The organism is Celerinatantimonas marina (assembly GCF_046054165.1).
GTDB lineage: Bacteria > Pseudomonadota > Gammaproteobacteria > Enterobacterales > Celerinatantimonadaceae > Celerinatantimonas.
The window spans coordinates 57,672-153,120 of sequence record NZ_JBFNXK010000010.1; the positions used below are offsets into that span (position 1 = coordinate 57,672).

At 46.5% G+C, this 95,449-nt stretch carries 78 protein-coding genes and 2 pseudogenes (1 of these 80 running past the window's edge); 34 read left to right on the plus strand and 46 right to left on the minus strand.

The features are described from left to right. From ABUE20_RS12060 to ABUE20_RS12070, 3 genes are all read right to left on the minus strand, one after another. Positions 1-257: the start of a LytR/AlgR family response regulator transcription factor gene (locus ABUE20_RS12060; protein WP_408620185.1), read on the minus strand. The gene continues 526 nt to the left of window position 1, outside the view; 257 of the gene's 783 nt are visible here — the first part of the coding sequence; it begins with the start codon at positions 255-257; its stop codon lies off the left edge, out of view. A gap of 9 nt (positions 258-266) precedes the next feature. Beyond that, a complete protein-coding gene (locus ABUE20_RS12065; protein ID WP_408620266.1) occupies positions 267-1,940 on the minus strand; it encodes a LytS/YhcK type 5TM receptor domain-containing protein in 1,674 nt (557 codons plus the stop codon). An 84-nt stretch (positions 1,941-2,024) separates the two neighbouring features. Beyond that, positions 2,025-2,861 (minus strand): hypothetical protein, encoded by an 837-nt coding sequence (locus ABUE20_RS12070; RefSeq protein ID WP_408620186.1) that lies wholly within the window; start codon positions 2,859-2,861, stop codon positions 2,025-2,027. 270 nt (positions 2,862-3,131) lie between these two features. Here ABUE20_RS12070 and gpmA point away from each other — a divergent pair, with 270 nt between their 5' ends. After that, positions 3,132-3,893: a 2,3-diphosphoglycerate-dependent phosphoglycerate mutase gene (gpmA, locus tag ABUE20_RS12075; protein ID WP_408620188.1), complete on the plus strand. Its 762-nt coding sequence runs from the start codon at positions 3,132-3,134 to the stop codon at positions 3,891-3,893. A 421-nt stretch (positions 3,894-4,314) separates the two neighbouring features. Beyond that, entirely contained in the window at positions 4,315-5,529 is a 1,215-nt protein-coding gene (manD, locus tag ABUE20_RS12080) for a D-mannonate dehydratase ManD (protein WP_408620190.1), read from the plus strand. A gap of 189 nt (positions 5,530-5,718) precedes the next feature. Here the strand turns inward: manD and ABUE20_RS12085 are convergent, their stop codons facing one another. Continuing rightward, positions 5,719-6,414: a GntR family transcriptional regulator gene (locus ABUE20_RS12085; protein WP_408620191.1), complete on the minus strand. Its 696-nt coding sequence runs from the start codon at positions 6,412-6,414 to the stop codon at positions 5,719-5,721. Between the two features lie 603 nt (positions 6,415-7,017). On the opposite strand from ABUE20_RS12085, the gene ABUE20_RS12090 reads away from it, so the two are divergent. The 3 genes from ABUE20_RS12090 (at position 7,018) to ABUE20_RS12100 (ending at position 10,121) form a co-directional block, all read left to right on the plus strand. Then, positions 7,018-8,094 carry an FUSC family protein gene (locus ABUE20_RS12090; RefSeq protein ID WP_408620192.1) on the plus strand — a complete coding sequence of 359 codons (1,077 nt, stop codon included), beginning with the start codon at positions 7,018-7,020 and terminating at the stop codon, positions 8,092-8,094. Positions 8,095-8,347: 253 nt separating this feature from the next. Continuing rightward, positions 8,348-9,805 carry a glycogen synthase GlgA gene (gene glgA, locus ABUE20_RS12095; RefSeq protein WP_408620193.1) on the plus strand — a complete coding sequence of 486 codons (1,458 nt, stop codon included), beginning with the start codon at positions 8,348-8,350 and terminating at the stop codon, positions 9,803-9,805. A gap of 31 nt (positions 9,806-9,836) precedes the next feature. After that, positions 9,837-10,121: a late competence development ComFB family protein gene (locus tag ABUE20_RS12100; RefSeq protein ID WP_408620194.1), complete on the plus strand. Its 285-nt coding sequence runs from the start codon at positions 9,837-9,839 to the stop codon at positions 10,119-10,121. A 34-nt stretch (positions 10,122-10,155) separates the two neighbouring features. On the opposite strand, the gene ABUE20_RS12105 is transcribed toward ABUE20_RS12100, so the two are convergent. Both ABUE20_RS12105 and ABUE20_RS12110 read right to left on the minus strand, forming a co-directional pair. Further along, entirely contained in the window at positions 10,156-10,941 is a 786-nt protein-coding gene (locus tag ABUE20_RS12105) for a tRNA-uridine aminocarboxypropyltransferase (RefSeq protein WP_408620195.1), read from the minus strand. A 137-nt stretch (positions 10,942-11,078) separates the two neighbouring features. Further along, positions 11,079-13,229: an EAL domain-containing protein gene (locus tag ABUE20_RS12110; RefSeq protein WP_408620196.1), complete on the minus strand. Its 2,151-nt coding sequence runs from the start codon at positions 13,227-13,229 to the stop codon at positions 11,079-11,081. Between the two features lie 433 nt (positions 13,230-13,662). Between ABUE20_RS12110 and ABUE20_RS12115 the strand changes: the two genes are divergently transcribed. Together ABUE20_RS12115 and ABUE20_RS12120 are read left to right on the plus strand one after the other, a co-directional pair. Beyond that, the gene (locus ABUE20_RS12115) at positions 13,663-14,736 is read left to right on the plus strand and encodes an isopenicillin N synthase family dioxygenase (RefSeq protein WP_408620197.1); all 1,074 of its coding nucleotides are present in this window, start codon (positions 13,663-13,665) and stop codon (positions 14,734-14,736) included. Continuing rightward, positions 14,733-15,665, plus strand: coding sequence for a hypothetical protein (locus ABUE20_RS12120; protein WP_408620198.1), 933 nt, complete (start codon positions 14,733-14,735; stop codon positions 15,663-15,665). Before ABUE20_RS12115 ends, ABUE20_RS12120 begins: the two co-directional genes overlap by 4 nt. 41 nt (positions 15,666-15,706) lie before the next feature. Here the strand turns inward: ABUE20_RS12120 and nikR are convergent, their stop codons facing one another. The 7 genes from nikR to ABUE20_RS12155 all read right to left on the minus strand — a co-directional run bounded on the left by nikR (position 15,707) and on the right by ABUE20_RS12155 (position 23,333). Next, complete coding sequence (nikR, locus tag ABUE20_RS12125; RefSeq protein WP_408620199.1) at positions 15,707-16,165, minus strand: nickel-responsive transcriptional regulator NikR; 459 nt, start codon at positions 16,163-16,165, stop codon at positions 15,707-15,709. Between the two features lie 82 nt (positions 16,166-16,247). Next, entirely contained in the window at positions 16,248-17,618 is a 1,371-nt protein-coding gene (gene glnT, locus ABUE20_RS12130; RefSeq protein WP_408620200.1) for a type III glutamate--ammonia ligase, read from the minus strand. Between the two features lie 142 nt (positions 17,619-17,760). Then, positions 17,761-18,543 carry a creatininase family protein gene (locus tag ABUE20_RS12135; protein ID WP_408620201.1) on the minus strand — a complete coding sequence of 261 codons (783 nt, stop codon included), beginning with the start codon at positions 18,541-18,543 and terminating at the stop codon, positions 17,761-17,763. Beyond that, a complete protein-coding gene (locus ABUE20_RS12140) occupies positions 18,543-19,445 on the minus strand; it encodes an ABC transporter ATP-binding protein (protein WP_408620202.1) in 903 nt (300 codons plus the stop codon). The genes ABUE20_RS12135 and ABUE20_RS12140 overlap by 1 nt, the downstream gene beginning before the upstream one ends. A gap of 9 nt (positions 19,446-19,454) precedes the next feature. Continuing rightward, positions 19,455-20,375 carry an ABC transporter permease gene (locus ABUE20_RS12145; RefSeq protein WP_408620267.1) on the minus strand — a complete coding sequence of 307 codons (921 nt, stop codon included), beginning with the start codon at positions 20,373-20,375 and terminating at the stop codon, positions 19,455-19,457. Positions 20,376-20,511: 136 nt separating this feature from the next. Beyond that, a complete protein-coding gene (locus tag ABUE20_RS12150) occupies positions 20,512-21,489 on the minus strand; it encodes an ABC transporter substrate-binding protein (RefSeq protein ID WP_408620203.1) in 978 nt (325 codons plus the stop codon). A 392-nt stretch (positions 21,490-21,881) separates the two neighbouring features. Continuing rightward, a complete protein-coding gene (locus ABUE20_RS12155; protein ID WP_408620204.1) occupies positions 21,882-23,333 on the minus strand; it encodes an FAD-dependent oxidoreductase in 1,452 nt (483 codons plus the stop codon). A 234-nt stretch (positions 23,334-23,567) separates the two neighbouring features. On the opposite strand from ABUE20_RS12155, the gene ABUE20_RS12160 reads away from it, so the two are divergent. From ABUE20_RS12160 to ABUE20_RS12170, 3 genes are all read left to right on the plus strand, one after another. After that, the gene (locus tag ABUE20_RS12160; protein WP_408620206.1) at positions 23,568-24,092 is read left to right on the plus strand and encodes a DUF2937 family protein; all 525 of its coding nucleotides are present in this window, start codon (positions 23,568-23,570) and stop codon (positions 24,090-24,092) included. Between the two features lie 177 nt (positions 24,093-24,269). Continuing rightward, positions 24,270-24,965 carry a hypothetical protein gene (locus tag ABUE20_RS12165; protein ID WP_408620207.1) on the plus strand — a complete coding sequence of 232 codons (696 nt, stop codon included), beginning with the start codon at positions 24,270-24,272 and terminating at the stop codon, positions 24,963-24,965. 155 nt (positions 24,966-25,120) lie between these two features. Next, positions 25,121-26,032, plus strand: a complete 912-nt coding sequence (locus ABUE20_RS12170; protein ID WP_408620208.1) for a LysO family transporter — start codon at positions 25,121-25,123, stop codon at positions 26,030-26,032. 9 nt (positions 26,033-26,041) lie between these two features. Here the strand turns inward: ABUE20_RS12170 and arcB are convergent, their stop codons facing one another. From arcB to mnmL, 3 genes are all read right to left on the minus strand, one after another. After that, positions 26,042-28,393, minus strand: a complete 2,352-nt coding sequence (gene arcB, locus ABUE20_RS12175; protein ID WP_408620209.1) for an aerobic respiration two-component sensor histidine kinase ArcB — start codon at positions 28,391-28,393, stop codon at positions 26,042-26,044. A 108-nt stretch (positions 28,394-28,501) separates the two neighbouring features. Further along, the gene (locus ABUE20_RS12180; protein WP_408620210.1) at positions 28,502-30,337 is read right to left on the minus strand and encodes a sensor domain-containing diguanylate cyclase; all 1,836 of its coding nucleotides are present in this window, start codon (positions 30,335-30,337) and stop codon (positions 28,502-28,504) included. Between the two features lie 205 nt (positions 30,338-30,542). After that, positions 30,543-31,454, minus strand: coding sequence for a tRNA modification radical SAM protein MnmL/YtqA (gene mnmL / locus ABUE20_RS12185; protein ID WP_408620211.1), 912 nt, complete (start codon positions 31,452-31,454; stop codon positions 30,543-30,545). A gap of 399 nt (positions 31,455-31,853) precedes the next feature. Between mnmL and gltB the strand changes: the two genes are divergently transcribed. Together gltB and ABUE20_RS12195 are read left to right on the plus strand one after the other, a co-directional pair. After that, positions 31,854-36,314, plus strand: coding sequence for a glutamate synthase large subunit (gene gltB, locus ABUE20_RS12190; protein ID WP_408620212.1), 4,461 nt, complete (start codon positions 31,854-31,856; stop codon positions 36,312-36,314). A 21-nt stretch (positions 36,315-36,335) separates the two neighbouring features. Continuing rightward, positions 36,336-37,748 carry an FAD-dependent oxidoreductase gene (locus tag ABUE20_RS12195; protein WP_408620213.1) on the plus strand — a complete coding sequence of 471 codons (1,413 nt, stop codon included), beginning with the start codon at positions 36,336-36,338 and terminating at the stop codon, positions 37,746-37,748. Between the two features lie 76 nt (positions 37,749-37,824). Here ABUE20_RS12195 and ABUE20_RS12200 read toward each other — a convergent pair whose 3' ends face one another. Genes ABUE20_RS12200 through ABUE20_RS12230 form a run of 7 tightly spaced genes read right to left on the minus strand, consistent with a single transcriptional unit; the run spans position 37,825 to position 44,750 of the window. Next, positions 37,825-38,775, minus strand: a complete 951-nt coding sequence (locus ABUE20_RS12200) for an oligopeptide/dipeptide ABC transporter ATP-binding protein (protein ID WP_408620214.1) — start codon at positions 38,773-38,775, stop codon at positions 37,825-37,827. A gap of 1 nt (position 38,776) precedes the next feature. Next, complete coding sequence (locus ABUE20_RS12205) at positions 38,777-39,766, minus strand: ABC transporter ATP-binding protein (RefSeq protein WP_408620215.1); 990 nt, start codon at positions 39,764-39,766, stop codon at positions 38,777-38,779. Continuing rightward, positions 39,766-40,653 (minus strand): D,D-dipeptide ABC transporter permease, encoded by an 888-nt coding sequence (gene ddpC / locus ABUE20_RS12210; protein WP_408620216.1) that lies wholly within the window; start codon positions 40,651-40,653, stop codon positions 39,766-39,768. Before ddpC ends, ABUE20_RS12205 begins: the two co-directional genes overlap by 1 nt. Before the next feature lies 1 nt (position 40,654). Beyond that, the gene (locus ABUE20_RS12215; RefSeq protein WP_408620217.1) at positions 40,655-41,671 is read right to left on the minus strand and encodes an ABC transporter permease; all 1,017 of its coding nucleotides are present in this window, start codon (positions 41,669-41,671) and stop codon (positions 40,655-40,657) included. Positions 41,672-41,687: 16 nt separating this feature from the next. Further along, on the minus strand, positions 41,688-43,244 hold the full coding sequence (locus ABUE20_RS12220) for an ABC transporter substrate-binding protein (protein ID WP_408620218.1): 1,557 nt from the start codon (positions 43,242-43,244) through the stop codon (positions 41,688-41,690). A gap of 58 nt (positions 43,245-43,302) precedes the next feature. Further along, positions 43,303-43,854: a D-alanyl-D-alanine dipeptidase gene (gene ddpX / locus ABUE20_RS12225; RefSeq protein WP_408620219.1), complete on the minus strand. Its 552-nt coding sequence runs from the start codon at positions 43,852-43,854 to the stop codon at positions 43,303-43,305. A 14-nt stretch (positions 43,855-43,868) separates the two neighbouring features. Beyond that, positions 43,869-44,750, minus strand: coding sequence for a MurR/RpiR family transcriptional regulator (locus tag ABUE20_RS12230; RefSeq protein ID WP_408620220.1), 882 nt, complete (start codon positions 44,748-44,750; stop codon positions 43,869-43,871). Between the two features lie 333 nt (positions 44,751-45,083). On the opposite strand from ABUE20_RS12230, the gene mtnN reads away from it, so the two are divergent. From mtnN to ABUE20_RS12245, 3 genes are read left to right on the plus strand one after another with little or no spacing between them, the layout of a single operon-like run. Beyond that, positions 45,084-45,779, plus strand: a complete 696-nt coding sequence (mtnN, locus tag ABUE20_RS12235) for a 5'-methylthioadenosine/S-adenosylhomocysteine nucleosidase (protein ID WP_408620221.1) — start codon at positions 45,084-45,086, stop codon at positions 45,777-45,779. After that, positions 45,780-46,736, plus strand: coding sequence for a cobalamin biosynthesis protein CobD/CbiB (locus ABUE20_RS12240; protein WP_408620222.1), 957 nt, complete (start codon positions 45,780-45,782; stop codon positions 46,734-46,736). It abuts the gene before it with no gap. 2 nt (positions 46,737-46,738) lie between these two features. Continuing rightward, positions 46,739-47,563: a cobalamin-binding protein gene (locus ABUE20_RS12245; RefSeq protein ID WP_408620223.1), complete on the plus strand. Its 825-nt coding sequence runs from the start codon at positions 46,739-46,741 to the stop codon at positions 47,561-47,563. 607 nt (positions 47,564-48,170) lie between these two features. On the opposite strand, the gene erpA is transcribed toward ABUE20_RS12245, so the two are convergent. The 3 genes from erpA to ABUE20_RS12260 form a co-directional block, all read right to left on the minus strand. Continuing rightward, positions 48,171-48,515, minus strand: a complete 345-nt coding sequence (gene erpA / locus ABUE20_RS12250; RefSeq protein ID WP_408620224.1) for an iron-sulfur cluster insertion protein ErpA — start codon at positions 48,513-48,515, stop codon at positions 48,171-48,173. 63 nt (positions 48,516-48,578) lie between these two features. Next, entirely contained in the window at positions 48,579-49,256 is a 678-nt protein-coding gene (locus ABUE20_RS12255; RefSeq protein ID WP_408620225.1) for a DUF6776 family protein, read from the minus strand. A gap of 55 nt (positions 49,257-49,311) precedes the next feature. Further along, the gene (locus ABUE20_RS12260; RefSeq protein WP_408620226.1) at positions 49,312-51,243 is read right to left on the minus strand and encodes a methyl-accepting chemotaxis protein; all 1,932 of its coding nucleotides are present in this window, start codon (positions 51,241-51,243) and stop codon (positions 49,312-49,314) included. Positions 51,244-51,677: 434 nt separating this feature from the next. Between ABUE20_RS12260 and hemL the strand changes: the two genes are divergently transcribed. Then, entirely contained in the window at positions 51,678-52,958 is a 1,281-nt protein-coding gene (gene hemL / locus ABUE20_RS12265; RefSeq protein ID WP_408620227.1) for a glutamate-1-semialdehyde 2,1-aminomutase, read from the plus strand. 85 nt (positions 52,959-53,043) lie between these two features. On the opposite strand, the gene ABUE20_RS12270 is transcribed toward hemL, so the two are convergent. The 3 genes from ABUE20_RS12270 to ABUE20_RS12280 all read right to left on the minus strand — a co-directional run bounded on the left by ABUE20_RS12270 (position 53,044) and on the right by ABUE20_RS12280 (position 59,447). Beyond that, a complete protein-coding gene (locus tag ABUE20_RS12270) occupies positions 53,044-54,918 on the minus strand; it encodes a methyl-accepting chemotaxis protein (protein ID WP_408620228.1) in 1,875 nt (624 codons plus the stop codon). A gap of 865 nt (positions 54,919-55,783) precedes the next feature. Further along, the gene (gene mrcB / locus ABUE20_RS12275; protein WP_408620229.1) at positions 55,784-58,123 is read right to left on the minus strand and encodes a penicillin-binding protein 1B; all 2,340 of its coding nucleotides are present in this window, start codon (positions 58,121-58,123) and stop codon (positions 55,784-55,786) included. 157 nt (positions 58,124-58,280) lie between these two features. After that, positions 58,281-59,447 carry a hypothetical protein gene (locus tag ABUE20_RS12280; RefSeq protein WP_408620230.1) on the minus strand — a complete coding sequence of 389 codons (1,167 nt, stop codon included), beginning with the start codon at positions 59,445-59,447 and terminating at the stop codon, positions 58,281-58,283. Positions 59,448-59,654: 207 nt separating this feature from the next. Between ABUE20_RS12280 and ABUE20_RS12285 the strand changes: the two genes are divergently transcribed. The 3 genes from ABUE20_RS12285 (at position 59,655) to ABUE20_RS12295 (ending at position 62,654) form a co-directional block, all read left to right on the plus strand. Continuing rightward, entirely contained in the window at positions 59,655-60,932 is a 1,278-nt protein-coding gene (locus tag ABUE20_RS12285; RefSeq protein ID WP_408620232.1) for an O-acetylhomoserine aminocarboxypropyltransferase/cysteine synthase family protein, read from the plus strand. 133 nt (positions 60,933-61,065) lie between these two features. Then, positions 61,066-61,860: a helix-turn-helix transcriptional regulator gene (locus ABUE20_RS12290; RefSeq protein ID WP_408620233.1), complete on the plus strand. Its 795-nt coding sequence runs from the start codon at positions 61,066-61,068 to the stop codon at positions 61,858-61,860. A 137-nt stretch (positions 61,861-61,997) separates the two neighbouring features. Then, positions 61,998-62,654, plus strand: a complete 657-nt coding sequence (locus tag ABUE20_RS12295) for a LysE family translocator (protein ID WP_408620234.1) — start codon at positions 61,998-62,000, stop codon at positions 62,652-62,654. On the opposite strand, the gene hrpB is transcribed toward ABUE20_RS12295, so the two are convergent. Further along, the gene (gene hrpB / locus ABUE20_RS12300) at positions 62,640-65,099 is read right to left on the minus strand and encodes an ATP-dependent helicase HrpB (RefSeq protein ID WP_408620235.1); all 2,460 of its coding nucleotides are present in this window, start codon (positions 65,097-65,099) and stop codon (positions 62,640-62,642) included. The genes ABUE20_RS12295 and hrpB overlap by 15 nt on opposite strands. A 191-nt stretch (positions 65,100-65,290) precedes the next feature. Between hrpB and ABUE20_RS12305 the strand changes: the two genes are divergently transcribed. From ABUE20_RS12305 to panD, 10 genes are all read left to right on the plus strand, one after another. Further along, the gene (locus tag ABUE20_RS12305; RefSeq protein WP_408620236.1) at positions 65,291-65,887 is read left to right on the plus strand and encodes a DUF502 domain-containing protein; all 597 of its coding nucleotides are present in this window, start codon (positions 65,291-65,293) and stop codon (positions 65,885-65,887) included. A 319-nt stretch (positions 65,888-66,206) separates the two neighbouring features. Then, on the plus strand, positions 66,207-68,177 hold the full coding sequence (locus tag ABUE20_RS12310) for a BCCT family transporter (protein WP_408620237.1): 1,971 nt from the start codon (positions 66,207-66,209) through the stop codon (positions 68,175-68,177). A gap of 149 nt (positions 68,178-68,326) precedes the next feature. Next, positions 68,327-69,034: a DNA/RNA nuclease SfsA gene (gene sfsA / locus ABUE20_RS12315; protein WP_408620238.1), complete on the plus strand. Its 708-nt coding sequence runs from the start codon at positions 68,327-68,329 to the stop codon at positions 69,032-69,034. 127 nt (positions 69,035-69,161) lie between these two features. Beyond that, positions 69,162-69,608 (plus strand): RNA polymerase-binding protein DksA, encoded by a 447-nt coding sequence (gene dksA / locus ABUE20_RS12320; protein WP_408620239.1) that lies wholly within the window; start codon positions 69,162-69,164, stop codon positions 69,606-69,608. A 47-nt stretch (positions 69,609-69,655) separates the two neighbouring features. Beyond that, positions 69,656-70,528 (plus strand): tRNA glutamyl-Q(34) synthetase GluQRS, encoded by an 873-nt coding sequence (gluQRS, locus tag ABUE20_RS12325; RefSeq protein ID WP_408620240.1) that lies wholly within the window; start codon positions 69,656-69,658, stop codon positions 70,526-70,528. Positions 70,529-70,628: 100 nt separating this feature from the next. Next, entirely contained in the window at positions 70,629-72,014 is a 1,386-nt protein-coding gene (pcnB, locus tag ABUE20_RS12330; RefSeq protein ID WP_408620241.1) for a polynucleotide adenylyltransferase PcnB, read from the plus strand. Continuing rightward, positions 72,011-72,535, plus strand: a complete 525-nt coding sequence (folK, locus tag ABUE20_RS12335) for a 2-amino-4-hydroxy-6-hydroxymethyldihydropteridine diphosphokinase (RefSeq protein ID WP_408620242.1) — start codon at positions 72,011-72,013, stop codon at positions 72,533-72,535. Before pcnB ends, folK begins: the two co-directional genes overlap by 4 nt. An 18-nt stretch (positions 72,536-72,553) precedes the next feature. Then, entirely contained in the window at positions 72,554-73,354 is an 801-nt protein-coding gene (gene panB / locus ABUE20_RS12340; protein ID WP_408620243.1) for a 3-methyl-2-oxobutanoate hydroxymethyltransferase, read from the plus strand. 2 nt (positions 73,355-73,356) lie between these two features. Next, a complete protein-coding gene (gene panC / locus ABUE20_RS12345; protein ID WP_408620244.1) occupies positions 73,357-74,214 on the plus strand; it encodes a pantoate--beta-alanine ligase in 858 nt (285 codons plus the stop codon). A 22-nt stretch (positions 74,215-74,236) separates the two neighbouring features. Beyond that, positions 74,237-74,620 (plus strand): aspartate 1-decarboxylase, encoded by a 384-nt coding sequence (gene panD, locus ABUE20_RS12350; protein WP_408620245.1) that lies wholly within the window; start codon positions 74,237-74,239, stop codon positions 74,618-74,620. Between the two features lie 35 nt (positions 74,621-74,655). Here the strand turns inward: panD and msrQ are convergent, their stop codons facing one another. From msrQ to hpt, 7 genes and pseudogenes are all read right to left on the minus strand, one after another. Next, a complete protein-coding gene (msrQ, locus tag ABUE20_RS12355) occupies positions 74,656-75,270 on the minus strand; it encodes a protein-methionine-sulfoxide reductase heme-binding subunit MsrQ (RefSeq protein WP_408620246.1) in 615 nt (204 codons plus the stop codon). A gap of 1 nt (position 75,271) precedes the next feature. Next, a complete protein-coding gene (msrP, locus tag ABUE20_RS12360) occupies positions 75,272-76,276 on the minus strand; it encodes a protein-methionine-sulfoxide reductase catalytic subunit MsrP (RefSeq protein WP_408620247.1) in 1,005 nt (334 codons plus the stop codon). 288 nt (positions 76,277-76,564) lie between these two features. Continuing rightward, on the minus strand, positions 76,565-77,233 hold the full coding sequence (gene trmB, locus ABUE20_RS12365; RefSeq protein WP_408620248.1) for a tRNA (guanine(46)-N(7))-methyltransferase TrmB: 669 nt from the start codon (positions 77,231-77,233) through the stop codon (positions 76,565-76,567). Positions 77,234-77,252: 19 nt separating this feature from the next. Continuing rightward, complete coding sequence (locus tag ABUE20_RS12370; protein WP_408620249.1) at positions 77,253-78,026, minus strand: ABC transporter permease; 774 nt, start codon at positions 78,024-78,026, stop codon at positions 77,253-77,255. Between the two features lie 3 nt (positions 78,027-78,029). After that, a pseudogene (locus tag ABUE20_RS12375) lies at positions 78,030-78,155 on the minus strand (ABC transporter ATP-binding protein); the annotation flags it as partial. Positions 78,156-78,244: 89 nt separating this feature from the next. Then, positions 78,245-78,968, minus strand: a pseudogene (locus tag ABUE20_RS12380) (ABC transporter ATP-binding protein); the annotation flags it as partial. Between the two features lie 30 nt (positions 78,969-78,998). Next, positions 78,999-79,529 (minus strand): hypoxanthine phosphoribosyltransferase, encoded by a 531-nt coding sequence (hpt, locus tag ABUE20_RS12385; protein ID WP_408620268.1) that lies wholly within the window; start codon positions 79,527-79,529, stop codon positions 78,999-79,001. 274 nt (positions 79,530-79,803) lie between these two features. Between hpt and ABUE20_RS12390 the strand changes: the two genes are divergently transcribed. After that, a complete protein-coding gene (locus ABUE20_RS12390) occupies positions 79,804-80,421 on the plus strand; it encodes a TetR/AcrR family transcriptional regulator (RefSeq protein ID WP_408620250.1) in 618 nt (205 codons plus the stop codon). A 420-nt stretch (positions 80,422-80,841) separates the two neighbouring features. On the opposite strand, the gene ABUE20_RS12395 is transcribed toward ABUE20_RS12390, so the two are convergent. Both ABUE20_RS12395 and mpl read right to left on the minus strand, forming a co-directional pair. Then, the gene (locus ABUE20_RS12395) at positions 80,842-82,386 is read right to left on the minus strand and encodes a carboxylesterase/lipase family protein (RefSeq protein ID WP_408620251.1); all 1,545 of its coding nucleotides are present in this window, start codon (positions 82,384-82,386) and stop codon (positions 80,842-80,844) included. A 355-nt stretch (positions 82,387-82,741) separates the two neighbouring features. Further along, positions 82,742-84,097, minus strand: coding sequence for a UDP-N-acetylmuramate:L-alanyl-gamma-D-glutamyl-meso-diaminopimelate ligase (gene mpl, locus ABUE20_RS12400; protein ID WP_408620252.1), 1,356 nt, complete (start codon positions 84,095-84,097; stop codon positions 82,742-82,744). A 109-nt stretch (positions 84,098-84,206) separates the two neighbouring features. On the opposite strand from mpl, the gene ppa reads away from it, so the two are divergent. Both ppa and ABUE20_RS12410 read left to right on the plus strand, forming a co-directional pair. Beyond that, positions 84,207-84,737, plus strand: coding sequence for an inorganic diphosphatase (gene ppa, locus ABUE20_RS12405; protein WP_408620253.1), 531 nt, complete (start codon positions 84,207-84,209; stop codon positions 84,735-84,737). Between the two features lie 326 nt (positions 84,738-85,063). Next, positions 85,064-85,879, plus strand: a complete 816-nt coding sequence (locus ABUE20_RS12410) for a TIGR03899 family protein (protein WP_408620254.1) — start codon at positions 85,064-85,066, stop codon at positions 85,877-85,879. A gap of 47 nt (positions 85,880-85,926) precedes the next feature. Here the strand turns inward: ABUE20_RS12410 and cobA are convergent, their stop codons facing one another. The 6 genes from cobA to ABUE20_RS12440 form a co-directional block, all read right to left on the minus strand. Then, positions 85,927-86,859, minus strand: a complete 933-nt coding sequence (cobA, locus tag ABUE20_RS12415; protein WP_408620255.1) for a uroporphyrinogen-III C-methyltransferase — start codon at positions 86,857-86,859, stop codon at positions 85,927-85,929. Between the two features lie 116 nt (positions 86,860-86,975). After that, on the minus strand, positions 86,976-87,989 hold the full coding sequence (locus ABUE20_RS12420) for a 2-hydroxyacid dehydrogenase (RefSeq protein ID WP_408620256.1): 1,014 nt from the start codon (positions 87,987-87,989) through the stop codon (positions 86,976-86,978). A gap of 172 nt (positions 87,990-88,161) precedes the next feature. After that, complete coding sequence (locus tag ABUE20_RS12425; RefSeq protein WP_408620257.1) at positions 88,162-88,923, minus strand: phosphoadenylyl-sulfate reductase; 762 nt, start codon at positions 88,921-88,923, stop codon at positions 88,162-88,164. Next, positions 88,916-90,598 (minus strand): assimilatory sulfite reductase (NADPH) hemoprotein subunit, encoded by a 1,683-nt coding sequence (gene cysI / locus ABUE20_RS12430; protein WP_408620258.1) that lies wholly within the window; start codon positions 90,596-90,598, stop codon positions 88,916-88,918. The genes ABUE20_RS12425 and cysI overlap by 8 nt, the downstream gene beginning before the upstream one ends. Beyond that, on the minus strand, positions 90,598-92,388 hold the full coding sequence (locus ABUE20_RS12435; RefSeq protein WP_408620259.1) for an assimilatory sulfite reductase (NADPH) flavoprotein subunit: 1,791 nt from the start codon (positions 92,386-92,388) through the stop codon (positions 90,598-90,600). The genes cysI and ABUE20_RS12435 overlap by 1 nt, the downstream gene beginning before the upstream one ends. Before the next feature lie 197 nt (positions 92,389-92,585). Further along, positions 92,586-93,278, minus strand: a complete 693-nt coding sequence (locus ABUE20_RS12440; RefSeq protein ID WP_408620260.1) for a TIGR04219 family outer membrane beta-barrel protein — start codon at positions 93,276-93,278, stop codon at positions 92,586-92,588. Positions 93,279-93,557: 279 nt separating this feature from the next. Here ABUE20_RS12440 and ABUE20_RS12445 point away from each other — a divergent pair, with 279 nt between their 5' ends. After that, positions 93,558-94,265 (plus strand): enoyl-CoA hydratase/isomerase family protein, encoded by a 708-nt coding sequence (locus tag ABUE20_RS12445; protein ID WP_408620261.1) that lies wholly within the window; start codon positions 93,558-93,560, stop codon positions 94,263-94,265. Between the two features lie 171 nt (positions 94,266-94,436). Further along, complete coding sequence (gene efpL / locus ABUE20_RS12450) at positions 94,437-95,006, plus strand: elongation factor P-like protein EfpL (RefSeq protein WP_408620262.1); 570 nt, start codon at positions 94,437-94,439, stop codon at positions 95,004-95,006. A gap of 58 nt (positions 95,007-95,064) precedes the next feature. Here the strand turns inward: efpL and ABUE20_RS12455 are convergent, their stop codons facing one another. Then, positions 95,065-95,295 (minus strand): hypothetical protein, encoded by a 231-nt coding sequence (locus tag ABUE20_RS12455; protein ID WP_408620263.1) that lies wholly within the window; start codon positions 95,293-95,295, stop codon positions 95,065-95,067. Positions 95,296-95,449: the final 154 nt, after the last annotated feature.

Consider the following 95,449-nt stretch of genomic DNA (forward strand, 5'->3'; position numbering starts at 1 on the left):
AATTCTTTATAAGCCGTCGTAAAAACAATAAAAGGCCGTCTGGCAAACTGATGAATATTTTTAGCAAGCAACATCCCATCTATCGAAGGGACATTGATATCTAAAAAAGCAACGTCCACTTCATTGGACTGTAAAAATTTAAAGGCATCCAGCCCATCTTCAAAACAAGCCAGCACTTCAATCTGACTATATTTTTCAATCAGAAAAACTAACTCTTGTTGCGCCAACGGTTCATCTTCAACAATAATTGCTCGCATACACTTACCCTATGACTCGCTGACTTTAGAATCGAACGCAGCCGGAATATAAAATTTAACTTCCGTGCCCGGCTCCAAACGACGTAATTTAAGGCTTCGTCCATAAAGCAAGTGGATCCGCTGATTGACGTTGGTCAATCCAATATGATTACTGGAGATTTCACCCTGTTCTAATTGCCGGATCACCTCTTCACGGATCCCAATCCCCGAGTCCATCACTGCAATTTCAATATCCGCTTCAGGTGTCGGTTGTTTGACTCGAATCGTCACTTCTCCAGGTCCTTTCACCGGTTGGATCCCATGTTGGATAGCGTTTTCCACTAAAGGTTGGATCATCAAACTGGGGATCTTGATCGCCAATGAGTCCACATCAAAATGAACCGTTAATTTTTTCCCAAAACGGGCCTGTTCAATGGCGATATAATCACGCACCTGACTCAGCTCTTCATCAATCGCGATCAAATCTTCATTATGTTTGAGGTTATAACGTAAAAAGTCAGCCAACCGAGCAATGAGTTCCCTAGCTTCATCCGGGCGCATCCGAATTAAAGACGATATGGCATTTAAACTGTTGAATAGAAAATGGGGATTAATTTTATTCTGTAAAGCGGAAAATTCGGCTTTAGTCGCCATCTGTTTTAGTTTTTCAACCTTAGAAACTTCAAGCTGCGTCGAAATCACGTGCGATAATCCAACCGCCATTTCCCGCAGCGCATTGGTAATTTTATAACCTCGCCGATAATAAATTTTTAGAGTCCCGGTCAGCTTTCCGCCTTCATGCAGGGGAATAATCAGTAACGAATGGAAGCCATCAAACTCAACCTCATTCTGAATAACCATTCGATCATCAGCCAAAGCCTGACGCGTGAAGCTACTCAACCCATGGTAATTTTCCCAATAGCGCTGCTCATCTTCCCCCACATAAGCCAACACTTCAGACACATCGGTAATCGCCACCGCATCAGCCCCAATATCGTGTAAAATAATATTACAAATCTCCCGCATCGATTGCCGGGTATTTTCCCGAAAATACGGCAGCGTCTTATTGGCGATATCCAGCGCTAACTTGGCCTGCTTCGCCGCAACCCGGTCGTTTTCACTATCTAAACTTTGAACCAGTTGCACCATGACCCCAATCGATACCGTGCCAATAATCATCGGAAAAGCAATCGCTTTGACAATCGTCAGCCCCTGAGACCAAGGAACAAAGAATAAGATCAGTGTCATTGTTGCCGCTTCACAAATAATTCCGGCGATAATCCCCCAAAACCAATAATTTTCTTTACGACAGCGAAAATGGATCCAAGTTGCCAGAACACCGGCGGCCACACTGGTTATCAGACAAGGGAGCGAGGTTGGCCCATGAATATCAATCAAATAACGATGCAGTCCAGAAATGACTCCGGCGGGAATACCGACCAGCGGGCCAAATAAGATCCCACCAGAAAGAATGGCAATAATCCGCACATTAATCAGCGAACCATCGACATGGATCCCGGTATAGGTACTGAACACCGCGAAAAAAACAAACAATACGGAAATAACACCTAACTCCAGAGGGTGATGATTCTGCTTACGAAACAAAGTCTGAAAACGACTGGTATGCGTCAGAATAAACAGCACCATTAAGATCAGTGCCGCCCGCTCAAAAACCCCGACCAGCATCATTAACTGCGGTAAAATGGATACACTCATGAATTTTTTTATAAACATTGATTTTAAATATAGCTTAAAGGAATAATCAGCCTACGATCTTGATCTACTTTATTATTCCTGAGAAAGCGCATGACCCGGACACACTACGTGCTGAGCTTTTAAATGATACATTTCAATCGATGGATCGCTAAAAAAACCGACTTCCCACGGATTTTTCGCAATAAAAGCTTCTTTAATCGGCTCAAATAATGGATGCGTCGCCGGGATCTGATAAGCATCTGCTGCGATTAAACTATAATTCCACTCGATCGCCTCGGAATAAGTAAACACCGCTCGGGAATCAATCGCAAAATAGCAACGCGACTGACGTCGCAACAATTTCGCTTTAAAGGTCTGTGGCAACGTGATGAAGAAAATATCATCTTCATCGGATGAAAGAAAAGCGAGCACGGTGGTATGGGGCCGCTCTAACGCATAACTCACCAACACTCCGATTTTATTTTCCTGCTCCCGCAAATCAAATTCAGGAAGCTCAGTCAGTGACGTATCCGGCAACGCTTGCTCTACACGATCATCCTGAGGGAACTGATATCCCGGTTGTTGGTAATGAAGCACGATCTCCATTCCCCAAAACAACTGATATTCAACGGGAGCCACTCGGACACGGTTCGGCTGAATTTGTACAATTTCACCTTTATATGAACAGCGATAAACATTCAAAGAAGCATCATATTCACTCACGCCAGTCCGATTATCCAGATGGATAGTCATCAAATCGCCGATTTGAAACTGGTGTCCTTTACGAAACTCCAGAATAAGCTGACCGTCCGCTAAAATTTCTACACCACAGATATACACTTCACAATCATACACCGCGGTGTTCAGATAATGTGCGGCCACGCCTAATTGATGCTGACCTAACCAGCCCTGAAGAGTCTTTGCATCCATACCCGATCTCCTAAATAAGAATGTTTACACTATCCCATAAATTATCGTTTTCCGTACAAAAAACCCAAAAAACCACGATCCGAATCAATTCCTGAAGAGCCAACAAAAAGTTTACATATAAAACATCATTGCAACTTGACGATTATCACTCAGATACCGATGATGGGAACATAATAATTTCAGAATTGCCTTTCCGGGATACTGAACTCGATAACACCGTATGGAGCAACATTATTCATCGACAGTTAAAGCAATCGGTTAGGAGGATTCATGGCCCCGATAAAACTCGTATTAATTCGTCACGGACAAAGTCTGTGGAATCAGGAAAATCGCTTCACCGGATGGGCTGATGTCCCACTTTCGGCTCAGGGCGTAGAAGAAGCCAAACAGGGCGGACAACTCATCAAAGAAGCCGGGCTGACCTTTGATGTCGCCTATACATCGCGTCTGAAACGCGCCATTAAAACGCTCTGGTTGGTACTGGAAGAGATGGACCTGATGTGGATCCCAGTGCACCGCAGTTGGCAACTCAACGAGCGTCACTATGGCGCGCTACAAGGGCTAAATAAAAGTGAAACCGCAGCTAAATATGGAGATGAGCAGGTTCTGATCTGGCGACGCAGCTTTGCTACACTGCCCCCATTACTGGATGAAGACAATGAATATTTCCCGGGGAATGACCCGCGTTATCAAGATCTATCACCTCAGCAATGGCCTAAAGCCGAAAGCTTAAAAACCACTATCGATCGCGTGCTCCCTTACTGGAATGAAGTCATTGCTCCCGATTTGAAAAAAGGGAAAAAGGTATTAATCGCCGCTCACGGCAACAGCTTAAGAGCCCTGATCAAATATCTGGATCAAATCTCTGAAGAAGAAATTGTCGGGCTCAATATTCCAACCGGTATTCCATTAGTCTATGAGTTTGATGAAAATCTCAAACCGCTCCGGCATTATTATCTGGGCGATCAGGATGAAATCAACCAGAAAATGGCTGCTGTTGCCCAGCAAGGTAGTGCTAACAAAACCGAATAGATACGGGAAATAAATGCTAATGGCGTACAAAGGGTCATATTCAAAACCACCGGTTACGCCATTGAGCTTGCAACCGTCTAACTGATCATTGAGATTGATAGATCAGCTTTAGAGGCAAGTTGTGGGAGAATAGCCCGCGCTAAAACACCTTTCGCATCACAATTCAAATCGTTTGGTTTTACTCTTCCCTTCACAAGTAACGCCAAAATCAGACGGGTTCATACCAATTTTGAGAGAGTCACTAGAGTCTGTTGCTCTCTCATCCCACACCGTTATCAAGAAATAGTTTCGATCACAAAGTTTCCGTTTTTTCTATCAATCGACAGATGAACCATCCCGAAGTGCGGTTCATATCACATTTTGGCCTTAGACATACTTGTATGGTAGTCATCATGTTAAATCAAATGAAAAGAAAACAACCATGAAAATTGTGAATGCGGAGGTATTTGTTACCTGTCCGGGACGTAATTTTGTCACTCTAAAAATTACCACTGAAACCGGGGTCACCGGTCTAGGTGATGCCACCTTGAATGGACGAGAGCTTGCTGTTACGTCCTATCTAAAAGATCATCTTTGTCCCCAACTGATTGGGCGCAACGCCAATCAAATTGAAGATATCTGGCAATTTTTCTACAAAGGGGCTTATTGGCGCCGTGGCCCGGTCACTATGTCAGCTATATCGGCAATTGATATGGCTTTATGGGATATCAAAGCCAAAGTAGCCCATATGCCTCTTTATGAACTATTAGGCGGTGCTTCCCGCACCGGTGTCATGGTGTATTGCCATACCACCGGCCATACCATTGAAGAAGCCCTTGAGGATTACGCGAAACACAAAGAGATGGGCTTTAAAGCCATTCGGGTTCAATGTGGCATTCCAGGGATGAAAACGACTTATGGAATGTCTAAAGGAAAAGGTCTTGCTTACGAACCCGCAACCAAAGGAAACTGGCCTGAAGAACAAATCTGGTCCACAGAAAAATACCTCGACTTTACCCCGAAACTATTTGAAGCCATTCGTAACGAATTCGGTTTTGAAGACCATTTGCTGCATGACTTACATCATCGTCTCACCCCCATCGAAGCGGCTCGTTTTGGTAAAGCGGTTGAACCCTATCGACTCTTCTGGATGGAGGACCCAACACCGGCTGAAAATCAGGAATGCTTTCGTTTAATTCGCCAGCATACCGTCACTCCCATTGCGACTGGGGAAGTGTTCAATAGCATCTGGGATTGTAAACAGCTGATTGAAGAACAACTCATCGATTATATCCGTACGACCTTAACTCATGCCGGGGGTATCTCTGGTATGCGCCGCATCGCAGATTTTGCCTCCCTTTATCAAGTGCGAACCGGTTCTCATGGCCCATCTGATTTGTCACCCATTTGTATGGCCGCGGCGCTGCACTTTGATTTATGGGTTCCCAACTTCGGAGTTCAGGAATACATGGGATATAGCGACCAAATGCTGGAGGTCTTCCCACACCATTGGACATTCGAACAAGGTTACATGCACCCAGGAAATGAACCAGGTATTGGAATCGAGTTCAATGAAAAATTAGCTAAAAAATATCCATATGATCCGGCCTATTTACCCGTGGGTCGCTTAGAAGATGGCACCGTATGGAGTTGGTAGGAGAAAAAAATGAAAAGTATTGTGATTGAACAACCCAATCAATTAACTGTTGCCGAACGCCTTGATCTGGAGCTAGCTCAACTGGATCCCAAATAACCCGCGCACTCTCCATAAAAAGCGCCTTTCTTCCCATCGGCGCTTTTTATGGACATGAGATCAAGCGGCATTCGTCTCAATCAACAGCTCTCGTTAGTTTTGAGTTTCAAACCAGTCCGCTTTGGTCATCAGAATATCATCAATCACCTCAGGGACATCGTCCAGATGTGCAGCCAATAATGCAGCCGCCCGCTCATCATTATGCTGACGTAAAGCTTCGATTAAAGCCTGATGTTCATTTACGACCTCATCCATACTCTTGTCACGCTTAATATCCAGATACCGAACCCGATCCATTGAAGTCTTCAGATTATCAATGGTATCCCAAGCTAATTTACAATCGGCAAACAGAGCCATCTGCTGGTGAAAAGCATCATCTTGTCTGAGAAATTCTCGATAATTCTGCTCGTGAATGGCGGCTTGCTGCAATCCGATAATTTCGTTCAATACTTTTAACTGAGCCTCAGTAACGGTCTGAGCTAGATTTTTGACTACCGCACATTCAATGGCTGAACGAATAAACTTACCATCCATCACCGCTTTAATACTGATTCGGGTAACTACGCTACCTCGTTGCGGATAAATTTTCAGTAAACCGCATTCGGCCAATTTAATGAACGCTTCCCGAACAGGCTGTCTGGAAACCTCCAACGATGCCGAAATGGCTTTTTCTGACACACTACTACCTGGCTCGATTTCACAGGTAACAATGGATTCTTTTAAGTACTGATAGATCTGACCACTGACGGAAACCGGCTCTTTAATTGTAAACTGAGGATTATTTATCATAGAAATATACTGATTCATTATTACGGTGAAACACTGACCACCCAACCACTAACCGCATCTACAATAGCAGGTTCTACCATGAAGGTACGAATATTACCGCTTGGGATATGGATTTCTTGCTATTCTAGCGTGCGCCTTTCCAAACAAAACATGAGTACCTCCAACGGTGGCAAAACGCATCACCAAAGCTCCACAAACTCTAACAATATTAAACGGCCATCGAGCCTACCGAATTCGTTGCCCCCCTATCATGTGATGACAGCAGATCCATAGATCTCATGTACCGTAACATTTGATGATTCAAGAAGATGTGCTCAGCACAATGTTTAACAACATGTTGTCATGTCTTTTTAGCATCAAAAAATCTAATCTGAAGGATAGCGCATTTAAAAGGATACCGATTTTAAATCGGTATCCTTTTTATCTCTGTAACAAACGGTTTTTTTCAAATAGTTATTGTGCTAAATCAATATATTATTTTTAGTTCGGTTTATATCAAAACAAAGATTCAAAAATACTTATTTTCCCTACTTTTATGTCGAACTTGACTTCGTTAAACTCTTCGTTCCCATAACTGTTAGCCTAACGATTGACGGAAGCATCGTGCGCCTTAACCAGCAAATCAGTCCGATTGAAAATTGGATCTATCGCCATTACCGGGCCGTTCATGGCATTCGTGTCGGACTTGCCTTTGTATGTACGTTTATGTTCATCAGGCTCTCAAATATTCCCGAGGGCAGCTGGCCATTAATTACGCTGGTCGTTCTATTAGGGCCCATGTCATTTTGGGGTAATGTCATGTATCGGACGTTGCACCGAATTTCAGGCACCATTTTTGGGGCCTCATCAGGGATGGTCGCTTTATATCTGGAACTTTATTCCCGTCCACTTATGCTGATCTGGTGTGCTATCACCATGTTTTTCTGCGGTTATCTGGCCTTAGGAAAACGACCTTATATGGCGCTATTGATCGGAATTACACTCGCAGTAGTCGCCGGTGCAGCTCCCGGAGATATCCACACGGCATTATGGCGCAGTGGTGATGTGATTTTAGGGGCTTTATTTGCATTGCTGTTTGCCAGTATCTATCCACAACGGGGGTTTATTCACTGGCGCTTGCAGATGAGTGATGCCCTTTCAGCATTAGGTAAAATTTATAGTGCCTACACATCAATCAATGTGATTGAACGCCCCAATCTGTCAGAAAAATTACAACTCGAGTTAAATCGAGTGGTAAAAATGCGGGCCTTTATCAATTCGGCCAGTCGTGAAACCCAAGTCAATCTGGAACATTTTAATCAGTTACAAACAACCTGCCGCGATCTAATCTCCACCCTCAAACTTTTGATCGAAAGTTACTGGTCATCACGAGATGGGCGATTCTGGATGATCAATGCGCAGGTTCTGCGTAAAACCAGACGCCTGACAGCAGAAAACCTTGAACATTTGGCAGAATTACTCACACTTGGGGTTAAACCCGACAGTGATGAAAAAATCACTGCCATTACCCATGAAATCACCGAAGTTTTGGAACAATTTGAACCCGATATTCATTATAAACCCGCAACTGATTCATCGATTTATGGCTATATTTGGCTGACTCGCCAAATGGCGGTTCAATTAAAAGAGCTGGAACGACTCATCATGGCGGTCATGGTTAAAGATAAATCGTCAAAATAGCGCTTTAATACGTAGGTTGACCTGTGGTTGGTGAATTTTTCAAAGTTCATTTAAATGTGCCATTTTTAATACTTCCAATCGTTCTATTTTGAATAAATTTCGCTACTTAAGAATGGTCCGTTCTCTGCTGTTATCTGAATATCTATCTTTTCAGTGCGATTCGCTCTATTCTTTTTGTTAATGAAATCAGTTACTCCATCTCATAAGATCCCGATTCGATGGAGAGAGTCATCTGATCGTAAGGAGCATCTGCGTGGACAACCCACTAAAAATTTTGTTTGTCTCATCAGAAATAGAAAGTCTGGTCAAAACCGGTGGATTAGCCGATGTAGCTAAGTCTCTACCGTTAGCCCTTCAGCAACAAGGCCATCAGGTGACACTGATGATGCCATACTACCGCACCATGGCCCGACACGATGAGGTCCAGTACATCACTGATATTTATGTTGAAAATGCACATGGAGCAGCCTTGCGGGTCCCCGTATTATTATTAAAAATCGGGGAAATCAATGTGTATTGTTTGGAACAGAACAACTACTTTGATCGACCTCAGCTTTACAGCGAGGGCGAATACGGCTATCCCGATAATGGCGAACGATTTGCTTTTTTTAGTGCCGCAGCGTTAGCGTGTAGCGCAGCTTTAGATCTCGATCTGGATATTATTCATTGTAATGATTGGCATACCGGGCTGGTCCCTTACTTACTTAAAACTCGTTACGCCGAGCACCCTCGGTTACATCGCGTAAAAACCGTATTAACGATTCACAATGCCGTATTCCAAGGCATATTCGAACATCAACAATTCAGTTTTTTGGGACAAGACATTATTGCGCCATTAACGGATCGCTTATTAGATGGTTACCAATGTATCAATATGCTAAAAAGTGGTATTCGTTATGCGGATAAAATTACTGCGGTCAGCCCGAACTACGCTCAGGAACTATTAACCCGACTGGGGGCTCACGGGCTTCATGAGTTTTTTCAGCAACGCCAGAATGATTTAGTTGGGATCATCAATGGTTGTGATTATAACGACTGGAATCCGGCGACCGATCCTCTTCTTCCCAGCCATTATCAGGTTGATGATTTAACTGGGAAAAGCCAATGTAAGCAGGCCCTGCAGCAAGCAGTCAATCTACCGGTAATACAACAGCGCCCCATTTTCGGCATGGTCTGCCGCCTCACCGAACAAAAAGGATTTTATCTATTACTGCCGGCACTGGAACAGTTTTTACATCATCATGTTCAGGTCATCATTGTCGGAACCGGTGACAGTCGAATTGCCGAACAACTCATGGCCTTACAAGCGCGCTTTAGCGATAAACTAGTGTTTATCAATGCCTACGATAATAAACTAGCCCACCTTGTCGAAGCCGGAGCCGACTTTTTCTTGATGCCATCGCTATTTGAACCTTGCGGATTAAACCAGATGTATAGCCTCGCTTATGCAACATTGCCGATTGTCCGGGGCGTGGGGGGATTAAAAGATACGGTTCGAGATTACGATGCCGACCCATCACAAGCCAATGGATTTATTTTTTATCAGCCAGAATCGGGAGACCTTCTCAACATTCTACGCCGTGCTCTGCTACTCTATCTAGAAGACCCCGAACAGATGCAACAGATGCAGTATCGGGCCATGCAGCAACATTTTAGCTGGCAGCACGCCGCGAGACTGTATAGCGATTTATACCGAGAAGCTTTACTGTAAGCGACGTAACCTCAATGTCAGGGAGGCCATCATGCAAGTTTCAGAATACGTTCATAATGCGATGGAAAACCTCGTGGATGATGTAATCATTTCTCGTCATTTGCATGAACATTATTCAACTGATTTTATTGATGATCTGGTTTGCATTAGTCTGAACCGACTCCCTTCCCGATATATCTGTTTTGACGTCGATCTGCTCTCTCACTTTGGAGAAGATGAGTATCAGGAGCTCAATGAGCAGGTCCGTCAAACAGTGAGTGAAGTGGAACAATATTTACTGAACGATCCCCGGCAACATCGCTCCCGAAATCGTTAACGACCATCATCGTTCCAATAATCAGGCGATATACCTATAAATCGGCCACAGGTTCACTCAGTGTCACGCCTGCAGCTTGCTCAAGAGCATCCATATATGCTTTTTGTAATTGCACAAGTGGTCTTCGAACAAAATCAGAATCCTTACTGGTTGCCATTAAACTGGCTTCACAGAACACTTCGAACCAGCTTAATAATACATCAGCATTAGCCTGCTCCCCTGCGGCTGCCAGTGCCAACGCAGCCACTTCAGCCGTTGCCAACTGGAATCCCAAACTTCCTTTGCGCAAACTATAATCGCTGGGAGCTTTATCCAAATTAAATGACAACAATGGGAAATGATGCAACCACGGACTTTTCCGATACATTTTATGAGCTTCTCGCCAGGTGCCATCCAGCAAAATAAATAGCGGCTTTTTCCCCGTTGGTTGTAAATCATGGGCCGTAGCCAGAGGCTGTGATTCTAATGCATTCTGGGTCGGGAAGATCACGATCGGCTGGTATTCAGGATTAGCCAACAAGGTCAGTAATTCTGTCGAGGTCTGCATTCGAGACCAGATAAAGCCATAGGTATCCGGGATGATATCAGCAATTAATCCAGCACTATTGCTCGGTTTTAAAACCTCAAAATCGTACATAATCAAGCAAAAAGCACAATTTGAAACCACGGATTGTTTCAAATGACACTGACAAAATTTCTGAGCCAAATGGCAATGCGGGCAACGAATAATCTGATACCCTCGAGCCTGATAAGGTCGGGTACTCTGTTTCAAACGCTGTTGATACAGTCGCTCAATCGCATGAGGAGGAACGGTAGACATGAATAACCTATAAAAAATAATTAAGGCCTGTTGAGCTGGGGTGGTCTAATTCAGATAGTACACTCACTAAAAGAGCTCAAGTTGAATAAGACTTCTATCAAACAGATGAGCCGATACATCACAGCTCGGCAACAGCGTTACAACTGATTAAACGGGGTGGGTTTGCTAAATAAAAATCCCTGAAACGTCTGACATCCCAAAGAGCGCAACACATTAAGCTGCTCCACGGTTTCCACACCTTCGGCAACAACTTTTAACCCCAAACTACGAGCAAGCTCCACAGATGCACGGATAATACTGGCATGTTTTTGAGAGTCAATAACCCGCTCAACAAAAAAGCGATCAATTTTTAAAGCTTCAACCGAGATACTCACAAGCTGAGCCAAAGACGCATGACCGGTCCCAAAATCGTCAATAAAAATAGAAACCCCTAACTGACTTAACTGATTTAAGCGCTGCTGTGTCTGTGTATGATGTGAACATACCGAGGTTTCAGTCAGTTCAATAGCCAACCGTCGGCATAGTAAAGGCGATCGTTGATAGCTTTGGATCAAACTCTGATAAAACGAATCATCTAGTAATTCTGGCCCCGCCAGATTAATCGATAATGGAATATCTTGATCAAGCGTTTTCGGCCACTGGTCAATCAATTGCGAAGCCTCGGCTAAAACCAACCTTGCCAGAATGCTATACCACTGACATTCTTCAACACTCGGCATAAATTCAGCAGGCGACATCATTCGACCATTCACATCAAATAACCGGGCTAAACATTCATAACCTACAATCCGACCATCTGCTAAGGTTTGTGCCTGTAAAAATAACTTCAACCGGCCTTGATTCAACGCATCATAGATCAGCTCCTGCTGCTGACTATGCTGTAATGCAACCCGTCGATACTGAGGGCGATACCACACCCAAGGCAAATACTGAAAACTCTGATTCAGAGCAATATCACACTCTTCCAGCAATTCAAGACCTGTCGCATCTTCCCGCATATGCGTTAAACCAGCTTGCCAGTGTATCGAAATATGATCACCATCCGGTAAAGGCTGACCAGGTTCTTGCTCCAAAATAGCAGCCAACTGATCAACCCATTGCTGCTCTGTATTTTCCGCCAGCGGCCCCATCAGTAAAATTTTAGCGCCGGTGAAACGATAACAACAAAAATCGTCCCCAAGACGAAGCTGTAATTGTCTCGCTATTCGTCTTAATAACCAGTCTCCAACTTCATTCCCCTTCTGGATATTCAAATTACGCAAATTATTAATCTTAACTACCGCCAGAATATTCTGAGGAGACTGAAACTGTACATACTGACTGAACCACTGGTGATAATCACTCAATCCGGTGACCGGGTCTACAGCATAGCTCCGCCCCTGAGATACGGATAAAACTTCACTATCCGCCATAAAGCATTGCACCAATAACGCATTGTGATGCTCCAGCGCTTCTACTTTTAAGCGATAATCAGTATTCACAGATTGCAATGAAAGACCATGCGGGGCAAACAATCTAGCCCGGGGAACTCGCTGGAAAAGTTCTGAAATATGGTGTTCGATAGCAGGATCCTGTTTAAGCAAGAGTTTTGCCTGAGAATTAAAATGAAGGATCGCACCTTCAGGGTCACATAAAAAAGCAACACCACGACTATGATAAAACAGCTCCTGACAACGCTTGATACTCTGCCGCCAGTGCCAAGCATGATATTTATTTTGACGGGTTTGTCTTCTTAAGATCTGTTGCTGCTGAACAAAAAACACCGGGAAAATCAACATCAGACAAAAGATAGTTCCAAACCAATATTGAAGCAGATATTGCTGAGAATATTGCCCCATTAACAGCGGTGAAGTAAAAAAGATAACGGGATAGGCAATGAGATTCACGCCCATGATCCAGTAAACCAACCGATGATATCCGACACAAATGCAGAGTAATGGTAAACATAGAATCACCGAAATCATAAGCTGAAAATAAGAGACCAGCGTATGAGTCCACAGAGTCGTGCCCAAAAGGACTAATAAGCTAAGGCTAATCAGAACAATAGACCAACGACGACGATTCCGACTCAAACAAACTACACCCCCACTCAGCGCCAATACAGAAATGAATGGATACGTCAGATCATTAAATTTGAGCAATTTAAAGACGTAACCAAGCGTAACGGAAGCAATTGCCCCCACTAAAAAGATCCGGAGCCATCCGTCACAGAGTCGGTCTGAATGTAAGGTGAAGATACGTTGCTTACAAAGCTGCAACATTCGTTGTACTGAATGGATCACGGCCATCCGCCAATCACACCTATGCAAAATCGAATCAGACTATCCTAATCATAGTGTTAATACTTATCAATTAAATTTATTGAAAACTTCCTCAATAGTACCTTTTATCTAGTTGATAATTCGAAATTAATTAGTACTTTTATGGTAAGGACTAGTCATGAAATATATAAAATATATTTTAATTGGGTGTTAGAAACACTCAATCCATCTATTTAGCTGTATCATGAATTTACATCTCAATCACAATTAATATCGGGTAAGGCATTTCAAACGAATATGATTACATTCTGTTCAAATCAAGATTGAATTTCAAAATAGAACTCGGTAGGATTTTTTTATCGGGACGACCCGAGCGATTGATCCAATCAGATCAATCAATATCATTCTGGACGGCCAGGTAACTCTCTCATAGCAACATCGCCAGATTACAGGAGCTACCATGAATACGTCCTCTTATCGCAACTTTCAGAATATTCCCGTGGTGGATATTTCTTTACTTTATTCCGATGATTTATCACACCGGCTTAAAGTTGCAGAGCAGATCAAAACGGCCGCAAGTCAGGTCGGTTTTCTTTACATTACCGGTCATCAAGTTCCGGCCTCAACAATAGACAACTTAAAACAGGCTGCTGAAACATTTTTCATGCAACCTCATGAATTAAAAATGCGTAGTTATATTGGCTACTCTTCAAACCATAGTGGCTACGTCCCTGAAGGAGAAGAGCGATTCTATTCCACAACGCCACAAACAACGCCTCCCGACCACAAAGAATCCTACGATATTAGTTTTGAACTTAACGATATGCGTTTTGCTCGGCCAATGCTGGGCAAAAACCAATGGCCCGAATTAGTAGGGTTTCGAGAAGCGGTGAGCGATTATTATCAGCAAGCGTTTCAGCTGGGCCAGTTATTGTTTCGTGGTTTTGCTCTCGCGCTGGGTCTACCGGAATCTACGTTTGTCGAGCAAGCCCAAATGCCCCCCAGCCAGTTACGAATGGTGCACTACCCTTATTCCCAAGCTCGACAGGCTCAAGAAGGTATCGGTGCGCATACGGATTATGAGTGTTTCACACTTTTATTACCGACTGCCGATGGCCTGGAGGTCTTAAATGGACAGGGACAATGGATCGATGCACCATTTCGTCCGGACTGCTTTGTTGTCAATATCGGTGACATGCTCGAGGTGCTCTCTAATGGCCGGTTTATCGCGACGTCGCACCGGGTTAGAAAAGTACAGCAGGAGCGCTACTCCTTTCCATTATTTTGCAGTTTAGATTATGACACCTGTGTTGAACCGATTCTGCCTCCGTTACCCGGTAATAAGGCTGATCAATATGGCCCCATTATCTGTGGCGATCATCTTTACTCCCAAACGATTCACACGTTTCAATACCTGCAAAAACGCCTGCAAGACGGTGATATCACACTGCCTCAGAGTGCAAAACCTATCGCAACGTTTGGGCAGTTTAAAAATGTCCAGACCAATATCCACCCAGCGGAAGATCCATCATGAATTTATGCGCACTAGCACAAACCACTCATCTTTCTTCTCCGTCATCGCTTCCGCTCTGGATGCTCGGGGCATTTCGCCGGCGTAGTATCAGTTTTGCAGACGGTGTAACCGATACGGACACTCGGGTCTTCTGGCTGCAAAGCCGCAATCTCACGATTGATCTGCGATTGCCGAAACCAGAAGAGCAACACGCTCAGGCTCCTCTCGCCGACACGCTCAATCTGGAAGGCTGGTATGCACAGACAATTTGGCAAGATGAGCAGCTCAGTTGGCAAAACGGCTGTAGCTATCAATTGCATGACCGTTGGCCCGAACCGGCCCAACTCAAACGGATCGGCAACTGTATGGTCGAATTTGCGCCCAGTGGGGCCTATGTCGAAGATTGGCGACTCCTGACACTGCAACCGGGCCCACTTATTGGTCTGGAATTAGTCAGTGAAACCGATCTTGAGTCAGGCCAGACACGCCAACGAAAAGGGGCGCTCATCATGAATGGCCAACATGTCGGAATCGTGATTGGCAGAGATGATCCAGATCGAGAACAGGCATTATGCTCTCAGGGAGAGACCTTAAGCCATCACTACCACCAGCTAACAGAAACGACCGAACAAACGTGGTTGCTTGATTTTGAGACCCATATTGCGCTTCGCCAGCCGGACGGCCAATTTCAAATAGAGCAGAGTCTGGACGTTGCTCGCTATGGAACCTATCTTGATCTGGAAGGATTTGCCCTTGCCTCTCAGGCCAATTTTCTCACGCAACAACTCATTCATCATGGTCGACGTATCCAGCGGCTATGGCGAGTGGATTGTTTAGAGTCGGCGTTTCCCTATCAAGCGGCGACTCCCATGTCATCCGAAGCCGCCCGAAATTGGCGAAAGCAAGAACAAGCCACACTGGATCGCTATACCCGAATGATCACCGAGTAACATGGGTATTTCGTAAAAATAGAGATTTCATGATGTAGCCACTAGGGGCTGTCGGAGTGTTTCTCAGGTAGCGGATGAATCGGTGGAATAATGTAGGAATTTAGCAACAATTGACCATATAAAACGCCTTTGAGGGTAATCATTTTATCGGCAATCATATTGAGCTTATCCGCCGGCCCCTGTACCAATATCACCGAAAGCGTATTGGTATGGGTCAGATTGATATTCAAACTGGAGATCACTTCATCAATAAATTGGTATTGCAGATCATGGAGCTTTTTATGAAGTCCCGGTGTGGCATGGTTATACACCAGATTGACCGTACCGGTCATCACATCACTTCCCTGCTGCGCTTTATGCTGATTAAGCTGAAGGCTGATCATGTCACAAATCGCCTGAGAACGACTTTCAAACCCACGCTCATCGACCATGCGATCCAATCCAGCCAGAAGCGCTTCAGGTATTGAAACACTAATGCGACTCAGCTTGTCTTTACTCATGCAGGTTTTCTCTCCTTAAATCAGCGTGATCAAGCACCCTCGCCAACGGCTCTGATAGACTCAGAGCCGCATCGTCTTTTACTTAAAACAAGTGACTATAACGTTCAATTTCCCAGGCACTGATACTCAGATGGTATTCATTCCATTCCTGTTGCTTATAACGAATAAACTCATCTTTGAGCTCTTTGCCCAGAACCTGTTCAATGAATGGATCATCCGCAAAGGCCTGAATGGCTTCCTGCAAGGTTCTTGGTAAAAAGCCAATCCCCAATGCTTCACGTTGCTGTTCGGTCATTTCATACAAGTTGGCTTCCTGAGGTTTGCCGGGATCGATCCCTTCACGAATACCCTCCAACCCCGCGGCAAGCGCCAGTGCAGCAGCCAGATAAGGGTTAACCGCACCATCGGCATTGCGGGATTCACAACGTCCTCCGCCCATCGGAACGCGTACCGAATTAGTCCGATTATTTGAGCCATAAGAGTTAAATACCGGAGCCCAGGTAAAGTACGGCATATCCCCCTGACGAACCAGACGTTTATAAGAATTCACCGTCGGCGCGAATACTGCACATAAGGCCGGGCCATGTTTCAAGATCCCTCCGATAAACTGGTAGCCCAGTTTCGTTAATCCCAATCCATAAGGATCCGCGTCCCGATCAGCCTTAAACAGGTTCTCACCCGAAGCCAAATCGTATAAAGACATATTAAAGTGCGCCCCATTCCCGGTCTTATTGGCAAACGGTTTTGGCATAAACGTTGCCAACAACCCGGCTTCTTTGGCATAAGCTTTGGCCATTAATTTAAGGAATGTGAAACGATCACACATCGTCAATGCATCAGCGTAATCAAAATCGAATTCAAACTGACCATTCGCATCTTCATGATCAAAGGAATACAGTCCCCATCCCAAGTCTTGAATACTGCTGGCCATCCGATCCACCCAGTTAAAATGACTCAGAAACGCCTGTGTGTCATAACAAGGCTTTTTCAGTTTGTCGTCTGGATCGACGGTACTTAATGTCCCATCGTCATTCTTTTTTAGCAGGAACACTTCCGCTTCAATACCGAGGTTCATGCCAAGCCCCATCGCTTTAGCCTGTTCCAGTACCTTCTTTAGAAGAACCCGTGTATTAAGTGCATAAGGTTCGCCATACAAGGTGTTATCTGCTGGCATCCAGGCAATTTCAGGTTGCCAGGGCAACTGAATTATCTGGTTTAGATCAGGCACCGAGGCAATTTCATCGTCATTCGGGGCTTGCCCCAAACCATCCAATGCATAGCCGGTATACAGTTCAGAGCCATGAGCCATCGCGTGAAGATGATCAAGCGGGACGATTTTCCCTTTCGGGATCCCGTGAATATCCACATAAGTCCCCATGCAATATTTCACGCCTTTTTCACCCAGATCTGTTTGGATTGCGGTGATTTCTGCATCGGTTTTGGTCTCAATCATGTCATTTTCCTTTTTCCAATGATATTGACCCGGCTGAGCCGTTAGGGCGGCTAGCCGAAAATTTCATCGAGCGCAGATGCATAAGGCATCTTTACCCATATTTTCGCCGGGAAGTGAATGGGTGCTGCACTAAAAGCGGCCGCTATGCGCCGTGCTCACCAGAGCGCACCCGCTGGTGATAACTCTGTGCTAACGGAGCTTCCTCCTGACTGGCTTTCATTAAAATCTCAGTCAAATCATCCAGCATCCACTGATAGAGCTCTCGGCCCTTCGCGGTTGTGGCACGCGATGGAAAACCGGTGACACCATTTTGACTGGTTCGATTGACGGGATGACTGAAGATACAATCTTGGGTCCGGTCTGGATCATCGGCACTCGCTCGTTTATCTTCGCGTACCAGTTCCGGATGCAACGCCATCATCAACGCGGTTTCAGCATCATTGGCATGCCAATCATCGGCATCGCTGAAATGAGCGTATTTCACTCGCGGCGTTAATTGCGCAGTATGCAAAAGGGCAACCATAAAGCCATCGTGTCGGGCCCGCAGTATTTCTAAAGCGCACCGTAGCGGAGCTTCATTGGTGACATGACCATTGACCAAAATCAGTCGCCGAATCCCCGCCGATTGCACCCAATCGCCGAGATCAGAGATCACATCAATCAGCGTTTTGGGATTGAGAGCCAGCGTTCCGGGCCAGCGTTTGGAATGCCCGATCGAACAGCCATAAGGTAACGTCGGTAACAATATAACCGGCGTTTGGCGGGCGGCATCAGAGCATAACGTATGCGCAATGGCCGTATCCATTCCGCATCCCATATGGGGCCCATGTTGTTCAGTTGCCCCGATAGGAAGCAGCGCAGTATCTATGCCTGCTTGCACCGCCTCGGCAACTTCTTCCCAGGTCATGTGATGTAAATCGTACATTACAAAATACTCCCGACATCCGAAGCGATATTCACCATATTGACCAGATTCAGATGTTCCTCTTCATCTTGCCCGGGAGGATGGATCAACCGTTCAATATGCAGCTTCGTGGCTAAAAATTCATCCGATAGAGCTTGTTCTGGATGTCGGGGCTGAGGCACCGGCACTTCAATCAACTCTTCAACTTCTCCGGGGTTGGCCTTTAACACCAACACCCGATCCGCTAAATAAACCGCTTCATCTAAGTCGTGCGTGATGAAAAACACGGTAACATCGATGTTTTTCCAGATTTCCATCAGATAAGCCTGCATTCTAGCCCGAGTTTGCGCATCTAAAGCCCCAAACGGTTCATCCATGAGTAGGATCTTAGGTTGATTCGCCAAAGCCCGAGCAATCGCGACCCGTTGTTTCATTCCCCCGGAGAGCTGATCCGGATAATGATTTTCAAATTTACCCAAGCCAATTAATTCCGCCCATTGACGCGCTTCGGCTTCGGCCGTGAATTTACTCTGGCCGCTCTCAATCAGTCCAAACATGATGTTCTGTTTGACCGTGAGCCACGGGAATAAGGTATAAGCCTGAAACACCATGCCCCGCTCCGGACCCGGTTTCGAAACCGGCTTTCCGTCCAAAAGCACTTCGCCGGAAGTCGCCGATTCCAATCCGGCCAGAATGCGGATCAAGGTCGACTTACCACAGCCAGATGGCCCAATCACACACACGAATTCACGTTTGTAAACCTTGAGATCAATCTGATTTAACGCGGTGATGAGTTGACCATCATGGGTCTGAAACTGTTTGGTCAGCCCTTTTACTTCTAATGTCACCGGACGTTGTTTTAAGCGATCAAAGCGATCTTTGACCGCTTCACTCTGACGCCGGTAATCCAGTTGCTCGCTCATCAGGATCTCCTATTGGACTTTTTTCCACGGGAACAAACGGCGCCCTATCCGGGCCAAAATCAGGTCGGTCGTCAGACCCAGAATGCCAATCATAATGATGGCCGCAAACACGTTATCAAAGTTCTTGTATCGCGCTTGTTGCGTAATAAACCAAGTGATACCGGAACTAGTGCCAATCAACTCAGCGACAATCAAATAGGTCCATGCCCAGCCCAGTAAAATTCGGGTGTCACGATACAGATCCGGTAAAATTCCCGGGATCACAATCCGAAACAAGAGCGAGCGAGGTGTAGTGCCTAAGGTCTGCCCGGCTTCTAACAGTGCCGGGTCCAGTTTGCGAGTGGTATTGGCGACCACTAGGACCTGTTGAAAAAAAGTACCGATAAAAATAATGGCAATTTTCGGTGCCTGATAGATGCCTAGAATCGCCACCGCCAAAGCCCCAAACGCAGGCGCGGGCAAATAACGAAAAAACTCGATAAACGGTTCAAATAGCCGGGAGAAAAAATCGTAGGTCCCCGCTAAAATGCCAAGGGGGATCCCAATGACCGACGACAGAACAAACCCCCAGAAGATCACCTGCAAACTACTCCACAGGCTTTCATGGAGCCATTTTTCACTCCGACGTACAGGTTCGGTGGTAAACGCCGTATAAAATGCCCGAGCGACTTGATGGGGAGCCGGAAGATAAACCGGATTAGCGGGACGTCCTTCCGGCAAAGCCTTCCCGGCTTTTTTTGCCTTTAACGACTCTAATTGAAAGACTTTTTTATCGACCAGCATATTCGGACGAAAATAACTCACGGAGCCGGGAGATGAGATCTTAACCTCAGGATGCCAAATAAAAGGCACATAGCTCACGAGGCACCAGATGCCTATCGGCAATGCAAAACTTAACAGCGATACCAGCAGCCTTACCCGGTGAGGCATAGGTCTGTTGACCACAAAAATCGACATAAATTAGGTCCTACACAGTTTTTGCAGATACTCCCTCATGGCCAATCATGCCAAGGCAACCGCCATGAGGAAACGAGCGAAAGGTGGCCACGAAAGACCACCTCTGTGCTTATTTCACAGCTTTCATTAAACTCATATCGATATATGAATCGATGGGCTGCGGCTTCGCATAGACCTTGTTGGCTACGTTAAAGTCATCTGAGATTTGACTGGAGCCGTAAATGGATGAGAATCCTTTGGCTTTTTTCGCGTATTTCAGCGCTTCTTGAATATTCATGATATGGGTTCCGGCAAGAAAGCTCTTATACGCTTTAGGGCTGAGACCCACCCGGGCCGCCATAATCGAAATCGCGTCATCTCGCGTGGCCGGATCGTTCAGGTAAGCCACTGCCATATCCCATACTTTCAGCACTTTGGCCCATTCTTCACGGTGTTGAGCAAGGCTGGTCGGGGATACGGCCAGAACATCATAAATGAGCCCCGGTTCATCCGCTGAGGTGAAAATAGGCGATGATCCGGGAACCAAACTGAGCGCCTGACCGGAACTGGGCTGCCATGCCCCGATGGCATCAACCTGACCGGATGCGAGTACCTGAGGGGTTTCATTGGTTGGAACATTCACTAGTTCCACATCTTTTTCGCTCATGCCATTTTTTTCTAATGCCTTGAGCAGTAACAGGTGATCCACAAAACCAATTTCAACCCCTACTTTTTTACCTTTTAAATCTTTAATGGAGGTAATGCCCGGAGCACCCACTACCATATCGTTGCCATCGGAATAATCGTTAATGAGGATCATCACGTTTTGAGCGCCGGTCGCTCCTGTCACCAACGCGTCGCCATTGGTTACTGAGACGGCATCCAATTGGCCACTGGCGAATGCATCCAGACTCGCGACATAGTCAAACCATTCAAAATCAACATCGACGCCCACTTTTTTAAACATGTTTTTTTCGATGGCGATTTCCCATGTCACCCATCCGGGCCAGTCGCTGTATCCAATTTTAAGGGGTTCGGAAACGGCGGCCGTCGTGAACATTAAACTCGCTATTGCTAGTAATAAGGTACTCACCAAACGCTTCATCATTAGATTCTCCATAAATGTATCCAATGTACAGAAAGAGGTATTACGAATCTTCCATTTCGTAATACCAAATAAAGCAATGGATATGCCACTGTATAAAGATCAGACAAAGTGATGATGTATTCTTCACTCGTGTTGCTTAGAAGTGTACGGCGGGATGAACAGAAAAAGTTTTTACTTATCAATAAGTAATTTTCAGGAAAATATAAAATTAAGAACAAACCAAATCAGTAACTTTTTATTTAAAACAAATAAACAAAAAACAAACAACTGCAACATTAAGTGACTTCAGCCTACACCGTGCCCCTTTTTGCTCATTATGTGTGCATAGATGCCCTGAAGGATCGCATAAAATGTGATCCAATTAACAATTAACGCTGGCCGAATCATAACTATTATTGATGGACGGTTGACCCTTCCTGATTGTTTTTATAACCCGCCGCTAAGGCTTGAGGATAGTGCCGATGCACGACAATATCCGTAGCGGTACTATTGAGATGTTCCATTTCAACGGCCGCTGGATACATCAATGGCGATCCGGCCACAGGCAACGCGACATCCGTATATTGCTGTAACTGCCGCAAAATATCATCGGCAGCGGTCAATGCTGAAGAGAACTTCACGATTTCACTACGCGCATAGCGCTCGCCTACAAAACTAGCGCCACTCACCCGTTGCTGCAAATCACTCCCAGGAATTTGCTGGGCGCCCGATAACGGCCGAGCCGTTAATACCGCCCCTTCAAAAGAGGGAATAAACGCAGCAATATGCTCAATAGCGGCTCTCGTACGCTGCTCAATAAGAGCCTGAGGCCATCGTCCTTCCGCTAACGCTGCTAACTGTTCAGGTAATCGGGGCTGAGCACTATTGGGCGAACTCTGAGCGATGCCTTGCTCAAATAAGGTAATTCCGGGAGCCATCCCATGTAACTGAAACACCCCCTCCCCATAAGGAGTGAGCTGCGCCATACCCTGTTTAGTGCCCCGCTGTCCATGAATCACGATTTCCGGCCACAGGCCCTGAGCTTGTGGCCAATGCACTAAATAGGCCGCTTTAAATTCCACCAGTCGCTGCTTCGAAGCACCGACTAAGTCATCAATTTCGCCACTACGATAACCGGCGGCATTAATGACGTAATCCACTTTTAAAGCATGCGCTTGTTGCTGCTGTTGATATGTGATCTGCCAGCAATCATCCTGTTGCCGAAGCCGTTTAACAGCACTGTTTAAATGGACTGACAGCGAGGGCAAGCGCTCGGCGGCCAGTGTCACCATCGCCGCCACTCGAAACAAACTCATGCCATATTCTTGCACTAATAGCACCGGATATTTCAACTGGTCCAAGTCCAGTTGCTGCGCCGCATTGACCAGCCAATCCTCCGCTGAACTCGCCGTAACCGGTACGGCACGTTGCGCAATCTGCTCTAGTTGTTCCCGCGAGAACAACCGATAATAATCCTCACTTGCGCCCAAAACCTGATTCGCATGATCCTGTTCAATGAGCTGCTGATAACGGTGTCGCAATAGTTTAAGGCGCGGTAATATCTCATCAACCTGCCCTTGGTCTCGCTTCGGAACGGCAATCAGGGTGGGTCTGGGGCGCATCGCCATGGGGAAGCTACGCGCAGTTTGAATCGACTGCTCCAGTAATGTTAGGCATTGTTGATCCGATAATTCACGATACAGGCAGCCACCGGCATGCAAATGGCAAAACGGGGGACCATTGACCAGTTCCGGACCCTGTTCAAATAAATGAACCGACACTCCGGATTCAGCCAAACGCAACGCCGCAATACTTCCCGCAGCACCGCCACCGATAATAGCAACCTGAAAAGATGAATGGGACATCAATAACGCCTTACTTGCTCAACAGTTCGTTCTATTTTACTGGGCTGTGATACAAAATAAACCCGACAAAAAATATGTGATTTATCACTCGCTATATACACTTTAGTAGAGGCTGAAATCACTTTTATTTTGAATAAATAACGTTAGCATGTTCAAATAGTTACGTTAGTGACAGAGATTGCACACGGGAACGTGCAACCGTAACCACCGTTGCCGCTTATTAATGGAGTCTTTATGAAGTTTCTGGCTAATTTGTTCGATCGGTTATTATTCATTGCTGTCTTTTTAATCGCAATGCAACTTCCTCATTTTATTGATCTTTATCAGCAGAGGTTAGAAGGATTTGCCCAAGCTACTCAGCAACAGCTCGATCAATTTCAACAAATGGCCCAGCAGCAACAACAGCCATCCTTAGACCTATTTATCGAACAGATGCTCGCCAGCGATGATGCTGCGGCCCGACAAACCGGTCAACTGATCGAGCAGACAAATCAACAAAACACTCAGCTACAGAAGGCGGTTGTAGCCCTGGATTCATCCAATTTGTTCGCTCAGGTTTGGGCGGTCATCCGTTATCTTAAACCCGATCTGATTTCGGCAACCTTAAAACAATACCACTCAGCCATTACTCTCACACTCCCAGCATTGAGCTGTGGGCTGATTGCAGCTGTGATCGTTTCACTACTTAAATGGCTCCTCTTCTCTGGATTTCGTCGTCGCCGCCATTCATTTCGTCCCGGACCGAATCCGCTCCGATAACCCGAATGATAGGATAGATTTTCGATAGCGCTTTTTCCCGATGGGCTGTTGAGCTTTTATAATTATTTTACCCCCTGACAAGTCAGCCATCCATTGTGCCGAAAAGGATCTGAATATGAATCCAAACTCTGATAAGCTGACGCCCCGGGTATGGCTGCATGGATAAGTTTTCCAGATATGAAATTTCATCAAGCACTTGTTTCGCTTTATCTCTGGTTCATCACCGCACTCTTTGTGAGTTTTTCAGCATCCGCTCTCGCGGATGTGAAAACGAGTGCTTTAAGCTTTAACGACCTACAATTTTCGGATTGTCCCAGTTCAGCCATCGAACTGTTGCTATGGGATGCGCCTACCGTCAATGATGCCGATAGACCAACATTCAGACAACATATCCGTCAAGCGGACATGATCCTAATACCATCGCTTGCTCCCAAGGCACTAGCGCAGCAAAATGCTCGCCTGACACAATTACTGGGAAGTGACTGGCAACATCAGGCAAGTCGTGCAGAACAGGGGCAGCAAAGCCTGCTGTGGTGGAACAAAAAACGATTTCATCATCTGGGTGATTTTCAACAAGACGTAGGATCGACGCAAAAAATCTGGGTCATTTTAGGTCAGCTAAACGGACTATCTCTGGCGCTGTTCAGTAATATTGCGCCCCAACCTTATACATCAACACTCTCCAAGCAACCGCTGTTAAATCAGCGCCAGCAGGCCATTTTTAGTGGCATATTACCTTCTGGAGTCCCATTACCCGCTCAGTATCAGATCCAGCAACGACATCAGCAACATGTTCTGGCGACCCGTGGCGTAACTGTATGTGATAGTGCTCAAGGCGCTCATTATCGTTGGATCAAATTAGCCAATGAATAATAGCTGATCTTCGACAAATGCATATGGCACGACATGCAAGAAGCGAGATACACGATCAAGTGGCGATTTTAGATTTCACTCCGGAATAAAATCTCGTATATTGCGGGATTCTTCTTTATTTTGTTCATCTGTCAAGCCAAGGACGTGCCGTTGTCATGCTATTCAATATCGTAGTTATTCTGGCCCCTTTATTTTTAGGATATCTCTTTCATATTCGCTCGCTATTCTGGCTAAAAAAAATCAATGTAGCCTTGAGCGCAATGGTTTATATCATCCTGTTACTGATGGGGTACAACTTGGCATTTATCGATAACTTAGCCGATAATTTAACCCATTTAGCGACCATCACACTGGTCTTTATCGGATTACTTGGGATCTTTAATCTGGCTGCATTTTGGTTATGCCGCCGCTGGCTGAAAATTCCAACCGATATTCCAAACCAACAGAGGAGCCGTTTTTCACCGGCATTATTAAAAGATTCATTCAAATTGGTCGGGCTAGTTTTACTTGGCTTGGGGCTAGGTGTCTGGGGCGGATGGCATTTTGCCTATCAGGATAAACTCAGTGATCAGGCTCTGATGTTATTACTGTTTCTCATTGGGCTGCAATTGCGGGCTAGCAATCTGTCGCTGCGACAGATATTACTCGATTATCGGGGAATATTGATTGCTCTGGTGGTCTTTTTAAGTGGACTTCCGGCTGCATGGTGTGCGGCTCAAATTCTGGATATTCCAACGCCACTGGCTCTGGCACTCAGTAGTGGTTTTGGCTGGTATTCCCTATCAGGGATCCTGATCAGCGGTCAGGTCAACGCGCTCATGGGCAGTAGCGCCTTCTTTATTGATCTGCTCCGGGAAATGCTGGCTTTATTTTTGATCCCACTGCTCATGCCCAAAGCAGCCACCGGGGCCATCGGTTTCAGTGGTGCCACAGCAATGGACTTTACACTGCCGGTCATTGCCAAAAATGGCGGGCAGCGTTGTGTGCCAATTGCGATTGTGAGTGGCTTTCTACTTTCACTGGCCTGCCCGGCGCTGATCGCTATCTGGTTGTCACTCTATCACTAATCCAAACTATTATTGTTGGTCGTAGTGATCGAGCCACTGTTGCAGTGCTGTGATATCCGTATCTCGCGCATCTTTCAGCAGATTAAACCAGCGATTTAGATTTTCTCGCCATGCCGGAAGCTCGGGGCTTTGCATCTGATTGGCTAGTTGTTGCATGCGCGCCAATCCAACCGATCCGGCAGCCCCTTTAATTTTATGGGCTTCACTGACAATCCCATCGTCATCCTGGGCCATTAAATTGGATGCCAAAATCCCAATATATTCATCAATCGTCTGTTCAAACAAATTAATATTTTGACGGAATCCTTTGGTCCCAATAACCCCACAAAACTCATTTAAAAAAGTTTCATTTAATATTCCGTCTTCTGAGATCAATGGTAACTCCGCTTCGGATTCGTTCTCCGTTACGGGCACCACATTAAAAAGCTGGTTAAAGACCCGATTTACCGCCGTTAATGACAACGGTTTGCGGATTACATCCACGATCCCATGCTTTTGGTAATCCGCTTTACTATTGACGACATTTGCCGTTAAGGCCACCATGGGCGGCAGTTGATCCTTGAACTGAAACTGCAATTGATCCGCTAATTCTAATCCCGTCATATCCGGCAGCTGAATATCCAACAGGAGCACATCAAAATCATCATTCTCAGCCACCAACTGCAAGGCTTCCTGACCAGTTCGAGCCACTTTAATTTCATGCCCTTGATTTTCCAATAAGGTGGTCGCGACCTGAATATTCAATTCCACATCTTCAACCAACAACAGATGCAGCGGAGGCAGTTCATCTTCATCTTCAATCGGCTCATCACCCTGACAAATCGTCACGGGCAGTCGCAATGTAAAACAAGTTCCTTGTCCAACCTCACTACGAACTGATAACGTTCCTCCCAACGCCTGCACAAACTGCTGAGAAACCGCCAATCCAATCCCGGTTCCCGTTGCCTGTTTACTATTTTCCACCTGATAATACATGGCAAAAATTTTATCCAGTTCTGCTTGCGCGATACCAATCCCCGTATCTTCAACTTCAAACACCAGCACACAATGCTCTTGCTGCCACTGTTCGACCGAAAAGCGGATCTGTACCTGTCCCTGTTCCGTGAACTTGGCGGCATTACTGGTCAAATTCCATAAAATTTGCCGAAGCCGGGTAGCATCGGTATCGACCCACTGCGGGATCTGCTCCGAGCAGTGCATTGAAAACTCAAGATTGCGCGACTGGAGTTGTAATACGGACAAGTGTTCAATGTCACTAAGAAAAGTCGGTAACTCCATCGGTGCTTTCGTGACGGTAAACCGTCGCCGGTCTAATTTATCCAGATCGATAATATCGTTAAAAATATTTCCCAGAGTTACGGCACTGATATAAATAGTCTGTAATTTCTGACGCTGATCGGCATTGAGTGGACTATCCAACAAAATTTGACTCAATCCAACCACCCCGTTTAATGGGGTCCGCAATTCATGACTCAACGTCGAAATAAATTCTGTTTTTTCACGGCTGGCCTGCTCTAACTCTTCCTGATAATGCTTGCGTTCGGTGGTATCTCGGCCAAAGCCCAGCAATCCCAACCGCTTGCCATCACTATCATAAAAAGGAACCTTGTGGAGCTCAAAATAAGCTTTGCGTCCATCAGGATACGTGAGCCACTGCGCATAGGTCATCCCGTGATCCGTTCTGAATACTTCTTGGTCAGTTTCTATCTCCAGCTTGGCCACATCTTCTGGATAAATTTCAACCGGCGTCAACCCGATCATTTCCGATTCACTTAATCCAGTCAGCTTAGCAACCGCCCGGTTACAACCAGAAAACACACTGTTTTCGCTCCGATAAAACACCAGATCCGGAGACGTATCGATAAAACTTCGCAGCAAAGAGCTTCGCTCTTCAAGTTCATTCTGAGCTTTCTGTCGATGCCGAACTTCCTGACGCAGCTCCTGCATGGTCTGCTGCAGTGCTTCTTCCGCTTTCGTCCGTTCACCGATCTCTGTATTCAACAGTTCAATATTTTCTTTTAGCTTTTGATTGAGCTGTAGATCTCGGGCTCGCATTTTTTCCAATTTACGGATCATTCGGGTCAAACGCTGTCTGGATTCTTCCAGTTGATCCACCACCACACTCATAAAAAATACCGCCCAAGGTGTGATGATGAGGCCAAAGAACACCGAACGGATCACATCCACTTGCGAAACGGTCCCCGTCAGCATAAAGGTAAAAATCATCTGGATCGCCAAGGCAACGACGACAATCAAACTGGCAAGGCTTAACGTGAATTTAAACAACCCCAACCGGGATAGCAGATGGACATAATAATGGGCGAGATTTCGAAGCGGCTTGACGATTAAATTGTCATCCATACCAAACTATCCATGAATCAAAAGGTGAGAATAAAACCATGTAGTAACATAACATCGTCATTATGCCAGTAAAAGACTCAGGACCCAAAGCTCTTCGCCGAACCGCCGTCAAAGATCCTGAAAACGACTATTCTCAAAAATCTCCGATCCCGCTAACACTTTGAGTTCGGCTGAAACATAGCAATCCCGATGACAGCGTTTGGCCCGATATAAATTAATATCGGCCGCCCGAATCAGATCACCATAATCGCTCCCTTCGGTCGGGATCGCACAAGTGACACCAATACTGATGGTTAAATATGGTCGCACATTAGAAAACTGATGGGGAATATTCAACGTTCGGACATTATCTAAGAGCTGCTGAGCGACCGTCCCAGCCCCTTCGATATGGGTATTGGGCATTAAAACCGCAAATTCCTCTCCTCCGTACCGAGCCACCAGATCGCCGCCTCGCCTCGCGGTTTGTTTGATCACTTTAGCCACCTGCGACAAAGCCTCATCCCCTTTCTGATGACCGTAATTATCGTTATATTGTTTGAAGCTATCGATATCCACTAAGATCAAAGCCAGCTCTTTGCGTTCCCGGGTATGTGTGGCCCATAACTGCGAGAGCCGTTCGTCGAAACTACGTCGATTGGCTACATCCGTTAAACCGTCCATAAAGCTCATCTCTTCAAGCTGCATAATGGCATCGGCTAACTGTTGCTGTGTCTGTTTACGTTCAGTGACATCCCGGGCGACCAGAATCACGCCACGTTCACCGCTGCTTTCATCTCGATAAGGCGCTTTGCGCATCTCATACCAAACCTGAGTCATATCGGATAAAAAGACCAGTTCATCGTAACTAATCGGTTTTCCGGTACTCATAATCTCACTATTTTGCTGCAGATGTTGTTGCGCTTGTTCTTCCGGCAGCACATCGCGCACATTTTGTCCCAAAAGCTGCTTTTGCGTCAGTCCGAACATGGCTGCAAACGGTTCGTTACCTCCAGTAAAAGCCCCTTGATCATCAAAAAATCCAATGGGATCCGGAGTCGCATTAAACACCGAGCGGATTAAATTATTCTGTTTTTCTAACTGCCGTTCCGTCGACACTCGCTGTTGATTTTCTTGTTCTAATTTTTGATTAAGCTGATGCCAGTTCGTCACATCCGTGGAAATATTCATCACCCCAACAGGTTTAATATTGCAATCGAGTAATGGATAACTGTGGCTTTCCAACAAATGCCGCCGTCCGTCACTCATCACAATCCATTCCTGTGATTGCTGGTTTTCACCAGAGAGAACTTTCTCCGTTTGCTGGTAATCCTGCTGCAATTCCTGACGGGTAAAAATATCTGAGAGTGATTTTCCCACGACATCTTTGGCAATCAATCCATGAAATTGAGCCCAGGCCTGATTACATCCTAACAAGCGCCCATGAATATCTTTGAAATACACAAAATTGGGTAACGAGTTAAACGCATTGGTCAAATGCTGTAATCGGTTTTCGGTTTGCTGTAATTGACCAAGCCAATCACTCATTTCAAAGGCACTAATAAACCAGACCTTATGCCCACCAAAACGTCCCTGACAGGCATACACTCTAAATTGTTTAGATTCAGCACTTCCGGGTAAGGTCCATAAGACACCACTTTCCGGATCGGCATGCTTGGATAATAGCGACGATAAATGAAGCCCCGTTTCCCGGGGAACAAACTGCCAAAATAGGCCATTCCGAACAATCGGCAGTAATTCCGAAGCATAAGGGTTGGCAAATAGAATTTGTTTATCTTTCACCGAATAGATAAACATGGCACTGACACAGTGCTGCATAAATGCCTGTAAGGCAATAGCGGAAGAATGGCGAACATACTCCACAGCGATCCATGCCAAAATGATACAGATAACGAGGCAAAGCAGTAACCATTTATAGGGGAAAACCAAAGATACAAGCTGATCCATCTCATTACATCCTGTCGATGTGACTGCTCACTTAGTGCATCCAAACCATCGGCAGTAATGTCTACTCACCGCAGCATAAAATCAGGCTGCCAATGCCATATTCAGCATTAATGAACGATCTACCGACGTCTAAGAGATCCTTGTCTATTTTCCATACTCAGCGTCAATTGTGAATAGCCATTTTGACTGAAAAAGTATTCATACTTTAACTGGAAAAACAGCGGCTTCCCTGACTTCCGGTTAATGATAAATACTTAGCTATTGCGGTCAGGGGAGGAAAATGCAACTGACACCAGTCCGGAGCCAGTAATGTCGGTGGACGAGCGGTCGCGCTCACCCGGTGGAACACCACCTCATATGGTGTCCTTTGGATTAAATCACACGCGGCGACAACATATTCAGCCTGAGTCATGACAGGTAATCGTCCGGCCTTCCACGCTTTGGCCAGTGTACTTCCCTGCACCACATGCAACGGGTGTAATTTTAAACCTTCGACACCACAATCGATCACCCGGGATAAAGTTTGCCGATACGCCTCCTGATGCTCACCAGGCAATCCCAGAATTAAATGAGTACACACTTTGATCCCAAAACGATGAGCCCGGAGTACCGCGTCCTGATAACAGCGAAAATCATGTCCCCGGTTAATCCGTTTCAGAGTCCGATCATGCGCACTCTGTAATCCGAGTTCCAACCAAACCTCTTTCCCCTGCATCTGATAATCACTCAGCAGCGCCAAAATCTCATCACTGACACAATCGGGCCGGGTTCCGACACATAAGCCAACGACATCCGGCTGAGCTAACGCCTGATGATACAATGCCTTAAGCTGCTGAAACTCGCCATAAGTACTGGTATAGGCCTGAAAATAAGCCAAATAACGAATATGCTGATGTTTCAGTTCGGCCTTACGCTGTTGCAACTGTTCCTGAATCGATGCCGATGGTGCCCGATCGACAAATGAATCTACATTACAAAATGTACAACCGCCCTTTCCTAACGTGCCATCCCGATTCGGACAGGTAAAGGCCCCATCAATAGTCAACTTACGGACTCGACCGCCAAAACGCGATTTAAGTTCACTACTGAGCATATGCACATAATGGTCAAGCTGCACAACGTTCTCTCTTTTCAATGATGACAAACAAGGCGATTATAAGAAATAGATCCCCCTTCAGTGCCAGATTGGATCAAAATCTCTTAGGGTCTATTGCAAACAATTAAAAAATTTAGAAATAAAAAGTTTTAAAACATAGCTCACTAGAAAATCTTTTAATTCACCTTGATTTCTTCTGTATTTCAAATCATGACTAGTGAAATATTTACATCATATCTTACTTATGGAAGATTCCCCCCCGTTTAGCAATTGACCTTGGTTGCGAATCCCGCTAACTTGATAGGTTCCGTCGGTGGATCGAATATGAGACCATTGACGACAACCCATAATAACAACATAAGAACCACCTCCCCAATCACAACAAAACGACCATCAAAGGGAAGTGCAAGGAGAAGTGTCATGTCAGTCTATGACCCGACCCTAGAAAAAGATAACTGTGGATTTGGACTAATCGCTCAGATGGAAGGCGAAGCCAGTCACAAACTGGTACGAGTGGCAATCTCTGCACTCACACGTATGCAACACCGTGGCGGTATCTCAGCTGATGGAAAAACCGGTGATGGCTGCGGATTATTAATGCAAAAACCAGATGTCTTTTTCCGGGCGATCGCTGAAGAAAAAAATTGGTCTTTGGGCCGCAAATATGCCGTTGGTATGCTGTTTTTGAGTACCGACCCAATCCGGGCCGAACAGTCCCGGCAATTGATGCGTAAAGAATTAGAGCAAGAAACCTTAACCGTTTTAGGATGGCGAGAAGTTCCAATCGAGGATAGCGTTCTCGGGGATCTGGCTAAACAAAACCGTCCTCAAATTGAGCAGATTTTTATTAACGCCCCAGCCGGCTGGGTCGCTAAAGATATCGAACGTCGTTTGTATATCGCACGTCGTCGCATTGAAAAACAGCTCACGGATGATAAAGAATTTTATATCGCATCACTCTCTACGATGGTGGTCGTATATAAAGGGTTATGCATGCCTGCGGATCTGCCCCGGTTCTATCCGGATCTGGCGGATATTCGCATGCAAAGTAGCATTTGTCTGTTCCACCAGCGTTTTTCAACCAATACATCGCCTAAATGGCCATTAGCGCAACCATTTAGGTTTCTGGCCCATAACGGTGAAATCAACACGATTACCGGTAACCGCCAGTGGGCTAAAGCCCGCTCCTATAAATTTAGCTCACCGTTACTTCCTGATTTGCAGACGGCCGCTCCGTTCGTTAATACCGAAGGTTCCGATTCATCGTCACTCGATAACATGCTGGAACTGTTCTTGGCAGGCGGAATGGACTTATTCCGGGCATTTCGGTTATTGGTTCCACCCGCTTGGCAACATCATCCGGCGATGGATGATGATTTGAAAGCGTTCTATGATTTTAACTCCATGCATATGGAACCATGGGATGGCCCGGCCGGAATCGTGATGAGTGATGGTCGTTTTGCCGCCTGTGGTCTGGATCGCAATGGTTTACGCCCCGCTCGCTACGTCATTACCAATGATAAGCTCATTACCTTAGCTTCTGAAGTCGGGATCTGGGATTATTCTCCGGATGAAGTCGTTGAAAAAGGTCGCGTTGGTCCGGGTGAACTACTGGTGATCGACACCTATACCGGGAAACTGTGGACATCATTTGAAATTGACCAAGATCTTAAAGATCGTCACCCGTATCGGCAATGGCTCAACGAGAACTGTCACCAGATGACACCGTTCGATCAATTGGATGACGCTCACATCGGCGAACCCAGTTTCGATGAACAGCAATTGCTGACCTATCAGAAACAATTCGGTTACTCTAAAGAGGAACTGGAACAAGTCGTCAGTGCCCTAGCCGAAAATGGTCAGGAAGCGGTGGGTTCAATGGGGGATGACACCCCAATGGCTGTACTTTCCAGTAAACAACGCAGCCTCTTTGACTACTTCCGCCAAAAATTTGCACAGGTCACTAACCCACCCATTGATCCACTGCGTGAAGCCCATGTGATGTCGCTAGCGACCTGTATTGGCCGGGAACAAAACGTATTCCGTGAAACCACCGGTCATGCGGCGCGCTATACCTTTAACTCTCCGATTTTAGTCTGGAGTGATCTGCGGCAATTATTAGAACTGGATGAAGAACACTATCGTTCCAGCATTATCGATTTGAATTTCAACCCCGATGATGAAAATCTGGAAGAGGCGATCACCCGAATCTGTAATGAATCGGTCGCCGCAGCGCGTATCGGTGCCGTGCTTCTGGTTTTATCCGACCGGAATATCACCGAAAAAACTATTCCAATCCCAGCGGCAATGGCGGTCGGTGCTGTACAAGAAGCACTGCTGGAAAGCCGTCTGCGCTGCGATACCAATATTTTGGTTGAAACGGCATCCGCTCGTGATCCCCATCACTTTGCGGTGTTAATCGGATTCGGTGCCACAGCGGTTTATCCGTATCTGGCCTATGAGTCTATTTCACGACTGGTTGAACAAGGTGTCATTGAACACGACCTGCGTACCGCCATCATGAACTATCGAAACGGGATCAATAAGGGCTTGTATAAAATCATGTCCAAAATGGGGATCTCTACCGTTGCCAGTTACCGCTGTTCACAGTTGTTTGAAGCCGTCGGCTTGCACCCAACGGTGATCGAACGCTGTTTCAAAGGGGTAACCAGCCGTATCAGCGGTGCTGATTTCGATGATATTCAGCAAGATCAGATTAATTTAGCCCGCAATGCTTGGCTCAAACGGCGGAAACTACCAGCCGGAGGCTTACTCAAGTATGTCCACGGCGGTGAATATCATGCCTACAACCCGGATATTGTTAAAACGCTGCAACAAGCAACCCGCAGTGGTGACTATCAGGAATATAAAAAATTCGCCAAACTAGTCAATGAACGTCCGGTCGCAACACTAAGGGATCTCATCAAACTGACCCCTCCAGCACAAGGGATTGCATTGGATGAAGTCGAACCGGCTAGCCAATTGTATCCTCGCTTTGATACCGCTGCGATGTCCATTGGTGCCCTTGGCCGTGAAGCTCATGAATCACTGGCGATCGCGATGAACCGTCTGGGGGGGCAGTCGAACTCCGGTGAAGGTGGGGAAGATCCAAACCGTTTCCAGAGCGAGCGCAACTCTAAAATTAAACAGATTGCCTCCGGTCGTTTTGGGGTCACACCGCACTATTTAATGAATGCCGAAGTCATTCAGATTAAAGTCGCGCAAGGGGCTAAACCGGGTGAAGGCGGACAGCTACCGGGTCATAAAGTGAGTGTTGAAATTGCTAAATTGCGTTATGCCGTTCCCGGTGTCACGCTGATTTCACCACCGCCTCATCACGATATTTACTCAATCGAAGATTTAGCACAGCTGATTTTCGATTTAAAACAGATCAATCCGAACTGCCTGATTTCCGTCAAACTGGTTTCAGAACCGGGAGTTGGCACCATCGCCACCGGGGTGGCGAAAGCCTATGCCGACCTGATTACCATTTCAGGTTATGACGGCGGTACCGGAGCTAGCCCGCTCACTTCAGTGAAATATGCCGGCAGTCCATGGGAATTAGGTCTTGCTGAAACTCAGCAAGCACTGGTTGAAAACGGTCTGCGCCATAAAGTAAGGCTACAGGTCGATGGCGGTCTTAAAACCGGCTTAGACGTTGTCAAAGCAGCGATTTTAGGGGCTGAAAGTTTCGGTTTCGGTACGGGGCCGATGGTGGTTCTAGGCTGTAAATACCTGCGGATCTGTCACCTGAATAACTGTGCGACCGGGGTTGCCACTCAAGATGAAATGTTGCGTCGTAAACACTTCATCGGCAAACCGGAAATGGTCATGAATTACTTCAAATTTATTGCTGAAGAAGTCCGTGAACTGATGGCGCTTTGTGGTGTGAAACAACTCACCGATCTCATTGGCCGTCTCGATCTGTTAGAAGCCATTAAAGGCTATACCAGCAAACAGAGCAAGCTGGATTTGAGTGGTATTTTATATTCACCTAAATCCGACGGACATCCGCTTTTCTGCCAGCAAAATAACCCACCGTTTGATAACGGCCCGCTGAACCAGAAAATCGCAGCGGATGCCAGCAATGCCGTGAATCAAAAAACCGGGGCAACGTTGCGTTATGAAATTCATAATACCGACCGTTCCGTCGGCGCGACACTCTCCGGGATGGTTGCTAAAAAATATGGCAATCAGGGCATGGCCAGCGATCCGATTCAAATTAACTTTAACGGTAGTGCCGGACAAAGCTTCGGGGTCTGGAATGCCGGCGGTGTTGAATTAATCCTGACCGGGGATGCCAACGACTATGTCGGTAAAGGAATGACTGGCGGGAAATTAGTGCTGCGCCCACATATCGGAGTTGCTTATAAATCCAACGAAGCTACCATTGCCGGGAATACCTGCTTGTACGGCGCAACCGGTGGTAAATTGTTTGCAGCCGGCTGTGCCGGTGAACGATTTGCGGTTCGAAACTCAGGCGCTCATGTCGTTGTCGAAGGCATTGGTGATAATGGCTGTGAATACATGACCGGTGGGATCGTCACTGTTTTGGGACGCACCGGGGTCAACTTTGCAGCCGGGATGACCGGAGGCTTTGCCTACGTCCTTGATGAGGACGGAGACTTTGAATGCAAAACCAACACCGATATGGTGGAGTTACTGGATCTGGAAACACTGGCGATTCATCAGGAACATCTGCGCGGGATCATCAATCAGCACTGGCATGAAACCAACAGTACCCGTGCTGAAGAAATTCTGGCTAACTTTGAGCATTACGTACCGATGTTTAAACTCGTTAAACCTAAATCATCCGATGTGAAGTCACTGCTGGGTCACACCAGCCAGTCGGCTTCAGAACTCAGGATTCAGGCGCAGTAACCGACAAGGATAAACATCAAAATGAGTAAAAATGTCTTTCAGTTTGTTGATGTAGAACGTATTGATCCGCCTAAAAAACCGGTTGCGGTACGCCGTCAGCAGTTTATTGAAATTTATGAACCGTTTAATGATAACCAAGCCCAGCAACAATCTGATCGTTGCTTATCATGCGGGAACCCATACTGTGAGTGGCGCTGCCCCGTTCACAACTATATTCCCAATTGGCTCAAATTAGCTAATGAAGGGCGTATTCTTGAAGCGGTTGAGCTCTGCCACGAAACCAATAGCTTACCGGAAGTCTGTGGACGCGTTTGTCCACAGGACCGGCTCTGCGAAGGGTCTTGCACCTTAAATGACGGCTTTGGAGCCGTCACGATTGGGAGCATTGAAAAATACATCACCGATAAAGCCTTCGAAATGGGCTGGACTCCCAACCTATCGAATGTTGAACCGACCGGGAAAACCGTGGCTATCGTTGGAGCCGGACCTGCAGGTCTGGCCTGCGCTGATATTCTGGCTCGTAACGGTGTCAAAGCGGTAGTTTATGATCGCCACCCACAAATCGGTGGACTGCTGACCTTTGGGATCCCATCGTTTAAACTCGATAAATCCATTATGCAGCGGCGTAAAGAAATCTTCGAAGGCATGGGCATTGAATTCAAACTCAGTGTCGAAATCGGTGAAGATGTTCCATTTGAACAATTGGTTGAACAGTACGATGCGGTATTTGTGGGGGTAGGGACCTACAAATACATTCGCGGTGGACTGGAAAACGAAGATGCCGCAGAAGTCTATGATGCGCTGCCTTATCTCATCGCGAATACCAATCATCTGTTGGATTATGCGAACGACGCACAGCCTTACATTGATATGCAAGGCAAGACCGTCGTCATCCTCGGCGGGGGGGATACCGCGATGGACTGTGTACGAACCGCTATTCGCCAAGGCGCTAAAAAAGTTTACTGTGCTTATCGGCGTGATGAGCAAAACATGCCCGGTTCTCGTCGTGAAGTAAAAAATGCCAAAGAAGAAGGGGTTGAATTCTTATGGAATTTACAACCGCTGGGCATCAACCTGACCGATGAACATGTCTCGGGTGTGAATGTCGTTCGCACGCAGTTAGGTGAAGCGGATGCCAATGGTCGGCGTCGTCCAGAACCTATTTCCGGCAGTGAATACACTCTAGCTTGCGATGCGGTCATTATGGCATTTGGCTTCCAGCCCGATCCCAAACCTTGGCTGACCGATGCCGGAGTTGAACTAGATGATTGGCAGCGGATCAAAGCCAGCGACAGCAGTGATTTTGCCTACCAAACCAGTAATGCCAAAATCTTTGCCGGAGGCGATGCCGTACGAGGTTCTGATCTCGTTGTTACCGCCATCAGTGAAGGTCGTCAAGCCGCTGAAGGGATCCTTGATTTTCTAAATGTTTAAAATCTAAGATCTTTAACTATGAAAAACGGCCCTCGGGCCGTTTTTTAATGCGCATCATAATAAAAACCATGCCTTATCAATGTTCTCCAAGCACACAGCGCAACTGATGGTTCAGAGCGACCTCGGCAAGCTGCGGGGGTCTGGCACACATGGCACTACGTTTTGGACAACGATCAAAAAAGAAACATCGCTCCGGTAACTGCTGATTGCTGGGCATCTCAACTTTCTTCGCGCCCTCTTCATTCGGAGCCAAGGCTTTACCGATCTGAGGCAATGAATCCAGCAGCAAGCGGGTGTAAGGATGTAAAGCATGTTCAAAGAGTGCTTCACTATCCGCCAGTTCCACAATCTGCCCTAAATACATCACTGCGACCCGATCGCTCATATGCCGGATCACCGACATATTGTGTGAAATCAGGATATAAGTGAGATTGCGCTGCCGTTTTAGCTCCATCAACAAATTCAGAATTTGCCCCTGCACCGAGATATCCAAAGCCGATGTCGGTTCATCAAGCACAATCACATCTGGATTCGATGACAAAGCCCGGGCAATGGAAATCCGCTGACGCTGTCCACCCGAAAACTCATGCGGTAACCGATGCAAGTACTCCTTACGGATCCCCACCTGCTCCGCTAAATTTTCAGCCAGAGCAAACCTCTCGGCAGCACTCATATTTTGCTGAATATAAACCGGTTCAGTAATACTTTTCCAAATCACCAGCCGTGGATCCAAAGATGATTGCGGATCCTGAAACACAATCTGCATGTTTTTCCCAAGCCAGTTTTTCTCACGCCCTTTATACCAAAATTCACCGGACGATGGCTTTAATAACCCGATCAGTAGTTTGGCTAACGTACTTTTACCACATCCGGATTCACCCACAATTCCCAGCGTTTCACCTTGTTTAATTTCCAGATCCAGACCATTCAGAGCATGCACCCAGCTCTTCGGTTTTCCCAGCCAGTTATAACCAGCGGCAAACTGAACCCGGACATCATTTAAAATCATCAAGGGTGATGGCTTCATCTTAAGCTTCCTCCGTCGTCAGTGGATGCCAACACATCGTGTCATGCTGCGCATTTTCATCAATCACCTGTAGCGGTGGACGGCGTCGGCACTGAGCGCTGGCCTTCGAGCATCGCTCCCGAAACGCACAGCCATCCGGTAATTGAGTCAAGTCCGGCACCGTTCCGGCAATCGTCTCAATATCACTCTGCGGTGCCACCAATTCCGGCGCACACGCCAGCAGGCCTCGGGTATACGGATGTGCACTTTCATGTAGCAAAACCTCAGTCTCACCACTTTCAACCACACTCCCGGCATACATCACATACACTTTGTCACAAAGCTGCGAGATCACCGCCATATCATGAGTAATAAATAAAACTGCGGTGCCTCGCTCCTTCGCCTTCATTTTCAGTAAGTTGAGGATTTGTCGCTGCACCGTCACGTCCAGAGCCGTCGTCGGCTCATCGGCAATAATCAATTTAGGATTACAAGAGAAAGCCATAGCGATCAGCACCCGCTGCCGCATGCCTCCGGATAACTCAAACGGATAACGATTAAACACCTGCTGCGGATCGGGGATCTGCATCTCCGTCAGCAACTCGATCACCCGCTGATGGGCCGCATGTCGGCTGAACGGCTGATGCAATCGCAAAACTTCCATCAATTGTTTGCCCACAGTTTTGGTCGGATTCAGAGCATTCATCGGTTCCTGAAAAATCATGGCGATCTCCCGCCCCCGAATTTTTCGAAGTTCCCGCTCACTCGCGCCTAACAGATCCTGTTGCTGAAAATGAACATGCCCTTGTTCAACCCGATAACTCCGCTCATTCAGCAATCGCATGACCAGCATCGCCGTCACCGATTTTCCGGATCCAGACTCACCGACAATCCCAACAATTTCACCAGCCTCAACAGATAATGAAACATGATTCAGAGCTTTGACCTGTCCCCGGTAAACCGGAAATGAAAGAGCCAGATCATTGATTTCTAAAATCGCTTCCTGATGCATCAAACACCCCTACTCTTTGGATCCAGCAAATCACGCAGTCCGTCACCAAATAAATTAAATGCAGCGGAGGTCACGACAATGGCACTGCCTGGAAACGTCGAATACCACCATTGATCCAAAATATAATTGCGACCATTGGCCACCATAGCGCCCCACTCGGCCGTTGGTTGCTGCGCCCCCAAGCCGATAAAGCCCAAGGTGGCGGCCATCAAAATAGCGGTACCGATATCCAGTGACGCCTGAACAATTAGTGGGGGTAAAACATTTCGAAACACATGCCAACGGATGAGATGCAGTCGACTGGCTCCAAAGGTATATGAGGCCTGCATATAATCTTGATGCCGGATCGATAGCGTTTGCCCGCGGGCAATCCGCACATAAAAGGGGATCCGAACGATCGCAATCGCCAGCATCGCATTCACCAAACTTGGTCCAAGAGCTGCGGCCAGCGCCATCGTAAGAACTAACGAGGGGATCGATAACATGATATCCATCACCCGCATAATACAAGCGTCGACCAAGCCCCCAACCACACCGGAGAAGCAACCGATAAACGAGCCGATCGAACCTGCGATCAACACGACCACCAGCCCAGCCATCACCGACTGACGACTACCAATCAGCACTCGGCTAAACAGATCACGCCCGACTTGATCCGTTCCGAACCAGTGTTCACGACTCGGCGCTAACAATCGAGAGCCCAAATCGACGACATCTGGCGCATGGGGAGTTAACAACGGCGCAAATACCGTCAGCAATAAAATCAACAGCACTATCACGCCGCCAATGAGCGTTAAGGGGCTTCGTTTAAACAACCAGAACAGTTTACCGAAATCCACCGCTGTTTTTTTGGGAAGCGCTCTGGAAACAGACGCAACATCACTCATACTACACCTCTTTTCGCATACGCGGATCAACCCACAGATACAGTAAATCGACCACCAGATTGACGATCACATAAGCAAATGAAACAACAACGGCAAATCCCATGACAGCCGGGAAATCCAACGCCTGAATCGATTGGATCACATAAGCCCCCATGCCAGGCCAAGCAAACACGGTTTCCGTCAGCACCGCACCATAAAGCAAATCGCCCAAAGCCAACCCTAAAATGGTAATCGAAGGGATCAGAGCATTCGGTAAGGCATGACCTAAAACGATGCGCCATCCCGGCAAACCATTAGCTCGAGCGGTACGAATGTAATCTTCACTTAACTGTTCCAACATAGCGGAACGGATCTGGCGAGCAACAATCCCTAAGTGCACAAAGGCAAGCGTCAGTGCGGGCATCAGCAGATGATGTAGCGCATCGATTAACACTTCCCAATCCCCACTGAGCAAGGCATCCACGGTATACATCCCTGTCACATGTGCTGGGGGCGTTAACCAGCTTTCCAGTCTTCCGCCACCAGGAAACCAACCCAGATTGCCATAGAATAAAACTATCGCGCCCAGCCCCAACCAAAAAGCCGGCGTTGATATCCCCACCACCGAAAGCAATCGGACTAGATGATCCAATAACCGGTTGCGATACACCGCAGAAATAACCCCCAGAGGAACACCAATAAAAATCGCAATCAACAGCGCACTAAATGCCAGCTCCAGCGTAGCCGGGAAAAACGTTTTCAAATCAGTCAGAACGGGCTGACCGGTACGAATGGAGGTTCCCAAATCGCCATGAACCAGCTCATTTAAATAATGAATAAACTGCTGATAAAGGGGCAAATCCAGCCCCAATTGATGACGAATATGGGCCACCATCTCGGCACTAGCCCGATCGCCGGCAAGTAGCCTTGCCGGATCGCCGGGAATTAAGTGGGAAATAATAAAAGTGATCAGGCAGACCCCGAACATCACCAGAATTAATCCCCAACTTCGTTGCCTTAACAGAGTCCATGTATTCATAGTCAATATTGCTCAACTATTGTTTGGTAATGGAGGACAGATTAAAGACCTGTTCCAACATCGGATTAAAAGCAAAACCTTTCACATTGCTGCGCATTGCAACCTGATAGTTTTTCTGGAACAGATAAGCATAGGCCGCATCATCGATGACGATTTTCTGGACTTGCTGATACAATTTAACCCGTTGCTGCTGATCACTATTTTGCGCCGCCTCTTTTAACAGCTGATCGACTTTCGGATCAGAGAAGAACGAACGGTTACCAGCCAGACCTTTATTCGCTGAATCAAACCAATAGTTCATAAACATGTACGGATCAGCAAAATCAGGACTCCAGTTACCGATAGAGATATCGAAATTACCTTTGTCAATTCGAGCCCGCATCGTAGCGTTCGCTAACTTCTCTAAATGAACCTGGATCCCCAGCTGTTTTAGATTGGCCTGCACCGATAGTGCAACTGGTTCCCAGTTCGGATCTTTATCCGAATACAGGAAAGTCAATGCGCGTGGTTTGGTCGAAAGTTTGGCTAACTCTGCTTTGGCTTTATTCAGATCATAGTGATACTGCATCGCTTGATCATCATGCCCCCACAAACCTTGTGGAATAGGACCCTGCATCTGTTTACCAGCCCCATCTAGAGTTCCTTTGATGATCCCCTGATAATCGACAGCGTAAGATATGGCTCGACGAAGCCCTACCTGATCCAAAGGAGCCAGCGCATTATTCAGATAGAGATATGTCACCCGTAGCGATGGATATTCTTTGACGGAGATGTCCGGCTTATTCGCCAGAGCTTTCAGCTGATCGACTGGCAATGATTCCGCAATATCCAGATCACCTCGTTCTAATTGCAAACGACGGGTCGAACTCTCCCCGATAATTTTCACGACCACCCGCTTAAACTGCGGTTTTTTACCGGCATAATACGGATTAGGCTGCATCACCAACTGCTGCCCTTTTTGCCAAGCCACTAACTGGTAAGGACCTGAACCAGCAGTATGGGTCGCGAGCCATGTTTTACCTTGATTTTCAGCATGCTGCTTTAACTCATCAGCATTTAAAATACTGGCTCCATCATTCGCCAATGTATTTAAAAATGGTGCAAACGGCCGTTTTAAACGAAATTCAACCTGATGTGCATTTAAGGCACTAACCTGCATATCTTGAGGATAAGCTCCCGAAGGGCCCTGGCCAATTTTCATCAACCGCTGAAACGACCAAACAACATCCTGAGCCGATACGGTTGAACCATCACTGAAATGCTGATCAGACTTGAGATCAAACGTCCACACCAATCCATCATCCGAATGACTCCAACTTTTAGCCAGATCGCCTTCGATCTCGGTGGAACCCTGACCATTCACGGTTTTATAGCGGATCAGACGCTGATAAGCCGGATAGGTTACGGTCCAATCGTTATTATCGATAGTCACCGCCGGATCTAAGGTCTGAGGATCAGCAGCCTTTCCGATCACCAGTACATTTTTTGGAATCGCAGCCTGTGCCGCAGTCACCATACTGGATCCGATGACAATACAGGCCGCAACCATGTGTCCCAATTTCGCTTTAGACATAATAAGACTCCTTTTTATATGTTGTCTTGCCGATGAGTTATCTATGCGTTTAGTTCATTCAATAACAGTCAAACTGATCCGGTAACACCGGATAATCGAGTGCATTCGGTAATTCAAAATGCCACCATTCCGTCGCAAGCCCTTGGAATCCTCCGGCCAGCATAATGGCATTGAGCAGCAATCGGTTACGTTGAATGGCAACCGGATGAGAAGGTGCCAACGGATGTGAATGCTCACTCATATCATCAAAGCCCGTGCCCATATCCAATTCATGCCCCTCTTGATCCACGAGGGTCAAATCGATGGCAATTCCACGAGAATGATTGGAACCTAAACTGATATCCGCCACATAACGCGGATCCGGTAGGGCTTCCCACAGACGCTGCTGAGCCATTGTCGGACGATAACCGTCAAAAATTTTCAGTTGGAATCCGGCTAGTTTTGCCACATGCAGCGAGATCGCCAGATGCTCAATCAACTGTGGGTGAACCCAACAATGGGGGGCTTTATAAATAGGTTGGCCGGTCAGGTTATCATCCGTTGCATATTTGATATCCAACAAGATTTCAGGAAAAACAAGACTTACATCAGCCAATTTATCGGTGTGCATGATCATCCTCATAATTATGATTCGAACTGTCCCAGTTCTTTTTGCAACATTCGGTTTTCAGTTAAACGCTGCCCGACGGTATCGTTGCGTTGCTCAACGACCGACGATAACAGCAAATTAAAAAGGTAAGTAAATGGCGCCAGAGAATCCCAGAATTGCCCGGTGGCCGTTTTCACTTGTAACAGGTCAATGGCATAGTCCCGAGCCCAGCTACAATAAATATCGGTGATCAAGGCAACCGATAAGTTACGTTTTACCGCAGCCTGACAAAAGCGTTTGACGGTTTTGGAATAGGCTCGGGTATCGGTCACAATGATATAGGGATCTTTAAATTCCGAATTCAGAGACTCGACATAACTTCCCGACTGACCATCTGCGTAAAACACCCGCGGCCGCAAATATTCAAGATGACTGAAAAAAATCTGAGCAACCCCTCGGGTCGACTGGATCCCCAAAATAAAAATGGCTTCCGCATTAGCCAGTCGTTCCGCAATTTTCTTAAACATGGGTTTCGTCGATAACTGATACACATATTCAATCGCATCCAGCTCCAACATCAGCGCCTGTCGAGAGACCGTCTCTTGTTCTCGATATTTATCCAACCGATCCGTTACCACCCAGGCTTGATTAGCCAAAGGCGAAGATTGCCGCAGCTCCTGCTTTAAATGCTCAAGATTTTTATAACCAATTCCCCGCAGATAACGCCCTACAGAAATGCCACTGGTCTGAGTACTTTTAGCAATGCTGTCGGCGGTTTCAAACGGTAACTGCTCCAGATTACCAAGCAGATAAGTCGCAATTTTTTTACCGGTCGGAGTTTGCCCGGAAAAAGAAGACTCTATCGTTTCCCGGACGGATAACTCAGAATTCGGTTCATCTGGATAATTGTTTTTCATCTGTCAAATAACCACGTTCTGTTATATTTCTAACATTTACAATAAAGCATATAACGGACCAATTATTATTTAGTACTTTAAAATCAATTAGTTAATTTCAAACACCCCTTATCAAATCAATAACAAGGCTTCAACAGATGACTCAACTCAGTGCAATAAACTGATGATCCATAGCCCATTGCACCATAACGTGCAGCATCCCAACCTATTGTTCACCTTCAGAAACCATCACCAAAGGGAGCCATCGGCGCCATTTGAACTGAAATCCAAGTGCAGACTTGCTGTCTGTGGCCTGTTAAAATCGGTGATTATTTAAAAACAAAAGAGAATATTATGACCGTAGCGATTATCGGTGCGATGGAACAGGAAGTAACGGCACTACGTGATAAAATCGAAGGACTCGAAACCTATGCGTTTGCCGGATGTGAATTTTATAGTGGCCAACTCAATGGCCATAGCGTCGTTGTCACCCGTTCCGGGATTGGCAAAGTGGCTGCCGCCATTGCCACCACGGTCGTATTACAGCGCTATCAGCCGGTCGCTGTTATCAATACCGGTTCGGCCGGTGGATTTAATCCAGCGCTCAAAGTGGGTGATGTGGTAATTTCCAGTGAACTCGCCCATCATGATGTGGATGTCACCGCATTCGGTTATGAAATCGGCCAACTGCCCGCCAACCCAGCTCGCTTTAAAGCCGATGAAAAATTAATCGCAGCCGCAGAACGTGCCGCTCAAAAAGTCAGTGAGCATCAAGTGATCAAAGGGCTGATAACGAGTGGCGATATTTTCATGTGCCAACCCCAGCGGATCCAACAAGCGCGAGAACAATTCCCGGATATGGAAGCCGTTGAAATGGAAGGCGCAGCGATTGCTCAAGTCTGCCATCAGGCGCAGGTTCCTTTTGTTGTGATTCGAGCACTCTCTGATATCGCCGGCAAAGAATCTCCCCAATCGTTTGATGAATTTTTAGAAACTGCCGCTAAAAATTCTGGAGCCTTAGTTGAAGCACTGCTGGATGAATTAAATTAAATGAATGCTGAATGGCTGAGTGTCGCCCTGCTGATACTGCCCGTCTTCGTGGTGTTACTGGAATGGGGCATCGGCTTCACGGGCCATTTAAACCCGCTGTATTACTATCAGCACATCGCTATTTTTATAGCTAAGCGAGTTAACCGCCTTGAGAATGGCGTGTCCCAGCAGCAATTGGCCGGACTCTTGGCCATGTTGCTGTTGGTCGGAGTGCCTCTGGCAGCTTATTGGGGATTGAGTGTTCTGGCGGATATTCCGCTGTTACTGGAAGCCACATTACTCTTTTTACTGCTGGGCTGGCGAACGATCATGCATGATATGAATTTAGTGATGAATGAGCTAACCAGTCGCCAGAGTACCAAAGCCCGGCTACGCCTATCACACTGGGTACTACGAGATACTCACCAACTGGAACAGCAACAGATGGTCAGTGCCGCCAGCGAATCGTTGGTGCTCAATCTGGCTCAGGGCTGGTTTGGGGTGCTGTTCTGGTACGCTTTACTGGGACCTTACGCGGCCCTGTGTTACCGGCTCATTGAACAGCTACACTGGAGCTGGAATCCCAAACTGGCCCGTTACCAAGCATTTGGATTGCGGGCTAGCCAGTGTCATCAGCTGTTGAGTTATCTTCCCAAACAGATCGTAGGTTTGTTAATGTGCCTGTTCGGCCGGGTCGGCCACAACTTTACACTACGCCGTCAGGGATTCCGCTGGCCGCAAACCAGCAGCGGGCAATTAATCGGGATAACTGCAAGTTGGCTGGCTTCGGAACTCGGTGGACAACGACATTACGAAGGATTACCGGCATCTTATCCGTTGTTTGGCCCTCGTCGTAAACCCCCTTTGGTTAGCGACTTTCGGGTCTTGCGGTTACGCTGCTATCTCACCGCCTGCAATTACCTCATTTTTATCATTTATCCGCTTTTAATCGTCCGTTACGTCATCAGTGGAATTTAACCGTGTCTTTTTGTATTCGACTATGCCAACTAGGGCTGTGCCTGATTTTTTTTGTGTCCGTTGCACAAGCACAATCGCTACGCGTAATCACACTCGCCCCCCATCTGACGGAGCTGGTGTATGCACTACATGCCGAAGATGAATTGGTCGGCGTCATCGATCATAGCGACTATCCGCCACAAGCCCGGCAACACCCGATCGTCGGAACTTATCAGACCCTCAATCTGGAAAAAATACTCGCACTAAAACCCGATCTGGTTCTAAGTTGGTCACAAGGGAATCCGAATGCGCAACTCGCCACACTCCGCCAATTTGGAATTAAAGTGGTCGATTCAGCCCCAACCCGACTCAATGAGCTGGCTCCATTTATCATCCAGTTGGGCCAGCAACTTCACCGAGAACAACAAGCTAAACAGCTGGCCAAACAGTTACAAACGCAACTAGAGCAGCTGAAGCAGCATTATCACTCCCTCGCCCCGGTCCGGGTTTTCTACCAAATCTGGCATCAGCCGCTGATGACTGTTGCTGCCCCAAGCTGGATCAATGATGCCATCCAGACTTGTGGGGGCATCAATGTTTTCCAGCACAGTGATTCGACTTATCCGCAAATTAATATCGAACAGGTGATCAACCGTAAACCGCAAGCGATCATCATTGCAGATCACCAGCATCAGGGCGGTGATATCTGGAGTCACTGGCCGCAGCTCACCGCTTCCCAGCACCTTATCTGGATCAATCCCGACCTGCTGAATCGTTTTACTCCCAGATTGCTTCAAGGCGTCACTCAGCTTTGCCAAGCGATCGATCAAAGACGAAATTCGAGATAAAAAAAACCCCATTGAAGACAATGGGGTGAGAGCAAAAGGAGAAGCGAGAACACTTCTGTGGTAGAACCATGTCATTTCCAAAGAACTCAACGAGGACCTTAGAAACAGTGGAGGATATCCACGTTCTTACTATATGAAAAACACATGCCAGAATTTTCATAAATTTTTAAAAAATTCGATAAATAGAATTTAAAACCAATAATATTTTAATATTTAGGATATAAATCTAAGTTTATATTTTATATTGATATTTTATGATATAAAGATCGAGTGCGAATTTTCTCTGAAAGCATAGTTTGATATTACAACAATGAAATATAAATGAGCGCAACAGTAACTGATGATGCCCTTTTGCATCACATTCGCACCAAAAAGAAACAAAAAGCGGCATTCGAAGAAAGCTCACGCCACCATCAATCTTCTTAGACCCATAAAGTGTTCGTTACACACCATCGTTTTAGACAGACATAAAATTCCGAAGAACTTCAAATAAACCCAGAGAAGTGTTTAACACAGTGCTCGAAATGAAAGCGGAAGGGCATTCTATATATCATCAAAGATCAACACGTCAGAGGCTGTTGATCTTTGATCATTGAATCATGTTCAATCAAACGGAGAAAGAAGAACCACAACCACAGGTGGTTTTAGCATTAGGGTTATTAACGAGAAAACGCGATCCCTGTAATCCTTCGGTATAATCAACGGTTCCGCCGACTAAAAACTGCAAGCTCATCGAATCCACAACCATCGAAACACCATCACGCTCAACCTCTGTATCACCTTCGTTTACTTTTTCATCGAAAGTGAATCCATATGAAAAGCCTGAGCAGCCACCACCAGTGACATAAACACGTAATTTAAGAGCTGGATTTTCTTCTTCAGTGATCAACGTTTTAACACGTGCAGCTGCTGCCTCAGAAAACTGAATCGGAACAGCCAGAGAATCAGACATGATATTTACCTCACGAATATTAATGCTTATGATTATCTAATACCTGAGTAATTAGTTCAAGTATTAACCGGGTTCAACCGTATGTCTATCAGGCCAATCCATTTGCTGCTGAAGATGGATCGGTTTTAAATAACGACTCCCGGGGAAAATCACGGTTAACTGCAGAAATTCCGGCTGAAAATCATCCGGTAATTTAAGTGAAATCCATGTCTCTGCAAAAAATCGCAACTTGAGTGGAAGCTGAGGCTGATCACTCAACTCAGCAAGTGAATATTGCACCGTCTGACCTTGCCGGTTTCCACTGACCATCAGTTGTGCTTCACCCCGTCGCTCTTGCCGATTTTTTTCACCCGCCTGGATCACTACGAAATGAACCCTATAATGCTGCGCATCCGCCAAAGGATCAATTTGAATCGAATCGATCAAGACCCCAGTTTTAGCTTGCTCTGGAGCCATGATTTTCCGATAAAAATCAACCTGACGTTGCAAAGTGACCAGCTTTTGCTGCTGGTCACTTTGCATATGCCGTAGCATGACAATCTGCGCCTGACGCTGCCGAGCTTGTTGCTGTGCCAACAACAATTGCTCCTGATTAGTCACTTCCCGACTCTGATATTGCTGGATCACCTGCTGCATGGTCACTAATTCCTGCTGGCGCAAATTCGACATCCACCCCAGAACCGAAAAACCAGCCACCAGAATCACTAAATTGACTAACCCAACCCATCGCCACCGAATCAATGCTTTATCCCTTTGCCTATGTTGCGCAAATTATACATGAGCTAAACGATTCAAATTAACGATTTAATTTAAATTCAGCGGTTAACTGTTGCAGCTGACTTCCCAGTTTTTGTAACTGATGAGCCGCCATATTGGTTTGTTCGGTCGAAGCCAGTGACTGCTCAGTCAATTCATGAACTTCAGTGACCCGCTGATTGATATTCTCACTAACACTACTCTGCTCTTCGGCAGCCGTGGCGATTTGCCGGTTCTGATCCATAGCCTGCTGCACATTACGCACAATATCTTCAAATAATGCCATAACATCCAACGCCATATCGGCGCTTTCCTGGGCTTTCAACTGACTACTATGCATGGTATCAACCGAATCATTCGCCTGCCGCTGCAAATCCGCAATCATCGATTCAATTTCAGCAGCCGATTGCTGAGTCCGGGAAGCCAGATGTCGAACTTCATCAGCAACCACGGCAAATCCACGACCAGACTCACCAGCCCGAGCCGCTTCAATCGCCGCATTTAAGGCCAATAAATTAGTCTGCTCAGCAATATCCTGAATCACCGACAAGACTTTACCAACCTGATCAGACAGTTCTTTCACCTGTGATACAGTCTGACCGCTAGCCGCAATGTCTTTGGCCAATATTTGGATCTGCTCCACCGCCACCTGCACGCGCCCACTGCCCTGCTCAGCAATCGAACCCGCAGTATCCGCCGCATCAGCTGCCTGTTCTGCGCCACTGGCGACTTCCTGAACCGATGCGGTCATCTGATTCATCGCCGTAGCAACCTGCTCACTTTCTTGTCGCTGAGCTTGCATTGACTGCGTGTTTTGGGTCGACGCTGTCGATAGTTGTTCGGCAGCACTTCCTAAATTACTAATTGTATCCACAATTTGAGACAGCAAATCCCGTAACATCTGCGTCATCTGTACTGTTGCTTTTTGCAGATCGCCTAATTCATCCCGACGATCAACATCCGGCATATGCGTTAAGTCCCCACGCGCAATCCGCTGAGCCGACAGAATCGTTTCAGCTAACGGGCGAACAATAGCTATCCGCAGCAAAATAACCGATAAGATCCCAAGCAACATGGCCAGAACCACGACGATAATCAAAATTTGATTGACCCGGCTTTGCTCTGCCAATCGCAACTGATTGAGCACCTTCACAAAATCTTGAACATGGCCTCTTAATATCCGGGCTATATCCTTAAATTCTTGTTGTGAATGGGAAAGCTGCTGCTGAAAATGATCAAACTGGGTCATATTTTTTTGGTACAGGCCCAGTTGAGCATGGATAACACGAATATTCTCATTATTTCCCAATAGAGTCTCTAACTGCTCTAATTGATAGATAACATCCCCCACCATCTTCTGTAATTCAGCCGAAGTCCGGTTGGCTTTCTCATCATGCAAATAGCTGCGCAGCGCATAGGCAAGCTTTGAAAGTCCCATTTCCAGAGTCGACGCACTCGACAGAGTACTATCAGGTAAACTTCCCATCCGAGTCTGATATTTCAACTGCTGATCAAGCTTTTTATACTGTGCAGTCGCCTTATCTAAAATAGCAAGGCTCTCTTGTTCTAACGCATTACGCTGTTGGAGCATTTCATGAGCCTGTTCCATCTGCGCTTTATACTGCTCGAGATCCCTTTGAATAAGAGCCACGGCCTGCTCTTCAACAGGATTTTGAAATAAATGCCGTTCCTGACTCATCCACTGATCAGAAAATTGGACCTGTTCAAGCAAGGCCTGATACAACTCCTCACTACCACTTTTCGTATAATTATTTCTGGCCACACGGGTCAGGTTAATCTGATTATTGAGTTGGTAAGCGGCAACTAATTTATCGCTACGCTGCATCATCAATTGCAAACCATAGCGACCGGTATAGGCAACCACCAACGTAAATAACAGCACGCTTCCGAATCCCCATCCCAATTTTGATGCGACAGAACGATTCTCAAAAAAATGCTTGATAAACTGCATAAATACTTGTACTTCCTTTGAATAAACTCGCTGTTATCCTAGCTTTGTTTTAAATATGTTTTATAGAAAAAGTCTAGTCAGCTTAAAAATGTAAACATAATTAATAATTTGTGTTAACTATGCTCTTTGATCACCAATCATCCATGATAATTCAGTTAGTTATTACTATATGTAAAAAGATATTAATCCATTATTTTACCCAATTTTGGGTATTTGATTAATACAAATTAACTAATTTTTTAGTCATATTTTATACTTTTTGAATAAACTCGATATTTTTCAATATTTAGTGAATATGGCATTCGAAGACTGTTACCCAGTCCTTATCCCAGCCCCTCATCAAACGCAGTAGTAAAGCTGATTTGGATCAAGGGATTTGCTATAGTCAACACACCTATTCAGGGCTTATCAATTGATTGCAAAGGATCGTCTATATGTCTCGTTCATCCGAATTATTCCAACAGGCTCAAACCTATATTCCCGGAGGGGTTAACTCTCCGGTTCGAGCATTCAAAAACGTCGGAGGGAACCCATTATTCATTGAACGGGCCGAGGGGGCCTATATCTACGATGCCGACGGTCAAGCCTACATCGATTATGTCGGTTCTTGGGGTCCCATGATCATGGGGCATAATCATCCGGCGATCCGTCAGGCAGTTATCGAAATGGCCAGTAAAGGATTAAGTTTCGGAGCCCCAACCGCCATCGAAACTGAAGTGGCACAGCTTATTCAACATCTGATGCCATCGATGGAAAAAATCCGGATGGTCAATTCCGGAACCGAAGCAACCATGAGTGCTATTCGTTTAGCTCGGGGATTTACCGGCCGGGATAAATTTATAAAATTCGAAGGCTGCTATCATGGCCATGCCGATACTTTATTAGTCAAAGCCGGTTCTGGTGCTTTAACGCTAGGTGAACCCGACTCCCCCGGAGTCCCTGCTGATTTTGCGCGTCATACGTTAACAGCAACCTACAATGATCTGGATTCCGTTCGGACGTTATTCGAGCAAAATCCGGAGCAAATTGCAGCGATTATCGTTGAACCTGTAGCCGGAAACATGAACTGCATTCTGCCACATCCAGACTTTTTAAGTGGCCTTCGCAATCTGTGTGATCAATATCAGAGCCTGCTCATTATTGACGAAGTCATGACGGGTTTTCGGGTCGCACGCGGAGGTGCGCAGGAGTACTACGGCGTCAAGCCGGACTTAACGACTCTCGGGAAAATCATCGGCGGCGGGATGCCGGTGGGTGCCTTTGGAGGTCGAGCCGACATTATGGATTATCTGGCTCCCATCGGGCCGGTCTATCAGGCTGGAACACTTTCTGGGAACCCAGTCGCAATGGCCGCTGGCAAAGCCTCTCTGACCTTGGTCAGTGATCCTGCGGTTCACCAGCATTTACAACAGATATCACAAGAGCTAGCCCAGGGATTACGCGATGCCGCCCGACGCCAGCATGTGCCATTTGTCGTCAATCAAGTTGGCGCGATGATGGGCTTTTTCTTTACTGATTTGCCACAGGTGAGTTGCTTTGCCGAATCCTGTCAAAGTGATGCCAAACGCTTTAACCGATTTTTCCATCTCATGCTTGAACAAGGGATCTATCTGGCACCGTCACCTTTTGAAGCCATGTTCACTAGCAATGCTCATACCCAGCTCGAAATCGATAAAACGATTGAAGCGGCTGAAAAAGCTTTTGCCCAGCTTTAGTCCAATTAAACATTGGGCTCAATTGTTCGGCCATGTCACGCATGGCCGAACAATTTAATCTTGATCCAAAGGACGTTGATACATTTTACACAACAAAGTGGGCAATCATTTTTTTCAATCGATCCACATCACTTTGCATTTTTTCTAACGCTTCTACCGCACCAGTTGAACTCTGTGCCGTTTCGTAGCTGATATCTCGCACTTTAACAACACTCTGATTAATTTCCTCAGAAACCAATCCCTGCTGTTCTGAAGCGGCAGCAATCTGCTGATTCATATCCTGGATCTGTCCGACAATCGAAGAAATATCATTAAATGCTGACAGGATATTCCGAGCTTCATCTGCATTAGCTTTTGAAACTTCTTCACTGTGTTTCATCATATTGACTGACCGAGCCGCCCCGGCTTGTAACTCTTCCACAATGACTTCAATTTCGACAGCAGATTCCTGAGTACGGCTGGCCAAATTGCGGACTTCATCAGCGACTACCGCAAATCCACGCCCTGCTTCACCAGCCCGAGCCGCTTCAATCGCCGCATTCAAAGCCAGCAAATTAGTCTGATCCGCCACAGTTTTAATCACTTCCAGCACTTTACTGACGCTATTAGTTTTCTCATTTAGCGTATCAACAGTCTGCCCCGTCGCAGCGACATCTTCAGCAAGTCGACTGATCAATGTGGCGGCATTATCAACCATGGCATGACCTTTAGCCACGACATCGGTGGCCTCATTGGTCGCCAATGCAGCTTGGGCGGCATTATTAGCGACCTCATGAACCGTTGAAGTCATTTCATTCATCGCCGTAGCAACTTGTTCGGTTTCACTAGATTGAGTCGCCATATTTTCGTTGCCTTGCATACAAACGACGACTAGTTTCTCAGAAGAGGTTCCAAGCTGCTCAATACTCTGAATAAATGACCTGACAAAATCACCCAAAGTACTATTCATCACATTCATACTACTGAGTAACTTACCAAATTCATCACGGCGATCTGCATGAATATCGGCCGTCAAATCTCCCTTCGCGATTTGTTCGGCCAATGACACCACCTGAGCCAGCGGTTTAATTACCATCCGTCGCAATAACCAGGCAGCCGTGGCCCCAATCACCAAGACAACACAAGATATAATGTAGACTCGCCAGATGGCTTCTTTCCCATCCAGTGTTTGCTTTTTAACCTGTCCATCCATCAGTGTATTGACATGCTCAGACATCTTGGTCCCAATCTGATTAAAAGTGGCATACTGCTGCTGCAACTGGGATACAACTTGCTGATATTTATTAAAATTATTCTGATAGGTTAATAATTGCTGATGCAAATCATCCTGACCTGACACCGATTCAGTTTGTCTTAGCACTGAATCCAGAACGGTTGCCGCCGTTTCTAAACCACTCCCAGACTGATTGAGGGTATCTTCAAGCTGAGTACGGTAAATTTCTAGCATTACTTGATCAACCATTTGGCTCATAGTTAGAGATAGCTGCGGATGTTGTGCAACGATCGGCTGAATCAGTGAGGTCAGATTTTTTGATTCCTGGAGGAGACTCTGAACTAATTGCTGGTGAGCTTGAATATTGGGAACAATCGCCTGGAAGCTTTTTTCATACTCATCAACAAGAGTCGCCGATTGATCAAGGTTAGCGATATCCGCTGGGGCGGTATGTAATAAACGATTTTCAGCCAACAGTTTTTTCATTTGTTGGATCGTCTGTTCAAGAGCTTGTTGGTATTGTTGATCCCCGGTACGAATATATGCTGATCGATTTTTCTGCGCTTCCAAAATAACCAGCTCTAAACGTCCGGTAATAGATACTTTATGTGATCGTTCCAATACTGTTAATAACCCATGATGACCGACGACAGCCACAATAAAAGTAAAAAACAGAACCAGACCAAATCCCCAACCTAATTTGGAACCAACAGACAAATTCTCGATAGCCTGAGTTAACCTAGCCATAAACCAAACCTTCCTTAGTTAGCAATCTAAACGCAGCAAGACAGCTATCCACTGATAGTTATCGATGAGAGTTAATACTAAATTTTGGAGAAACCCAAGAAACTTGAGCGAATATTAAAACGTCTTGGTAAACAATAATCTAGAGAAATCACACACTAGTTAAGACTTATAGCATTCTATCGTCCATATAAGTTAAAGTCTATTAAATAGACATTAATGATCAGTTTTTTTTACTAATCTGTGAATTTAACCATATTGAATTAATAATAAAGTTGTATTCTAAAGCATTTACCGATCATATTTGTATATTCGATTGTATTCATCAATCAAATAATCTAACAAACTCGATTTATTTATTCCGTACAATATCGCCATATCTGTCTGTTTATCGATGACAAGACTTGGTGTTATTTAAACAGTATTCACCTCATTCCCTTCAGATATAAAAATGAACGACTTCATCGTTTTTATCACCATTAAATGGAAGCATCCCTTCTTTTTTATCCTAAATGGTTATCAAAAAAGATTTATAAGATATAAATAACGATATAAACACAGAGAAAAGACAAGATATAAATAAGGCACAATAAACGAAGAAGACAACGCGATGGATACAGAACACACCTAAGCCACCATCGCATGCAAAATGCTGCGATGGCATCACCTGACGTATATAGATGTATATGAATACAACTCCAGCATCGAATCCGGAGCGGATCCCTGTTGGTCTTTCATATTTGCATGCAGTTAAATCAAACGCATTTTGAAAACCGTGCCATTGGTAACGCTTGATGTGCGTTAAATGAACAGAGCACGACCCATTCAGAATGCATTTCAATGAACCACAGAGCCGCACCTGATGACTTTAAAATAGTTTCTTAAAAAAACGGGTAATTTTATTTTCATCACAGCGATGCTGATGCTGTGCCAAACTCTGGGGAGCGGGCAACAAAACACTCCCTTTACAGCGACTATCGACAACCTCTCCTGTCTGGGGTGAAAAACTCAGCCACCCTAATGAATCAGGAGCAACCGGGCGTAGTGACTGAGCACCGGTCGCCTTGAAATAGTTGGCGACAATCGGTAACGCTGCACTGGCCCCAGTCACCTGAGCCGGTTGATTATCATCACGCCCCACCCAAGTTGTGACAATCTGCCGTTCATCAGCCCCGACAAACCAACTATCTCGCAGATCATCGGTAGTCCCGGTTTTACCAGCAATATTAATATTGGGTAATCGCCAACGCAGTGAATGCCCGGTACCAATACGACTCACTTGGATCAAATTAAACAGAATTTGATAGGCCGGCAGCTCATCCCAACGACGTTGATGCCAATCCTCATGGCTATAGACGTTGCGATCCTGATTATCCGTTACCGCAACCACACTATAAAGCGGCCGATAAACCCCTTCGCCATCGAGCGTTTGATAGACCTGTGCGATCTGCAGGGGTGTCAAACTGACCGATCCCAATAACATGGCGGGGAATGGCCGGATCTTTTGATTAAGACCTGCGCGATCCAGCGTCTGAATCACTTTGTCCAAGCCCAGTGACATTCCCAATCGCACCGTGGGGACATTTAGTGAATGAGCCAGTGCTTGATAAAGCATCACCGGCCCTCGAAATTTACGATCATAATTCTGTGGTTGCCAGTTTTGTCCATTATCCTGTGGGATCGATAGTGGGCTATCATCCAATAATTCACCCGGAGTATGACCATTTTCATAGGCCGTCAGATAGATAAATGGCTTAATGAGAGAACCTATCTGCCGCTGTGCATTCAACGCCCGATTAAAACCACTTAATTGCCCATCTCGCCCTGAAACAATCGCTCGAATCGCACCGGTATGGCGATCTGTCACAACCATTGCGACCTGTAAATCAGGGCGATGCATCGCTTTAAGACGCGTATCAGCAGCCTGCTGAGCCTGACGTTCTGCGATCGGTTCAAGCGTCGTAAAAATTCGCAATCCACTCGCCTGTCGCCAGTTTTGCAGGTGGCCATCCAGCCAGTTCTGCACTAACTCCAAAAATCCAGGAACACGCTGATACCCCATGTTCCCCCGAGCGACTAACCCTAAAGGCCGTTTCAAAAACTGTTGATAAGAATCCGCATCCAGATAACCGGCTTGCAACATCAACCGCAACACCACATCCCGGCGTTCTTTGGCCCGCTCAGGATGACGCCACGGATCGTAATAGGATGGCCCCTTCACCAGAGCCACCAGCAAGGCCTGCTGATCAAGACTCAGATCATAAACTGGACGTCCAAAATAAAAATAACTCGCCAAACCAACCCCGTGCACCGAACGATCTCCATTTTGACCGAGATACACTTCATTAAGATAGGTTTCCAAAACTTCATCTTTGGAATAGCGCAGGCTAATCAACACCGCCATATAAGCTTCCTGAGCTTTACGCCACAACGTCCGCTTACGAGTTAGGAAAAAGTTTTTGGCCAGTTGCTGCGTCAGAGTACTTCCCCCCTGAACCGTTCGCCCCGCCATGAGATTAACCAACATCGCCCGAGCAATCGAAGTAATTGAGATCCCTTCATGATGGTAAAAATCACGATCTTCCGTTTGGATCAACGCCTGTGTCAGCGACTTAGGGATCTGAGAGAGGGATACAAACAGTCGATCCTCCTGACTTCCGGTCGATATTCGATCCAGCAAAATCGGATCCAGCCGCAACTGTTCCAAAGTTGCCCCTGTATCGCGATTCTGAATACTCACCAACCGGGTTTGAGAAAATGTTAACAAAATAGGCACTGCACTTTGGCTGCCATCCGGGAAACGAAATGGACGACGGACCATGGCAATTTTAGAAGTCGATGCTGAAAACTCCCCGGAAGACATTGGCCGGCTGACCTTGCGGTAATTCAGTTGTTTCAGTTCCTGTTCCACTTCCATGCGCGTCATCCGCATATTCGGATACAGATGCAACTCTCGCCCATAAACCACCGCCGGGAGCTGCCATTTATGGCCATCAAAACGGTACTTGATTTTACTGTCCAGATAGACGCCCCAAACCGCCATTACCACTAGCCAGACTAAAAACAGCTTCAGCAACAAACGCAACCAAAAGCGCCGCTTAGGGGCTGACTTTGTGACTGTTTTCTGGCTTTTAGAACGACCTGTCGAGGCCGAGGAGCGCTTTTTAGGTGCCGGTTTTGCTTGAGGAGTTCGCTTATTATTCGCCATAAGATCCGCAGAATTTCGTCCAACTTAGCTCACTACGGCGACGCGTAAGAGCCGATACTGTCCTGACTGTCGTCAAAGACGATCATGCCATCATAGCCGTTATGATATCAGCCTATCAAATCAACCATATATCCATTTGCCCAGATCCCGGGAATATTTATCCAAAATCGCAACACCGGACCCCAGCAACGTCCCCCAACAATGTAGCCCGGCAGAAGCGCAGCGGATGCCGGGGATATTTGACAAACGTCGGGGAAACACCTGCAACATAATCCAATAAATCCAATCCCCACATACAAGGAAAACCCGGATTCCATGTTATTGCATCCGGGCTACAATCCGGATACACCACAACCCCTGCAACGTATCCCAACAATGTTTCCCAACACCGTAGCCCGGCAGCAGCAACGCGAATGCCGGGAATATTCGTGACAAACGTCGGGGAAACACCTGCAACATAATCCAATAAATCCAATCCCCACATACGAGGAAAACCCCGGATTCCATGATATTTCATCCGGGCTACAATCCGGATACACCATAACGCCTGCAACGTGCCCCAACAATGTGACCAAACAATGTAGCCCGGCAGCAGCAACGCGGATGCCAGGGAAGATGCGTGAAAATGTAAATAATTTATCATCCCCGCGGGCGTGGGCCCCCGGATTCCATAATATTCCATCCGGGCTACAATCCGGGTACGCCATACCCCCTGCAACGTATCCCAACAACGACCCTCAACACCGTAGCCCGGCAGAAGCAATGCGGATGCCGGGGATATTTGACAAACGCCGGGGAAACACCTGCAACATAATCCAATAAATCCAATCCCCACATGCGAGGAAAACCCCGGATTCCATGTCATTCCATCCGGGCTACAATCCATACAACAACCCCTGCAACGTATTCCAACAACGTTCCCCAACACCGTAGCCCGGCAGCAGCAACGCGGATGCCGGGGATATTTGACAAACGCCGGGGAAACACCTGCAACATAATCCAATAAATCCAATCCCCACATGCGCGAAAACCCCGGATTCCATGTCATTCCATCCGGGCTACAATCCGGGTACACCATAACCCCAACAACGTATCCCAACAACGCCCCCCTCAACACCGTAGCCCGGCAGCAGCAACGCGGATGCCGGGGATATTTGACAAACGCCGGGGAAACACCTGCAACATAATCCAATAAATCCAATCCCCACATGCGAGAAAATCCCGGATTCCATGTCATTTCATCCGGGCTACAATCCATATCACGATTTTCCCCGGCAACGTAGCCCGGCAGCAGCAACGCGGATGCCGGGGATATTCGTGACAAACCCCGGATCCCATATCATTCCATCCAGACGAAAATCTATACCCCAATGTAGCCGGTAGCCGTAAAACGGGTGATATATATCAGTAAATCATCCGTTTTTAGCATATATCTTAGATTCATCTATTCGATGTGCATTGTCGTCTCAGAACGAAAGAGTAAAATCAACCCACTTCATAATTATTACAGTTATTTAAGCAAGGAAGAGCCATGAAAGACGAAACCATTGCGATCCACGCAGGTTACCAGAGTGAGCCAACCACCAAAGCTGTTGCTACACCAATCTATCAAACAGCGGCTTATGAATTTGATAATGCGCAACACGGCGCCGATCTTTTTAATCTAGCCGTCCCGGGGAATATCTATACACGGCTGATGAACCCGACCAATGACATTCTGGAAAAACGTCTGGCCGCACTTGAAGGGGGTGTGGCTGCATTAGTCGTGAGCTCAGGTGCGGCCGCTATCAATTATGCGATTCAGAATCTAGTGAGTTTCGGTGACAACATCGTTTCGACTGCGCAACTATATGGAGGGACTTACACCTTGTTTGCCCATATGTTGCCTCAACAAGGAGTCGAAACCCGTTTTGCCAAAGATGAAAGCGTCGAAGCGATTGCCGCTCTAATTGATGATAAAACCAAGGCCGTTTATTGTGAAAGTATCGGTAACCCGGCCGGGAATATCGCGGATATTGAGGCCATTAGTAAAGCTGCTCATGCGAAAGGTGTCCCTGTCATCGTCGATAATACAGTGGCCAGCCCATCACTGTGTAAACCGATTGAATGGGGTGCCGATATTGTCGTGCATTCACTGACTAAATATATCGGTGGACACGGAACAACATTAGGCGGTGCCATTATCGACTCCGGAAAATTCGATTGGGCCGCTCATGCGGATCGTTTTCCGCAATTTACCACGCCAGAAGCCGCTTATCATGGAGTCGTTTATACTGATGCTTTTGGCCCAGCCGCCTATGTAGCCCGAGTTCGGACAGTTTCGTTACGCAATACCGGTGCGACCTTAGCACCAATGAATGCCTTCTTACTGATGCAGGGATTGGAAACGCTGGCGCTGCGCATGGAACGTCATACTGAAAATGCCCTCAAAGTCGCTCAATATCTGCAATCACATCCATTGGTCGAATGGGTCAGCTATGCGGGCCTGAGTGATAACCGCTACTATCCACTGGCTGAAAAGTATATGAAAGGCAAACCGGCGTCACTGCTTTCATTCGGACTCAAAGGGGGTTATGCCGCCGGGGTCAAATGTTACGATGCACTGAATCTGTTTAAACGACTGGTAAATATCGGCGATGCCAAATCGCTTGCCTGTCACCCAGCTTCGACTACCCATCGGCAGATGAGTGATTCTGAACAGTTAGAAGCTGGAGTTCGCCCGGAAATGCTACGGTTATCCATCGGGATTGAACATATCGACGATATCCTTGCCGATTTGGAACAAGCTTTAGCCGCTAGCCAAAACTAGCCTTCATACGCATGTCAATCCATCGATACGGTCTGAACCCAGATCAGCCGTATCGACTGTTTATTTTTTACAAGACACTCTCTCATAAAGCCGCTAATCTTAGATCGTTTGTTCACTCTGTATTATTCGGCTTATGGATCAGATCAATTATTACAGCACCGAAGATCAATCGATCAGCCTCATAGAAGGTCAGTATCAAACCTTTGCGTTTGCCCGTCACTATCATCTTGATTATCATTTTGGGCTGATCACCGAAGGCCAGCAGTGCTTTACCCATCAGGGGCAAAAACACTGTGCGCCCAGTGGCACATTGATTATTATGCCGCCCGATGAGTTACACGATGGTCATCCCGCTCAAGAATCCGGCTATCAGGTTCGGGTTTTTACCGTTGCGCCGGACTGGTTTTCTCAGCAATTACACCTACATCCCGATCATGAACTGGTCGGATTTAGTCAATCACTGATCCGGGATCCGGAACTCTTTCAGATACTGGTCCAAACCCATCAGGCTTTAGCACAAAACAATATCTGTCAACTGGCGAAGGACTGCCTGCCCTATGAAGGATTTGCCCCGCTGATTGAACGTTACGGTAGCCTTAAGGCATCGTCGCCCTATCGTCTCGGCAAGCAAACGCTGAATTCTCTGCGAGAATTTTTAATGGCCCATCTGGATCAACCAGTTCATCTGCAACAATTAGCCGATTTATGTCAGTTGAGTCCATCACAGTTTCAGCGCTATTTTAAAGCGACAACTCAGATGACCCCTTATGCCTGGCAAACTCGATTGCGTCTGGAGCAAGCGATGAAGCTACTCAAAGAGCAGCAATCCAGCACCGAAGTGGCTCTTCAGGTTGGTTTTTATGATCAAGCCCATTTTTGCAAAGCATTTAAACAAACCTATGGCGTCACCCCCTCTCAAATTCGTTAAAGCTCGCAGTCTGCATCCTCTTCACCACATGGCCGATTTCAGTAACAAAAGATCACTCGTTCCGAAAACTGTCGATTTTTTACAAGCGCACATCTCACTCTCTTAGCACAATAGCAACATCGATGAAGGGAGTTGTTATGAATGAAGTTCACATTTTAATGACGCTGGCGACGGTTCATTTTATTGCATTAATGAGCCCGGGGCCGGATGTCGCTTTAGTGGTTCAAAATGCCGCGCACTATGGCCGTAAAACCGGTTTTTATATCGCCCTCGGCCTGTCGTTTGGCATTCTGACCCATTCCACATTAAGTATTACGGGCATTAGTTATCTGGTCCACCAGCAGCCTTTATTATTTGCACTCTTACAAATCGCCGGCGGTGGCTACCTATTCTATTTAGGATGGCATGCGGGCTGGGCCACACTCAAAAACTGGGCTCAGGCAACCTCACTCAACCAGATGCCCGCGCAGCTGCTCTCTAGCCGAAGACAGGCCTTTACCCGTGGTTATCTGACCAATCTACTCAACCCCAAAGCACTGGTATTCTTTGTCAGCCTCATGTCAACCTTGATCCCGGCCGGCATGCCGATGAGTGGCAAAGGTATCGCACTTGTGATCCTGTGGGGACTTTCTCTATTTTGGTTTGCTCTGCTGGCTTGGCTACTTTCTACCGCCAGATTCCAACGGCATATCAGTGCCGCCAGTCGCTATATTGATCTTCTGTGTGCGCTGATCTTTTCAGTGATCGGAATAGTCATCTGGTGGCACGCCTGGCCGGTACTATTCACGGCGTAACTGGCGATTGGTTTTTTGTGTTGCCACACTACGGGTCGGATCTTCCGGCCAGGGATGTTTCGGATAACGTCCTCGCATCTCTTTGCGAACTTGGGAATAACCATTTTGCCAAAAACTGGCCAGATCCTGGGTGAGTTGCAGAGGGCGTCCGGCCGGTGACAGTAATTCAATAGTTAATGCGATTCGGCCACCAGCCACCGTCGGAGTTTGTGGCTCGCCAAACATTTCTTGCAATTTAAGGGAGATCCGCGGCGATTGCCCGGGCTGATACTGGATCGGCACCCGTCGCCCCGAAGGAGCCCGATAATGAGTCGGTGCCCATTGCTCCAACTGTTGCTGTTGTGACCAATCCAGATGATGTCGGATCATGCCCGACCAATCGAGTGCCGTTAACTGTTTGTAACGGGTGATATCACCTAAATAGCCTCCCAACCATTGTTCTGGATGCTCCAGTAAACCATCATCACTCACATCTGGGAAATCATGCTCGGGAAACCATTGCCGAACGCAAATGATGCGATCACGCAACGCCTGAGCTTCATCAGGGATCGGCAACCAATCGATTCCCCGCCGACGGATCATCTGGCTCCATTCCCGAATCAACGCTTCGGCATCAGCTGAGCTTCCCGGCTGACGAGCGAAAACCAGCGCCCCTAAACACTGACGTCGTTCACTGATGAACATCTGCCGCGCCTCATCAAACTCATAACGAGACTGCCAGTCAAACCAGTGAGGATAAAACTCCCGCAGCGCCGCCTCAGTTAACGGTGCCGAAAGATAAAGTCGCCCGCTGGACTGTCTCGGTTGCCAACCGACATCCAGCGCCACAATCAATGCCTGATCGGTTTGTTGAGCAGCAACGGCAAAGCCATTGGCCAACAGATAATGACGCTGATCGGCTCGGCGCTGACCGATCCGATCCGGAAGTGCCGCAGCCAATAAAATGCCATCCAGCGGATGTTCCGGCCGGTCAATCAACGAAGTCGCGTGAAGCGAAGTGGCATAACGTCGGGCTTGTTGCAGGAGCTGCTTTTTGAGCACACCATCGAGCCGGCGCAGCGCATCTTCCAGCCACCCCGTTTCCGCTCGTGGTAATGATTGCTCCAGTAATGCCGCAAGATAGCAACCTCGCGCCAGCGCATCAGCTTGACCGTTCTTAGCCAGATCTTGCGCTTTGAGCAGCAATGCCATACTTCTCGGCTCACTGCTCAATTGGCTCAATGTCCGTACACTTCCATTCAGCCCGCCTTGCTCATCGACTAATGCCAGTTGTCGGAGCAATGCTTCAGCACCTTCCAGAGCCCCTTTCGGCGGGGGATCGACCCAGTTTAAATCATCACTGTCGGCGCCCCAGAGTTTCAGTTGGAACACCAGTGAACTCAAATCACTACGCAGGATCTGGGGATCGTTAAAACGGGGACGATGGTTGAGCAGTTCGGCGCTATACAGCCGAACGCACCTTCCCGCCTGCTGACGCCCGGCTCGTCCGGCGCGTTGCTCCGCTGAGGATTGACAGATCATGCGGGTAGTCAAACGGGTCACTCCACTGGCGGCATGATACTGCGCGACCCGTTCCAAACCGCTATCAACCACCATAGTGATCCCATCAATCGTCAACGAAGTCTCAGCGATATTCGTCGCTAATACGACTTTACGCAGCCCTTGTTGGGGGGGAGCAATAGCGGTGCGCTGCTCTGAAAGTGACAACTGCCCATACAAGCTGTAAACCTGGACATCATCTGGAACACGGAGCACCTGAGCCACTCGCTTAATTTCTAATACACCGGGTAAAAATACCAAGATATTCCCCGGTTGCTCATCCAATAATTGCGATATCACCCGACCGCAATGACTCTCTAATGGCTCATCAACGCGAGTCTGCGGCTGATAATCGATCGCTACCGGATAGCTGCGCCCTTCACAAGATAGAATGACCGCCTGAGGTAAGGTCCGTTGTATCGCACTGATATCCAAGGTGGCGGACATCACTAACAATCGGAGTGAGTCATTGACCTCTCCGGCTTCCTGACATAGGGCTAGCCCCAGATCCGCCTGCAGACTCCGTTCGTGAAACTCATCGAAGATGACCAAACTCACGGACTCGAGCAATGGATCATCTTGCAACATTCGGGTTAAGATCCCTTCAGTCACGATCAGAAGCTGAGTGTGGCGGCTGCGTTTGGACTCACCGCGCATTTGGTAGCCCACCCGCTCACCCACCGATTCTCCAAGCTGTTCGGCCAGATAACTGGCGATATGCCGCGCTGCTAAACGTCGTGGTTCCAGCATCACGACCAAGCCTTCTAACTGACCTTGTTCAAGAATAGCCAGCGGCACCGCAGTTGATTTACCGGCCCCCGGCGGAGCCGCTAACAGGATCTGCCGCTCATGCTTCAGTGCGGTTAATAACGGGGCAATGATCGATTCGACAGGTAATGAACTCACAACTATTTAGATCAATAAAAATAAGAAAAGTAACGGTAGTGTATAAAATTTAAAGGCCGTGGACGACCCAAATCACATCGCCATCCCTCGCAATTATTTACTTGCGCAGTCATTGAACAGTCGATACTTCGAGGTAAATTCGGTGTTAAGATTGCGCTTTAACTTGTGGCTCATTTAATGTTGAGGTTCATATGAAGCGCACCCTTATTCGCGGTTTGCTCAATGTGTTACCCATGGCACTCAGCCTGTGGATCTTTTGGTCTTTGTTTGCCTCGCTCGATGAGCTCGGCAATGCCATCTTGTCGCTGGTCGGCCTACAGAAAGTATTTACCGGCACCGGTTTCTTGTTAGTCGTACTGCTGGTATTTGCTGCCGGTTTATTATTTTCGGTCAGCCCAATTGTGTGGTTGTGGAGCTGGATTGAACGACAACTCATGCGTTTTCCACTCTTTAAGTCGGTCTACGGTAGTATCCGAGATATTGCTTCTTTGATGAACAATGACCCATCGAAGCCGAAACATCAGCAAACTGTGTTGGTCAGGCAAGCTAATGGGAGCTATGTGGTGGGCTTTATGATGGCCGAATCCGTCCCTCATCCGCTACAAGATGCGCTCCCCGATGGGCAGTGGGTTCCGGTACTGTTCCAGATGTCTTATCAAATGGCAGGGGTCACCAGTTTAGTCAAACGTGAAGACTTGATCTGGGTGGATTGGTCCTTTGAAGAAGCAATGCGTTTTAATCTGACAGCGAGCCTTTCAAAACCGGCCGAAGATGAGGCTGAAAAATAACCTTTAGCAAATTTTTAACCTGAACATGCCCTTATTGGTGCAAAATTGTGTATAATCATGCCGTATTATTTTGATAATACGTGTAATCTCATAACGAACCGACCGGTTTGCCTTGGTTCGTGATGGCCAACATTGTCCACGGTTGGCTTGAGTTCCCATCGAAGGAGTGATGTTTTACCGCGGGAACTTAGTATTTTAGAGATTACTTACAAAAACGATTAACCCAAAAAGCAGAAAGTTGGTTGTCTTGCCTATAGTAAAACAAGCTTAGCTTGTTCAACGACTAGCCGAGATAACCTTTCAACTAATGGGAGTGTTCATGTCTTTTAAAACCAGTATTAACGCACCGGTCTTTTATCCATCGGTGATTTGTCTTTTTGCGCTGGTCCTTGTGGGAGTGATTTGGCCTCAATCCGCGCAGAGCCTCTTTAATAGTGTACAAAGCTGGCTACAAATTAAAGCCGGTTGGCTCTACATCTTAGGAGTCGCCGGATTCCTCATTTTTATTGTTTTCATTATGCTCAGCCGTTACGGAGATATTAAGCTGGGTCCGGACCACTCGGAGCCAGATTACAAATATGGCACCTGGATTGCCATGCTATTCTCCGCCGGGATGGGGATCGGTTTGATGTTCTTTGGGATCGGTGAACCAGTGATGCACTTTTTAGCGCCACCAGATGCCGATCCGCAAACGATGGCCGCCGCTAAAGAGGCCTTAAAAATTACCTTCTTCCATTGGGGCCTCCATGCCTGGGCTATCTATGCGGTTGTTGCTTTAAGTTTGGCCTATTTTAGTTACCGACATAAATTACCATTGCTGCCACGAAGTTCGTTGTATCCGCTCATCGGTGATCGCATTTATGGCCCGATTGGTCATATTGTGGATACTTTTGCAGTCATCGGGACCGTGCTGGGGGTGGCCACATCGCTAGGCTTTGGTGTCGCGCAGGTGAACTCAGGTCTGCATTATCTGATTGGTGACCGCTTACCCATCTCGGCAACGGTGCAGGTGGGATTAATTATCATCATTACTTGTATGGCCACTATTTCGGTGGTTACCGGTGTTGATAAAGGGATTAAGATCCTCAGTGAACTGAATATGGGTCTGGCCTTTTTACTGATGATGTTTGTGTTGTTGGTTGGCCCCACCGTCGACCTGCTACAACATTTTGTCCAAAACACCGGGGCTTACTTGAGCGATATTGTCAATAAGACCTTTAATCTCTATGCCTATCAGCAAAAAAATGACTGGCTGGGCGGCTGGACCTTGTTCTACTGGGGCTGGTGGATCTCTTGGTCACCTTTTGTTGGGACTTTTATCGCCCGAGTGTCTCGCGGCCGAACCATCCGACAATTTTTAGTAGGCGTGATGTTTGTACCAACTGGGTTCACCTTCTTGTGGATGACTATTTTCGGCAACTCGGCCATTGATGCCATCGTCAATCACGGTGCCAAATATCTAGCCGATGCCGTTTCTTCTGACGTGTCAGTGGCTCTATTTACTTTCTTTGAACACCTCCCACTAAGTGGTTTGTTATCTATTTTAGGCGTCTGTCTGGTAGTCACGTTCTTTGTCACCTCATCTGACTCCGGCTCACTCGTGGTTGATAACTTAACCTCCGGCGGTGATGAAAATGCCCCGGTATGGCAACGGGTCTTCTGGGCTCTGGGTGAAGGGGTCGTCGCCTCAGCGCTACTTCTGGCCGGTGGGCTAAAAGCCCTACAAACAGCATCTATTGCCAGTGCCATGCCATTTTTGATTATTATGGTACTGATGTGTATCGGGCTATTCAAAGCACTAAAAGATGACCGCCTGAAGCTAATGAGTGTGCGTTTACATAGCTCCACCGTTCAGTACGCCAAAACCAGTATGCCATGGCAGGAACATCTGGACGTGTTGATTTCACATCCCTCCTATAAAGAAGCCCGAGCTTATTTGGATCAAATTGCGGAAGATGCGCTCACTGTGGTACAAAAAGAGTTTAAACGCCGCCAAATCGATGCTGATTTGCACTACGACAACGATAATGACCGAATTCGATTGATTATCAATGACGAAGTTCAGCAAACCTTTGTGTATGCGTTGCGCGTGCGAAGTTATACCTTACCGATGCTGTCAGATGACAGCGATAAAAACTATTATCGGGTCGAGGTATTCCTAGAGCATGGTGGCCAATATTATGATGTGATGGGTTACACCGCTGAACAGCTGCAAGCCGATGTTGTGACTCAATACGAAAAATACCGTCATTATCTACATCTATCCAGTGCGGAATATGTAAGCCAATAATTTTAAAATCAGGGCGTTATCATTTGAGTTGATCATAAATATGTCAATAGGATCGATACGCCCAGCGTCCTTCAATCGTCAAACAGTAAGCCCCTATCACCCTCTCTATGAGATCAAAAAGAGGCTTCATTTGCCACAGCAGGAATGACATGAAGTTTACCCCCGAATTAGTTCCCGGCATTCTTATTCGTCGTTATAAACGCTTTTTAGCCGATATCCAAATGCCCGATGGAACCGTCATCACCGCCCATTGTGCCAATACCGGCGCTATGACCGGCTGTGCCGAACCGGGCTGGAAAGTTTGGCTTCGTGATAGCCAAAACCCCAAACGGAAATGCCGCTACAGTTGGGAACTGGTCGAAAATAGTCAGGGCGACCGCATCTGTATTAATACCTCCAGAGCCAACGAAGTTGTCGCAGAAGCGATTGAAGCCGATCAGATTTCCAAATTGACAGGATACGAAAGTTTGTCCAGAGAAGTGCGTTATGGACAAGAAAATAGTCGAATTGACCTATTACTTCAGCATCCGGATCGGGCAGACTGCTACATCGAAGTTAAAAGTGTCACCCTTCTGGGAGAATCAGGAATCGGACGCTTTCCTGATGCCAAAACGCTACGAGGACAAAAGCATTTAAGAGAACTCATGGCGGTGGCTCATAAGGGCCAACGAGCGGTATTGCTATTCGCCGTCATGCACTCCGGCATCCAACGGGTCAGTATCGCCCAGCATATTGATCCAAACTATGCCAAACTATTAGAGCAAGCTCTTGAGGCTGGGGTCGAGATTATTTGCTGGCGGTTTAGTTGTACTCCGCAACAGATCCAGGAGGATGGCCCACTTTCGTTTTTTTTATGAAAAGATCATCTAAGACTTGCCACAAAACATGCTCTTTTCATTTGCGCCGTTACCCGCTTTCTGATATAGATAGCGGCCATTGGATTTTCGACGGACTGACGTCGAGGACTAATTTAGGAGAGAAGGCATGCCTGAAGGCAAAAAAAAGACGCTAGGTGTACTTTCTATCGCGGGTGTTGAGCCATACCAGGCGAAACCCGGCGAAGAATACATGAACGAGGCTCAAAAAGATCACTTCCGGATTATTCTGGATGCTTGGAGACGCCAGCTTCATCAAGAAGTCGATCGCACGGTCACTCACATGAAAGATGAGGCCGCTAATTTTCCTGATCCAGTCGACCGAGCAGCTCAGGAAGAAGAATTCAGTCTGGAACTTCGTACGCGGGACCGTGAACGTAAACTCATTAAAAAAATTGAGAAAACGTTGCAGAAAATCGATGACGATGATTTTGGTTTTTGTGAATCATGCGGTGTTGAAATCGGTATTCGTCGCTTAGAAGCACGCCCAACGGCTGACCTTTGTATCGACTGCAAAACGCTGGCAGAAATCAAAGAAAAACAGATGGCCGGCTAATAAGCTAACGATCTCGATTCAGGCAGTTTTGCTGCCTGAACTACTTTATGAATAAAACAAGCTATGTCGGCCGATTTGCGCCTTCTCCATCAGGACCACTCCATTTCGGTTCACTTGTCACAGCACTCGGAAGTTATCTCCAAGCTAAATCCAAGCAGGGCCAGTGGTTGGTTCGTATTGAAGATATCGATCCTCCCCGAACCGTCGCGGGGGCGGCTCAAATAATTTTACAACAGCTGCACACCTTTGGCTTACATTGGGATGGCCCGATTATCTATCAAAGTCAACGAACATCCCTCTATCAATCTTATATTGATCGCTGGCTGGAACAAGGATTGGCTTATTATTGTCAATGCACACGCCGGGAAATTAAAGCGCGTGGAGGGATCTACGATGGTCACTGCCGAACACTGCATTTAAACGCAGCATCACAACGGGCGATCCGGGTGCACTGCCCCACACCGGCGACAGGTTTTTTTGATCAGCTTCGGGGTTGGCACCCCCTGAAACCAGCCTTGGCCCATGAAGATTTGGTAGTCCGTCGTAGCGATGGTTTCTACGCGTATAATCTGGTCGTCGTCATCGATGATCTTGATGCCGGGATCAGTGAAATTGTCAGAGGGAGTGACCTACTGGAGCCTACAGCACGACAGTGTAACATGTATCGCTTGCTGCAAGCCAAAGAACCGGACTATCTGCATCTACCGCTCGTTCGTGATAACAATGGGCGCAAACTGAGCAAACAAAATCATGCACCGATGCTGGATCCATTACATATTCAGGACCAATTACACGCTGCGCTCGCTTTTTTAAATCATCCGGTTCCAGAAATCTGGAAAAATGAGTCCCCGGCCCGATTACTTGATAAAATGGCTTCTATTTGGGATTGTCAGCGCATAAACTGGCGTGATCTGAACTAATCATATTTTCATTTGAACCGAGCTGGGCTATATTAGCGGCCTATTTCATCAAGGTGGAGGAATAGCTATTTTTCGCCGAATCATTAAGGCGTGTAGTCAAATGCTACAGCAGGAACACGAACCCGAACAAGTAGCCATCGGGAAAACTATTATTCCGCGCGCCGAACACACAATTTCCCGACAAGATATCAGTGAGAATGCACTGAAAGTACTTTACCGTCTACACAAGTCCGGCTATGAAGCTTATTTAGTCGGGGGGGGAGTCCGGGATTTATTGCTTGGGAAAAAACCCAAAGACTTTGACGTCACCACCAATGCCACGCCCGAAGAAGTGAAAAAGCTATTTCGAAATTGTCGGCTGGTTGGTCGCCGCTTTCGCCTAGCCCATATTTTATTTGGCCGGGAAATCATTGAAGTAGCCACCTTTCGAGGTCATCATCATGACAACGACGATGATGATGACGATCAAAAAACGCATCTGCAATCTGAACAAGGCATGTTACTGCGGGATAATGTTTACGGAACTCTGGATGAAGATGCCGAACGCCGTGATTTCACGATTAATGCCCTCTATTACAATATCGCGGATTTTAGTATCGTCGACTTTGCCGGTGGACTTGATGACATTGAACAACATCAACTGCGATTGATTGGCGATCCTGAAGTCCGGTATCACGAAGATCCAGTACGGATGCTGCGTGCCATCCGCTTTGCCGTCAAACTCGGCTTTAAACTGTCTGATGAAACCCGTCAGCCGATTGCTCAGTTAGCCCATCTGCTCCGGGATATTCCGGCGGCTCGGCTATTTGAAGAATGTCTCAAACTATTCTTAGCTGGCGAAGGGAAACGTACCTTCCTGATGCTCCGTGAATATGGTTTACTCTACGCCTTATTTCCACAACTCAAGCCATTGCTGAGTAATGATGATCACAATCAGGCACTCGACTTTATTTGTCGTAGCTTAGATAGTACCGATCAACGCGTTCGTCAGGAACAACGAGTCACTCCGGCCTTTATTTTTGCGGCCATACTGTGGCCGGTCTTAGAAATTCGGATTCAGGAAGTCCTCACCGAGCTGTCATTGTCTCCAAACGATGCTTCGGCACTGGCCATGAATCAAATATTGGACGTTCAGTGCAAAAGTGTGGCCATTCCTCGTCGGTTTACCAGTGCGATTCGGGAAATCTGGGAACTCCAGGGCCGTCTGGCCAAACGTCAGGGCAAACGAGCCAAACGGAGTCAAGAACATCCGCGTTTTCGGGCTGCGTTTGATTTTCTGGAACTGCGGGCTGCGGCGACAGAAGATCCACAGCTAACCGAGCTGGCGACATGGTGGCAGAGTTACCAACAGGCGAATGAAAAAACACGGTTTGAGATGACCAAAGAATTAGGCTCCGGTCGTCCTCGTCGTGCTCGAAAACCTAAATCATCAACTCGTCCACACCGCAAAGCCCCTCGGGCATCCAACTCAACACATTCATCATGATCCGTACTTATATTGGTTTAGGGAGTAATCTAAAAAACCCTAAACAACAACTACAAGCGGCCATTCAGGCTTTGGCCGCACTTGAGCATTGTCGATTCATAACGGCATCGGGGCTCTACGCCAGCCAACCGATGGGGCCTCAGGATCAGCCCGATTATATGAATGCCGTCATTGCTCTGGAAACATCCTTAGAGGCCCATCAGTTATTAGACTGTACCCAAAAAATCGAACTTGATCAGGGGCGTGTGCGTAAATCCGAGCGCTGGGGACCCCGAACACTAGACCTCGACTTATTGCTCTATGGCGATCAGGTCATCAATAGTGAACGACTGACCATTCCCCATTATGGTTTGGAACAACGTGAGTTTGTTCTCATTCCGCTCGCAGAAATTGCGCCAGAGTTGCGACTACCCGGCCACCAGCAAAAAGTCAGCCAGCTCGCAGCCGCAATCGACCCGAATGGACTGGTTTGTATCGAAGATGAAGCCCAGTGGGCACGGCCCCTACTCATTTCAGATTAATCAGAGGAGAATGTTGCTATGAGTCAACCTAAATCGATTGCCACGCTGCAAAAGATGAAAGAGCAACATCAGAAAATCGCAACCATTACCGCCTATGACGCCAGCTTTGCTGGATTGTTTGATACGGTGGGGATTGATGCCATTCTCATAGGAGATTCACTGGGAATGGTTGTACAAGGACATTCCTCAACGCTCCCTGTCACTGTTGACGATATGGTCTACCATACACAAGCCGTGGCTCGAGCCACCTCTCAAACCCTCATTCTATCCGATATGCCATTCATGGCCACCACATCGCTGGAAGTCACACTACAAAATGCAGCCCGATTAATGCGAGCTGGGGCACAGATGGTGAAAATTGAAGGCGGTGCCTGGCTGTGTGACACCATTCAGGCATTAGTACGACGGGCGGTTCCGGTCTGTGTTCATATGGGACTCACTCCCCAATCAGTCCATGTTTTCGGGGGATATAAAGTTCAAGGGCGCGGTGATGAACAAGCCCAGCAACAATTTATTGAGCAAGCCCAAGCGGTTGAACGAGCCGGAGCTCAGCTTCTGGTGTTAGAATGTGTTCCCGCGAAATTAGCCGAGCAGGTCACTCAGGCCGTGCAAATACCAGTCATTGGGATCGGTGCAGGTAACGCTACTGATGGCCAAATTTTAGTCATGCACGATGCCTTGGGGATTACTCAAGGGCATATTCCTAAGTTCGCTAAAAACTTTCTGAATGAGGCGCCGGATATTCAAAGTGCTATCCGACTTTATATTGAACAAGTCCAACAGGGAATATTTCCCGGACTAGAACACACATTTAATTAATCATGCTGATACATACAGATCCTCAATCCGTTCAACAGCTCACCCGGCAATGGCGAGCTAATGCAGAACACATTGCGTTTGTGCCAACGATGGGTAACTTACATCATGGGCATTTAACACTGATTGAAAAAGCCAAAGAAATAAGTGATAAAGTCGTCGTCTCTATCTTCGTCAATCCGATGCAATTTGATCGCAGCGAAGACTTTGACAGTTACCCAAGAACGCCTAAGGACGATCTCGAAAAGTTGGAACAAGCGGGTGTCGATGTTGTTTTTATGCCCACGGATCGTGATATTTATCCAGATGGCTTTGAAAAAAGCAGCTCTGTTTATGTCCCCCATTTAAGCGATGTTCTTGAAGGCGCACTGCGACCTGGACATTTTAAAGGCGTCGCAACTGTGGTCACCAAGCTATTTAATATCGTAACTCCAGATGTAGCTTGCTTCGGAGAAAAAGATTTTCAACAGTTGGCTTTAATTCGTAAACTGACCGCTGATTTAATGCTGCCGATTACCATCCAGTCAGTCCCGGTAATTCGTTATGAAGACGGTTTGGCGATGAGTTCACGGAATCGTTTTCTGACTCCAGCTGAACGCGATATCGCCCCGCAATTGACCCGCACTTTAAGGCAGATGGGCCAACAGCTCCAGCATGGGGAAAGTGCGGTCACTGTTCGTGAAATGGGGATCCAGCAACTCACCCATACCGGCTTTCGGGTCGATTCACTCGATATTATGGATGCTCGAACACTCACCGAGATCAATCAGCACTCGCAGCAAGCGGTCATTCTGGCCTCAGCCTATTTAGGTATACCCCGCTTAATCGATAATTGGGTCGTTGAGCTATCACCATCGATTTAACCTAAAATTCAAGAGAATTATCATGGAATTAACGTTACTACAATCTAAGTTGCACCGCGTTCGGGTGACACTCGCAGAGCTCAACTACGAAGGCTCATGTGCCATCGATCAGGATTTTATGGATGCAGCTGGAATTTTAGAATATCAGGCCATTGATATTTACGACGTCGATAATGGCGAACGTTTTTCAACCTATGCGATCCGTGCGGAACGAGGTTCAAAAATCATTTCAGTCAACGGTGCAGCTGCTCGCAAAGCCTCGGTTGGCGATAAATTGATTATTTGTACGTTTGCCCGGATGAGTCCGGAAGAAGCCCGCGATCACCGTCCGACCATCGTCTTATTTGATGAAAAAAATGAGATTAAAGGCACTAAAAATGCCATCGCCGTCCAAATGGCTGAATAAGTTCGAATGAAGCCACGCAATGCGTGGCTTTACTTTCACTTTCTCGCTTTTTTAAGCCTTCGACGAAAACGCTTCTGGACCATCCAGACAACTCGACTTCCCAATAATACCGCGCCAATTACCCCATAAATAACCGCTTGTTGATAACTGGAACGCACCTGCCAAAATAGATGTAACCAAGAAAACAACAGTGCCGGATAGACCAAATAGTGCAATCGCTGCCAGTTTCGTTTCAAACGCCGCATCCAACCGTTGGTGGATGTGAGCCCTAAGACCACCAAGATCACAACCGCAGGAATCCCCATCCAAATATAAGGTCGTTGGAGCAATTCATCCCCCAAACGATGCAGATCGCTCCCTAAAATAAACAGGTAGTAAGCCAGCAGATGTAACAATGCATAAAACAGGGTAAATAATCCGAGCATGCGCCGGTGTAACATCAACCACGACCATTTGAAATAGCGGGCACCAAAGGATACACACAGGGTCATCAACAAAAAACGTAATGCCCAAAATCCACTTTCATGCACTAAGGTCTGTGCTGGATCAGCCCCCAAGGATTGGCTTAGCGCGCCGCCCACCAGCCATATCACCGGAAGGATGCCCAGCACAAAGATAAGCCAGCGCCGGATGCGAACAGGTATTTTCATCTTAAAAATTCGCCTTTAAATTCATTCCCCGATAAAGGTCCGCCACTTCGGAATAACCGTTATACAACTGGGTTGGGATAATATTCGGGCGAAATAATCCGGATGGCAGTCGCCGCTCTTTTTTCTGACTCCAGCGAGGATGATCAACGGCCGGGTTCACATTGGCATAAAATCCGTACTCCTGAGGCGCAATCTGCTGCCAGGTATTCAGCGGCTGTTGCTCTGTCAGCTCAATTTTTACAACTGATTTAATACTCTTAAAACCATATTTCCACGGAACGACCAACCGTAAAGGCGCTCCGTTCTGATTGGGCAATGGTTTACCATATAAACCCACAGCCATAATGGTCAACGAATGCATCGCCTCATCCATACGCAACCCTTCAACATAAGGCCAATCAATCGTGGCAAACGCACTGGCCTGCCCCGGCATCTGCTCCGGTCGCAGCACCGAGGTAAACTTCACATATTTAGCTCGGCTATTGGGTTTGACCTGTGTTAATAGTTGCGCCAATGGGAAACCAATCCATGGGATCACCATCGACCAAGCCTCCACACAGCGTAATCGATAGATCCGCTCTTCTAAGGTCACTTTACTAAGCAGATCTTCTAGATTAAAGGTGGTCGGTTTGTCCACTTCACCACTCACTTCCAGCTGCCAGGGAAATGGATTAAACGAACCACTATTTCTCGCCGGATCGGTTTTCTGATAGCCGAATTCATAAAAGTTGTTATAACTAATCGTATCCTGAAAAGGCGTCAGCTCCTCAGAAATAGCCATTTGATTCGGAGTAGCCCCAGCAATCTGCTGATTGAGCCAACCGGGACGCGCTTGAGAAAGTGTCTCATCCGCCGCAATCTGAGTGGGTTTAGCCTGAGCGAACGACGGGACCAAGGTGCTCGCTCCCAGAGCTAGCGAACCTTTCATAAACTGACGACGGGCTTTATAGATAGCCTCGGGAGTGACATCCGCTTCGGTTAATGGGGGATTCTTTTTAAATAACATCGCAAGCTCCTGTAATCATCATGGCTGATTAAGATATCTGGTTTAATTCAGTCGTGGCTTACGTTGTGTTTATTACAGAAAAAATCGAATTTATTCCAATAACAAGATAAAAAAGCAGAGTATCCAAACAGACTTTTCAAAAAATACGATGGCAGAAGCAATCTCCCCCTCAAGGGAAACGCCTGAGTTAAGCGCTTAAGATGATGTGAACAGCCTACCTCAAGATCGCGACAAGCCCGTCAGGAACCACAGCCCTGACGGGAAATTCACTTCAGATGATTGAATCAGTTATTTCAATTTCGAAGCACAGGCAGCTTGATCTAAATCGGCCTGTAACTGCCAAAGCTGCTGGCCGCTCGCGGCATATTTACGCTCAAAGGGGGTCAGTGGTTGCTCAGCGACAAACGAAAACGGCTGACAGTTCACACCATAGCAGTTCAGCGCCTGCGCGCACTCGCGAAGGTATAGTTCCCAATTACTCCGGACCTGCAACACCCCTCCCAACGCAACCAAAGCCGGAAAGGCATTACTCGCATACCAACGGCGCAGCAACTGAGCCGGTTTAGGCCAAGGGGTTGGATATAGCAAAAAATGCCGCCACAATTTTAATCCATGCTGATCCATTAACCGCCACACATCATTCAGATCGGCCCGCAGTAACAGATAATTAGCCTGCTGATTACGATAGGCATGATGCTTGTCCAGACGAACGCCCGATTTATCGATCCCGACAACCCGCGCTTCGGGATACAACGCCGCAATCTGGGCCGTACTCTCGCCCACACCGCAGCAGGAATCCAAAATCAATGGCCCCGATGGGTGCTCATCCAGCCACCGGAGCATCTGTTCAAAGGCTTGCAAGCTATGATCGGCAACCGGTCGTCGATTGGCATGCTGGCGATAGCGCTCGACCCGTGCAATCAACTTGGGATGAATATCCGGTTGCGGAGAGATCACCGGACGGGAATTTCCTTTTTTAGCTTCGTAAACCATAACCACGTTTAATTAAAATATATGCCCACAGGTACAACGCGATAATAAACAGCGTTAAGACACCAAATGAAAAGCTTAATGGCACATCATTAATCCCTAAAAATCCGTAGCGAAAAGCGCTCACCATATACACAATCGGATTAAAGTGCGACAACCCCTGCCAAAAACTAGGGAGCAATGATATGGAATAAAAGACCCCCCCCAGATAAGTCAACGGAGTCAAAACAAACGTCGGAATAATACTGATATCATCGAACGACTGCGCATAGATCGCGTTAATCAGCCCTCCCAACGAAAATAATATAGAGGTAAAACAAACCGTTAATACAATCACGGGAATACTATAGATATGGACCGGTACAAAAAATAGTGATACCAATGAAACCAACACCCCGACACACAGTCCACGGGCCATCCCACCACCGATGAAGCCAAAAATAATCACATAATTCGGGATCGGTGCCACTAATAGCTCTTCGATATTATGTTGAAATTTAGAGCTAAAAAACGACGACGCCACATTCGAATACGAATTGGTAATCACCGACATCATAATCAGGCCCGGAACAATAAACTGCATATAGCTGAATCCGGACATCTCACCGACTCGACGACCAATAATATTTCCGAAGATCACAAAATACAGCGTCATGGTAATAGCGGGAGGAACTAACGTTTGCACCCAGATCCGGGAAAAACGATGGATCTCTTTATCCAGGATGCTTCGAAATGCGATCCAATACACACCTGCATTCATAATTTAACTATCTCTCCCATGCTCAACCAACGACACAAACAACTCTTCTAAACGGTTGGCTTTATTGCGCATACTCGCCACTTCAATCCCCTGCTCACTCAACTGACTGAACACATGATTAAGTCCGGAACCTTTATGCACCACAACTTCCAACGTCGAACTATCGACTAAATGGCTTTCAATATCATTTAATGCGGGGCTCTCAACCGGTTGGGTCAGATCCAAAATAAAGGTTTCTTTTGTTAATTTAGAAAGTAGTCCTCGCATAGAGGTATTCTCAACCAACAAACCCTGATCAATGATACCAATATGCCGACAGAGCATTTCGGCTTCTTCCAGGTAATGAGTCGTCAGAATGATTGTCACTCCTTGCTGATTCAAATCCCGTAAGAAATCCCACATTGAACGCCGCAATTCAATATCAACTCCGGCCGTCGGTTCATCCAAAATAAGCAATCTCGGGTTGTGCATTAATGCACGCGCAATCATTAATCGCCGTTTCATACCACCGGACAGATTTCGAGCACGTTGATTGCGTTTATCCCAGAGACCTAAGCGCGTCAAATGCTCTTTCGCGCGCGTTTTGGCGAGTTCACGAGGAACCCCATAATATCCGGCCTGCTGAATAACAATCTGTGAAACCGTTTCAAAAGGATTAAAATTAAATTCCTGAGGCACCAGCCCGACCTGCGATTTAGCCAACTCCAATTGGGTATCCAGATCATAACCAAAAATTTTCACTTCCCCGGAGGTTTTATTAACGAGTGAGGTTAAAATCCCAATAGTCGTCGATTTGCCCGCACCATTCGGCCCAAGTAATGCGTAAAAATCACCAGATTGGACCGATAAAGAAAGGCCTTTTAATGCTTCAACACCACCTGCATATATTTTACGCAACGATTTAATTTCAATAGCTTTTTGTTGCGTATCTGAACTACTCATAGCTCTCCCGTACTCTCAATAAAAATCAGTTTACTCTGGAACGACTTTACCAATATATGGCAGATTACGATAACGCTGCGCATAATCGATACCGTATCCCACGACAAACTCATCAGGGATCGAAAAGCCAATCCAATCGACCGGAACATCCACTTCCCGCCGTGAAGGCTTATCCAACAAAGTACAAATCGCAACACTATGAGGTTGTCTCAAGAGTAATAGTTCACGAACTTTACTTAAGGTATATCCAGTGTCGATAATATCTTCAACGATCACCACATCCGCATCACGGATATCATCATCCAGATCTTTGAGCACCCGCACATCCCGTGTCGACTGCATCGCGCTGCCATAACTGGATACGGTCATAAAGTCTAAAATCATGGGGCGAGCAATCTGGCGACATAAGTCCGCCATAAAAAGACACGATCCCCGTAATAACCCCACCAGAATCAAAGGTCGTTCAGGATCGGTGTAACGCAGCTCAATCTGCGCAGCTATCGCTTTAACCTGCTGAGCGATCTTTTGTTCGTCAATAAGGGGGGCAATAGAATGCTTCATCATAAGTGTTAAATCCAATATAAAATTCAGAATAAAATGATCGAAAACTCGCCATTGTAACTGACTGACTCACCAATATTTTATAAATATTTATGTAATTTACAGAATTTCATTCTGTTTTTTTTGTAGTGAATAATCTATCATTAATCCCAGAACAGCGGGCAGTTGTAAACAAAATGCTAACAACTCGATATATCTTGCTGTTTTAAATAAAAATATGGGCCATTTAGAGCCTTCATAAAAAATTAATTAAGTAACTAAACGAGTAAATATTATGGATACTACAACTAACGTACGTCGTCGGACCCGTTTATCTCCAGAAGCACGTAGAAAACAGCTGATGGAATGTGCTACAAAAGTGTTCTCTCGCCGCGGTATCGGCCGTGCCGGACACGCAGAGATAGCTGAGTTAGCTAACGTTTCTGTAGCCACAGTTTTCAACTATTTTAACACCCGCGAAGACCTTGTTGATGATGTTTTGTCAGAAGTCGAGCAACGCATTTTAGCCTTAGTCAATGATACGTTCAGCGATGATAAAGCCCCGCAAGAATGTATTCATGACTATGTCATTCGCTTAGTCGATACCACGTTCAATGAACCTGATGTCGTGCATATCTGGCTTGAATGGAGCTCTTCTGTTCGAGAAGATATCTGGCCTCGTTTTACCAAAGTTCAGGAACGGATCAATGAGATCATTGGTAACTCGCTGCAACATGGCTTCGAACAGGATCAACTGACCAGCGCCATGGATGCCAAAAATTCAGCTCAGGCACTCACTGCTGCATTTTATCTATCCGTGCAGATGGTCAACCGTCCCGATCAGCCTTCTCGGGAAACAGTCATTGATTTTGTCAATGACTACGTAGCCTCACTGCTTCGTCCTTTGAACTAAAGGGCACTAAGGTTAACACATTTCCTACAGCGTCCCAACCGGGACGCTGTTTCTTTAAAAAGAACCTGTAATTTTCAAACCCACGCCTCTTTATACCTCTCCAATAACTCGCTAAATCCCCCAATAATCAGGCATCATCATAGCGTCCGGATAACGGCGTGCACGCCTATGAGCCGCTCTTTATATCCAAAGGATGGCCTGAAGCCTGAAGAGACCATTGATACATTGCTTCTAAAATAACACGGCTCACTCAGAAGTGGGTTGAGTACCGAAATGGAGAGATAACAATACACTCTTGGGGGTATACCGACGGTATGACAATATCGTAAAACCAACTACATCACATGGGATATCGGTGATTTCATACACTTAAAAAGCTCCGATTTCGGAGCTTTTATTCCGTCAGATCGATTGAATCACTTAACTTTGACTGGGTTCAATGACATCTAATTGCGTTTTCATGGGATCGGCAATAGTTTGGCTATCACTCGCCCCTTGAGGTGAAAACCACATCAGACGATCTTTGTTTGTCTGGTATTGAGGCCATTCAGGAAGACCCGGACCATTCGGATTACCTGTTTTTGCAAAATTAATCCAATACTGGTGCATCATTGTCGCCATAGCTTGATCTTCCGAAGTTGTCGCTTGCCCATACACAGCCTTCAATGTATTAAAGACATAGGCCATTTCAGACGCATGCGTTGCTCCTGGCTGTTGACCTTGCTGAGAACTGGCAACATAACCAAAACGGTATTCCCAGACCGGGGTATTGTTTGCCACAAATTCTCGGGCCACAAATCGAGCAGGCTCAATCATAAACTGCTGCATGGCAATACGATAAGCCAGTTCCTGTAACGAACCTTCCCCCGAATAAGCAGCATTAGCGGCAATCGGATCAAGCCCAAACAGGTTAAATACCTCATCTCGTGTGGTCGGACTTCCATTCACAAAACCGAGATCATAATCATTGGTCCCAACCAATAGAGGAACATGTGCAAAATCACCTGACTCATAAGCACTTTCCGGATGCTCTCGAAGCAGCCGACCATCGAGGATCGATCCTCCATAGATATCCTGATGATCATTCATGTTCCACATATTCATATCACCCAAGATATCATCGACAGGGAGCGCCCTAAGCCTTTCCAAAGCCTGTTGATCCGCCCCTTCGATCCCAAGTGTTCGAGCAAAATTAACCCCTACTTGCTCTGCTTGATCCCAATGCTGACCATTGCCGAGCTGATGACGCCCACCGCCGGATTCTATAATTGCCTTATTAAATAGGTTACGACTGTAATGGCTAGTCAATAGCGCATTGATAGCGTATCCGCCTGCTGACTCACCAAATACGGTCACATTATTCGGATCACCACCAAACGACACAATATTATCCTGAACCCAGTGCAGCGCCTTAATTTGATCCATAATGCCATAATTTCCCCGGAAGACTTTATTCCGAAGACCTGGATGAGCAAAGAAACCAAATTGACCCAATCGATAATTAAAGCTCACCAAAATTACCCCATTACGGGCAAATGATTCGCCTGAATAAGTCGGTGAGGCCGAGCCACCATTCATAAAGCCCCCCCCATGGATCCATACCATAACCGGGAGTGACTCTACGGCATCATTAGGACGCCAAACATTAATCGTCAGACAGTCTTCACTGAAATTAGGGGGGAGTGATGCGAGTGTATCTCCGTCATAAGGAACTTGAGGACAACCAGGACCATATTCCGTTGTTTTTTTGATCCCTTGCCACGGTTCTGGCGAGAGTGGACGATGCCAACGTAACTTACCAACCGGCGGTTTAGCGTAGGGGATCCCTAAGAAAGCATCCACCTGTTCATGCGTCGTTCCTTCAATTCTTCCGGATTGTAATTGAATGATCGGACCTTGTGCCGCCGCATATATCGAACTACTCGTCAGTAATGCTGCCATAACACCCCACTTAAGTATCTTCATATTTAAGTCTCCTTCGTTTTCCGAACTTCCATATTGAATCTACTGTTCCGAAGGCCATTAATCCCATGAAATGGACGAGCGAATCACTGAAATCAAGCGACATCCGGAGCACGTTAATGACAAATAAGTCATTAACGATGATTCTATCAGGCCAATCTCTTTATGTCCCGATTAATATCGTGTGTTCGAACTGGAGACCGTTTATCGTTTATGGTTAAATTTGTTCAAATATATGACTTTGAACGCGCACTTCCCGGTACACGATTAAAATCCGATAAATCGTGTACTCAGACTCTGAAAACGAGATTATCCTATGCTATAAAATGGCCAAAAGGCCATCTCATAACAACGTCCCTTAACCTGCATTTTTTTGTAGAGCCGCAATCAATTTTTGATGCAACCCACCAAACCCGCCATTGCTCATAATCACTATATGTTCATGCGGTTGACACGAAGCGACAATATTCTCAATCAGAGTCTCTAGGTCATCAAAACAAGAAGCCGATGCCTGACCGGCAAACAGTTGCTTAACATCCCAATCCACTCCGCCGCTATAAATCATCTGTCGATCCGCAATTTGCAGACTCTCAACTAAACTTTGCTGATGAACCCCCAATTTCATGGTATTGGAGCGTGGCTCAAGTACCGCGGTTAGCGGAGCATTCCCAATATTGGCTCGCACGGCCTGCAATGTGGCTCGAACCGCCGTCGGATGATGTGCAAAATCATCATATACAGAAACACCATGAATTTCGGCTAGTTTTTCCAGTCGCCGTTTAGGTGGAATAAAACGCGCTAAACTCTCTATCGACAACGTTGGCAAAATCCCGACATGATAGGCAGCAGCGATAGCCATCACCGCATTGCGAGCATTATGCTCTCCCAACAAAGACCAATGCACAGTCCCTTGAGATATCCCATCGAAAAAGACTTCAAATACTTGCCAGTCATCATGCAAAGGTTGAATCTGCCAGCGCCCCTCGGCACCAACCGCAACGCGTTCACTCCAGCAACCTTGCTCTAAAACCCGCAGCAAGGCAGCACTATCGGCCGGGTACAGAATTTGTCCGATCCCCGGGACTGTACGCACTAAATGATGGAATTGCCGTTCAATGGCTGCCAAGTCTGGGAAGATATCGGCATGATCATATTCAAGGTTATTCATGATCAGCGTTTTAGGCATGTAGTGAACAAATTTAGAGCGCTTATCGAAAAAAGCACTATCATATTCATCGGCTTCCACCACAAAAAATGGCGAATCACCCAAGCGAGCCGTCTGCCCAAAATTTTGAGGCACTCCACCGATTAAAAAGCCGGGCGCATAACCGTTATCTTCCAGCAACCAGGCCAGCATACTGGCGGTCGTGGTTTTACCATGCGTCCCAGCGACCGCCAGCACCCAACGTTCACCCAAGACATGATCGTGTAACCACTGAGGCCCAGAGGTATAAGTCAGGCCATGATTCAAAACATATTCAACACAAGGATTTCCGCGACTTAAAGCGTTACCGATAATCACCAGATCCGGAATATTCAATAACTGTTTTGGATCATAACCTTGCGTCAGTTCAATCCCCAGTTGCTGCAGCTGATCGCTCATAGGAGGGTAAACATTTTGATCGGATCCGGTTACTCGATGCCCTGCCTCAATTGCTAATTTAGCAATTCCCCCCATAAAAGTGCCACAAATACCTAATATATGAATATGCATATCATTTTCCTATTCACAGCCACCAAAGATGCTGTGTGACTGGTGATTATTGCGAAGGTCGTTATAATAAGCCCACTGAGAAACGATACATCTGATTAAAGGAAAAAACATGAGTCTGAATGACGTTCCAGCAGGTAAAAGCCTGCCTGAGGATATCAATGTTATCATCGAAATCCCAGCTAACGCATCACCTATCAAATATGAAGTCGACAAAGCCAGCGGCGCAGTTTTTGTAGACCGTTTTATGACTGCACCAATGTTTTACCCAGCCAACTATGGCTACGTAAATCATACTTTGTCATTAGACGGTGATCCGGTTGACGTTCTTGTACCAACCCCTTATCCCCTGCAAACCGGAAGTGTTATTCGCTGCCGTCCTGTAGGTGTTTTAAATATGACGGATGAATCAGGTGAAGATGCTAAAATCATCGCGGTGCCGGTTAGTAAACTGACCAAAGCATATGACAGTATTCAGGATATCGATGATCTTCCAGAACTGTTAAAAGGTCAGATCAAACATTTCTTCGAAAACTATAAAACACTCGAAGTCGGTAAATGGGTAAAAGTTGAAGGATGGGGTGATAAAGCAGCAGCAGAAGCTGAAATTGTCTCTTCATACGAACGTGCCCAGAAAAAATAGGCATCCTATCAATATGATAAAGGGGAGCCCTGCTCTCCTTTTGCTAAAACAACATAGCCAACATAATTAATATCGCCATATATAAGCAAAACAGGCTCATGGCCTCACAATAACGGATAAATCGTTTTAGCGGTTTAGACATTTGCATCACCTTATCGAAACGGCTATTTTAAACAAATGAATCGATAAAGTAACATTAAATTAACACACATTAAACATTATTTTCTAAGAATCGAGCGCTCAGTCTCAAATCAAAAAGATTGCCAAACGGCTCTTAATAAGCCACGATTTAACGATGTTTAAATAAATCACACTGAATTAATTGCATGAATAATACGTCCAGGCCTGACACTTCATCAGTGATTTCAGCGAAACAGCGTACCCAACAGCTTGCCCGTCATCACGGTCTGCACACACTCATTGAAACTCAGACACCTGACAGTACTTTTTCACAGAGAGCCGCAGCCCGATACAAATTAGAGCAAGCGCGCCGCCAGAAAAATCTGGAACAAATCCTATCTCAAGCCGAGAAATTATGCTCAGATGAAGCCAGTAGTGCCATTGATCCAGACTGGTTCGGTGCTTATTTGGAATTAGCTCAAAACAGTCTGAGCCGCCCCATGCAGCATTTATGGGCTCAAATTTTGGCCATGGAAATTGTCTCTCCCGGGCGTTTTTCAATCCGAGCATTACGGACACTCACGCTAATGACCCAGCGCGAAGCTCAGTGGTTTCAGCGAGCAGTCCAATTATCCAGCCGGATGGGGGGCGAACAGAATCATAAAATTTTATTGGGTGTCATGCGGCCAGCTGCCCGATTAGGGTTATCCCGCCCAAGACTACGACGACTGAATCTAGGACGTTATCGACTCTCCTATAGTCAGGTCATGGAGCTGGCTGAACTGGGACTTATTTACGATCGAGAACTAGAAAGTAGCTTTGCGGAAGATTTAGATCTCAGTTTTGAACAAGGCGGGCACATGTGGTTACTACGGCCCCGATTTCGTCATTGTAAATTAATCTACTACCGACTCACGCCTATTGGTGATGAATTAGCCCAGTTGATCGACTCATCCTCTATCGATACCTATCAGGATGACTTAAGTAACCTGCTCAGCGAATTTTATACACTACAACATTAGCCGCATTTCAATGCGGCATACCCCCATGCCTGAAGAACGGCAACAAATTAAAGTGCTGACTCGGGCAGAACCTTAGACTCGGCTACTGAGGTCAATGGTTCAAACCACTGTAACGATTCACGCAGCTCAACCACATGACCAATCACCAATAATGCCGGTGAGGCCGCCTGATGAGCTAATGATGCCAGATGAGTCAATTCGCCACTTAATACTCGCTGCTCCAGACGGGTCCCATTTTCAATCACTGCAACCGGCATCTGTTCGTCCATACCATGAGCAATCAGTTGTTCCTGGATCCGTTGTGCTTCCAAGCGTCCCATATAAATCACTAGCGTATGATTGCTTACCGCCAACGAAGACCAATCCGGTTCCTCGCCACCCGATTTGCAATGACCGGTGATAAAAGTTACCGCCTGAGCATACTTCCGGTGTGTCAGTGGGATCCCAGCATAAGTGGTACATCCTGATGCAGCGGTAATACCGGGAACAACTCGAAAAACAAGGCCTGCCGCCGCCAGCTGTTCTAACTCTTCCCCACCCCGACCAAAAATAAAACTATCGCCCCCTTTTAAACGAACCACCCGGGCACCTAGCTGAGACTGTTCAATTAAAATTTCATTAATTCGGGATTGAGGAACACTATGAAAAGATGCGGCTTTACCCACACAGATTAAACGAGTTGTCGTAGGGACCAATTTTAAAATGGCTGGGCTAACTAACCGATCATAAACCACCACATCGGCTTGCTGCAATAAGTTAACCGCAGCAACCGTTAACAACTCAACATCCCCGGGACCAGCTCCAACTAAAGCGACTTCACCGGCTCGCAAGGGTTGCCCCACCACCGGAATAACCGGTGCAGGAGTAGAACCAGAATGTTGCCAGAGTGCCGTCAAGGTCCGAACCATTCGAGTCATCCAAGGTTTAGTTCGCTCGGATACCGGCCATAGAGTACTTGCTAATGCTGAAAATAAAGCCATAAACATCTTCATGATACTATCGAGGATGGCACTATAACCAAGTTCCTTTTTATTTCAAAAGAACTATTCTCTATCTGATATAGACAAGAGCTATAACTTAACCTGATATAATGCCTTTAAGCTATAGCCGATGGGTTAACACAATTTTGCAACCGGCGCTCATGCAATGCAGCAATGAGATTATCAACGGCTAAAGTCGCCATGGCTTGCCGAGTTTGTTCCGTCGCAGAACCGATATGAGGCACAGCCACCACTTGCGGAAGTTGCAACAACGGCGAATTTTTCGGCAACGGTTCCTGATGAAAGACATCTAAACCGGCCCCAGCGATCATCCCCTGCTGTAATACATCGATTAAAGCCTGTTCATTCACCACATCCCCACGAGCGGCATTTATCAAAATGGCAGAAGGCTGCATCTGACTCAATAATGGATAATCAATTAAGTGATAGGTTTGCTCGGTGAGGGGGACCAGAAGCACCACAAAATCAGAACGTTGCATCAATTCGGCTAACGCCACTTGTTGCGCAGCAAATTGTTGCTCAGCTTCTGGATTAGCATGTCGCCCTGCATAGAGGATCGACATGCCAAAACCATGATGAGCACGCCGAGCCACAGCCATGCCAATTCGCCCTAAACCAACAATCCCCAGTGTTTTATGATGCACATCCAAACCAAATAATGATGCGGGTAGTTTTCCCTGCCATTGTCCCGTTTTCACCCAATCCGCCAATTCAACAACCCGTCGAGCGCTACTTAACATTAACGCGAAAACCGTGTCGGCCACTGTTTCATCTAAGACTCCGGGTGTATGGCATAACACAATGCCCGCCGCTGAAAGCACATCCACATCATAGCTATCAAAGCCCACCGAAATAGTTGATACCGCGACTAATTTAGGGAATAACGCTAACTGCTGCGAACCCAGCGTGAATCCCCCACTGGCCACTAATCCCTGAGCCGAAGCAGCGGCTAGTCGATAGTGCTCACTTTGCCGATCCTTTTCTTGAGGGAAATAATGAACATCAAAATAGGTTTCTAATCGCTCCAGTAAATGACTGGATAAAGTCTGACAAACGACAATCGAGGGATGTAGCATCATGACCTCTGAATGATAAAGTGGGCCATTCATACTAACAGGGTTCTGAGCGGTTGATAAGCAACTAAAATAACAAAGGCCACCTCTGACAGTGGCCTTAAAATCGATATTCCATAAAGAATTCCCGGTATTCAGTCTGTCCCCTTAAGAGAAAACCAAACGATAGTCAAAGCTGCATTCCTTGCAGCTTTAGGGGGTAGCCATCTTAGATACCACTGCCCTCATGCTCTTCGTGCAACCCACATTCTCGTTTTAAACCAAAAAAACGAGTCTCTTCTTCAGTCATTCCTGGTTCAAGTGGGCGGGATGTATGCCAGTCGCCTACCGATACATAGCCTTGATCCCATAAGGGATGATAGCTCAGACCATGTTCTTTCAGATAGTAATACACTTGCTTATTGGTCCAGTTAATAATCGGGAGCACTTTAAAACGATGATTCTGGACTTGTAACACCGGCAAATGAGAACGACTCTGGGACTGTTCCCGACGCAACCCAGAAAACCAGGTCTGCACGCCCAACTCGGCAAAAGCGCGATCCATGGGCTCCACTTTATTCATCTGATTATACTGCTTAATTCCTTCAATCCCTTGCTCCCATAATTTGCCATAGCGGATTTCCTGCCAGGCGGGAGTCATCGGGTTTGAATAGATTTTCAGATTCAAATTCAGCTTATCTGCCAATCGATCAATAAAATGATAGGTTTCATCGAACAAATAACCGGTATCAATCAAGACCACCGGAATATCCGGGCGGATCTCAGTCACCATGTGCAATAACACCGCCGCTTGGATCCCAAAGCTGGATGAAAGAACATGTCCTTCAGGCAACGACTCTAATGCCCAACGAATGCGTTCCTGAGGGGACAACTCTTCGAGCTGAGTGTTAATTCCATTCAGCCACTGTTTTTTCTGGTCAGCGCCAAGCGCTGACCATTGTTCAGGTAAAGAGGATAAAGCATCAATCATGAAATTCCCTCCCTTGGTTAACAGCCTTCACGATACCGGCTCTCACCACATAATCACCAAAACCTTCCTGCTCCTGACGCTCTTTTGCAAAACGGGCAAACAGACCATCTAACTCTTCCAAAATGGTTTCTTCAGGAATATTTTCGCGATAAAGTTTATTTAAACGAGTCCCAACCGGACTGGCTCCCAAATACAAGTTGTAACGCCCCGGACCTTTCCCGACAAAACCGATTTCCGCTGCAAACGGGCGAGCACAGCCATTCGGACAACCCGTCATACGCATCACAATAGGTTCATTGGCTAAACCGTTTTTCTCCAGCAACGCATCCACTTTGGTAATGAGTTCGGGAATATAGCGTTCACTTTCAGCCATCGCCAAACCACAGGTAGGCAGCGCCACACAAGCGATGGATAACTTCCGCAGCCAAGTGAGTTCTTCACCATATAGGCCATACTGGCGAGCCATCTGTTCAATCTGTGCCTTTTCTGCTTCAGGGACACCGGCAATAATGATGTTCTGGTTAGCAGTCATCCGGATATCACCCTGATGAACTTTGGCTATTTCTCGCAGTCCTGTCATTAACTGCGCATGTTCCGTATCGGCAATCCGGCCATTCGGGATATAACAGGTCAAATGCCAGCGACCGTCAAACCCCTGGATCCAGCCGAAACGATCACCACGAGTGGTCCAAGTCACCTGATGAGCCGGCGCGAAAGTCACACCGGAACGTTTTTCAACTTCGGCTTTAAATACATCTAACCCCATCGTATCGATGGTATATTTCAATCGTGCATGTTTACGATTTTCCCGATCGCCGAAATCACGTTGTGTTGTAAAGATGGCTTCAGATACCTTGAGAACATCTTCAGGGCGCACGAAACCAAGGGTATCCCCCAGACGAGGATATGTATTGGTGTCCCCGTGAGTCGTGCCCATCCCACCACCGGCAGCAACATCAAAACCGAGCAGCTCTTCACCGTCTAAAATTGCAATCAAACCGAGATCATTGGTGTAAACATCCACATCATTATGCGGTGGAACAGCTAACCCGATTTTAAATTTACGCGGCAGATAGGTCGGACCATACAATGGCTCTTCTTCCGGTTGATTCAGCGGTTTCTCATCCAGAAAAATCTCAGCATAAGCCCGGCTATGCGGCATAAAGTGCTCTGAAAGCTCAACTGCAAATTGATACACTTTTTCATGAGCCTTCGATTCAACCGGATTCGGATTACACATCACATTACGATTCACATCACCGCAAGCTGCAATGGAATCCAATAGCCGTTGATGCAATTTCTGAATGACTGTTTTCAGATTCCGTTTCAAAATACCGTGATATTGGAACGTTTGACGCGTGGTCAGACGAATATTACCTCGGGTAAGATGCTGAGCGATTTCATCGATCATCAGCCACTGTTCAGCGGTACAAACCCCACCTGGAACCCGGGCCCGCAGCATAAAGCTGTACAGAGGTTCCAGTTTTTCCGATTTACGCTCATTGCGCAGATCTCGGTCATCCTGCTGATAAAAACCATGAAATTTAGTCAGCTGAGTATCATCTTCGGAGATAGCACCCGTGAGCGGATCATTAATCCCCTCTTCAATCGTGCCCCTTAAAAAGTTACTGCGAGCTTTAATATATTCGTTTACAGCTAATTTTTTGTCACTCATCAGTAAACATCCCTCTGATAACGTTTATCTTTTCTTAATTGTTTAAGCCAGTTTTCAGCTTCTTTTGGTTCCATCTGACCTTGCTCCGAGACAATGGTAACCAATGCCTGATGCACATCTTTCGCCATCTTCGTTGCATCCCCACAAACATAAATATGGGCTCCACGCTGCAACCACTGATAGACTTCAGATGCTTGTTCCAACAAACGATCTTGCACATAGATCTTGTTGGCCTGATCCCGGGAAAATGCCAAATCAATCCGATTCAACACCCCTGATTTGATATATCCCTGCCATTCAGTCTGATAGAGGAAATCTTCAGTAAAATGAGGATTACCGAAAAATAACCAATTATCACCACTGGCATCTCGCGCATCCCGTTCCTGAATAAATGCTCGGAATGGAGCAATCCCTGTACCGGGACCCACCATAATTATGGGTGTTGAGTCATCCGCTGGCAGTTTAAAGTTCTGGTTTGATTCCACAAAGATACGAACCTGCTGCCCCGCTTCTAACCGGGATAAATATCCTGAACAGCCACCAAAACGAATGGCGTCCCCTTGCGGGTAACTCACAACGGCAACGGTTAAATCAACCTCAGCTTCCACATCAGCCTGACTCGATGCGATTGAATACATGCGGGGAGTCAAGCGACGAAGGACCGCCAGTACATCACTCGCTTCCACCGAAGCCGGATACGCTTTCATAACATCAACAATCTGATGGGTCACCGCATAGTCGCGTGCTAATTTTTTCTGTTCCGCAAGTGCTTTAATCGCTGCGTCATCAGACCAATTCGCCCACTGACTCACAAAACTAGGGGCCGTTTGTGTCAATTCATAATCTTGGAGCAACGCATCCCGTAAGCGGCGAGACTGACCGTCGACTTCAACGCTTTGCTCAGCATTCCAGCCCATAACGTTAATGATTTCATCGACTAACTCAGGGGAGTTTTCGAACCAGATCCCCAAGGCATCCCCAGGCTGATAGGTCAGTCCGATACCTTCCAGATCAAATTCTAAATGCCGGATATCTTTATCTGAATTTCGACCGGTAATTTTCTGGTTGGTTAACACTTCAGCTGTCGCCGGATTCAGTCGATCATAATGATGCTCAGAGGCAACGGTTGGAGTGGCATCCGTCAAACTCGCAGCAGGGGCTGCCAGTTCAGTGCTCAGCCAATTCAGAACCTGTTTCATCCATTCTGTTGCTGACTGCTCATAGTCCAAATCGCAATCCACACGAGCAATAGCACTTTTAGCACCAAGCGCACCTAAACGCTCATCGAAGTCAATACCGCATTGGCAAAACAGTTCATAGCTACTATCTCCAAGAGATAAAACACTGTAGCTCAGTTCATTGAGTTTAGGAGCTTTAGAAGAGCCGATAAATTCATGAAATTCCAAGGCATCATCGGGTGGTTCACCCTCACCATTGGTACTGGCAATAATGACCAAGTGAGTCTCTTTTTTGAGACTTTTTAATTTAAAATCACCAATATTGCTCAGTTCAACAGCTAATCCCTGTTGTTTGGCTTGCTCATAAAGACGCTCTGCCAATGCTTTAGCATTACCGGTTTGAGACGCATACAAAATTGTCGCTGTTTGTGACGCACTGAAACTAACCTCAGAAGCTGCATTCTGAGTAGCCACCGGCGGGTTCATTCCAGCTAAATAGCCACTCACCCATGCCAGCTGTAAAGGTGATAAATGAGCGAGTGCTTGATTTAATGCATCCAGCTGCGGTTGTGATAACGGACAGCTCAATACATTGAGTTCCTTCAAAGACATGTGTTAATCCTGAATATAACGATGGCCCTAGTTTAACGGAGGTTAAAGAACAGTCAGAAAGAATAAATCTCGATTCTTTATAACAAGATGGAATATTAAAAAGAGTCTATAACCACAAAAAAATCTCGCCAGAGACAAAATGGCGAGATTAATTTTAAAAAAATCATCTATATCAGATAGTTAAATAATTTAATATCTTACAGATGCATCCCCAAACCCAAAAACCACCCCTGAGTGGTGTTATCGACTTTCACACCTGAATCATCGAATTTTGTATCCAGATAACGATAGCCGGCACGTAATTGTAACGAAGCGACCACCATTGGAAGCACATCGTAAGAAATACCTATCTGAGAATCTGATACATGATTACCATCAAAATGCATATTAGATGTATTGCCAAATATTTCTAATCCAGTCATCGGAATATTCACATTGGCCGCCAGATAAAGTGTTGGTATCGCTTGGCTATAATCTTTTGAAACTCCAGACACATGAGCAGTTCCATCAAAATACTTGATATTCACCCCATAATCGAAACCAAACGCAGGGTTATCAAACAATTGGTAATAAAAGACCGCATCATACATATTCAAATCAGAATCAACACCGACACTTCCGGTATGACCACTCGTATCTAAATCCTGATAACGCACCATAAAATTAGGAAGCAATGGAATAGGATGTTCCACTGACGCATAAAATCCTGGCCGGAACTTTGTATCATAATCAGGATGATACGTTGTGCCACTCATTTTAACTGAAGCACTATTACTGTTCATATTCCAGAAGTCGATACCCGCTCTTGCACCTAATGTATCAGCATGAGCACTAACTGAGGCCAAAACACTCGACGTGGCCAACACCGCAATGGCAGCAAATTTTTTCATCTTCCAAGTCCGAATATTATTTTCAGGGGAATCATAATTTTAACGCAAAAGTGTTACCTTTGCTCATTAATCCATCAGTCTTTATGTGTATAAACCGTTTTGTGCTAATACACACACTTCATTACATAACTTATCAAATAAACCGATCTAGATCGCCTTTTTATAGAAATTTAGTTCACATTACAGTCAATTTCGTAACACTAATTATAGTGATGGCAAAAATGAATAGCTCATCAGTATGATGATGCCGTCAACCGATGTTCTCACATAGGAGGGATCATGATTCATACAGAACTTAATAGCGGCATCTTGGCCGTAACCTTTAATCGTCCTCAAGAATGTAATAGTTTTAATTGTGACATGTTTCGTCGGTTGCGAGATCGTCTTAAATCAGCAGAGCGCAATCCAGATATCCGCGTCATCGTCGTTACTGGTGAAGGCGAACATTTTAGCCTAGGCCAAGATCTCAATGACATGAGTCATTCCATCTTGAATAACCGTCATCCAGCCATCACATTTATGCGGGAATTTGCTGCATTTCCCAAACCTATCATCGCCAACGTTCACGGCAATGCATTTGGCTTAGGGATGGCTCTATTGCTCCATTGTGATTTGGTGGTTGCCGATCCAAATAGTCGCTTCCAGTTACCGTTCTCTCATCAGGAACTCGTGCCACTATTTGCCAGCAGTATGCTGCTTCCACAACGGATTGGACCTCAGCGAAGTACGGCCTTATTGCTTCTAGGAGAAGAGTTTACAGCCGAACAAGGATACCAATGGGGATTAATTAATCAGGTTGCACCGCAACAACAACGCGATGAAATCGTCGCGCGCTGGGGTGAACAATTATGCAACATTCCAGAACGCGTCATCCATCAAACCAAGCAATTGCTCCACCGTTCCGCGACACGCCATAGCGAAGAAGTCATGGCTGATGAATGGCATCTGTTCAGCGAATATATGCGAGAACCATCCGTTCACGCCTAATTCACACCATCGACAGGAAAGAAGACTTACTCCTTTCCTGTTTTCCCTATCAAGTACTCTTCAACTTGATAGTCACATCATAAATTCATCTAAATTTACTTCTCAGATCATTGGTCAAATGCTCATTTCATGCTAACTTTTGGCAAATTTATAATAAAGGATTAAATCATCGTGCCAAAAGCCAATGAATTACGTAAAGGTGGCGCTGTCGAATATAAAGGCAAAGTGCTGTTGATCAAAGATATTGAAGTTCACAGCCCTAGTGCGCGAGGTGCTGCAACACTCTATAAAGTTCGTTTTACCGACCTATCCACCGGATTAAAAGTCGAAGAACGTTTTAAAGGTGATGACCTACTTGATGCGGTTGATGTCAGCCGTCGTCCTGTGAGCTTTTCTTATATTGACGGTGAAGAATATGTCTTCATGGATAACGAAGACTTTAGCCAATTTGTTTTCCAACAGGCATCCATCGCCGATGAGTTACTCTTCATTACCGAAGAAACTCAAGGACTGCAAGTTTTAACTGTGAATGGCAAAGGCGTAGCAATCGAACTCCCAGCCTCAGTTGAACTGGTGATTGATGAAACTACACCATCGATTAAAGGTGCCTCAGCAAGCGCCAGAACCAAACCGGCACATTTTGCAACCGGACTCGTCGTCCAAGTTCCTGAATATATTGCCAGTGGTGAAAAAATTCGAATCAATACCGCCGAACGTAAATTTATGAGCCGAGCCGACTGATATCGCTCGATTCGAGTTCATATTCGCAAGCCCGCCACCGCGGGCTTTTTCATGCCCATCACAACCCTGTCCCCGGTTCCTGCGTTGCACCATCCAGACTACCGATGTGGGTATGGAATGCTATCGTGACAATAATCCCGGATGACGCAAGCTTCATCCGGGCTACACCATTATCGGGATTGAACGAGACACACCGCTCACCGTAGCCCGGATGGAGCGGAGCGCAATCCGGGAGAGCCGGCATAGGATGGTTTGGGATACTCGGGGGATGGCGATAAATGACAGCCATAAAAAAACAATCCTCCGGCATAGCCGGAGGTTTTTCATATGCGCCTGTAAGGCTTTCCTGCCAGCAGCGCCCTAGCAGGCGCATCGCGATCTGACATTTGCATATGACTATTACTTGCGGCCCGTAAACGGGCTTCCTGGATACGGGATCGACA

Bases quoted from the DNA above. Each gene is read 5' to 3' on its own strand.
- ABUE20_RS12070 (WP_408620186.1), bottom strand. From the start codon at position 2,861: ATGGATGCAAAGACTCTTCAGGGCTGGTTAGGTCAGCATCAATTAGGC.
- gpmA (WP_408620188.1), top strand. From the start codon at position 3,132: ATGGCCCCGATAAAACTCGTATTAATTCGTCACGGACAAAGTCTGTGG.
- manD (WP_408620190.1), top strand. From the start codon at position 4,315: ATGAAAATTGTGAATGCGGAGGTATTTGTTACCTGTCCGGGACGTAAT.
- ABUE20_RS12085 (WP_408620191.1), bottom strand. From the start codon at position 6,414: ATGATAAATAATCCTCAGTTTACAATTAAAGAGCCGGTTTCCGTCAGT.
- ABUE20_RS12100 (WP_408620194.1), top strand. From the start codon at position 9,837: ATGCAAGTTTCAGAATACGTTCATAATGCGATGGAAAACCTCGTGGAT.
- ABUE20_RS12105 (WP_408620195.1), bottom strand. From the start codon at position 10,941: ATGTCTACCGTTCCTCCTCATGCGATTGAGCGACTGTATCAACAGCGT.
- ABUE20_RS12110 (WP_408620196.1), bottom strand. From the start codon at position 13,229: ATGGCCGTGATCCATTCAGTACAACGAATGTTGCAGCTTTGTAAGCAA.
- ABUE20_RS12115 (WP_408620197.1), top strand. From the start codon at position 13,663: ATGAATACGTCCTCTTATCGCAACTTTCAGAATATTCCCGTGGTGGAT.
- ABUE20_RS12120 (WP_408620198.1), top strand. From the start codon at position 14,733: ATGAATTTATGCGCACTAGCACAAACCACTCATCTTTCTTCTCCGTCA.
- nikR (WP_408620199.1), bottom strand. From the start codon at position 16,165: ATGAGTAAAGACAAGCTGAGTCGCATTAGTGTTTCAATACCTGAAGCG.
- glnT (WP_408620200.1), bottom strand. From the start codon at position 17,618: ATGATTGAGACCAAAACCGATGCAGAAATCACCGCAATCCAAACAGAT.
- ABUE20_RS12135 (WP_408620201.1), bottom strand. From the start codon at position 18,543: ATGTACGATTTACATCACATGACCTGGGAAGAAGTTGCCGAGGCGGTG.
- ABUE20_RS12140 (WP_408620202.1), bottom strand. From the start codon at position 19,445: ATGAGCGAGCAACTGGATTACCGGCGTCAGAGTGAAGCGGTCAAAGAT.
- ABUE20_RS12145 (WP_408620267.1), bottom strand. From the start codon at position 20,375: ATGCCTCACCGGGTAAGGCTGCTGGTATCGCTGTTAAGTTTTGCATTG.
- ABUE20_RS12150 (WP_408620203.1), bottom strand. From the start codon at position 21,489: ATGATGAAGCGTTTGGTGAGTACCTTATTACTAGCAATAGCGAGTTTA.
- ABUE20_RS12155 (WP_408620204.1), bottom strand. From the start codon at position 23,333: ATGTCCCATTCATCTTTTCAGGTTGCTATTATCGGTGGCGGTGCTGCG.
- ABUE20_RS12160 (WP_408620206.1), top strand. From the start codon at position 23,568: ATGAAGTTTCTGGCTAATTTGTTCGATCGGTTATTATTCATTGCTGTC.
- ABUE20_RS12165 (WP_408620207.1), top strand. From the start codon at position 24,270: ATGAAATTTCATCAAGCACTTGTTTCGCTTTATCTCTGGTTCATCACC.
- ABUE20_RS12170 (WP_408620208.1), top strand. From the start codon at position 25,121: ATGCTATTCAATATCGTAGTTATTCTGGCCCCTTTATTTTTAGGATAT.
- arcB (WP_408620209.1), bottom strand. From the start codon at position 28,393: ATGGATGACAATTTAATCGTCAAGCCGCTTCGAAATCTCGCCCATTAT.
- ABUE20_RS12180 (WP_408620210.1), bottom strand. From the start codon at position 30,337: ATGGATCAGCTTGTATCTTTGGTTTTCCCCTATAAATGGTTACTGCTT.
- gltB (WP_408620212.1), top strand. From the start codon at position 31,854: ATGTCAGTCTATGACCCGACCCTAGAAAAAGATAACTGTGGATTTGGA.
- ABUE20_RS12195 (WP_408620213.1), top strand. From the start codon at position 36,336: ATGAGTAAAAATGTCTTTCAGTTTGTTGATGTAGAACGTATTGATCCG.
- ABUE20_RS12200 (WP_408620214.1), bottom strand. From the start codon at position 38,775: ATGAAGCCATCACCCTTGATGATTTTAAATGATGTCCGGGTTCAGTTT.
- ABUE20_RS12205 (WP_408620215.1), bottom strand. From the start codon at position 39,766: ATGCATCAGGAAGCGATTTTAGAAATCAATGATCTGGCTCTTTCATTT.
- ddpC (WP_408620216.1), bottom strand. From the start codon at position 40,653: ATGAGTGATGTTGCGTCTGTTTCCAGAGCGCTTCCCAAAAAAACAGCG.
- ABUE20_RS12215 (WP_408620217.1), bottom strand. From the start codon at position 41,671: ATGAATACATGGACTCTGTTAAGGCAACGAAGTTGGGGATTAATTCTG.
- ABUE20_RS12220 (WP_408620218.1), bottom strand. From the start codon at position 43,244: ATGTCTAAAGCGAAATTGGGACACATGGTTGCGGCCTGTATTGTCATC.
- ddpX (WP_408620219.1), bottom strand. From the start codon at position 43,854: ATGCACACCGATAAATTGGCTGATGTAAGTCTTGTTTTTCCTGAAATC.
- ABUE20_RS12230 (WP_408620220.1), bottom strand. From the start codon at position 44,750: ATGAAAAACAATTATCCAGATGAACCGAATTCTGAGTTATCCGTCCGG.
- mtnN (WP_408620221.1), top strand. From the start codon at position 45,084: ATGACCGTAGCGATTATCGGTGCGATGGAACAGGAAGTAACGGCACTA.
- ABUE20_RS12240 (WP_408620222.1), top strand. From the start codon at position 45,780: ATGAATGCTGAATGGCTGAGTGTCGCCCTGCTGATACTGCCCGTCTTC.
- erpA (WP_408620224.1), bottom strand. From the start codon at position 48,515: ATGTCTGATTCTCTGGCTGTTCCGATTCAGTTTTCTGAGGCAGCAGCT.
- ABUE20_RS12260 (WP_408620226.1), bottom strand. From the start codon at position 51,243: ATGCAGTTTATCAAGCATTTTTTTGAGAATCGTTCTGTCGCATCAAAA.
- hemL (WP_408620227.1), top strand. From the start codon at position 51,678: ATGTCTCGTTCATCCGAATTATTCCAACAGGCTCAAACCTATATTCCC.
- ABUE20_RS12270 (WP_408620228.1), bottom strand. From the start codon at position 54,918: ATGGCTAGGTTAACTCAGGCTATCGAGAATTTGTCTGTTGGTTCCAAA.
- mrcB (WP_408620229.1), bottom strand. From the start codon at position 58,123: ATGGCGAATAATAAGCGAACTCCTCAAGCAAAACCGGCACCTAAAAAG.
- ABUE20_RS12285 (WP_408620232.1), top strand. From the start codon at position 59,655: ATGAAAGACGAAACCATTGCGATCCACGCAGGTTACCAGAGTGAGCCA.
- ABUE20_RS12290 (WP_408620233.1), top strand. From the start codon at position 61,066: ATGGATCAGATCAATTATTACAGCACCGAAGATCAATCGATCAGCCTC.
- ABUE20_RS12295 (WP_408620234.1), top strand. From the start codon at position 61,998: ATGAATGAAGTTCACATTTTAATGACGCTGGCGACGGTTCATTTTATT.
- ABUE20_RS12305 (WP_408620236.1), top strand. From the start codon at position 65,291: ATGAAGCGCACCCTTATTCGCGGTTTGCTCAATGTGTTACCCATGGCA.
- ABUE20_RS12310 (WP_408620237.1), top strand. From the start codon at position 66,207: ATGTCTTTTAAAACCAGTATTAACGCACCGGTCTTTTATCCATCGGTG.
- sfsA (WP_408620238.1), top strand. From the start codon at position 68,327: ATGAAGTTTACCCCCGAATTAGTTCCCGGCATTCTTATTCGTCGTTAT.
- dksA (WP_408620239.1), top strand. From the start codon at position 69,162: ATGCCTGAAGGCAAAAAAAAGACGCTAGGTGTACTTTCTATCGCGGGT.
- gluQRS (WP_408620240.1), top strand. From the start codon at position 69,656: ATGAATAAAACAAGCTATGTCGGCCGATTTGCGCCTTCTCCATCAGGA.
- pcnB (WP_408620241.1), top strand. From the start codon at position 70,629: ATGCTACAGCAGGAACACGAACCCGAACAAGTAGCCATCGGGAAAACT.
- folK (WP_408620242.1), top strand. From the start codon at position 72,011: ATGATCCGTACTTATATTGGTTTAGGGAGTAATCTAAAAAACCCTAAA.
- panB (WP_408620243.1), top strand. From the start codon at position 72,554: ATGAGTCAACCTAAATCGATTGCCACGCTGCAAAAGATGAAAGAGCAA.
- panC (WP_408620244.1), top strand. From the start codon at position 73,357: ATGCTGATACATACAGATCCTCAATCCGTTCAACAGCTCACCCGGCAA.
- panD (WP_408620245.1), top strand. From the start codon at position 74,237: ATGGAATTAACGTTACTACAATCTAAGTTGCACCGCGTTCGGGTGACA.
- msrQ (WP_408620246.1), bottom strand. From the start codon at position 75,270: ATGAAAATACCTGTTCGCATCCGGCGCTGGCTTATCTTTGTGCTGGGC.
- msrP (WP_408620247.1), bottom strand. From the start codon at position 76,276: ATGTTATTTAAAAAGAATCCCCCATTAACCGAAGCGGATGTCACTCCC.
- ABUE20_RS12370 (WP_408620249.1), bottom strand. From the start codon at position 78,026: ATGAATGCAGGTGTGTATTGGATCGCATTTCGAAGCATCCTGGATAAA.
- hpt (WP_408620268.1), bottom strand. From the start codon at position 79,529: ATGAAGCATTCTATTGCCCCCCTTATTGACGAACAAAAGATCGCTCAG.
- ABUE20_RS12390 (WP_408620250.1), top strand. From the start codon at position 79,804: ATGGATACTACAACTAACGTACGTCGTCGGACCCGTTTATCTCCAGAA.
- ABUE20_RS12395 (WP_408620251.1), bottom strand. From the start codon at position 82,386: ATGAAGATACTTAAGTGGGGTGTTATGGCAGCATTACTGACGAGTAGT.
- mpl (WP_408620252.1), bottom strand. From the start codon at position 84,097: ATGCATATTCATATATTAGGTATTTGTGGCACTTTTATGGGGGGAATT.
- ppa (WP_408620253.1), top strand. From the start codon at position 84,207: ATGAGTCTGAATGACGTTCCAGCAGGTAAAAGCCTGCCTGAGGATATC.
- ABUE20_RS12410 (WP_408620254.1), top strand. From the start codon at position 85,064: ATGAATAATACGTCCAGGCCTGACACTTCATCAGTGATTTCAGCGAAA.
- cobA (WP_408620255.1), bottom strand. From the start codon at position 86,859: ATGGCTTTATTTTCAGCATTAGCAAGTACTCTATGGCCGGTATCCGAG.
- ABUE20_RS12420 (WP_408620256.1), bottom strand. From the start codon at position 87,989: ATGAATGGCCCACTTTATCATTCAGAGGTCATGATGCTACATCCCTCG.
- ABUE20_RS12425 (WP_408620257.1), bottom strand. From the start codon at position 88,923: ATGATTGATGCTTTATCCTCTTTACCTGAACAATGGTCAGCGCTTGGC.
- cysI (WP_408620258.1), bottom strand. From the start codon at position 90,598: ATGAGTGACAAAAAATTAGCTGTAAACGAATATATTAAAGCTCGCAGT.
- ABUE20_RS12435 (WP_408620259.1), bottom strand. From the start codon at position 92,388: ATGTCTTTGAAGGAACTCAATGTATTGAGCTGTCCGTTATCACAACCG.
- ABUE20_RS12440 (WP_408620260.1), bottom strand. From the start codon at position 93,278: ATGAAAAAATTTGCTGCCATTGCGGTGTTGGCCACGTCGAGTGTTTTG.
- ABUE20_RS12445 (WP_408620261.1), top strand. From the start codon at position 93,558: ATGATTCATACAGAACTTAATAGCGGCATCTTGGCCGTAACCTTTAAT.
- ABUE20_RS12455 (WP_408620263.1), bottom strand. From the start codon at position 95,295: ATGGCTGTCATTTATCGCCATCCCCCGAGTATCCCAAACCATCCTATG.